The 115,343-nt window shown below is 32.2% G+C and carries 125 protein-coding genes, 1 pseudogene and 2 other annotated features (1 of these 128 running past the window's edge); of the genes and pseudogenes, 9 read left to right on the forward strand and 117 right to left on the reverse strand.

Translation table 11 applies throughout. The features are described from left to right. From ABG79_RS06230 to ABG79_RS12845, 10 genes and pseudogenes are all read right to left on the reverse strand, one after another. Nucleotides 1-170 (reverse strand): annotated as a pseudogene (locus ABG79_RS06230) (IS66 family transposase); the annotation flags it as partial. A 96-nt stretch (nt 171-266) separates the two neighbouring features. Continuing rightward, nucleotides 267-518: an IS66 family insertion sequence element accessory protein TnpB gene (tnpB, locus tag ABG79_RS12820; protein WP_083490359.1), complete on the reverse strand. Its 252-nt coding sequence runs from the start codon at nt 516-518 to the stop codon at nt 267-269. A gap of 121 nt (nt 519-639) precedes the next feature. Then, entirely contained in the window at nt 640-822 is a 183-nt protein-coding gene (gene tnpA / locus ABG79_RS06235) for an IS66 family insertion sequence element accessory protein TnpA (RefSeq protein ID WP_057978260.1), read from the reverse strand. 241 nt (nt 823-1,063) lie between these two features. Further along, on the reverse strand, nt 1,064-1,678 hold the full coding sequence (locus ABG79_RS06240; protein WP_057978263.1) for a hypothetical protein: 615 nt from the start codon (nt 1,676-1,678) through the stop codon (nt 1,064-1,066). A gap of 62 nt (nt 1,679-1,740) precedes the next feature. Beyond that, a complete protein-coding gene (locus tag ABG79_RS06245; RefSeq protein WP_057978265.1) occupies nt 1,741-2,364 on the reverse strand; it encodes a hypothetical protein in 624 nt (207 codons plus the stop codon). Nucleotides 2,365-2,829: 465 nt separating this feature from the next. Beyond that, a complete protein-coding gene (locus ABG79_RS06250) occupies nt 2,830-4,410 on the reverse strand; it encodes a recombinase family protein (protein ID WP_057978267.1) in 1,581 nt (526 codons plus the stop codon). 18 nt (nt 4,411-4,428) lie between these two features. After that, nucleotides 4,429-5,244, reverse strand: coding sequence for a recombinase family protein (locus ABG79_RS06255; RefSeq protein ID WP_057978269.1), 816 nt, complete (start codon nt 5,242-5,244; stop codon nt 4,429-4,431). Nucleotides 5,245-5,911: 667 nt separating this feature from the next. Continuing rightward, nucleotides 5,912-6,286, reverse strand: a complete 375-nt coding sequence (locus tag ABG79_RS06260) for a hypothetical protein (protein WP_057978271.1) — start codon at nt 6,284-6,286, stop codon at nt 5,912-5,914. Nucleotides 6,287-6,306: 20 nt separating this feature from the next. Further along, complete coding sequence (locus ABG79_RS06265; protein WP_057978273.1) at nt 6,307-6,990, reverse strand: RHS repeat-associated core domain-containing protein; 684 nt, start codon at nt 6,988-6,990, stop codon at nt 6,307-6,309. After that, nucleotides 6,959-7,183: a hypothetical protein gene (locus tag ABG79_RS12845; RefSeq protein WP_479722824.1), complete on the reverse strand. Its 225-nt coding sequence runs from the start codon at nt 7,181-7,183 to the stop codon at nt 6,959-6,961. Before ABG79_RS12845 ends, ABG79_RS06265 begins: the two co-directional genes overlap by 32 nt. A gap of 172 nt (nt 7,184-7,355) precedes the next feature. On the opposite strand from ABG79_RS12845, the gene ABG79_RS06270 reads away from it, so the two are divergent. Beyond that, nucleotides 7,356-7,820, forward strand: coding sequence for a pyridoxamine 5'-phosphate oxidase family protein (locus tag ABG79_RS06270; RefSeq protein WP_057978275.1), 465 nt, complete (start codon nt 7,356-7,358; stop codon nt 7,818-7,820). Between the two features lie 111 nt (nt 7,821-7,931). On the opposite strand, the gene dnaJ is transcribed toward ABG79_RS06270, so the two are convergent. The 9 genes from dnaJ to gpr all read right to left on the reverse strand — a co-directional run bounded on the left by dnaJ (nt 7,932) and on the right by gpr (nt 19,237). Further along, complete coding sequence (dnaJ, locus tag ABG79_RS06275) at nt 7,932-9,062, reverse strand: molecular chaperone DnaJ (RefSeq protein ID WP_057978277.1); 1,131 nt, start codon at nt 9,060-9,062, stop codon at nt 7,932-7,934. 54 nt (nt 9,063-9,116) lie between these two features. Then, a complete protein-coding gene (gene dnaK / locus ABG79_RS06280) occupies nt 9,117-10,952 on the reverse strand; it encodes a molecular chaperone DnaK (protein ID WP_057978279.1) in 1,836 nt (611 codons plus the stop codon). A 15-nt stretch (nt 10,953-10,967) separates the two neighbouring features. Next, entirely contained in the window at nt 10,968-11,537 is a 570-nt protein-coding gene (gene grpE, locus ABG79_RS06285; RefSeq protein ID WP_057978280.1) for a nucleotide exchange factor GrpE, read from the reverse strand. 16 nt (nt 11,538-11,553) lie between these two features. After that, nucleotides 11,554-12,579, reverse strand: coding sequence for a heat-inducible transcriptional repressor HrcA (gene hrcA / locus ABG79_RS06290; protein WP_057978283.1), 1,026 nt, complete (start codon nt 12,577-12,579; stop codon nt 11,554-11,556). A gap of 166 nt (nt 12,580-12,745) precedes the next feature. Next, nucleotides 12,746-14,035, reverse strand: coding sequence for an alpha-amylase family glycosyl hydrolase (locus tag ABG79_RS06295; protein WP_057978285.1), 1,290 nt, complete (start codon nt 14,033-14,035; stop codon nt 12,746-12,748). A gap of 14 nt (nt 14,036-14,049) precedes the next feature. Continuing rightward, entirely contained in the window at nt 14,050-15,147 is a 1,098-nt protein-coding gene (gene hemW / locus ABG79_RS06300) for a radical SAM family heme chaperone HemW (RefSeq protein WP_341408575.1), read from the reverse strand. After that, nucleotides 15,147-16,952 (reverse strand): translation elongation factor 4, encoded by a 1,806-nt coding sequence (gene lepA, locus ABG79_RS06305; RefSeq protein ID WP_057978289.1) that lies wholly within the window; start codon nt 16,950-16,952, stop codon nt 15,147-15,149. Before lepA ends, hemW begins: the two co-directional genes overlap by 1 nt. Before the next feature lie 102 nt (nt 16,953-17,054). Continuing rightward, nucleotides 17,055-18,167: a stage II sporulation protein P gene (spoIIP, locus tag ABG79_RS06310; protein WP_057978291.1), complete on the reverse strand. Its 1,113-nt coding sequence runs from the start codon at nt 18,165-18,167 to the stop codon at nt 17,055-17,057. A gap of 92 nt (nt 18,168-18,259) precedes the next feature. Further along, the gene (gpr, locus tag ABG79_RS06315; RefSeq protein WP_057978293.1) at nt 18,260-19,237 is read right to left on the reverse strand and encodes a GPR endopeptidase; all 978 of its coding nucleotides are present in this window, start codon (nt 19,235-19,237) and stop codon (nt 18,260-18,262) included. Between the two features lie 205 nt (nt 19,238-19,442). Between gpr and rpsT the strand changes: the two genes are divergently transcribed. After that, nucleotides 19,443-19,712: a 30S ribosomal protein S20 gene (gene rpsT, locus ABG79_RS06320; RefSeq protein WP_057978296.1), complete on the forward strand. Its 270-nt coding sequence runs from the start codon at nt 19,443-19,445 to the stop codon at nt 19,710-19,712. A 25-nt stretch (nt 19,713-19,737) separates the two neighbouring features. On the opposite strand, the gene holA is transcribed toward rpsT, so the two are convergent. From holA to ABG79_RS06350, 6 genes are all read right to left on the reverse strand, one after another. Further along, on the reverse strand, nt 19,738-20,766 hold the full coding sequence (gene holA / locus ABG79_RS06325) for a DNA polymerase III subunit delta (RefSeq protein WP_057978298.1): 1,029 nt from the start codon (nt 20,764-20,766) through the stop codon (nt 19,738-19,740). Continuing rightward, nucleotides 20,753-22,873 carry a DNA internalization-related competence protein ComEC/Rec2 gene (locus tag ABG79_RS06330; protein WP_057978300.1) on the reverse strand — a complete coding sequence of 707 codons (2,121 nt, stop codon included), beginning with the start codon at nt 22,871-22,873 and terminating at the stop codon, nt 20,753-20,755. The genes holA and ABG79_RS06330 overlap by 14 nt, the downstream gene beginning before the upstream one ends. 11 nt (nt 22,874-22,884) lie before the next feature. Beyond that, complete coding sequence (locus ABG79_RS06335) at nt 22,885-23,181, reverse strand: hypothetical protein (RefSeq protein WP_057978302.1); 297 nt, start codon at nt 23,179-23,181, stop codon at nt 22,885-22,887. A 114-nt stretch (nt 23,182-23,295) separates the two neighbouring features. Then, complete coding sequence (locus ABG79_RS06340) at nt 23,296-23,790, reverse strand: ECF transporter S component (RefSeq protein ID WP_057978303.1); 495 nt, start codon at nt 23,788-23,790, stop codon at nt 23,296-23,298. A gap of 435 nt (nt 23,791-24,225) precedes the next feature. Beyond that, nucleotides 24,226-26,847, reverse strand: coding sequence for a calcium-transporting P-type ATPase, PMR1-type (locus ABG79_RS06345; protein WP_057978305.1), 2,622 nt, complete (start codon nt 26,845-26,847; stop codon nt 24,226-24,228). A 187-nt stretch (nt 26,848-27,034) separates the two neighbouring features. Then, a complete protein-coding gene (locus ABG79_RS06350; protein WP_057978307.1) occupies nt 27,035-27,721 on the reverse strand; it encodes a TVP38/TMEM64 family protein in 687 nt (228 codons plus the stop codon). Nucleotides 27,722-27,862: 141 nt separating this feature from the next. On the opposite strand from ABG79_RS06350, the gene ABG79_RS06355 reads away from it, so the two are divergent. Continuing rightward, nucleotides 27,863-28,024: a zinc-ribbon domain-containing protein gene (locus tag ABG79_RS06355; RefSeq protein ID WP_057978309.1), complete on the forward strand. Its 162-nt coding sequence runs from the start codon at nt 27,863-27,865 to the stop codon at nt 28,022-28,024. A 107-nt stretch (nt 28,025-28,131) separates the two neighbouring features. Continuing rightward, nucleotides 28,132-28,980 (forward strand): DegV family protein, encoded by an 849-nt coding sequence (locus tag ABG79_RS06360; RefSeq protein ID WP_057978311.1) that lies wholly within the window; start codon nt 28,132-28,134, stop codon nt 28,978-28,980. Between the two features lie 41 nt (nt 28,981-29,021). On the opposite strand, the gene ABG79_RS06365 is transcribed toward ABG79_RS06360, so the two are convergent. The 63 genes from ABG79_RS06365 to ABG79_RS06680 form a co-directional block, all read right to left on the reverse strand. Beyond that, on the reverse strand, nt 29,022-30,299 hold the full coding sequence (locus ABG79_RS06365; RefSeq protein ID WP_057978312.1) for an FAD-dependent oxidoreductase: 1,278 nt from the start codon (nt 30,297-30,299) through the stop codon (nt 29,022-29,024). 1 nt (nt 30,300) lies between these two features. After that, complete coding sequence (locus ABG79_RS06370) at nt 30,301-31,290, reverse strand: sulfide/dihydroorotate dehydrogenase-like FAD/NAD-binding protein (RefSeq protein WP_057978314.1); 990 nt, start codon at nt 31,288-31,290, stop codon at nt 30,301-30,303. Nucleotides 31,291-31,368: 78 nt separating this feature from the next. After that, entirely contained in the window at nt 31,369-32,490 is a 1,122-nt protein-coding gene (locus tag ABG79_RS06375) for a D-alanyl-D-alanine carboxypeptidase family protein (RefSeq protein ID WP_057978316.1), read from the reverse strand. Nucleotides 32,491-32,517: 27 nt separating this feature from the next. Continuing rightward, on the reverse strand, nt 32,518-32,946 hold the full coding sequence (ytfJ, locus tag ABG79_RS06380; RefSeq protein WP_057978318.1) for a GerW family sporulation protein: 429 nt from the start codon (nt 32,944-32,946) through the stop codon (nt 32,518-32,520). Beyond that, the gene (locus ABG79_RS06385) at nt 32,930-33,484 is read right to left on the reverse strand and encodes a DUF2953 domain-containing protein (RefSeq protein ID WP_057978319.1); all 555 of its coding nucleotides are present in this window, start codon (nt 33,482-33,484) and stop codon (nt 32,930-32,932) included. The genes ytfJ and ABG79_RS06385 overlap by 17 nt, the downstream gene beginning before the upstream one ends. Nucleotides 33,485-33,530: 46 nt before the next feature. Next, a complete protein-coding gene (scpB, locus tag ABG79_RS06390; protein WP_057978321.1) occupies nt 33,531-34,097 on the reverse strand; it encodes an SMC-Scp complex subunit ScpB in 567 nt (188 codons plus the stop codon). Next, nucleotides 34,098-34,829: a segregation/condensation protein A gene (locus ABG79_RS06395; protein ID WP_057978323.1), complete on the reverse strand. Its 732-nt coding sequence runs from the start codon at nt 34,827-34,829 to the stop codon at nt 34,098-34,100. A 4-nt stretch (nt 34,830-34,833) separates the two neighbouring features. Next, nucleotides 34,834-35,454 (reverse strand): site-2 protease family protein, encoded by a 621-nt coding sequence (locus ABG79_RS06400; protein WP_057978325.1) that lies wholly within the window; start codon nt 35,452-35,454, stop codon nt 34,834-34,836. Continuing rightward, on the reverse strand, nt 35,441-36,568 hold the full coding sequence (locus tag ABG79_RS06405) for a tRNA nucleotidyltransferase/poly(A) polymerase family protein (RefSeq protein ID WP_057978326.1): 1,128 nt from the start codon (nt 36,566-36,568) through the stop codon (nt 35,441-35,443). Before ABG79_RS06405 ends, ABG79_RS06400 begins: the two co-directional genes overlap by 14 nt. A 91-nt stretch (nt 36,569-36,659) precedes the next feature. Beyond that, on the reverse strand, nt 36,660-37,814 hold the full coding sequence (locus ABG79_RS06410; RefSeq protein WP_057978328.1) for a D-alanyl-D-alanine carboxypeptidase family protein: 1,155 nt from the start codon (nt 37,812-37,814) through the stop codon (nt 36,660-36,662). A 123-nt stretch (nt 37,815-37,937) separates the two neighbouring features. Next, nucleotides 37,938-39,263, reverse strand: coding sequence for a pyrimidine-nucleoside phosphorylase (locus ABG79_RS06415; RefSeq protein WP_057978330.1), 1,326 nt, complete (start codon nt 39,261-39,263; stop codon nt 37,938-37,940). A gap of 18 nt (nt 39,264-39,281) precedes the next feature. After that, nucleotides 39,282-40,100 carry a purine-nucleoside phosphorylase gene (locus ABG79_RS06420; RefSeq protein WP_057978332.1) on the reverse strand — a complete coding sequence of 273 codons (819 nt, stop codon included), beginning with the start codon at nt 40,098-40,100 and terminating at the stop codon, nt 39,282-39,284. 12 nt (nt 40,101-40,112) lie between these two features. Further along, entirely contained in the window at nt 40,113-40,931 is an 819-nt protein-coding gene (locus ABG79_RS06425) for a purine-nucleoside phosphorylase (protein WP_057978334.1), read from the reverse strand. Nucleotides 40,932-40,935: 4 nt separating this feature from the next. Then, nucleotides 40,936-42,114, reverse strand: a complete 1,179-nt coding sequence (locus tag ABG79_RS06430; RefSeq protein ID WP_057978336.1) for a phosphopentomutase — start codon at nt 42,112-42,114, stop codon at nt 40,936-40,938. Nucleotides 42,115-42,190: 76 nt separating this feature from the next. Next, entirely contained in the window at nt 42,191-43,066 is an 876-nt protein-coding gene (gene xerD / locus ABG79_RS06435; RefSeq protein WP_057978338.1) for a site-specific tyrosine recombinase XerD, read from the reverse strand. Between the two features lie 276 nt (nt 43,067-43,342). Then, the gene (gene spoIIM / locus ABG79_RS06445) at nt 43,343-43,972 is read right to left on the reverse strand and encodes a stage II sporulation protein M (RefSeq protein ID WP_057978343.1); all 630 of its coding nucleotides are present in this window, start codon (nt 43,970-43,972) and stop codon (nt 43,343-43,345) included. Nucleotides 43,973-44,037: 65 nt separating this feature from the next. Next, nucleotides 44,038-44,568 carry an NUDIX hydrolase gene (locus tag ABG79_RS06450; RefSeq protein WP_057978345.1) on the reverse strand — a complete coding sequence of 177 codons (531 nt, stop codon included), beginning with the start codon at nt 44,566-44,568 and terminating at the stop codon, nt 44,038-44,040. 226 nt (nt 44,569-44,794) lie between these two features. Next, nucleotides 44,795-45,598 (reverse strand): sporulation transcription factor Spo0A, encoded by an 804-nt coding sequence (gene spo0A / locus ABG79_RS06455; RefSeq protein WP_057978346.1) that lies wholly within the window; start codon nt 45,596-45,598, stop codon nt 44,795-44,797. 140 nt (nt 45,599-45,738) lie between these two features. Next, nucleotides 45,739-46,950 (reverse strand): SpoIVB peptidase, encoded by a 1,212-nt coding sequence (gene spoIVB / locus ABG79_RS06460; protein ID WP_423230090.1) that lies wholly within the window; start codon nt 46,948-46,950, stop codon nt 45,739-45,741. Nucleotides 46,951-47,121: 171 nt separating this feature from the next. After that, nucleotides 47,122-48,822 (reverse strand): DNA repair protein RecN, encoded by a 1,701-nt coding sequence (gene recN / locus ABG79_RS06465; protein WP_057978350.1) that lies wholly within the window; start codon nt 48,820-48,822, stop codon nt 47,122-47,124. Between the two features lie 12 nt (nt 48,823-48,834). Further along, a complete protein-coding gene (locus ABG79_RS06470; protein ID WP_057978351.1) occupies nt 48,835-49,287 on the reverse strand; it encodes an arginine repressor in 453 nt (150 codons plus the stop codon). Nucleotides 49,288-49,307: 20 nt separating this feature from the next. Beyond that, nucleotides 49,308-50,165, reverse strand: a complete 858-nt coding sequence (locus ABG79_RS06475; protein ID WP_057978353.1) for an NAD(+)/NADH kinase — start codon at nt 50,163-50,165, stop codon at nt 49,308-49,310. Between the two features lie 14 nt (nt 50,166-50,179). Continuing rightward, the gene (locus ABG79_RS06480) at nt 50,180-50,989 is read right to left on the reverse strand and encodes a TlyA family RNA methyltransferase (RefSeq protein WP_152978221.1); all 810 of its coding nucleotides are present in this window, start codon (nt 50,987-50,989) and stop codon (nt 50,180-50,182) included. Nucleotides 50,990-50,999: 10 nt separating this feature from the next. Next, nucleotides 51,000-52,856, reverse strand: a complete 1,857-nt coding sequence (dxs, locus tag ABG79_RS06485; protein WP_057978356.1) for a 1-deoxy-D-xylulose-5-phosphate synthase — start codon at nt 52,854-52,856, stop codon at nt 51,000-51,002. Nucleotides 52,857-52,861: 5 nt separating this feature from the next. After that, nucleotides 52,862-53,452 carry a hypothetical protein gene (locus ABG79_RS06490; protein ID WP_057978358.1) on the reverse strand — a complete coding sequence of 197 codons (591 nt, stop codon included), beginning with the start codon at nt 53,450-53,452 and terminating at the stop codon, nt 52,862-52,864. A 596-nt stretch (nt 53,453-54,048) separates the two neighbouring features. Next, nucleotides 54,049-54,480, reverse strand: coding sequence for a divergent PAP2 family protein (locus tag ABG79_RS06495; protein WP_057978360.1), 432 nt, complete (start codon nt 54,478-54,480; stop codon nt 54,049-54,051). Between the two features lie 10 nt (nt 54,481-54,490). Next, on the reverse strand, nt 54,491-55,369 hold the full coding sequence (locus ABG79_RS06500) for a polyprenyl synthetase family protein (RefSeq protein ID WP_057978361.1): 879 nt from the start codon (nt 55,367-55,369) through the stop codon (nt 54,491-54,493). A 1-nt stretch (nt 55,370) separates the two neighbouring features. Next, nucleotides 55,371-55,610, reverse strand: a complete 240-nt coding sequence (xseB, locus tag ABG79_RS06505; RefSeq protein ID WP_057978363.1) for an exodeoxyribonuclease VII small subunit — start codon at nt 55,608-55,610, stop codon at nt 55,371-55,373. Then, a complete protein-coding gene (xseA, locus tag ABG79_RS06510) occupies nt 55,595-56,881 on the reverse strand; it encodes an exodeoxyribonuclease VII large subunit (protein WP_057978364.1) in 1,287 nt (428 codons plus the stop codon). The genes xseB and xseA overlap by 16 nt, the downstream gene beginning before the upstream one ends. Further along, a complete protein-coding gene (locus ABG79_RS06515) occupies nt 56,874-57,722 on the reverse strand; it encodes a bifunctional 5,10-methylenetetrahydrofolate dehydrogenase/5,10-methenyltetrahydrofolate cyclohydrolase (RefSeq protein WP_057978367.1) in 849 nt (282 codons plus the stop codon). Before ABG79_RS06515 ends, xseA begins: the two co-directional genes overlap by 8 nt. Before the next feature lie 2 nt (nt 57,723-57,724). Further along, nucleotides 57,725-58,642: a tRNA (adenosine(37)-N6)-threonylcarbamoyltransferase complex transferase subunit TsaD gene (locus ABG79_RS06520; protein ID WP_057978369.1), complete on the reverse strand. Its 918-nt coding sequence runs from the start codon at nt 58,640-58,642 to the stop codon at nt 57,725-57,727. Nucleotides 58,643-58,646: 4 nt separating this feature from the next. Next, entirely contained in the window at nt 58,647-59,051 is a 405-nt protein-coding gene (gene nusB, locus ABG79_RS06525) for a transcription antitermination factor NusB (protein WP_057978371.1), read from the reverse strand. Between the two features lie 18 nt (nt 59,052-59,069). Continuing rightward, entirely contained in the window at nt 59,070-59,309 is a 240-nt protein-coding gene (locus ABG79_RS06530; RefSeq protein WP_341408606.1) for a DUF2273 domain-containing protein, read from the reverse strand. Next, a complete protein-coding gene (gene amaP / locus ABG79_RS06535; protein WP_057978375.1) occupies nt 59,306-59,839 on the reverse strand; it encodes an alkaline shock response membrane anchor protein AmaP in 534 nt (177 codons plus the stop codon). The genes ABG79_RS06530 and amaP overlap by 4 nt, the downstream gene beginning before the upstream one ends. A gap of 61 nt (nt 59,840-59,900) precedes the next feature. Then, on the reverse strand, nt 59,901-60,287 hold the full coding sequence (locus ABG79_RS06540; protein WP_200956801.1) for an Asp23/Gls24 family envelope stress response protein: 387 nt from the start codon (nt 60,285-60,287) through the stop codon (nt 59,901-59,903). A 71-nt stretch (nt 60,288-60,358) separates the two neighbouring features. Next, a complete protein-coding gene (locus tag ABG79_RS06545) occupies nt 60,359-60,844 on the reverse strand; it encodes a SpoIIIAH-like family protein (protein WP_057978377.1) in 486 nt (161 codons plus the stop codon). Between the two features lie 61 nt (nt 60,845-60,905). Then, on the reverse strand, nt 60,906-61,499 hold the full coding sequence (spoIIIAG, locus tag ABG79_RS06550) for a stage III sporulation protein AG (protein WP_057978378.1): 594 nt from the start codon (nt 61,497-61,499) through the stop codon (nt 60,906-60,908). A gap of 9 nt (nt 61,500-61,508) precedes the next feature. Further along, nucleotides 61,509-62,075 (reverse strand): stage III sporulation protein AF, encoded by a 567-nt coding sequence (gene spoIIIAF / locus ABG79_RS06555; RefSeq protein ID WP_057978380.1) that lies wholly within the window; start codon nt 62,073-62,075, stop codon nt 61,509-61,511. 5 nt (nt 62,076-62,080) lie between these two features. After that, nucleotides 62,081-63,220, reverse strand: coding sequence for a stage III sporulation protein AE (gene spoIIIAE / locus ABG79_RS06560; protein ID WP_057978382.1), 1,140 nt, complete (start codon nt 63,218-63,220; stop codon nt 62,081-62,083). 14 nt (nt 63,221-63,234) lie between these two features. Beyond that, entirely contained in the window at nt 63,235-63,621 is a 387-nt protein-coding gene (spoIIIAD, locus tag ABG79_RS06565; protein WP_057978383.1) for a stage III sporulation protein AD, read from the reverse strand. Nucleotides 63,622-63,632: 11 nt separating this feature from the next. Further along, entirely contained in the window at nt 63,633-63,830 is a 198-nt protein-coding gene (gene spoIIIAC, locus ABG79_RS06570; RefSeq protein ID WP_057978385.1) for a stage III sporulation protein AC, read from the reverse strand. Between the two features lie 10 nt (nt 63,831-63,840). Further along, the gene (gene spoIIIAB / locus ABG79_RS06575; RefSeq protein ID WP_057978387.1) at nt 63,841-64,362 is read right to left on the reverse strand and encodes a stage III sporulation protein SpoIIIAB; all 522 of its coding nucleotides are present in this window, start codon (nt 64,360-64,362) and stop codon (nt 63,841-63,843) included. Nucleotides 64,363-64,376: 14 nt separating this feature from the next. Continuing rightward, the gene (gene spoIIIAA / locus ABG79_RS06580) at nt 64,377-65,330 is read right to left on the reverse strand and encodes a stage III sporulation protein AA (RefSeq protein ID WP_152978222.1); all 954 of its coding nucleotides are present in this window, start codon (nt 65,328-65,330) and stop codon (nt 64,377-64,379) included. 85 nt (nt 65,331-65,415) lie between these two features. Further along, complete coding sequence (locus ABG79_RS06585; protein WP_057978388.1) at nt 65,416-65,832, reverse strand: CD1247 N-terminal domain-containing protein; 417 nt, start codon at nt 65,830-65,832, stop codon at nt 65,416-65,418. Nucleotides 65,833-65,893: 61 nt separating this feature from the next. Beyond that, the gene (gene efp / locus ABG79_RS06590; RefSeq protein ID WP_057978390.1) at nt 65,894-66,451 is read right to left on the reverse strand and encodes an elongation factor P; all 558 of its coding nucleotides are present in this window, start codon (nt 66,449-66,451) and stop codon (nt 65,894-65,896) included. Nucleotides 66,452-66,503: 52 nt separating this feature from the next. Further along, nucleotides 66,504-67,577, reverse strand: coding sequence for an aminopeptidase P family protein (locus ABG79_RS06595; protein WP_057978392.1), 1,074 nt, complete (start codon nt 67,575-67,577; stop codon nt 66,504-66,506). Nucleotides 67,578-67,579: 2 nt separating this feature from the next. Then, nucleotides 67,580-68,008 carry a type II 3-dehydroquinate dehydratase gene (aroQ, locus tag ABG79_RS06600; RefSeq protein ID WP_057978394.1) on the reverse strand — a complete coding sequence of 143 codons (429 nt, stop codon included), beginning with the start codon at nt 68,006-68,008 and terminating at the stop codon, nt 67,580-67,582. Between the two features lie 72 nt (nt 68,009-68,080). Beyond that, on the reverse strand, nt 68,081-68,950 hold the full coding sequence (locus ABG79_RS06605) for a TIM barrel protein (RefSeq protein ID WP_057978396.1): 870 nt from the start codon (nt 68,948-68,950) through the stop codon (nt 68,081-68,083). 1 nt (nt 68,951) lies between these two features. After that, complete coding sequence (locus ABG79_RS06610) at nt 68,952-69,446, reverse strand: shikimate kinase (protein ID WP_057978398.1); 495 nt, start codon at nt 69,444-69,446, stop codon at nt 68,952-68,954. 11 nt (nt 69,447-69,457) lie between these two features. Further along, nucleotides 69,458-69,850 carry a hypothetical protein gene (locus tag ABG79_RS06615; RefSeq protein ID WP_057978400.1) on the reverse strand — a complete coding sequence of 131 codons (393 nt, stop codon included), beginning with the start codon at nt 69,848-69,850 and terminating at the stop codon, nt 69,458-69,460. Nucleotides 69,851-69,855: 5 nt separating this feature from the next. Continuing rightward, the gene (locus ABG79_RS06620; RefSeq protein ID WP_057978403.1) at nt 69,856-70,248 is read right to left on the reverse strand and encodes a hypothetical protein; all 393 of its coding nucleotides are present in this window, start codon (nt 70,246-70,248) and stop codon (nt 69,856-69,858) included. 11 nt (nt 70,249-70,259) lie between these two features. After that, nucleotides 70,260-70,673, reverse strand: a complete 414-nt coding sequence (locus tag ABG79_RS06625) for a hypothetical protein (protein ID WP_057978405.1) — start codon at nt 70,671-70,673, stop codon at nt 70,260-70,262. Between the two features lies 1 nt (nt 70,674). Further along, nucleotides 70,675-71,103, reverse strand: a complete 429-nt coding sequence (locus ABG79_RS06630) for a hypothetical protein (RefSeq protein ID WP_057978406.1) — start codon at nt 71,101-71,103, stop codon at nt 70,675-70,677. A gap of 26 nt (nt 71,104-71,129) precedes the next feature. Next, the gene (locus ABG79_RS06635; protein ID WP_341408622.1) at nt 71,130-71,867 is read right to left on the reverse strand and encodes a prepilin peptidase; all 738 of its coding nucleotides are present in this window, start codon (nt 71,865-71,867) and stop codon (nt 71,130-71,132) included. Nucleotides 71,868-71,884: 17 nt separating this feature from the next. Beyond that, on the reverse strand, nt 71,885-72,976 hold the full coding sequence (locus ABG79_RS06640; protein WP_057978410.1) for a type II secretion system F family protein: 1,092 nt from the start codon (nt 72,974-72,976) through the stop codon (nt 71,885-71,887). Between the two features lie 13 nt (nt 72,977-72,989). Further along, the gene (locus tag ABG79_RS06645; protein ID WP_057978412.1) at nt 72,990-74,048 is read right to left on the reverse strand and encodes a type IV pilus twitching motility protein PilT; all 1,059 of its coding nucleotides are present in this window, start codon (nt 74,046-74,048) and stop codon (nt 72,990-72,992) included. A gap of 14 nt (nt 74,049-74,062) precedes the next feature. Next, nucleotides 74,063-75,544, reverse strand: a complete 1,482-nt coding sequence (locus tag ABG79_RS06650) for a GspE/PulE family protein (protein WP_057978414.1) — start codon at nt 75,542-75,544, stop codon at nt 74,063-74,065. A gap of 27 nt (nt 75,545-75,571) precedes the next feature. After that, nucleotides 75,572-76,399 carry a shikimate dehydrogenase gene (aroE, locus tag ABG79_RS06655; RefSeq protein WP_057978416.1) on the reverse strand — a complete coding sequence of 276 codons (828 nt, stop codon included), beginning with the start codon at nt 76,397-76,399 and terminating at the stop codon, nt 75,572-75,574. Then, nucleotides 76,392-76,910, reverse strand: coding sequence for a YqeG family HAD IIIA-type phosphatase (locus ABG79_RS06660; RefSeq protein WP_057978418.1), 519 nt, complete (start codon nt 76,908-76,910; stop codon nt 76,392-76,394). The genes aroE and ABG79_RS06660 overlap by 8 nt, the downstream gene beginning before the upstream one ends. A 116-nt stretch (nt 76,911-77,026) precedes the next feature. After that, nucleotides 77,027-77,713 (reverse strand): RNA polymerase sporulation sigma factor SigK, encoded by a 687-nt coding sequence (sigK, locus tag ABG79_RS06665; RefSeq protein WP_057978420.1) that lies wholly within the window; start codon nt 77,711-77,713, stop codon nt 77,027-77,029. A gap of 199 nt (nt 77,714-77,912) precedes the next feature. After that, nucleotides 77,913-78,536 (reverse strand): uridine kinase, encoded by a 624-nt coding sequence (gene udk, locus ABG79_RS06670; RefSeq protein WP_057978422.1) that lies wholly within the window; start codon nt 78,534-78,536, stop codon nt 77,913-77,915. After that, nucleotides 78,529-79,758 (reverse strand): peptidase U32 family protein, encoded by a 1,230-nt coding sequence (locus ABG79_RS06675; RefSeq protein ID WP_057978424.1) that lies wholly within the window; start codon nt 79,756-79,758, stop codon nt 78,529-78,531. Before ABG79_RS06675 ends, udk begins: the two co-directional genes overlap by 8 nt. After that, a complete protein-coding gene (locus ABG79_RS06680; RefSeq protein ID WP_057978426.1) occupies nt 79,755-80,408 on the reverse strand; it encodes an O-methyltransferase in 654 nt (217 codons plus the stop codon). Before ABG79_RS06680 ends, ABG79_RS06675 begins: the two co-directional genes overlap by 4 nt. Before the next feature lie 192 nt (nt 80,409-80,600). On the opposite strand from ABG79_RS06680, the gene ABG79_RS06685 reads away from it, so the two are divergent. Continuing rightward, nucleotides 80,601-80,939 (forward strand): MmcQ/YjbR family DNA-binding protein, encoded by a 339-nt coding sequence (locus ABG79_RS06685; RefSeq protein WP_083490363.1) that lies wholly within the window; start codon nt 80,601-80,603, stop codon nt 80,937-80,939. 61 nt (nt 80,940-81,000) lie between these two features. Here ABG79_RS06685 and ABG79_RS06690 read toward each other — a convergent pair whose 3' ends face one another. The 21 genes from ABG79_RS06690 to ABG79_RS06785 all read right to left on the reverse strand — a co-directional run bounded on the left by ABG79_RS06690 (nt 81,001) and on the right by ABG79_RS06785 (nt 99,666). Next, nucleotides 81,001-81,480 carry a QueT transporter family protein gene (locus tag ABG79_RS06690; RefSeq protein ID WP_057978428.1) on the reverse strand — a complete coding sequence of 160 codons (480 nt, stop codon included), beginning with the start codon at nt 81,478-81,480 and terminating at the stop codon, nt 81,001-81,003. 12 nt (nt 81,481-81,492) lie between these two features. After that, on the reverse strand, nt 81,493-81,837 hold the full coding sequence (locus ABG79_RS06695; RefSeq protein ID WP_057978430.1) for a YlbF family regulator: 345 nt from the start codon (nt 81,835-81,837) through the stop codon (nt 81,493-81,495). A 19-nt stretch (nt 81,838-81,856) separates the two neighbouring features. Then, nucleotides 81,857-83,539: a ribonuclease J gene (locus tag ABG79_RS06700; protein ID WP_057978432.1), complete on the reverse strand. Its 1,683-nt coding sequence runs from the start codon at nt 83,537-83,539 to the stop codon at nt 81,857-81,859. A gap of 124 nt (nt 83,540-83,663) precedes the next feature. After that, a complete protein-coding gene (locus ABG79_RS06705; protein ID WP_057978522.1) occupies nt 83,664-84,104 on the reverse strand; it encodes a Fur family transcriptional regulator in 441 nt (146 codons plus the stop codon). A gap of 88 nt (nt 84,105-84,192) precedes the next feature. Next, nucleotides 84,193-84,333, reverse strand: coding sequence for a hypothetical protein (locus ABG79_RS12505; RefSeq protein WP_160318226.1), 141 nt, complete (start codon nt 84,331-84,333; stop codon nt 84,193-84,195). Between the two features lie 10 nt (nt 84,334-84,343). Then, a complete protein-coding gene (gene feoB, locus ABG79_RS06710; RefSeq protein WP_057978434.1) occupies nt 84,344-86,185 on the reverse strand; it encodes a ferrous iron transport protein B in 1,842 nt (613 codons plus the stop codon). Between the two features lie 17 nt (nt 86,186-86,202). Continuing rightward, nucleotides 86,203-86,424, reverse strand: a complete 222-nt coding sequence (locus ABG79_RS06715) for a FeoA family protein (RefSeq protein WP_057978437.1) — start codon at nt 86,422-86,424, stop codon at nt 86,203-86,205. Between the two features lie 189 nt (nt 86,425-86,613). Next, nucleotides 86,614-86,934 (reverse strand): DUF1292 domain-containing protein, encoded by a 321-nt coding sequence (locus tag ABG79_RS06720; RefSeq protein WP_057978439.1) that lies wholly within the window; start codon nt 86,932-86,934, stop codon nt 86,614-86,616. A gap of 61 nt (nt 86,935-86,995) precedes the next feature. Beyond that, complete coding sequence (gene ruvX, locus ABG79_RS06725) at nt 86,996-87,412, reverse strand: Holliday junction resolvase RuvX (protein ID WP_057978441.1); 417 nt, start codon at nt 87,410-87,412, stop codon at nt 86,996-86,998. A gap of 12 nt (nt 87,413-87,424) precedes the next feature. Beyond that, entirely contained in the window at nt 87,425-88,378 is a 954-nt protein-coding gene (locus ABG79_RS06730) for an aldo/keto reductase (RefSeq protein ID WP_057978443.1), read from the reverse strand. Between the two features lie 50 nt (nt 88,379-88,428). Then, the gene (locus tag ABG79_RS06735) at nt 88,429-88,683 is read right to left on the reverse strand and encodes an IreB family regulatory phosphoprotein (RefSeq protein ID WP_057978445.1); all 255 of its coding nucleotides are present in this window, start codon (nt 88,681-88,683) and stop codon (nt 88,429-88,431) included. 272 nt (nt 88,684-88,955) lie between these two features. Continuing rightward, complete coding sequence (locus tag ABG79_RS06740; protein ID WP_057978447.1) at nt 88,956-89,543, reverse strand: peptidoglycan recognition protein family protein; 588 nt, start codon at nt 89,541-89,543, stop codon at nt 88,956-88,958. 232 nt (nt 89,544-89,775) lie between these two features. Further along, nucleotides 89,776-92,415, reverse strand: a complete 2,640-nt coding sequence (gene alaS / locus ABG79_RS06745; RefSeq protein WP_057978449.1) for an alanine--tRNA ligase — start codon at nt 92,413-92,415, stop codon at nt 89,776-89,778. Between the two features lie 76 nt (nt 92,416-92,491). Beyond that, nucleotides 92,492-92,731: a binding site (T-box leader), on the reverse strand. Between the two features lie 55 nt (nt 92,732-92,786). Beyond that, on the reverse strand, nt 92,787-93,791 hold the full coding sequence (locus tag ABG79_RS06750) for an AI-2E family transporter (protein ID WP_057978450.1): 1,005 nt from the start codon (nt 93,789-93,791) through the stop codon (nt 92,787-92,789). 9 nt (nt 93,792-93,800) lie between these two features. Further along, a complete protein-coding gene (locus tag ABG79_RS06755; RefSeq protein ID WP_057978452.1) occupies nt 93,801-94,304 on the reverse strand; it encodes a PRC-barrel domain-containing protein in 504 nt (167 codons plus the stop codon). A gap of 113 nt (nt 94,305-94,417) precedes the next feature. Further along, nucleotides 94,418-95,497, reverse strand: a complete 1,080-nt coding sequence (mnmA, locus tag ABG79_RS06760) for a tRNA 2-thiouridine(34) synthase MnmA (RefSeq protein ID WP_057978454.1) — start codon at nt 95,495-95,497, stop codon at nt 94,418-94,420. A 383-nt stretch (nt 95,498-95,880) separates the two neighbouring features. Then, nucleotides 95,881-96,321, reverse strand: coding sequence for a Fe-S cluster assembly scaffold protein NifU (gene nifU / locus ABG79_RS06765; RefSeq protein ID WP_057978455.1), 441 nt, complete (start codon nt 96,319-96,321; stop codon nt 95,881-95,883). Nucleotide 96,322: 1 nt separating this feature from the next. Then, a complete protein-coding gene (gene nifS / locus ABG79_RS06770) occupies nt 96,323-97,510 on the reverse strand; it encodes a cysteine desulfurase NifS (RefSeq protein WP_057978457.1) in 1,188 nt (395 codons plus the stop codon). Between the two features lie 2 nt (nt 97,511-97,512). Further along, nucleotides 97,513-97,950 carry an RrF2 family transcriptional regulator gene (locus ABG79_RS06775; protein ID WP_057978459.1) on the reverse strand — a complete coding sequence of 146 codons (438 nt, stop codon included), beginning with the start codon at nt 97,948-97,950 and terminating at the stop codon, nt 97,513-97,515. 98 nt (nt 97,951-98,048) lie between these two features. Further along, nucleotides 98,049-99,362, reverse strand: coding sequence for a replication-associated recombination protein A (locus tag ABG79_RS06780; protein WP_057978461.1), 1,314 nt, complete (start codon nt 99,360-99,362; stop codon nt 98,049-98,051). A gap of 10 nt (nt 99,363-99,372) precedes the next feature. Beyond that, the gene (locus tag ABG79_RS06785; protein ID WP_160318227.1) at nt 99,373-99,666 is read right to left on the reverse strand and encodes a YciI family protein; all 294 of its coding nucleotides are present in this window, start codon (nt 99,664-99,666) and stop codon (nt 99,373-99,375) included. 156 nt (nt 99,667-99,822) lie between these two features. On the opposite strand from ABG79_RS06785, the gene ABG79_RS06790 reads away from it, so the two are divergent. Both ABG79_RS06790 and ABG79_RS06795 read left to right on the forward strand, forming a co-directional pair. Continuing rightward, nucleotides 99,823-100,689: a GNAT family N-acetyltransferase gene (locus ABG79_RS06790; RefSeq protein WP_057978464.1), complete on the forward strand. Its 867-nt coding sequence runs from the start codon at nt 99,823-99,825 to the stop codon at nt 100,687-100,689. Between the two features lie 37 nt (nt 100,690-100,726). Beyond that, nucleotides 100,727-101,911, forward strand: a complete 1,185-nt coding sequence (locus ABG79_RS06795) for an MFS transporter (protein ID WP_057978466.1) — start codon at nt 100,727-100,729, stop codon at nt 101,909-101,911. 99 nt (nt 101,912-102,010) lie between these two features. Here the strand turns inward: ABG79_RS06795 and ABG79_RS06800 are convergent, their stop codons facing one another. The 5 genes from ABG79_RS06800 to ABG79_RS06820 all read right to left on the reverse strand — a co-directional run bounded on the left by ABG79_RS06800 (nt 102,011) and on the right by ABG79_RS06820 (nt 108,389). Further along, the gene (locus ABG79_RS06800; RefSeq protein ID WP_057978468.1) at nt 102,011-104,320 is read right to left on the reverse strand and encodes an ATP-dependent DNA helicase; all 2,310 of its coding nucleotides are present in this window, start codon (nt 104,318-104,320) and stop codon (nt 102,011-102,013) included. A gap of 13 nt (nt 104,321-104,333) precedes the next feature. Beyond that, nucleotides 104,334-105,614 (reverse strand): hypothetical protein, encoded by a 1,281-nt coding sequence (locus tag ABG79_RS06805; protein ID WP_057978470.1) that lies wholly within the window; start codon nt 105,612-105,614, stop codon nt 104,334-104,336. Between the two features lie 77 nt (nt 105,615-105,691). Continuing rightward, nucleotides 105,692-107,353, reverse strand: coding sequence for a hydroxylamine reductase (gene hcp, locus ABG79_RS06810; RefSeq protein ID WP_057978472.1), 1,662 nt, complete (start codon nt 107,351-107,353; stop codon nt 105,692-105,694). A 167-nt stretch (nt 107,354-107,520) separates the two neighbouring features. Next, nucleotides 107,521-108,105 (reverse strand): rubrerythrin, encoded by a 585-nt coding sequence (gene rbr, locus ABG79_RS06815; protein WP_057978474.1) that lies wholly within the window; start codon nt 108,103-108,105, stop codon nt 107,521-107,523. Between the two features lie 20 nt (nt 108,106-108,125). Then, the gene (locus tag ABG79_RS06820) at nt 108,126-108,389 is read right to left on the reverse strand and encodes an ATP cone domain-containing protein (RefSeq protein WP_057978476.1); all 264 of its coding nucleotides are present in this window, start codon (nt 108,387-108,389) and stop codon (nt 108,126-108,128) included. A gap of 205 nt (nt 108,390-108,594) precedes the next feature. Beyond that, nucleotides 108,595-108,823, forward strand: a binding site (T-box leader). An 89-nt stretch (nt 108,824-108,912) separates the two neighbouring features. Between ABG79_RS06820 and trpS the strand changes: the two genes are divergently transcribed. Both trpS and ABG79_RS06830 read left to right on the forward strand, forming a co-directional pair. Next, complete coding sequence (trpS, locus tag ABG79_RS06825) at nt 108,913-109,908, forward strand: tryptophan--tRNA ligase (protein ID WP_057978478.1); 996 nt, start codon at nt 108,913-108,915, stop codon at nt 109,906-109,908. Nucleotides 109,909-110,022: 114 nt separating this feature from the next. Next, nucleotides 110,023-111,414 carry a leucine-rich repeat domain-containing protein gene (locus ABG79_RS06830; RefSeq protein ID WP_083490364.1) on the forward strand — a complete coding sequence of 464 codons (1,392 nt, stop codon included), beginning with the start codon at nt 110,023-110,025 and terminating at the stop codon, nt 111,412-111,414. Between the two features lie 139 nt (nt 111,415-111,553). On the opposite strand, the gene orr is transcribed toward ABG79_RS06830, so the two are convergent. The 3 genes in view from orr to oraE are tightly spaced (at most 1 nt apart) and all read right to left on the reverse strand, a layout consistent with a single transcriptional unit that may run on beyond the window. After that, nucleotides 111,554-112,612, reverse strand: a complete 1,059-nt coding sequence (gene orr, locus ABG79_RS06835) for an ornithine racemase Orr (protein ID WP_057978481.1) — start codon at nt 112,610-112,612, stop codon at nt 111,554-111,556. 1 nt (nt 112,613) lies between these two features. Beyond that, nucleotides 112,614-113,972, reverse strand: a complete 1,359-nt coding sequence (locus tag ABG79_RS06840) for a GlmL-related ornithine degradation protein (protein WP_057978483.1) — start codon at nt 113,970-113,972, stop codon at nt 112,614-112,616. 1 nt (nt 113,973) lies between these two features. Next, a protein-coding gene (gene oraE, locus ABG79_RS06845; protein ID WP_057978485.1) for a D-ornithine 4,5-aminomutase subunit OraE crosses the window boundary here: on the reverse strand, nt 113,974-115,343 show its 3' portion. Its footprint extends 823 nt past the window's final position; only the last 1,370 of its 2,193 coding nucleotides appear in the window; the start codon falls outside the window, past its right edge; it ends in the stop codon at nt 113,974-113,976.

Genomic DNA, 115,343 nt, shown 5'->3' on the forward strand with positions numbered 1-115,343 from the left:
AAAGAGGCCTTAGCGTTATCTCCTGCCCTTGATGGCTGATACTCATATAGAACGATTGGTTCATGCCCATTGCCTGTTCGATACATCCACATGTAGGATTTTGTGGTTGCTTCTCGCCCTGGCTCATTTATAACTTCAAGCTCTATTTCATCTGCATGCAATACTTTCTTTGATTACTAGCTTAGGTGTAGGAGCTGTAATCATTGGAACAGTGATTCCTTCTCTTTCGCAATTACGACATGAATATATCATTGAATGGTTTTCTTTTACTTTGTCAAAAAGTTTTTGTTTGCTAAGCCTATTTCTAAACGCCTGTAATATAGCCAAAAACCATTACGTTCCCAATAAAGTATTTTAATCTTGTCGCGTTTTGAATTACAAAATACAAATATTGCATCTGAAAATGGGTCCAATTTGAAATTCATTTGAACCATGATGGCAAGTCCATCAATTGATTTGCGCATGTCAGTTTTACCGACAGCTAAATAGACATTCTGAACCTGCTTTAATTTCAGCATAATGAACTTAATGTTTTAGCAACTTCAGAGAAAAGTTCTGCGTTAAATCCTTCTGAAACCACTATTTCTGCATTGCCTATTTTTACAGTTATGGTGTTAGATATACTAACGGGATTTTCTTTCAGTTGGACCCATTGTATTTCTTCATTGTTAAACGTTTTTCTTTTTTCAGTTGCCACCTTAATTGAGAAAGCATTATCCCATTTTCTTTGCACCACTTTGGAGCTGAAAGTCCGCTTGCTTGAAAATTTTGAATCAATTCATCCCAGTTTAGATTATTTTGTCTTTGTCTAATTTCTTGCACTAATAGCACCTCCTGATGCTATTATGTCATAATTAGTTTCGCCTTTTGTAGGTGGGTAGAATTTGACGCTTACAAAGCTACTATCTTACTGTTAATATCAGCACTTAAGCATTACAATTGCTTGTAATGCTCCAAACCTCTTTACCATCAACCTGACTATGGGTTTACTGGACAGGACATTCATTCACTAAACTGCACATCCTTTCTCAGCTATAACGCAAAATTGTTAACAGTTTCTCTATCACAAATTATCACCATCGTAGTTCTTATTTTTTTTCATCATCAGATACGCTGTATATTGATTATAGAACTTTTCTTTAAAACTAATTACTTTTAACATATGTTCTTTAACTGCACTTTCATTTAGATTTGAATTTAATATAGCATCAAAAATGACAAATGTATTATTAATTTTGTAAAATGATGTTTCATAAGAAATTTCTGATTTTGTATAAATATAATTGCCATTTTCCAAAGTATTATCTTCAATAATTGTAGTTTTTACTAAAGTATTTTTATCTATTTGATATATTCCTTCTATACCATATGAGACCGATAAAATTTTATTCCCTGTTTTATCAGCTTCTTCATATTCATCTAAAGTATGTATTGGGTCAGTTACAATTTTTATTAATTTAAACTTTTGAACCAATATAGATGAATCTGGTGAATCATTAAAATAACTCGCTAGTTCGCCTAAGTTTATTTCGAAGTCTTGATTGTTGGTTGCGTTTTTAATTGTTGTTTTATTAAAATTTTTTATTAATTTGTTATATCGTTCATAAAATCCAAAATTAATAAAAATACTGATCACATTAAAAATTGTTAAAATTATTAAAAGATGCTTGCTTTTCATAAAAATCCCCATCCGTTCATATTTTTGATTATATAGTAAAGTCAGTGTATCATTTTTGTTTATTATATTGAAATTTCTGGGCCTATAACAGCTGTTTTTGAATTTAATTTTGGAAACCAACAATCTGCTGCATCAGGTCTTGTTTCATAACCCAAAAATGAGCCATCAGTATCATACATCCTATAAATTTTTGCTCCAGTAACTGCTACTCCTTTATTATATAATGTAATAGTTACTTTTTTTCTTGGCGATACTTTTGTCCCCGTAGAATACGTAAAACCACTATTGATTGTTACTGCTAAAGCCCCTCCCACTGTTGTTGAAGTCCCAACTTCTATCACTTTAATTTTATAATTAGCATCTGCTGATACCTGATAGGTGAATTCAGCTTTTATTTCTTTAAATTCATTTTGCGTATATATAGCATCAGCATACTGAGTATAACTTTGATTTATAACAGTAAATTCACCAATATAAAATTTCGTATCGTTTGTTGCCTTATAAGTTGCATCATAATGATCAAATTCATATCTAACTGTCCACATTGGAGAAACAAAAGATCTTTCTTCTGTTTTATTAGGCACGATTTCTATAGAAATATTTTTATCTTGGGCATAAACCCAATTTGTTGTTAAAAAAGCAGTTAACAAAAAAGTAGATATAATTTTACTTATAATTTTCACCATTTTTATCCACCCTCTTAACTATACTTTTAAATGATACACTGACCTTATATAAGACTTTTTCAAATTATTAATGTTTTTTAAATGTATATATTGTATTTTAGGTAATTAGATTGTAAGAATAATTTCTATATATATAAAAAAACTATATAACATTCTTCGAATCATTTTTAATATTTACTTAGTTATAATTATTGCACATTTGTTGTTGCTCTCAGGAGTAGTGAATAACTTTATTTGTAGATATTTTCAACTAATTTCCAAAGCATGTGCACACATTTCTCAACTATTTCCTACATTTTCTATTTTACCCCCCCCGCTACCAATTCTGTCAATAATAAATTTTCAACTAATTACTACATAATCATACATGTGCTTAACCCAAAAAATCCATTTATAATTTTCAAAAATAATAAATCACCCACAAAGCCACCCAAATCCTTATCTAACCTTGTAGGTGTTATCTTTTTACATCCACCACTCTATTTTCCTACCATCTTTAAACACTAAAGTTATCTTACCATCACCATTTACAACTACCCTATCAACTGTTCCAAACCAAAGCTCCTCATCAAATTCTTTGATTAATTCATCCCTTCCTTCAAGTTCCTTTATGAACTCTAATATTTTCTCCTTCTTAACCTTTTTTTCGAACCTTTTATCATTTGTCCTTTCTATTTCACTTTTAATTCCTTCATACTTATTAACTAACTCATCATACCTTTCAATATACTTTCCTTGGTCTATTTTACTTCGAGCATTTTCTTCAACACATTTTCTTATCATTTCAGATATTACCTCAAGCTCACCCTTAAGTTTTTCTGTTTCTTTATCAAGCTTTGATGTGTCTGTCAATTCCTTTATAACTTCCTCATACCCTTTTAATATTTCTTCCTTATTTTCAATAAATCCATTAAACACTTCAACAAAAGCCTTCTTTATTTTATCTTCATAAATATGTGGTGTTTTGCACCTTTTATCATTTTTAAACTTATTATTGCACTGCCATTTTACCCTTCTATATTTACTCGTAGAGTGCCAAACCTTCCTGCCGTAGAAACTTCCGCAGTTGCCACATATAATCTTCCCTGAAAAAAAGCTCCCTCCTGTCTTATAACCCTTTACTTCTTTTCTTTTTTTAATTTCATCCTGGACCAAATCAAATACTTCAGATGGAATTATTGCCGGATGGCTGTTTTCTACATAATACTGTGGAACTTCTCCTTCATTTTTCTTTACCTTCTTTGTTAGGAAATCTACTGTAAAAGTTTTTTGAAGTATTGCATCGCCTTTGTATTTTTCATTTTGAAGTATACTTAAAACTGTGCTCTGAGGCCACACTTTTCTACCTGCTGGTGTTTTTACTTTATTCTCTGTTAAATACTTTGCTATGCTTAGTGCAGTTTTCCCTTCTAAAAACATTCTATATATTAACCTTACAATCTCAGCTTCTTCCTCTACTATCTTTGGATAGCCATCTTCTCCTTTTGTGTAGCCTAAAAAGTGTTTGTATGGAAGGCTCACCTTCCCATCTGCAAATCTTTTTCTTTGTCCCCAGGTTACGTGTTCACTAATTGACCTTGATTCTTCCTGTGCTAGGGAGCTCATTATTGTAATTAAAAGTTCTCCTTTGCTGTCTAAAGTATATATATTCTCTTTTTCAAAGTATACTTCCACACCTTTTTCTTTAAGTTTTCTGACTGTTGTTAATGTATCTACTGTATTTCTTGCAAATCTGCTTACCGACTTTGTTATTATAAGGTCTATCTTGCCATTTAGTGCATCTTCAATCATTCTATTGAATCCTTCTCTCTTTTTAGTGCTTGTTGCTGATATTCCTTCGTCTGAATACACTCCAACAAATCTCCAAGAAGGGTTTGATTTTATATATCTTGTGTAGTGGTCAACCTGAGCCTCATAACTTGAAAGCTGTTCATCGTTATCTGTCGATACTCTTGCATATGCAGCTACTCTTTTTATAGATGTTTCTATTTGTTCTTTAGAATATCTGTTTATCGTTGCTGGTATTACTGTAACTGCTCTTGCCATAGGCTAACTCCTCCCTTTTTAATAGTCCCATTCCTTTTCTATTTTTTCATCATTATATTTTACAAATAATAGTTGTCTTGGCCCTGAAACATGAATTTCTTTTATATTTTTAGATATAAAATCTTCATCAAATTCCCTTATATTTAATACTTCCAAGGTTAACTTTATTAAAACATCTTCAGGAACCTGCTTTGATTGGCATGTATCCTTACCATATTTCAAATAAGTTGAGCAGTTCCAAGTAATCTTTTTATGGTTTGTTTTGCGTCTATATTTTTTACCGCATATACTGCATATAATTTTTCCTGAAAATATATGACTTGAAGGTTCTTTTAGAGATGAATACCTTAATCTTCTTTCTTCTAATATTTCTTGTGCCTTTTGAAATGTTTCTAAATCGATTATTGCTGGATGTGTTTCCTCTGCATAGTATTTTGGAAGATAACCTGTATTTCTAACTAAAGCCTTTGTTAGATGGTCCTTTACATATTTTTTCTGCAAAAGTGCATTTCCTGTGTATTTTTCATTCTTTAATATTTCTACAACCCTTTCAGAGTTCCATTTGCCTCCCCTTATTTTCTCTATTCCCATTTCTCTTAGCATCTTTGCTATTTTAGTTGCACCCATTCCATTTATATAGTCATGAAAAATCATTCTAACTATTTTTGCCTCATCCTCATTGATTTCTATTTTTCCTTTTTCTATCCTGTATCCATACATAAACCTAAGATTTACAAGTTCTCCTTCTTTAAATCCTTTTCTTATTCTCCATTTAATATTTTCACTAACTGACCTACTTTCTTCTTGAGCAAAAGATGCGAGGATAGTTAGCATAAGCTCTCCATCCCCGCTTAGGCTGTGAATATTCTCTTTTTCAAAATATACATCTACAAAAAATCAAAAAAGCCCTGATTTCTCAAGGCTTTGCATACATTGTATCAAATTAATAGTTCAAATATGTCTTTGGACGATGATTTTGATACAAGATTTAAATTTACTTTAATTATCAAAAACTAAGGCACTAAAACTAAATATTAACTCAAAGTTGTAACAAAAGCGTTCTGTAATATACCATCTCTTTTTTTACTAGAAATTTTTAAAAACTCTTAATCAGTTTTTTGATTATTTCAAAGAAAGAAGGTTAAATTAATTTACACGGAATTTTTTACTGTCTCTTCATTAGACAATTAAGCTTAGTAACGAAATCAAAGACTATATTTCCAGGCGATGAGTCTTTTAGTGTCAAAATATAATTAATAAATTGACCCAAAGATATAGAAATTTGGACATGGTATTAAATCAATAAATGATAATGTATCCAGAAAGAGTGGAGAATATTATAAAATAATACACTCTCCGCAAAAAAATTTTTTAATGTTAAACCTTGGTCGACCTAGATCTCCCATGGTTTTCTTCTAAACCCAAAGTCCAAACTACAAACAAAGAGGACAAAATTTTTATTTTTCATGAAACATTTATACAAAAATTCTCCCATTCTTAATCAATATTTTTCATTATATGTTACCTTTGATGTAATTATTCTAATTTTATCGCCTGAATTCAATATAATTATAAATTCAAAACAGTCATTATCTATACATTCACGACCTTCAAAACGACTTGATATTAGCGAATCATCATTAATCATTATATCACTAATATAAATTCCTTCCCCCCAAGGTTCATACATACTAATATCAAAATAATAAACATTATCTAAAATTAATTCTATAAATTTTTTATCATTGTTTTTCATTATAAATGAAATAGGTATTATTATCATATGTTGATCATAATCACAAATGATTTTTTTTATCTCGCCATCATGCAAATAAAGTTTTCTTAGTCTATCTTTTGTTTTTTTAGTTATTTCCATATTCTCACTCCCTAGAAGATTTATGGTATCCTTTGCCCGGGCTTTATATGTGTATCTCCAGTATCAGGATGGGGCATTCTATTCTTTCCATCTGGCGTATAATGATAATGATCACCATATTTTGCATCTGCATTCCATTCATAAATAGCTTTACCTGTTGTAGGATCATGCCATTTAATTATTTTACCTTTATTATATTCTTTTCTAATTAAACCTTTAGGATTAAATTTGTTTGGATCTTGTGGGAATGTATTCTTAAAATTGACCAATCCATTATTAGCATTATTTTTCATTCCTTGCCATATAAAACCCTTAGTAAATTTAAAAGTCTCATAAATAAATATTACAGTTATTGTAACGTCTACAGCTTCATATATAAATTCATCTAGTCTAAAATTAACACCACTTTGTTTTCTTTTAAAAACATCTGATTTAGGTCTATTTCCATCAATATCAATCAGATTTACTGTGTTATTCAAACAATAAGCAAATAAGTTTGCTGTCAATAATTTACCAATACTAATATTTTTAACATCATCCGCATTAACAAACCTACCCCACTCAGGATTGTAATACCTACTTTGAGGATAATAAAGCTTCGTCTCTTCATCATATCTATATCCTCTATATCTATATGGATTCTTAACCCCTACAGTTGTTGCAAGGCTTCCGTCAATAGAGATAACATTCCCCCCAGCTATCATAGGTATAGGTTACAACTTCATCCCCGTTTGCGTCGATTAAGGCTACAATATCCCCTTGCCCGTTCCTTATATAGTAATATTCTACCCCATTTAAGTTCATTGAAACAAGGTTGTCTTGGCTATCGTAGGAATAATGGATTGTATCGGTGCCGTTTGTTTCAAGAATAACTTTATCGCCTAATAGGTAATATATTGTTGCAGCTACATTTACAGTTTTTTCAGTCCTTTTTTGGTTTTCAAGGGTTCCTGCTGTTTAGGGATACTCTAACAAGCCCCTTATGAAATATATGAATATTTATAAAAATGTTATATAATTATTATAACACATTGTTTTGAGCGATTGATATGATAAGGAGATGATAGTTTTGTTTAAAGAAATCAGAAGAAAAGACAGACAAATTACAAGAGAAGAAGCAGAAAAAATTTTAAAAAATGGAGAATACGGCATTTTTTCAACCTGTGATGGAAAATTTCCCTATGGTGTTCCGGTTAACTATGTTTATTTCAACGACTGTATTTATTTTCACTGTGCAAAAGAAGGACATAAGCTTTCTAATATAGAGTTAAATCCAAACGTTTCATTCTGCGTTGTGGGAAGAACTCAGCTCCTTCCTGATAAATTCAGCACAATTTATGAAAGTGCTATACTTTTTGGAACAGCAATTCTCGTTGAGGGGGATGAAAAAAGAACTGCTCTTTTAGAACTTATTAAAAAATACAGCCCAGATTTTTTAGAGCCAGGCATCGAATACATAAACCGTGCATCTGAAAATACCTATGTTGTTAAAATAGAAATACTCAATTTAACTGGAAAGGCAAGAAAGGCATAAAAAACGCTCCTACTTATGGTTTTAAGTTTATATTAACTCTTTACCATAAGTGGAGCATTTCATATTTATTGGTCTTTACCTTTGAAAGTTTAATCCAATGCTGGACAGCTTTCAAACACCAAAAGCATCCTTAAATTTATCTACGAATGATTTTTTATGCTCTGCAGTTTCTCCGAACTCTTCCGCCAGCTTAACAAGAAGCTCTCTTTGTCTATCATTAAGCTTCTTTGGAATTTCAACCTTTACTTCAAAATACAAATCTCCTCTTATTGTGCTCTTAATTTTAGGAATTCCCTTTCCCTTCAGCCTTATAACAGTTCCAGGCTGAGTCCCTTCTGGAAGAGTATACTTTTCTTCTCCCTCAAGAGTTGGAACCAAAATTTCTCCACCTAATGTAGCCTTTGTGATGCTTACTGGGATAGTGCAGTATATATCACTGCCTTGCCTTTTGAATATCTTATGCGGTCTAACATTAATATGAAGATATAAGTCCCCTGCTGGGCCTCCCTTTGAACCTGGTTCACCTTCTCCTCGTAATGGTATTGTCATTCCACTGTCAACACCAGCTGGAATGTTTACAGAAATAATCTTTTTCTTCCTTACCTTTCCCCTGCCGCCGCATACATTACATGGATGTTCAATAATTTTTCCTTCTCCATGGCACTTGTCGCATGTATTTATGCTGACAAAGCTTCCAAGTGGAGTTCTTCTTTCCACCTTGATTTGACCTGTTCCATGGCATTTATCGCAGGTTTTTGTTGATGTCCCTGGTTTTGCTCCTGTTCCGCTACACACTTCACAGGTTTCATGCCTGAATATTTCTACATCCTTTTTAGCCCCAAAGGCTGCCTCTTCAAAGGATAAATTAAGTGTATACTCTAAATCTGCACCCTTCTGAGGGCCAGTTCTTTGCCTTCTGCCCCCACCAAAGAAATCTCCGAAAATATCACCAAATATATCCCCAAAACCGCCAAAACCTTCAAATCCTCCAAAGCCTCCAAAGCCTTCAAATCCCTGACCATTAAAATCAGCTGTTCCAAACTGGTCATATTGTGCCTTCTTTTGAGGGTCTGAAAGAACCTGATATGCTTCATTTATCTCTTTAAACTTTTCCTCTGCTTCTTTATTCCCTGGGTTTCTATCCGGATGATACTGAAGGGCTAGCTTCCTAAATGCCTTTTTTATATCTTCGTCGGATGCGTTTTTGTCTACTCCAAGTATTTGATAATAATCCTTTGCCATATAGTCACCACCTTCCACATACAGAAAAGAGGGATTTTAATCCCTCTTAAAGCATTACTTGTCGTCCTTTACGTCGTAATCTACATTTATATCTCCATCGTTTTGGTTGTTTGCACCTTGGTTAAATCCTTCAAATCCCTGACCAGCGTTTGGATTGTTTTGTGCGTAAATTCTTGATGAAATTTCATAGAAGGATTGAGTCAATTCATCCGAAGCCTTCTTTATGGCTTCAACATCATTTCCACTCATTGCGTCTCTTACAGCCTTAATCTTCTCTTCTATCTTGCTCTTTTCATCTGCTGTTAATTTATCTCCTAAATCCTTCATTGTCTTTTCTGTTTGATATATTAAATTATCTGCGTTATTTCTTGCTTCTATTTCTTCTTTTCTCTTTCTATCTTCTTCTGCAAATTTTTCAGCTTCCTTTACTGCTCTTTCAACTTCATCATCTGAAAGGTGTGTTGATGCAGTTATTGTAATCTTTGCATCCTTTCCTGTTCCTAAATCCTTTGCTGAAACATTTAAAATACCGTTAGCATCTATATCAAATGTAACTTCTATCTGTGGAATTCCTCTTGGAGCAGGTGGAATTCCTGAAAGAGTAAATCTTCCAAGAGTCTTGTTGTCCCTTGCCATTGGTCTTTCGCCTTGAAGAACGTGTATTTCAACTGATGTCTGGCCATCTGCTGCAGTTGAGAATATCTGACTCTTCTTTGTTGGTATCGTTGTGTTTCTTGGGATAAGAGTTGTAAATACTCCTCCAAGAGTTTCGATACCAAGTGAAAGCGGAGTAACGTCAAGCAGCAATAAATCCTTTACTTCTCCAGTTAGAACACCAGCTTGAATAGCAGCACCTACTGCAACTGCTTCGTCTGGATTTATTCCCTTCGTTGGTTCTTTTCCTGTAAAGTTCTTTACTGCATCCTGAATTGCTGGTATTCTTGTTGAACCACCAACAAGTATAACCTTGTCAATATCGTTCATTGTAAGTCCAGCATCTCTGAGAGCATTTCTCATAGGTTCTATTGTAGCTTCAACAAGGTCGGCAGTTAATTCATTGAACTTTGCTCTTGTTAAAGACATATTAATATGTTTTGGACCTGTTGCATCTGCAGTTATAAATGGAAGGTTTATTTCTGTTTGAGTCATTTGTGAAAGTTCAATTTTAGCCTTTTCAGCAGCTTCCTTTAATCTTTGAAGCGCCATTTTGTCGTTTCTTAAATCAATGCCTGTTTCAGCTTTAAATGTATTTATTATGTGGTCCATAATCCTTTGGTCAAAGTCATCTCCACCAAGGTGAGTATTTCCGTTAGTTGACTTAACTTCAAATACTCCATCGCCAATTTCAAGTATTGAAACGTCGAACGTTCCACCGCCAAGGTCGTATACAAGTATTTTATGATTTTTATCCATCTTGTCAAGGCCGTAAGCAAGTGATGCAGCTGTTGGTTCGTTAATAATTCTTAATACATCAAGTCCTGCAATCTTACCAGCGTTCTTAGTTGCCTGTCTTTGGCTGTCATTAAAGTATGCTGGAACTGTTATAACAGCTTGTGTAACAGGTTCTCCAAGGTAAGCTTCTGCATCAGCCTTAAGCTTCATTAGAATCATAGCTGAAATTTCTTCTGGGCTGTATTCCTTGTCATCGATTTTTACTCTGTAGTTTGTTCCCATATGTCTTTTGATTGATATGATTGTCTTATCTGGGTTTGTTATTGCCTGTCTTTTAGCAACCTGGCCTACTATTCTTTCTCCATTTGGTTTGAAACCTACAACAGATGGAGTAGTTCTTCCACCTTCTGCATTTGGTATAACTACTGGCTCTCCACCTATCATAACAGCAACGCATGAATTGGTAGTTCCTAAGTCAATTCCTATTACCTTTCCCATAACTCATCCTCCTTTTTAATTAGCTACTTTTACCAAGCTATATCTTATAATTTTATCTTTATATTTATAACCTTTTTGGAAAACTTCAACTATTGTGTTTTCCTCAAAGTTTTCATCCTCAATGTGCATTATTGCATTGTGAAAATCAGGATTAAACTTTTCGCCATCAGCCTTTATCTCCTCTACGCCCAACTTTTGAAGCGTATCCTTAAAAATCTTTAGTATCATCTGAACACCTTCTAAAAGAGCATTTTTATCTTCACTATCAGAATATTGAGTTGCCCTTTCAAGATTATCAAGAACTGGCAAAAGCTCCTTTACAGCATCTGCAAATCCATCATCATATATCGTTTCCTTTTCCCTTTGTGTTCTCTTTCTAAAATTATCAAAGTCTGCCATGGTTCTTTTTAATAGGTCTAATGTTTCCTGATACTGTGTTTCCTTCTCCATCAATTTTTTATTTAACTCCTCAATCTCATTATTATTTTCTGAATCTTCTTCTGCAGTTTGCTCTTCAATCTTTTCTTCATTTAATTCAGCATTTTCATTCTGCTCTAATTCGTTTAAATTTTGTTCCTGAGACATTAACTTCACCACCCTGTTAGAAAGTATTTCTTAATATGTCGTTAAGATTGTCAGCAATATATTTTAATATACCTATTACCTTTGAATAATCCATTCTTGTAGGTCCAATAACGCCAATTGTCCCTACTACTTTATTTCCAACCATATAGGATGCTCTTACTATGCTGCAGTCCTTAACTTCAGCATTTTCATTTTCACTACCTATAGAAACCTTTAGATAGTCCGAATCATCAGCTAAAATATCTATTAATGTATCCTTCTTTTCAAGAAGCCCTAAAAAGCTTTTTGCCTTATTTATGTCGTTGTATTCAGGATATCTGAAAATATTTGTCGTGCCTTCCAGGTAAACATCGCAATCTACAGATTTCAATGATTCATACAAGACAGGTATTATGGCATTTAATATTTCATGATAACCCTTAAGCTCCAAAAGTATTTGGCTTATAACAGACAAATCAATTTGCTCTATCGATAGTCCCCTTAATTTATCATTCAACAGATTATTAATTTTTATTAATGTATCGTATTCTATTTTTCTTGGCAGCTTTACAACTACATGTTTAATAACAGCTGTGTCGGTTATTATTATTGCAAGAACGTCGGTTTCATTGATCTGAGCCAATTGTATAGATTTTAGTGAACTTCTTCTAACTGAAGGAGATAATACAGCTGCTGTATAGCTTGTAACTTCAGATAAAAGCTTTGTTGTTCTTTTTATAATGTTGTCAATTTCACATAAAGTTACTAATTGCAGAATCTTTTTAATTTCATTTTCTTCTTCCTTTGTTGGGTTTTTAATGTTTATCAGTTTATCAACATAATATCTATAACCCAAATCCGAAGGAATTCTTCCTGCTGATGTATGAGGCTGTTCCAAAAAACCCAATTCCTCTAAATCAGCCATTTCATTTCTAATGGTGGCGGAGCTAATTCCCATCTCATACTTTTTAGCTATTGTTCTTGAGCCAACTGGTTCTGCTGTCTCAATGTAGTCGTCGATAATTGCCTTTAGTATGTGTTTTTTTCTTTCGCCAATATCCATGCTGCCACCTCCTTTACCCTTGTTAGCACTCTTTAACAGTGAGTGCTAACTCTAAAATAAAAAATATCACTTCTGTTTTAATTTGTCAATATATTCTATAAAAAATATTTTAAAAAAGGCTGCCTCGATGCAGTAGTTCTGTTAAATCGAGGCAGCTTTTATTGTATTATATTTCAATTATAATTGGACTTGATTTGAGTTTTATCTTGCCATTATATACTTCAATATCTTCGTTTGATATTAAGTTAGAATATATTCCATCCTCTAAATCTAATTTAATTTCTCCCTCATGTTTTCCAACATTGAAAATTCCTATAAGTTTGTTATCACCTAATGAATATGTAGCCAAAATAACATCCATATTATCAACAAGGCCTATTCGGTAGTTTCCCTTTGCCATAATTTCTTTCTTCTTAATATTTGAAAGGCGTTTCATATATTCTACAAAATCCTGATTTAGCCCACTCCAATCAACTTTATCGATTTCAAATAAACTTGGTGTATTGGAATCCTGTGCTTCCTGTCCAGCATAAATCAACGTTGCTCCCTTCTGAAAATAAATAAAAGCCGTCCATGTTTTAAGAAGCACTTCATCAGGAATGATTTTTTTTGCCCTCGGCTGGTCATGATTTTCTAAAAATCTAAGTTTAACATAATTTGCAGGGTATATTGCCTCTTGCAGTTGCAATCTTTTAATATATTCTTTTAATCCATTCGTCCCTTTAAAATAACCCATGAACTCATCATGGACATCATAGTCATAGCAAATATCAAAGGCTTGGAAAACTTCGCTATCCGAAAGTGCATTGAATCCATTTTCCCTCATATGAATTATAAAGCCGGGGTGAACGCTTTCAGCAAGAAATATAGCATCCTTGTTTATTTTTAAAACCTCTTCTCTTGCTTTTAACCAAAATTCAATAGGTAGTAATGAAGCAACATCGCATCTGAAGCCATCTACTCCAAGTGAAACCCAGTATTTCAAAGTTTCTATTTGATAATCCCATAATTCAATATTTGAATAATCTAAATCTACAACATCTGTCCATTCTCCAACTCTGTTGCCCATTTTTCCATCAGGCTTTTTATAAAAGTATTCTGGATGATTTACAGCAAGATAAGAATCCGGAGATGTGTGGTTATAAACAACATCAATTATACACTTCATCCCTAAAGTATGTATTTTGCTTAAAAGTCTTTTAAAATCTTCTAAAGTCCCATACTCAGGATTTACATCTCTATAATCTTTTATAGCATAAGGACATCCTAAAGTTCCTTTTTTGTTTACAACCCCTATTGGATGAATAGGCATAAGCCAAATTATATCTGCTCCTAAGTCCTTAATTCTTTCCAAATCGTCTTCAACATCTTTGAAAGTGCCGTTTTTGCCATGATTTCTTACATAAACTGAGTAAATAATTTTATTCCTTAAAGTTACATCTGTTTCCCTTGACATATTAATCCCCCCGATTATATAAACTTTTCGAAAACATAATTTGCAACATCAAGTCCTTTGGTAGTAAGCTTTATATATTTACCATCGTCTATTACCAGTTCCTTTTTTATCAATTCTTCCAATACATTACCATACACATTAATAATATCTTTATTAAATCTCTGTGTAAATACCTTTTTTGAAACTCCTTGTATTTTTCGTAATCCTAAAAACATAAATTCAGACATTTCCTCTTCTGTCGATATAAATGTTTTATCCTCATAAATATTTTTTTCAACATCTTGTATATATCTTTTTATATCAGCAGCATTTGAATATCTATAGTGGTCGATAAACGAATGGGCCGCTGCTCCAACGCCATAGTATTCCTCTTCGTTCCAATAGGTTAAATTGTGGATGCATTCAAAGCCGAGATATGAAAAATTTGATATCTCATAGTGTTCATAACCTTTTTCCTTTAAAAAATCAATTGCAAAGTGATACATACTTCTGTCTATATCCTCATCTGCAATATCAAGTTGGCCCTTTTCAAACAAATCATAAAATTGGGTTCCCTCTTCAATAATCAAACTATAGCAGGAAATGTGTTCTGGTCTTAAATCTGTTATCCTTTTTAATGTTTCCTTCCAATCTTCTAATGTCTGTCCAGGTATGTCAAACATCAAATCAACATTAATGTTGTTAAATCCTATTTTTCTGGCCAATTCAAAATTCTTCAAAAATTCTTCAAACGAATGTATCCTTCCTAACCTTTCAAGGAGTCTATCCTGAACAGTCTGAAGCCCAAAGGATAATCTGTTTACTCCATTGTCCTTTAGAATCAACAGTTTTTCGATATCGACTGTTCCTGGATTTGCCTCTATTGTAAACTCAGCGGCACTAAATTTCGAAAGCCTTTTCAATAGTCTTTCAAGGTTAAAATTAGACAAAACGGTGGGGGTTCCCCCACCGATGAATATCGATTTTAATTTTATTTCTTCTATTCTGTCTATTTCCTTTAAAAGAGCATCAATGTAAATATCCTGTGAAGTAAAATCAGTTATTGAATAAAAGTCACAATACAAACATTTTCTTTTGCAGTATGGGACATGAACATAAAGCACTCTTTCCATCATTCCACCTTCAATACAGCCATAAATGCTTCCTGCGGAACTTCAACAGTTCCTATTTGCTTCATCCTCTTTTTACCTTCCTTTTGCTTTTCAAGAAGCTTTTTCTTTCTCGAAATATCTCCTCCATAGCATTTAGCAAGAACGTCCTTGCGCATAGCTTTTACTGTTTCCCTTGCTATAATCTTTGCTCCTACAGCAGCTTGAATTGGTATTTCAAACAACTGCCTTGGAATTATTTCCTTAAGTTTTTCAGCTATTGCTCTTCCTCTTTGATATGCTCTTTCCTTAGGAACAATTTGGGATAGAGCATCAACTATGTCTCCATTTAACAATATATCAAGCTTAACAAGTTCTGATTCCTTGTATCCAATTAATTCATAATCTAGTGAAGCATACCCCTTTGTTCTTGATTTCAATGCATCAAAGAAATCGTATATTATTTCATTTAACGGCATTTCATAGTGAAGCATAACTCTTGTTGTCTCAATATATTCCATATTCTTGAATTCGCCTCTTTTGTTCTGGCAAAGGTCCATTACAGCTCCGACAAAATCAGAAGGAGTTATAATAGTTGCCTTTACATATGGCTCCTCCATATAGTCTATTTCAGTTGGAGAAGGCATATTTGTTGGATTTGTAAGCTCAATAACTTCACCGTCAGTCTTTGTAATTTTATAAATAACGCTTGGTGCTGTTGTTACAAGGTCTAGGTTGTATTCCCTTTCAAGTCTCTCCTGTATAATTTCCATGTGTAAAAGCCCTAAGAATCCACATCTAAATCCAAATCCCAATGCAACTGATGTTTCAGGCTCAAAGACAAGCGCTGCATCATTAAGCTGCAGTTTTTCAAGTGCTTCCTTTAATTCCTCATATTTTGCACTGTCTGTTGGATAAAAACCTGAGTAAACCATAGGAATTGCTGGTCTGTAGCCCGGCAATGGCTCGCTTGCCTCTCTTCCCGCTTCAGTTATAGTATCCCCTACTCTTGCATCCCTTACATTTTTAATGCTTGCACAAACATATCCAACATCGCCAGCCTTAAGCTCTTCTACTTCCATATATGAAGGTCTGAATATACCTACTTCAGTTACTTCATATTCCTTTTTAGAAGCCATAAGCTTTATCTTCATTCCTTTTTTAATAGTTCCTTCCTTTACCCTTACATAGCTTATAACTCCTTTATATGAGTCGTAATAACTGTCAAATATCAAAGCTCTCAATGGAGCATCTTCATCTTCAGTTGGGCATGGAATCTTTTCAACAATTGCCTTTAAAACATCTTCTATACCTAGTCCAACCTTTGCAGAAATGAGTGGAGCATCTGAACAATCAAGTCCTATTATATCTTCTATTTCCTTTTTAATCTCATCAGGCCTTGCGCTTGGCAAATCAATCTTATTGATTACTGGTATAATCTCTAAATCGTGGTCAAGCGCCAGATAGCAGTTAGCAAGCGTCTGAGCCTGAATGCCCTGTGTAGCATCTACAACCAAAAGAGCCCCTTCGCATGCAGCAAGGCTTCTTGAAACCTCATAGTTAAAATCGACATGTCCTGGAGTGTCGATTAAGTTTAAAATATACTCCTCTCCATCTTCTGCATGATGAACAAGACGAATTGCCTGAGCCTTTATAGTTATACCACGTTCCTTTTCAAGCTCCATAGTGTCAAGAACCTGGTCTTCCATTTCTCTTTTAGTAAGCGTTCCAGTTGTCTCAATCAATCTATCCGCTAATGTAGATTTACCATGGTCAATGTGTGCTATTATACAAAAATTTCTAATCTTCTTTTGTCTATCACTTGGCATAGTTATCCTCCTTGTGGTAGAATACGTTTACTTCATCCTTTGATTCGCTATTAAATTATTATATATTAAATATTAAAATCTGTAAATAAAACAAAAGCAAGATTAATTAATGTTTTGTGCTATTGCCCTTGCAAGTATTTGTGCAGTATTAATTGCTTCCTCAAGGCTATTTTCCGTAGAGCCCACCTCTATTAGTATTATTTTAGATGACAGGTCCTGATTATAGTGCAGCTTTGACTGCTTATACATTATTCCCCTCGAAAACCCTGGATAAAGCAAATTAAGGGTATCATTAATCTTGGAGGTAGTAATATTGTTTTTAGTATGATTTTTGTTTAATGTATCAACCACAAACATAACTCTTGCATAGGATTTATCCTTTATAATCGCAGTAGTTTTACTTCTTGAAACACTTGCATCCCTATGCAAATCAATTATAATCTGAAACGTATTGTATTTTTTTAGATACTTTTGAACTGTAGGTCTTGATTTAGAATAAGCCCCTTCTCTCTTTGGCACATCATGATATGTTGTATCATGTATTGTTGCAATTCCGTATTTTTCTTCAAGTTCTTTCTTCAATTCATCCCCAACTCTAATCAAATTATACTTTGAATCGGTTGTAAAATTCTTAACATTGCCATCCTTGTTATATGTTTCAGTTGTATGCGTATGATAGATTAAAACGAGTGGTTTTCGAGGGTCCAATTTTTTCTTTTTAGGAGAGCTCAAATTTTTTTCATCTATCACCTTAATGTCTTCATTTTGATTTGTATTTTCCGTTTGCTGCTGTTTATCCTGCTCCTCTTCATTTTGTTCTATTTTTTCTTCATCGTCTAAATCCTCTTCAACTCTTGGGACAACGATTACAGGTCCTTCCTCTTTTGCAAGAAGTATCTGCTTATCTATTTGATTTATCAGTGGAATTTCAAGTGCAATTACACTCTTTAAATCATAAATATCGATTCCAGTTAGGTATTTTATTATTATGCTTGATGTATTTATTTTTTCACTATCTTCCTCAACATCATAATATGTAAAAATATTTGTTGAATTATTGATTAAAAAAGTATAAAGGTTCTTTTTATATTGCTCGCCTAAGCTTAATAGTATTACTGGAAACATTAACGACAGCATCGTCTTAAAAGCCCAAAGTGCAATAATAAATTTAATTATATTTTCTAAAATTAAATTCCAATCTAACCTCTTATGCATACCCATCTTCCCCTTTGCAATTCACTCGTAATATTTATATGATTTAAATTTTAAAGTTAATACAAAAAACCCATCCTATATACGGATGGGCTTTAATGTATATATTTATTTATATCCTTAAGTTCAACACCTGGATGCACCGCAATGTTTATTGCGTTTGCTATAACTTTTGAGATATCTTCAATTAAACTATCTATTTCCTTTGGAGTTACCATTAAATCGCCTATATATGGATTTAAAATCTGACGAATCATAGTATATTTTTCATTCTTATCTACGTTTTTTAACATGTTATAAAAATCCTTGTTGTTCTTGCTCTGTTTTATTAGATTATCAATCATTAAATCTATTGTATCATTTGCAAGAGTTGCAGCATCTACAACAGTTGGAACCCCAATTGCGATAACTGGAACTCCTAAAGTGCTTTGAGACAGTTCCATTCTCCTATTGCCAACACCTGAACCTGGATTTATTCCCGTATCCCCTATTTGAATTGTTGTCACTACTCTTTCCATTTTTCTTGATGAAAGCGCATCTATGGCGATTATTACATCGGGTTTAACCTTTTCAACTACTCCTTGGATTATTTCCGCAGTTTCAATTCCTGTTATACCAAGAACTCCAGGTGATATTGCACAAAGTGGATTGATGCCTTCTTCTAAGTATTGCGGCATATACTGTTTTAAGTGTCTTGTTACAAATAGTTTTGATATAACCTTTGGTCCAAGCGAATCTGGAGTCACATTCCAATTTCCAAGACCTACAACAAGTGCAGTTCCGTCTTTCTTAAGCTTGATTAAATCCACAAGCTGCTTAGCAAGAGATTTGCCTAATCTATCGTGAAATTCAGCATCATAATGTCTAATTCCTGGAACCTCCATTGTAATATAGCTTCCAATTGGTTTTCCTATTATTTTTGCGCCCTTTTCGTCTAAAACCTTAACCACAGTAATTCTAATATCCTCATCATCCTCATTAACATCAACTGATACCCCAGGGACTTCCCTATTGCTTCCCTCTTTGTATATTTCTCGTGCTTCAATTGCAAGGTCAGTCCTGACATTAAACATATTACCACCTCTTTAATTTTTTCTATTTATATATTTTCCATTCTAAAAATTACTATACCTTCATAAAATATTTAATTTTTAAGGTATAATTTACTTGAAATGCTTACCCATTAATGTTATAATATCATTTGTTGTAATACTTAAGACTCCTTCGCAGATTCCCCATCTGCTAAAAATAAAAATACGAAATCGAGGAGGGTAGGCAATGGCAAACATAAAATCAGCCTTAAAGAGAATACAAGTTACAGAAAGAAGAACACTTAGAAACAGAATGATTAAATCATCAATGAGAACTGCAATTAAGAAGTTCGAATTAGCTTTAAACGGCGGAAATATTGATGAGGCTAAGGCTTTACTTGTTGAAGCAGTAAGAAAGATTGACCAGGCAGCTGCTAAGGGAGTTATACACGAAAACGCTGCTGCAAGACATAAGTCAAGACTTACTCTTAAGTTAAACAAAGTAGCTAATCAATAATTAAAACACCCTTAAAGGGTGTTTTTTATTTGCAAATGTTTAAAATTAAAAGTTCCATAGCAAGATTTCCGTCGCTATTCTTACCTGATTTTATATTAAAATCCGTTTCGAGGCATAAATTAAGACATTTAACAAGCTCATTCTTTGAAAACTTTTGATTTTGAGTTCTTAAATTCCTTAGAATAAATCGCCTCTTTAAATCAAGCCCTAATTTTTTCAACGCCTCTTCCTCTGAGATATTTCTGTTTCTTTCCTCTATACTCTTCAATAAATATAGGAGCCTAAATTGCCGTGTGATCATAGTAAGTATTTTTAGAATAGGTTCATTTTGGTTGATTAAGTTGGTTAATATAGAAATAGCCGATTGAGCGTCCTTTCTGCCAATGCTGTCTACCATCTTAAATACATTGCTTTCAACAGTCCTTGTTACAATGCTATCTATCATTTCATTTGTTATTTTTTCTTCGTTAATCGAAACATCTATTAGTTTATCCACTTCGCTCTTTACGTAATCTTGTGAATAATTAATTGCATCTAAAAAATAATTAATCTCTGCTTTCCCTATTTTTTTCCCGTTTTTATTTAACATTTTGTCAACATAGTTTGGTAAATCCTGCTTAGACCATGTGTAGTCTGCAACCACACCTATCTCCTGAACAACCTTGCATAGCTGATTATTCAAATCCAGTGGCAATTCAACTGTAATTAATAAAACTGTATCATCAGGCAATGATTTAACTATTTCTATAATGTTTTTAACTAAATTTTTATCAACTGCATTCTTTTCATTATCACTTATTCCAATAACGTTAAGTTTTTTTATATGAACTATCTTTCTACTCTGAAAAAAAGTTGTTGTAAAACATGCATTTTTAATCTCTTCAAAATCTGCAGTTTCAGCATCTAAAATTCTTATATCGGTTTCTTTAGAATCAACAAGAGTATAAATTTTTCTTATGCTGTTTTTTATAAAATCCTTTTCTATCCCCCCTATAATAAATACATTATGATTTTGAAACTCTCTTTCAAACTCCTTTAAATCATTGGTTAGCATCATAATCACCTTTTACTATATATTTTTTCCCATCAGTTGAAATTAAAATATTACCATTCAAGTCAGTTCTATAATATTTTATTTTCTTTTTATTAAGATAATCTAACAATTTATCCGAAGGATGTCCAAAATTATTTTTTCCAACGGAAATAACTGCTGTATCGAATTTATATTTCAAAGCAGTTTCAATTCCCATGGATGCTATCGAACCATGGTGTGGAAGCTGTATTATGTCGTAATTTGTATAATCATTTTTTATCTCATCAAGGTCGGCATCTGAAGGCAAAAGCATTGAAAAATCCTTATATACAAGTCTAAATATTAATGCATTCTCATTTTTCTCATCGGTTTCAATATATCCTTTAGGATAAAGTATATTAAGCTCTACACCGTCGACAATAATTTTATCTCCTTTAATAATATTAACATACTCTATGTTATTTTTTAATACTGCAGCTGTCAATATTTTATCCACATTTATATGGCCATTAATATATTCAAAGCCTCCAAAGTGGTCGTTATGTGTGTGAGTAATAATTAATAAATTGATTTTGTTATATCCTCTTTTTCTAATGTATGGGAGTATTCTATCCCGTGCAGCTGTATAATCTGATATTTTAGGTCCTGTATCAATTAAAATAGAGTGTCTGTTTGGAGTTTCAATAAAAATACTATCTCCCTGCCCAACATTTAAAATGGTTATACTTAGTTTATTATTCGGAGCAAAAATCGAAATAAACAATATAATTGTTAATATTAAATTAGCATATTTTATTTTTTTTAGTTTAATGATATCTAAATTTAATGCAATTAAGATATATAATACAATTAAAACTGCAAAACTGCCTTTTAAGTAGATATTTGCGTTAAATTTAGCTAATCCATCGATTAGTAAAACAAAAAATCTGCTTAGCATTAGCGGGGGATATAATAAAAATTGAAGTGAAGTTAAAATGTAAAAAAAAGTCATGGCAAAAGCTAGTATTGTTATAATAAAAATAATAGGGCTTATTAAAATATTTAAAGGAATAGTTATTATAGAAAAATATCCTTTTAAATATATAATTATAGGCAAAGTTGATAAAAATGCTGCAACGCTTATGGAAACTTCATCTTTTAATATTTTTAATCCCTTTAATTTATTTTCAACCTGCTTACTTAAAACCAGAATTCCAGCAGTTGCAGAAAATGATAAAATGAAACCAGTGTTGTATATTAAATAAGGATTGATAAGAGTCATTATTATTGCAGCGGCAGATAAATTGTTAATGCTTACAGATTGTCTTTTTATAATTCTTGCTACATTTAGCAGCAGTAGCATAATAAAAGCTCTGACAATCGATGGTTCAAAGGATGATAGAATCACCCACGCCAAACAAAAAAGTATAGATATTGATTTTCTAAGATAAAATGGCATCTTTTTTAAAACTGCATTAATAAACAAATAAATAATTCCGAGATTAAACCCTGATACAGCAAGTATATGGGAAATACCTAGCTGAGTAAATTTTTCTTTTGTTTCTAAATCAAATTCATTTGTATATCCAAACAAAAGTGCTGCAACAAATGCTCCGCCTTTTTTATCTATCTCAATTAATTTGTTAATGGTGTCGTATTTAATTTTTATCAACTTAGATATTAAATAATTTCCCCCTTTTATTTTTTCAATTTTATCTACTTTTACCCTACCAAATATATTTTTTGAAAAATAATAATTATTTTTATAGATTTGATTATCTTCAAATTTGCCACTTATAGTCACATAATCCCCAGGATTTATATCAGCTTTTTCTTTTATCAATACTATTATTTTGTAATCTGATTTTGTATTGTTTAATAGAAAATAATCATCGTATTTTTCATTAATAAACCCTTCATAATAATAAAATTTTTCAAGTGAATGGATTTTGTTTTCTACAATCTTTTCTTTTGAATAGGCCGTAATTATTCCTAGTAATACAAATAATACAGCAAAAATAAAAAGCTCCTTTTTATAATAGATTACTAAAAAAAGTGCAGTAATCGCTGCACTTAACAGAAAGATACTCCATTCAAAAAATAAAGCAATCCCAAATAGATAAAAAATAAGCAGGTATGTTAGATACATATAAACCTCCACTAAGGTCTTGTTTTATTGAGCATATCAGGAACAGGACTAGCATCAGTATGGTCGTTGTCAACATATCGTAGTTCTGCTTTAATATCAACGACATGACCGTTTTTGTTATGCTTTATTCTGACATTATCAAATCTTGCGTCATCCTGATACTTAGCAAGATAATTCCCTACTATCTCCGTAGCGCTGTATTCTGTAACGCTATCATATACGCTAAAATACTCATCTTCTGGTATTTGCAAAGTCAATTCATATATTCCATTCCTTTCAATTCTTCTATCCCTAATTCTGTTAAGCAAAATATCACCTCCACTAATATTTTTGCCAAAACTTAGTTATAATAATCATCACATTAAATAAAATAATCCCCATGAAATATTCATAGGGATTTAAAGTCCAATATTATTAAATTATCATCTTTTATACACAGCTTTAATCATACTAATTAATGGGATTGCCACAATTGCGCTTATTATACCTTGAAACAAATTACCTGGAACTGATGCAACAGCAGTTGCAAATCCGTAAAGGAAAGTTTCATAAATCAAATATCCAAATGCCATCCAAATTCCTGCTATGAAATATGAAACATACATCATAAGCTTGTTGTTTTGTGCTTCAAATTTTTGAAACAATTTTGCAGCTACAAATCCTTCGATGCCCTTTATAACCAAAGTTGCTGGTGCATAGATTGTGTAAGTCAGATAAACATCCGCAAGTGCCGAACCTAAACCACCGGCAATCATGCCTACGCTGCTTCCAAAAACAGAACCTATTACAAAAATGAAAATATCACCAAAGTTGATATAGCCTTTTACATAAGGTATCTTGATAAAAATAGTAGCGATAAATACAATCGCAATTCCTAATGCCGAATAGATTATTTTTCTTAATTTGTTGTTTTGCATAATACCCCTCCTGTTGTATCGATACAATTTCAAAATTATTATTTCATAATTATATTATTCGTTTTTTTGAAATTGTCAATAATTTTTTGAAAACAAAATTTCAGAAATAATTGTTGCCGCTAAAACAGAGATAAATTGTGTAAGTCATATTATTAAGCCTCATGAATGATTTCCTGGGCTTCGCTCATTTCGCCAAGTAACTCTAAACTTTTCTTTGTTTTCAAATGTCTTACCCTCGCGAGACGACATCCATGTCGTCCGCTCGGCTTTGAACGTCCTGTTCAAAATTACAGACATTTGAAAAGTCGAAAAGTAAGAGTTACTAAGGCTCATGAGAGGCGCCTTTAGAAATCATTTCATGAGGCTCTTTAAATTAACCTATAAATCAATTTACAACGTTTTAACGGCAACGCATTTAATATTTTTTAAAATGCTTTATTTTTGTTTTCTTATAAATTTTGCAATTTCAACAGCAAATAGTGGTGCTATGGAGCAAGCTGCAACAACCATTATTTGTTCTCCATTTAATAATGTCACCTTAAATATATTTCTAAGGAATGGTGATGCTAAAACTATTAATTGAATTATAAATGATGCTGTAGCTGCAAGGTTTAAATACTTGTTCTTAAAAATTCCATTAACTAATACTGATTTTGTCTCATACCTGTTGTTAAACGCATGAACAAGCTGTGATAAACTTAGTGTAAAGAAAGCCATAGTTCTTCCTAAAATTTCATATTCGTCAAATGACATTCCTCTTGCCTTTCCATAATTTACTCCGTATACATAAGCGATTAATGTAACAACACCTATAAATATACCTTGTAGCAATATTCTAAATCCGGCTCCCTTTGAGAATATACCTTCATCTGGGTCCCTTGGTGGCTGTTTCATTACACCTGGTTCTGCCGCTTCCATTCCGAGTGCTAGGGCTGGTAAACTATCAGTAACAAGATTAACCCATAGAATGTGGATTGGAAGCAGTGGTTCTGCCCAACCGAGCAGCGTCGCTACAAATAAAGTCACTATTTCACCGATGTTGCAGGATAATAGATAACTTATGGATTTTTTAATATTTGAATAAATTGTTCTTCCTTCTTCAACCGCAGAAACAATCGTTGCAAAATTGTCATCTGTTAAAACCATATCAGCAGCTTCCTTAGCAACGTCTGTTCCGGTAATCCCCATTGCAGCACCTATATTCGCAGTTTTTAAAGCTGGTGCATCGTTTACTCCGTCACCTGTCATAGCAACAATCTGACCATTTTTCTTCCATGCTTCAACAATTCTAACCTTATGTTCTGGAGATACTCTTGCATAAACGCTATATTTCTTAACATTGTTGAACAACTCATCGTCTGACATTTTTTCAAGTTCAGCACCAGTTATAGCTTCACTTTCATCATTTAATATCCCTAATTCCTTTGCGATAGCAATGGCTGTAGATTTATGGTCACCTGTAATCATAACAGGCTTTATTCCTGCAGTTTTACATACATGCACTGCGTCTTTTGCCTCTTCTCTTGGTGGGTCTATCATTCCAATAAGTCCTGCAAAAATCAAATCATTTTCTGCACTTTCAATTTCAACTTTATCCACTACTTTATATCCAGCAGCTAAAACTCTAAGTGCATTTTTTGCCATTTCCTCATTTGCGTTTTTAATATTTTCCAAATCCTCATTAGTTATTTCTCTAATTTTATCTCCATCCAACACATATTTACACCTTGAAAGAAGTATGTCCGGTGCACCTTTTGTATTTACTTCTATTTTGTCTCCATTTTTATTGAAGGTAGTCATGAGCTTTCTATCAGAGTCAAATGGTATTTCCTCGATTCTTACATATTCCTCATCAAGTTTTCTCTTGTCAATGCCTACTGAAAAAGCCATATCTATCAATGCCGTTTCAGTTGGGTCTCCTATTGTTTTATACTTACCATCTTCATCGACAATTTTTGTATCGTTGCATAAATTTGAAATGTATATTACTTTTTTTGCATCAGTAATATCATCAGCAAAACCGTTTATTGTATAAATTCTTTTTACTGTCATTTTATTTTGTGTTAACGTTCCTGTTTTATCTGAGCAAATAACAGTTGCACATCCTAAAGTCTCAACTGCAGGAAGTTTTCTTATAATAGCGTTACGTTTTATCATCTTTTGAACACCAACAGCTAAAACTATTGTTACTACAGCAGGCAATCCTTCTGGTATAGCAGCAACAGCAAGCGAAATAGAAGTCATAAACATTTCAAGCAATTCTTTCCCCTTTAATATACCTACGATAAACATGATTCCGCATATTACAAGCGCAGCTATACCCATCCACTTTCCGGCTTCTTCTAATTTAATTTGTAGTGGTGTCTGCTCTTCCTCTACATTAGCAAGCATATCTGCTATTTTACCTATCTCGGTTTTCATTCCTGTAGCAACAACAATACCTTTTCCTCTTCCATATGTAACCATAGAAGACATAAAGGCCATATTCTTTCTGTCACCTATGCCTATGTTTTCACTATCCAAAGCTCTGTCATTTTTTTCTACAGGAACAGATTCACCTGTCAATGATGATTCTTCAATTTTAAGATTAGATGTTTCAATCAATCTTAAATCAGCTGGAACGTATCTACCAGCTTCAAGAACCACTAAATCTCCGGGAACAATTTCTCTTACAGGTATTTCCAAGGAAATACCATTTCTTATTACATGCGCGAGTGGAGCGGCCATCTTTTTAAGTGCCTTGAGCGATTCTTCTGCTTTATTTTCCTGAATTACACCTAAAGTTGCATTAATAATTACAACTAACAATATTATAATCGAATCAGCAACTTCTCCTACAAATCCTGAAATTATAGCGGCTCCAATAAGTATCAATACTAAAAAGTCCTTGAATTGGTCCATAAACTTTTGAAATGTCGTTCTAGTTTTCTTTTCCTTAAACTCGTTAAATCCATATTCTTCTATTCTTTTTTTAACTTCATCGTTTGTTAAGCCCCTATCGCTCGTGTTTAATTCGTTAAATACTTCTTCCTTTGTTTTTGCATAAAATGCCTTCATTCCAAAACCTCCCGTAATTATTTTGTCAATTAAAAAAGACCTTTATCCATGAAAAACATAGATAAAGGTCTTACTCACAAGTAAATCTTGCTAGCCGACCGGGCATTTGCCGTATTGACGACCGACTAAGGCAATTTGCCGAGTTACTCCCCTTCATATGTTAATTATAAAGATTTAATAAAATTTGTCAACTGATTTCACTGTTATCTTCATTTTCAAAATCTATATCATCTAAATTGTTTTTTGAAATTTTTTTGTATAATAAAGGTATTAGTGCTAAACAAACAAGAAGCAAAATTGCTATAAAAAACTCCTTAGACATAACATTTTTTAAAGAACTGCCAAAATAACTATAAATAAAAGTTCCGGGAATTATCCCAAGTATTGTTCCTAACAAATAATCCTTCATACTAATATCAGATAAACCGCAAATATAGCTTACTGCATCAAACGGAAGTATTGGAACTACTCTAAGCATAAAGGTGACATAAAAACCGTGCTCTCTTGACTTTTTCCCAAGTCTTTTGTATTTACCATTTAATAATTTTTCAACTAAATCCTTTCCAAAAAATCTTGCTAAATAATAGGCTATAACTGAGCCTATTATGCTTCCTATTAATGTATACAAAGTTCCAACAAAAGCCCCAAATAACAACCCACCCAAAGCTGAAAATATACCTACGGGGAGCAAAATTAAAGGTCTAACAGTGCATAAGACCAAGAAAATAACAGGTGCAGTATTTCCAAATGATAAAACATAAGACTTAAGATTAGCCATATTATATATTTTATAATGAATTATAAAGCTTACCATAGCAATAAAAAACAATAACAAAACTGCTAGCTTTTTGAAAGATACGCTTCTTTCTATCATTTTATTTCTCCTTACAAAATAATCAAAATCATTTTAACATTAATTCCCTAATATTTCAATATTTTATATAATTAGTTGTATATTTTCATAAGTTTTGGAAATATTACTAATGTAACTAATTTAATCTTAGGAGGTTTACTTATGTCAGACAAAAATCTTTTATGTAAAGAATGTGGAAAGGAATTTGTTTTTACGGAAGGAGAGCAGGCATTTTACAAAGAAAAAGGATTTGAAAATGAACCTGTTAGATGTCCAAAATGCAGAAAAGCAAGAAAACAAGAAAGAAGGGGTATGGGAAGATAAATGGGGATTTAATCCCCATTTTTTAATATTTCTAAACATTTATAATTTTATATAGCATGAATACCTAAAAAATGATATAATAACCTCAAAATAATAGGAGGTTGTTTATGGAAAAAATTGCTCTTCTTACAGATAGTTCATGTGATATTCCAAAAGATTTGCTTAATAAATTCGGAATAAACGTTGTTTCTTTAAGAATAATCTATAATGATAAAGAATACAGAGACGGAGTTGACATTACACCTCAAGAGATATATTCAAATCTAGATAGTGAAATACCAAAAACATCAATGCCTTCTCCATCAGATGTGTTGAATAAATTTAATGAGTTAAAAGAAAAAGGATTTACCCACTGCATTGCTATAACTATCTCTTCTGGATTAAGTGGGACATACGATATGTTTAAACTAATTGAAAAAGAAATAGAAGATTTAAAAATTTCAGTAATTGATTCTAAAATATTATCCACAGGATTAGGGCACTTAGTATTAGAAGCAGCAAAACTTGTGAGCCAAAACGTTAATTTTGAAAAGATAGTCGAAATATTAGAAAACCTTAGGCATAAAACAAAAGGATTCTTTATTGTAGACACTCTTGAATATTTGAAAAAGGGTGGAAGAATAAGTAGTTTTTCAGCAAAAATTGGTTCACTCTTAAATATTAAACCTGTTATATCAATCGATGAACTAGGAAAATATTTTATGTTTGCAAAGGTTAGAGGTAAAAATCAAGCAATACAAAAAATGCTAGATGAATTGAAATCTGCCTGCGAAAATACTCTTGTAAACGTTGGAATACCGCATGCAAATGCTGAATTGGAAGCTATCGAACTTGCAAAAAAAATTAAGGAAATAAAAAATGTTAAAGAAATACTAATAAATGAAGTTAGTCCAGCCTTAAGTGTTCATTCTGGTCCAGGGCTTCTTGGTCTAACTTTTATGCCAGTTGAAAACTAATTTTAACCCCATGTATTGATTTCTACATGGGGTTTTATTTTTCAAATTATTCTAGTTTCAAAAAATTTTTCAAGCATTAATGACCTTACACGATTCCTAATTTCTTCAACATTTGTTGTATAAAGCCCTAATTTTTTCATTCTTTCAAAATAGTTAGCTCCAGCAAATGTATACCTTAATTTTAAGCCTTCTATTGATTTTTTCATCTCATTTTCATGGTTTATTATGTCGCCAACAGCAAGTGTAATTGGCAATTCAACAAGATTTAGCCCCAATCCTGCCCTTACAGCATTATAGCCTGCTAGTGTTCCTGTTACAATTGCCTCTGTATGGCCAACAAATAGACCGCTTTTTTCTCCTCCAACGAATAAATTATCTAACCCGCATACCTTCATTGTATTTTCCCTTGGTGCCATGGACAAATATCTAATTGAATTAGCCTTACCACCAGAATATGGATCAACAAATTTTGCCTTTTCAAGCCCAGGAATCTTTCTCAGCTTTTCTAAGGGATAATAGCTCGTCATAAGTTTTGCATGCCCGGTATCTAATAAAACAATGTTCTCAGCAAACTCTTTCAATGCATACTGCTGACATACCTTCATGTTTAATTTTTCAACGTTTATATCTTCTTTTGGAACTGGTAAAACAACAACTCCATCCTTGTTTAGTTTTTCTTGAATATCTTCAGATAATGTTTCCTTTACAAGTTTGCACGACCCGCTCATTGCGCCAAAACTTTCATCTCCTCTTAGTCCTTGTATGTCTTCTACTCCTGCTCTCATCGAAATACTTATCCTAGGACCATAAGACGGACAACGCAATATGCACATTGAGCATCCTTGACCATACCTTAAGCAGTTACCAATAGGTCCTGTAGAACCAGTAGTTTCTACAAACACATCACCTTCTATTTCTGTTCCATCAAACAAATATATAGATTTTATTCTATTGCCTTCAGTTCCAACATCAACAACTCTTGTTTCAAATATTACGTTTACCCCCTTTGAATATAGATAATTTCTTACTTCAGGCTCTATCCTATTAACATCATATAAAGTTGCATGTTTATGGCCTGGGAAATCAACATTTTTATGCCTTGCACAATTGTCTGCAATTTTAAATAAATCTCCACCACCTAGTGCTATCATCTCCTCAGCTGCAGTAAATCTCCCATTGTTCCTTATAATTCCACCAACATTACCAAGCCCTAATAGTAAGTCTGTTTTTTCAATTAATAAAACTTCTGCGCCACATTTCTTTGCCTGAAGTGCTGCAGCACATCCTGCCCATCCACCGCCAATAACTATTATTCTCATATTAAACCTCTCCTTTAGGCTTAATAAATAATTCTGCTGGATTGTATTGCTGTTTGCATGTTTTAATTAAATGATTATGAAGTTTAGCCTCACAGCTTCCACAAACGCCTTCACCGCATGTAATTATTCCATTATTCACTGTTGCAAATTTTAAACTATTGTCAAATTGATATAAATGATTTAATAATAATTCATGAAATTCATCACTGCCTGCTGAAAGGATAACTTTAAATTCGTATTTTTTCTTTAACTCTGCAATAATTTTTATAAACTCCTCTTTTAAGCTATATTTGCTATAATCTACCATGCTAACATCTATTATTTTGCAACCCAAGTCAGTAAAATCTTTTTTTGCAAAATTCTCTGAATGTCTTCCTACATCTAACGCAACTATTATTTCATTTCCTTTAAGTTTTAGTTTTTTTGCAACCATTAGTGCCGGTGCAGCTGCAACTCCCCTTGCTGCTATAAATAACGTTGAGTTTTTTAAACCTTTTAGAAACACTTGTCCTTGAATGCCATTCCAGTATGGACCCTTTAATAATATTTTGTCACCTGCTAGTCCCAAGTTCTTAGTCTTTACACCAATAATTTTTACAACCACAGTTATTTGGTTGTTCTTTAAATTGCTCTTCATTATTGAAATAGGAGTTGAAAAAAATTCAGGGGACTTTGGGTTTTTTAAAAAAACATAAGAACCAATTGAATTCAATTGCCTTGCCAGATGTGCATTAACTTGAATATCAAATTTTATCAAATCGTCCCTTATATATTTCTTATCCACTACTACATATTCAGCAAATTCTCTAACTTTTTTACTTTTATTATGGTTCCAATAATACTCCTGAAAAATGCAACTCCCTTTCCAGTTTAAGCAATCACAAAATGTTTTACCTCTTAGTTGTGAACAGATTATGCATTCTCCTGTGTCTGCAAGATTGCAGGGACAAAACTCTGTTCCAGCATCGATGCAATCAATATATCTAAACAACTTAACTCCCCCCTTTCCATATAATTAAAATATTCACTTAATAATAAAATGGTTACAAAAAAAACACCCAAATGGGTGTTAATAATAATTAAATATATCTTTAATTATGTCAAAGAAATTTTTTCTTTTAACTTCTCTATCGCTATATAAAGGATACTTTGCTATAATATCCTTATCTAATCTTACGACTAAATTTCCAACTATTTCATTTTTTGCAATAGGTGCAAACATAACAGATGGCACATACAGTTCAACATTTATCTTATCCTTTTCTTCTTTCTTAATAGGTAAAAACAACTCATCCTTTGCCTGTATTAATATATTTCTGCTATTTCCTCCGTAAACAAATAAACTTTTAATTATCTCTTCCTTTTCAGCAATTTTAATAAATTTATAATTTTCTGTAGCATATTTTACAAGTTTCTCGGCATCCTTCCATCTATCTCCACTATTTAATACTACACATATATATCTGCCAAATTTGTGTCTTACAGAAGCAACTAAACATTTTCCTGCATTTCCTGTAAATCCGGTCTTAATTCCATCTGAATTATCCACCCTAAATAAGAATTTATTTATATTGGTATAATTTCTTTTGAACTGTCCTGATACTCCATAGGATATATCCTTTGTAGCTACAATTTTTGAAAATACTTCGTTTCGCATTGCATATGCAGATATTTTTGCAAGGTCATTTGCAGTTGTAAAATGATCTTCTGCATCAAGTCCATGGGGGGTTACAAAGCTTGTATTTAAGGCCCCTAATTCAATTGCTTTGTTATTCATCATTCGAATAAAATTAGTTACATTGCCACCAATATGTTCTGCTATTGCTACTGCAGCATCATTGCCAGACTCAAGCATTAGACCATACAATAGTTCCTCCAACGTAACCTTTTCACCTGCCTTTAATCCTGCGGAGGAGCCAGAAACCGAGGCAGCTTTTGTTGAAACTGTTACAACATCGTTTAATTTCCCCTTTTCTATTGCAATTATTGCTGTCATAATTTTTGTCGTGCTAGCCATTGGCAAAATTTTATTTCCGTTTTTGCTATATAAAATTCTTCCTGATTCTTGATCAATGACAGTTGCTGAAACGCAATTTAAATTCAATGCAGGAACAGGAACTTTCGAAAAACAAACCTTGCTTGTTGAAGTAAATATCATTATAAATAAAATGATTGTATAAACTTTTTTCAAAGCAATCCAACCTCCAAAAGCTAATCATTAAGTAGCATTAAATCCTTCATCTTCAACATTAACATATTTATCTCCCTTTTTTTTATCTTTTCTAAAATAATTTATAATTTCTTCAATTAAATCTGGAACGCCATCTATAATCCTTTCTATAGAATTAGCTTGATTTACCGGCAATAATTTAACACTATCCTTTGAAACTACTAGAAATGCTACAGGATGTAAAGTCATACCTGCACCACTTCCACCACCAAATGGAAATTTTGCTTTATCATCCATCTTGCGTTCATTAGTAAATTCTGTTCCCCCTGATGCAAATCCTATACATACCTTTGATATGGGAATGATAACAGTACCATCATGCGTTTCCACAGGTTCACCTACAATGGTGTTAACGTCTATCATTTCCCTCAAATTATCCATAGTTGTTCTCATAAGAGCTTCAATTGGATGTTCCATATGCTAATTCACCCTTTCTTTTCAATTTATATATGTAAATTAGTTTAAACAAAATTAGAATAAGTAAGTAATTTTTCAACTTCACTACTAATTTCAATTCTAGATTAAATTTCTGTTCATTGAATTTTGGAACAAAGTTATATTCTGATATAAATTCTTTAAAATAATTTTTAAAATAAACATCAAAGGAATAGGCCAATGAATTTAGCAATCCATAAAATATACCAGTTATATCTGGTTCTGAAAATCCAAATATAAATTTAAGATTTAATAGTATGCTTATTTTAAATCTTATATCCTTTAATATTTCTTGAATTATTCTAACTAAATTTACATATTTGTTAAAATCAGCCTTAATGCCACTCTTTTTATCATTTTGAGACTTCTCTTTTATATTCTTTTCAAATACTTTTATTTTTATAACAGTAAAAAACACAAAATTCAAAATTAATTTGTCCAATTTTATTATTATTTCAATCCAACCCTGTGAAAAAAGTAAAAATAAAAAAACTAAAATAAAAGCTAGTAATATTTTCATAAATTCACCTCAATTAAAAAAGGAAGAATAAATATACTTCATATATTTATTCTTCCTTTTTTTCCAAATTAAATTCAATTAATTTAGGTAATTCTTTCAAATTATTAAAACCAAAATATTTCAAAAATTCTTCGGTAGTTTCATAAATTATAGGTCGCCCTATAGTTTCAAGCCTTCCAGCTTCTGCTATAAGCCCATAATCCATTAATGTAGATAAGGCTTTATCACTTCTAACTCCTCTTATTTCATCTATTTCAGATTTTGTTATTGGTTGTTTATATGCTATAATTGCCAATGTTTCCAAAGCAGCTTGTGAAAGGTTATGTCTAGAATCTGATTTTACCATTCTTTTAATATAGTGGCTATATTCAGGCTTTGTTGAAAGCTGAACTTTATCATTAAATTCAAGTAAAATTATGCCTCTTGATTCGTCTTCATATTCTTGCTTTAATTCCTTTAAAATGCTCTCCATCATATTTTTGTCAATCTGTAGTATTTCCTTTATCTCCTTCTTTAAGACTGCATCACCAGATACAAACAATATACTTTCTATAACTCCCTTAATTCTTTTTCTATCTTTATCATGATTTAAATCTAAATAAATTTCCGACATTTACTCCATCCCCTCAATGATTATATCTCCAAAATTTGAGTCTTGATAGGCTATAATGTTTCTTAATTTAATTAATTCCAACATAGCAAGAAAAATAACTATAATTTCAAGATTTGATTTTATTGAAACAAAAAAATCGTTAAACTTCATCTTCTTTTTTAATTTTACAACCTTTAATATCTCATCCATTTTGTCTTCTATTTTATACTCATCGTGGTCAATATTTTCAGGTATAAGAAATTTTTGATTAAATCTTTTCTCATAATTGTTCAACACTTTGTTAAATGCCTTCATTATATTTTCAAGTGTTATATTCTTTAATAATACATCTTTGTTGTCATCAATGTCGTCAATTATTTCAGGTTGTTTAAAATAAATATGATAACTTTCTGACTTCTCTCTTAGCTTATTTGCAAATTCTTTATACTTTTTATATTCAACCAATTTTTCTACAAGTTCTTTTCTTGGGTCTAAATCAGCAGCTTCTTCATTTTCAGGTTTAATCTTAGGAAGCAGCATTTTTGATTTAATCTCAAGAAGAGTTGCTGCCATTACGATAAACTCGCTTGCTATTTCAAGGTCTAACTCTTCCATAGCTTTTAGGTAATTAATATACTGCTCTGTTATTTCAAATATTGGAATATTATATATATCAACTTTAGATTTTTTTATCAAGTGTAGTAATAGGTCTAGAGGTCCTTCGAAAGCTTCAATCTTTATAGTTATAGACATATAATCACCTGCTAACTAATTGTATTGCCAATGCTATTATTCCGCCAATTGTTAAATTGATAATTGTAGATATAAACCTTTGAAATGGAGAAAACATAAGAAGTAAAAATAAAATAAAAGTCCCCTTTCCTTCCATTGAATAAATAAATTCTGCTGCTTTACCTCTAAAAACTTCTGCAAATATTTTCGAGCCATCTAGTGGTGGAAGTGGTAATATATTAAAAACAGCTAAACCAGAATTGATTACAATCAAATCCCTTAAAAAATATACAATGGATTCAGATGTAGGCTCAAAAGCAAAATATACGGCTGCCGAAAAAAAAGCTAAAACTAAATTTGAGAGAGGACCTGCAGCTGAAGTTAAAATAATACCTATTCTCCTATTTTTATAATTGTTTGGATTAATAGGAACTGGTTTAGCCCATCCAAATTTAAAAATAAACAATGAAATCATTCCCATTAAATCAATATGTGCAAAAGGATTTATTGTTAGTCTTCCATAAAAAGATGGTGTTTCGTCTCCATGAGCAGTAGATACAAGGGCATGTGAAAATTCATGAACCGACAAGGAAATTATTATTGCTATGGCAGTCAAAATAAAAGTTGCAACGTTATAGCTGAACATCAGTCCTACCTCCAAACTCCAATAACTTATTTAATTTGTATTCTAAAATAAAATCCCTTCTTTTGCTTTCTTCTATATTTTTAATCAGGTTTTCATCGATTTTTATAGAACTTTTCGCAGCGATGTATTTGCTAATAACTTCGCTTTCAAATATTGACATTAATAAATTATCGTTTAGTCTCTTCTCGTTTTTCAAAATGAAGCTGTATATTTCTTGTAGTTTATTTAATCTTACAATATCGCAAAGAGTTTTAATGACTTTAGTTAGTTCTAAAAAATCTCTGCTCAAGCAGAATTCTTTTACAATTTCTTCTAAATCAAAATGTTTATTATTGAAGAAAACACATGCTAATTTTTCTTCGTCATTAAGTTTTAAGAAATATTGCTGTCTTAAACTACAGTTTAACATTATATGCTTATTAAATATAGTCCCTAAAATATTAAGCCTTAGTAATTCATTCAAAGCATGATTAAAATTTTTTTCCTTTAATATAGCACTAATTTCATTACTTATTCTTTGCTTAGGAATTAAATTTACAAATCCATCCATTAAGGCATTAACCATTAACGATTCAGTCATTTCATCATAATTAAAATTTAATCTTGATGCATACTTTATTGCTCTAAAAATCCTAATAGGATCATCTATAAAGCTTTTTTTGTGTAAAATTTTTATAATTCCTTTTTTTAAGTCGTTAATTCCGTTTAAAATATCAATATATCTATAGTTTTTGAAATCAAAAGCGATAGAGTTAATTGTAAAATCCCTTCTTTTCAAATCATCTTCGATAATGGATGATTTAATTATTGGTTTACAGGCTGGCACGGGATAATATTCCTTTCTTGCCATTACAAGGTCTATATCAATTCCACCTATCTCAAATTTAGAAGTATTATAATAGTCATTATATCTATATTCAACATTAAATAAGTTTGATATATATTCAGTCAACCTATAATGTTTTTCTGGCGTAGCGATTACAGCAAAATCGTAATCATAAGATTTCACTCCCAACAGATAATCTCTCACTGAACCACCAACTAAATATATATTGAAATTTTGACTTAAAATGGCCTCAACAAAATCTTTTAAAATCTCATTATCAAATTTCATCCAATCACCCATTATTAATATTCCCTATAAGTATATAATTTTTAGAATAAACTATCAAGAAAAAAATCATGTCGGAAACCCGACATGATTTTTACTTAATATTTAGATACATTTTAATCATCTTTGCAAGAACATCAATATAATTTACTTTATTAATATCTTCATCAACTACTACAGGCGCCTGACCGTATACAATCTCACCATCCACTGCTTTTAGTATTCCAACTACATCTCCCTTTTTAATCGGCAGTTTCAAATCCCTAAACAGTTCTACTTTATTTTGATATTTAAGTTTAGTTCCTTTTTCAACAATAATCTTTAAATCTTCATTAGCAATCAGGTTAACCTTCTCAGGTTTTGACATTGGTAATTTAATTTCCCCTACTACATCGCCCTTCTTAACAGCAGTAATTGTTTCATATTTTGCAAAACCTATATCTAGCAATCTACCTGCCATTTCGTTTCTTTCATTAGCCGAAGGTGCTCCCATTATGACTGATATGAATCTTATTCCGTTTCTTTGGGCTGTTGCAGATATGCAATACATGGATTCTTTAACATATCCAGTCTTTATTCCATCGCATCCAAGGTATCTTCTAATCATTTTATTTCTGTTAACTAATGTGAAGGGCTCTTTTCTCCCTTCGCTTATTGTTTCCATCCAAATTTTAGTATAATCCAGTATTTTAGAATGTTTTAATAGTTCCCTTGACATTATAGCAACATCGTAAGCAGAAGTATAATGATTTGTGTCATAGAAACCCGTGCAATTAACAAAATGAGTATTCTTCATTCCAAGTTCTTTAGCTCTATTATTCATTTTTTCGACAAATGATTCTTCAGTTCCAGCCAAGTATTCAGCTAATGCCACAGATGCATCATTCGCAGATTCTATCGAGACGCCTTTTAAAAGTTCCTCCACAGTTCTAATTTCGCCCTGTTCAAGAAACATAGTGCTACCACCCATGGATTTTGCTCGTGGACTAACTACAACCTTATCTGTAAGTTTAATCTCTCCCCTATCTATAGCTTCCATAGTAAGTAGCATAACCATTATCTTTGTAACACTCGCGGGATATACTTTTTCATGAGAATTTAGTTCGTAAAGCACCTTGCCAGTGCTATTTTCAATAAGTATTGCAGATTTACAATCCAATTTCAAATCAGGTTCCTTTGCCGCATAAACATTGTCTGAAAAAACTATGAGCATTATTATGGTAAGAAGTATTGCTGCAAACCTTTTCATATGTAAACCTCCTCGTTTTTGATTTATCTTTATTTTTCCCATTCCAAAAATTTTTATGTTTATGCAGCAAATATAGATTAAATTAAAAAGAGCCCTAATTTTAAGGGCTCAAAACAGATTCAATTAAAATCTTTGTATTCCATCCTTTGTAACAACACCGAAGATTAGTGGTCGTTGCTCAACTTTTTCTTCAACTATTTCAAACGCGTTTTCCAATCTTCTTTCACAATCTGCCAATTTGCTCATATCATTGACATGAATATAGCATAGAGTTTCTCCCTCATTTACGTAATCTCCGACTTTTTTATTAAGAACAATACCAACAGCTAAATCAACTTCGCTTTCCTTTGTCTCTCTTCCTGCACCTAAAACAAGTGCAGCAATACCTACATCAATTGCAACTATTTTATTTATATAACCGCTTTTCTTAGCTTTATATTCAATTACATTTTTTGCAGTTGGAAGCAACTCTGGGTTGTCAATAACGTCTGGATTTCCACCCTGTGCAACTACAAATTCTTTAAATTTATTTAAAGCAGAACCGCTTGTTATTGTTTCTTCTAATATTTTTCTTGCTTTCTCAACTGTATCGGCCTTATTTGCAAGTATAAGCATATACGAACCTAGTGTCATGCACAATTCATATAAATCCTTTGGACCATGCCCTTTAAGCGTGTCTATAGCTTCCTTTACTTCCAATGCGTTTCCAACAGCAAGTCCCAGCGGCTCATCCATATCTGAAACAATTGCAACTGTGTTTCTGCCTACATTTGTTCCTATATCAACCATTTCCTTTGCAAGCGCAAATGAATCATCCAATGTCTTCATAAAGGCTCCAGCACCTGTTTTTACATCTAATACTATTGCATCAGCCCCTGCAGCAATTTTCTTGCTCATAATACTTGAAGCAATCAAAGATATATTGTCAACCGTTGCAGTAACATCTCTTAATGCATATAATTTTTTATCAGCAGGCGCAAGGTTTGCAGTTTGACCTGCAACTGCAAGCTTTACCTTATTTACATTTTCAATAAATTTTTCCTTTGGCATTTCAATTGACAGACCGCTTATAGATTCAAGTTTATCAAGCGTTCCGCCGGTATGGCCTAGTCCTCTTCCAGACATTTTTGCAACCGGAGCTCCAGCTGCAGCTACCATCGGTCCTAGAACAAGAGTTGTAGTATCTCCTACACCGCCGGTTGAATGCTTATCTACCTTAATTCCTTCAATTGCTGACAAATCCACAACTTCACCAGAGTTTACCATTGCCATTGTAAGGTCAGCAGTTTCTCTTTTATTCATCTTTTGAAAATAAATTGCCATCAAAAGAGCCGACATTTGATAGTCTGGAATTTCTCCTTTTGTATATCCGTTAACTACAAAATCTATTTCCTCTTTAGTCAGTTCCCCGCCGTTTCTTTTTTTGAGTATAATATCATACATTCTCATAGTGTTTTCCCCCTGTAATTAAATGTTTACAATAATCTCTTTAACTAGCTTTACAAATTTTTCAGTTGCCCTTGCAGCAGTTGCAACAACTCTTTCATGGTCGAGTGGCTCAAGGTTATCTGGTATTGCCATATCAGTTATGCAGGAAATACCTAAAACCTTCATACCACCATGATTTGCAACAATGACCTCTGGAACGGTTGACATACCTACAGCATCTGCACCCATAATTCTTAACATTCTAAGCTCCGCTGGTGTTTCGTAGTTTGGTCCAGACACTGCTACATAAACACCCTTTTGAACCTTAATATCCAGTTTGTTTGCGCAATTTTCCGCTATAGCTATCAGTTCCCTGTTATAAGCCTGTGACATATCAGGAAATCTTGGTCCAAGTTCTTCAAAATTTCTTCCTATCAATGGGTTAGTTCCAATAAAGTTAATATGGTCGGTAATTAACATTAAGTCCCCTGCTTCAAATTCCGGATTCATTCCACCTGCAGCATTTGTAACTATAATCTTTTCAATTCCAAGAGCTCTCATAACTCTAATTGGTAGTGTTACATCCTTCATGTCATGTCCTTCATAATAATGAAATCTACCATTCATAGCCATTACAAATTTATCCCCAATATTGCCAAATATAAATTCACCGGCATGACCAACAACTGTAGATTCAGGGAAGTGTGGAACTTCACTGTATTTTATAACCATTTTGTTTTCAATCTCTCCAGCAAGTTTACCAAGACCTGAGCCTAAAATTACTGCAACATCTGGAGTTTTTTTAATTTTACTTTTAATATATTCTTTTGCTTCATTTATTCGATTTAAGTAATTCATATGTCCGCCTCCTTACATTTCTATTATTATTTTTTTTACAAGAGTAACAAACTTCTCTCTAACCATCATTGATGTTTCAATGACTTCTTCATGGTTCAGAGGTTGGTCCAAAATGCCCGCTGCCATATTTGTAATACATGATATTCCAAGAACATCAATACCGCTGTGGTTTGCAACTATAACTTCAGGAACTGTTGACATTCCAACAGCATCAGCACCTAGTTTTCTTATTGCTCTTATTTCTGCTGGTGTTTCATAATTTGGTCCGGTCATCATAAAATAAACGCCTTCAACTACTTCTATATTGTTTTCTTTGGCAACTTTTTTAGCAATTTCAATTAATTCCTTGTTGTATGGGTTTGACATATCAGGGAATCTTGGTCCAAATTCCTCCATATTCTTTCCTATCAAAGGATTTGCCATAGAGAAATTAACATGATCCTTTATTAGCATTAAATCGCCTGGTCTAAATCCAGTATTAACACCACCAGCTGCATTCGTAACAATTAGTTTTTTTATTCCAAGAAGTGCAAAAACTCTAATCGGCATTGTAACAATCTTCATGTCATAGCCTTCATAGAAATGGAATCTGCCATTCATCAACAATACTTTTCTTCCTTGCAGACTTCCATAAACAAATTTTCCTGCATGTCCTGCAACTGTTGAAACTGGGAAATTAGGTATTTCATTGTATGGTATTTCGATTTTGTCTTCAACTTCGTCGGCAAGAATTCCTAGGCCTGAGCCTAGGATTATTGCAACCTCTGGTATTTCAGGTAGTCTGTCCTTAATATATTTTACTGCTTCATTTATCTTTTCTATTCCAATCATTTTATCACCTCTGAGCAAGTATTTCATTTGCAAAACTTTCGCCAGCTATATCTGCATCTATGTTTAACATATCCGCTATAGTTTTTCCAATATCTGCAAATGTTTTTCTTACGCCTATGTTAACTCCGCTTTTTACTTTTTTTCCATATATTATTATTGGAATATATTCCCTTGAATGATCGGTGCTTTCGGTTGTTGGGTCGCATCCATGGTCAGCAGTTATTATTAAAACGTCATCATCCTTCATTGCATTTATTATTTCAGGTATTCTCGCGTCAAATTCCCTAAGTGCGTTTGCATATCCATTAGCGTCATTTCTATGACCAAATACCATATCGAAATCTACAAGGTTAGTGAATATTAACCCCCTTATATCCTCCTTGATATATTCTAATGTCTTGTCTACTCCATCCATGTTATTTTTAGTGTGAACAGCCTTTGTTATACCATATTCAGCATAGATATCTTCTATTTTGCCTACTGCACAGACATCCATTCCTTTTTCTTGAATATAGTTTAACACTGTTTTTTTATGTGGAATCAATGCAAAATCTCTTCTGTTTGAAGTTCTCTTATAGTTTCCAGATGTTCCTACAAAAGGTCTAGCTATAACTCTTCCAACATTGTGTTCCCCAACAAGCATTTCGCGAGCTATTCTACACATTTCATACAGCCTATCAAGAGGTATAACCTCTTCATGTGCAGCTATCTGGAACACGCTATCTGCAGAAGTATAGACAATAGGATATCCTGTCTTAACATGTTCATCGCCAAGTTCTTCGATTATTGCTGTTCCAGAAGCCGGTTTGTTGCCTAATGTCCTTGTTCCAATTCTTTTTTCAAATTCTTGTATTATTTCTGCTGGGAAACCATTTGGATATGTAGGAAAAGGTTTGTCAAGTATTAATCCTGCGATTTCCCAGTGTCCTGTAGTTGTGTCTTTACCCTTTGACATTTCAAGGGCTTTACCATAACTTCCATTAGGACTTTCAACAGGTGGTATACCTTTAATTCCATCTATATTGCCTAGCCCTAATAATTGCAAATTAGGTAAATTAAGCCCTCCAATTGCCTTTGATATATTTCCAATTGTGTCACTACCCTGGTCATTGTATAAATGAGCATCAGGTAATTCGCCAATGCCTACGCTGTCCATTACCATTAGAATCACTCTATTAATCATAATTTTTCCCCCTTTAGAATGTGTTCTAATTTTGAGAATATTATTATACAATATTTTTTTAGAAAAAAAAAGGGCATCATGCCCTTGGATGTGATTTTTTATATACTTCGCTAATTTTCGTCTTGCTTATCTCCGCATAAATTTGTGTTGTCGATATATCTGAATGTCCTAATAGTTCCTGTAAAGATTTCAAATCGGCCCCGTTTTCCATCAAATGTGCTGCAAAAGAATGTCTAATGATATTAGGTGTAATTTCTTGCTGTATACCAGCCTTTTTGGCATAATACTTTAATATCTTCCAAAAACCCTGGCGAGTCATACCTTCTCCATGATGATTTAAAAAAAGGTATTCATTACTACTATTAGAAACGAATTTTTTTCTAAAATTATTAATATAGTTTTCTAATACCTTGATAGCTATTTTACCAAGAGGAATTATTCTTTCTTTATTTCCATTACATCTTAAGTATCCTAAATTTAAATTTATATCATCCAATTTTAAACTAACAAGTTCTGAAACTCTTATACCTGTTGCATATAAAACTTCAAGCATCGCCTTATCTCTTGCACCCTTAGGTTCATTTGTATTTGGCATAGACAACAATCCTTCTACTTGTTCAACTGATAAAATGGTAGGTAATTTTTTTTCAATCTTCGGAGATTCTAACTCAATTGTAGGATCATAGGAAATTAAATCCATTTTCAATAACATTCGATAAAAAGCTCTAATTGAAGCTAAATTTCTCGATATGGAAGATGTAGCTCTACCGTCTTTTTGCAAATTCAAAAAATATGCAATTATGTTAGACTTCTTAACTTCTAAGAAATTTATATTATTCCTATTTAGATATTGTAAAAAGTTTTTAATGTCCCTTGCATAAGATTCTAAAGTATTTTGACTTAATCTTTGCTTTTTTAAATAATCAATAAAATTTCCAACTACATTTTCCATTTTCAGTTCCCCTTTTGTATAAATGAGTATAATATTTAATTCAACAAAAAATTCGAATTTCCTTCAAAAAATTTTACTTTATTAAATTTTTTATTTTATAGTAAATAGAATTATTATCCATACCATAGTTTACAACGAAAATAGCATTATTTCTTTCAATTTTTTTATTAAATCTATAAAATAAATTGCCAAAAATTATCGGAAGCAAAAACCCTAATAAGAAAAAAATAAGTAAACTTATTAAAATAAACTTTATTTTACTTCTCATATAATCACCTATTGAATTGTTAGATATGCAGATAATCCTTTAACAATAGCAGGGGATATAAATGATTCTACAAAACTACCTACTAATATTAATAATAAAAATATTACAAGACTTATTGAATAAGTTGCAAAATCTCCTGAGTTTGAAATATATCGACTTTTTTTATAGCTTTTTATTGAATAGGTAATACTATTTGCACAAATCATTAGAAATCCAGGTATTAAAAATATGTTTTGTGGCAAAATTCCTGTCAAAAAGAATATGAATCCCCTCCAGCCAAAACCAATTAGAAGAAAGCTTATTGTAAATCCAAGCGTTATACCCTTTATTATAGTTGCAATTGATGCTATTATTGAACCAAATATTGTAAAACTAATAATCCAAACCAATAATATTATAATTAGATTAGATTTAAGTGAATTAAAAAAAAGAACAAATAAATTTACATTTTCTTTATTAATGATTTGAAAAAAATTGTTAAGATAAACTACCAAATCTTGTTTATCTGAATAATTCATTCCTTTTGAAATCAAAGCTCCAATAACTATTCCAATTGTGAATAAAAAAGTCACTAGTAAAAATATAACAGTATTATTTTTAAAAAGATATGGCAAATCAATTTTTCCTCTTCTTCGCAAACCTTTTTCCCCCTTTGTTCATTAAAATTTACTATAATTATATGAACAAAGAAGACTATTAATGATTAGATTAATTCTTTTACCATTAGTATGCCAATTATGGTCTTTGCATCTTTTATCTGACCACTATTTATCAGATTTATTGCTTCATCAATACTGATTTCAAATGCTTCCAAATGTTCTCCTTCGTCTAAATTTACCTTTCCTTCTTCATATTCATCGCAAAAATAAATGTATAAAATTTCTGAAGAATAGCCCGGTGATGGGTAAAACCTTGTTAATAATCTCAAACTCTTGGGTATTTTGCCAGTTTCCTCTTCTAGTTCTCTAATAGCACAATCCAAAGGCTTTTCTCCCTTTTCAAGCTTACCTGCCGGTATCTCAATCAAAACTTCTTCAGTTGGTTTTCTGAACTGTCTAATTAATATAACTTTTTTATCCTTAGTTATAGCTACAATTCCTACACCACCGTTGTGTTCAATAATCTCTCTATTCCCAATTTTATCATCTGGAAGCAATACTTTATCCCTTCTTAAATTAAGTATTCTTCCATTATATATGTATTCTTTTTCTATTGTCTTTTCAAAAAACTGCATAAAAACACCCCGCATCAAACTGTTATCAATTACATAGAATATAATACCACAAAATGAAAGGAGAAATGTATATGAGTAAGAAATATTTTATTTTTATTGGAAAATTCAGCGACTTAATTAACCTTCTAAATGAAAATAAACATAAATATAGGTATTTAAAAGAATTTTTAGATCAAAAGTAAACAATAAGACACCTAAAGATATTCACCCTTAGGTGTCTTTATTATTAACCTAGTTTTTGCTTTAATCTTAGCTTGTCTGCAATCATTGCGATAAACTCACTGTTAGTTGGTTTACCTTTATCATTATGAATTGTATATCCAAATATTCTATTTATTGTTTCAACCTGACCTCTTGACCATGCAACTTCTATAGCATGCCTTATTGCTCTCTCTACGCGACTTGCAGTTGTATTATACTTTTGAGCAATTGTAGGGTATAATTCCTTTGTAACTGCACTTAATAATTCTATATCATCAACCACCATATGAATAGCTTCTCTTAAGTATAAATAACCCTTAATATGTGCAGGAACACCAATTTCATGAATAATGTTAGTAATTTCTGATTCAAGATTATTTGAACTTTTTAAAGTTATTGTTTCTGGGATAGTTATTGTCGGCCTTCTAATCTCAGATGTCCCAAGTGAATTTGCAAATAACTGTCTTATTCTTTTACTAAAAATATCCATATCGAATGGTTTCACAACATAATATTCTGCTCCTAAATTAATTGCTCTTTGTGTTATTTTGTCCTGTCCAACTGCAGAAAGAATTATAACCTTTGGCATAGGAACTTCTACCATTGAATTTAACTTTTCCAAAACTCCAAGTCCATCAAGGTGAGGCATTATAATATCTAATACAAGCACATCAGGATGATTTGCACTTACAAGTTTAATTGCTTCAAGTCCATCCTTTGCTACCCCTACTACATCAAAATCAGTTTGAGTTCTTAGATACTCGCTAAGAATTGTTGTAAACTCTTTGTTATCATCGGCTACAACGATTTTAATTTTTCTTTCCTCCATCAGATTACCCCCTAACGTTTCCATTATCTAACAATTATAATTATTCGACAAAGCATTTTAAATTCCTGCTAAATAAAATAAAATATTTTTTAAAATTCAAAAAATATGATAAAATAAATAAAAAAATTTGTGGAAAACATTTAAATGTCATATCCTTGTTCCTTCAGCATCCATTCAATATAAATCCCATAGCCCATATCAGGTCTGTTAATAAATACATGTGTTATTGCACCTATTAGTTTTCCATTTTGCAATATTGGGCTGCCACTCATCCCTTGAACAATTCCTCCAGTTTTGGCAAGTAATTCTTCATCAGTTATCCTTATAATCATACTTTTAGAACTCGGTTTTGTTTGTTGCGTTACCTTATCAATATATACCTCATATTCTTTTACAGAATTTCCGTCAATAGAAACCAATATTGTAGCAGGCCCTTCTTTTACTTCATATTGATGGGCAATGGGTATGGCTTTATTGTATACATTATTATTATAAGCTTTTAACAATCTTCCGTAAATACCACAAATCGTATTTTTCTCTATTTCTCCTATTTTTTCGTTTTCCACAAATATTCCTTTCAATTCACCTGGTTTTCCTCTTTGTCCTCGTTCTACTGAGATTATATTTGCGTTAAATATAGTTCCTTTACTTATTGGAAAAAGCATACCTGTATCAACATCATTGATTGGATGTCCCAATGCTCCGAATTTATTGGAAGTAGGATCGTAATAGGTTAGTGTTCCAATCCCAGAAGTTGAATCTCTAATCCATAGTCCAATCTTGTATTCATTTTTTTTAGATTTTACCGGGGTTACTAATATTTGTTTTGTTTCATTCCTTCTGCTTATCTTTAAGATTATATTTTCTCCATTGCTATCTTTTACAACAGATGCTAAATCATATACACTTTTCAGTTTTTTATTTTGTGCTTCTATTATCAAATCGCCAATTTCTATTCCAGAAATTGCAGAGGGGCTTTGCTTATAACCAGTTTCAGTTTCAATATCGGAAAATCCAACAACTAATATCCCTTTACTGTTTAGCTTTACACCTATAGGTAAACCACCAGGTATTAATTTTACTTCAGGTGTGATGCTAACTGTCATAGTTTTAAAAGGTATTAACCCTAATATTTTTACATTTAAATTAAACTTATTTTCAGTCTTATCCCTTTTTTCAACTCTAAAAAGATAATTGTTCTTTAAATAATTACTTACTATTTTATTTTGAACAATATCTTCTTCGCTTGCGCTTATTTTTGTTGGTATTGCTAAATATTGATTTATTATAAAAATAAAAATTAAAATAAATATATAAAAAAAGCTCCATGTCTTTTTATATAAACTTTTCAAAAAAATCACTCCCTGCCCTAAATTTTTCTTGTCACCTTCCTTTCTCTATAAATAAGTTAACCTTTTTATTGTCCATCTATACTAGAACATAGTTGTGAATAATGAATAATACTCTTTTACTGGACAAACTTTCAAATAATTAATCATAAGTGGTAAAAAAAGCAGCGAATTTTAATTCGCTGCTTTAATCCTATTTTTTAGCTCAAATGCTATGGTTAACATTTCCTTAGCATGCTCTTTAGTTAATTCTGTAACAAGAGCACCTCCAACCATTCTTGCGATTTCTTCAACTTGCTCATCGATATTTAACTTAGTAACTTTTGTTATAGTATTTTCATTATATACCATTTTATGTATTTTAAAATGTCTATCAGACATAGATGCTATTTGAGGCAAGTGTGTAACGCACAAAACCTGATGGCCCTTTGAAATAACAGACATCTTTTCAGCAACCGATTGAGCTGTTCTACCGCTTATACCAGTATCTATTTCATCAAAAATCAATGTTGGTATTTTGTCTATTTCAGCTATTACTGTTTTTATTGCTAACATAATTCTAGACATTTCACCACCAGAAGCAACCTTATTTAGTTTTCTTAGCTGTTCTCCTGGATTGGCGCTAAACAAAAATACTACTTTATCCATCCCACTTGATTGAATTTTTTCTAATTGGGATACTTCAACATTAAACTTTGCCTTCTCCATACCTAAATATCTGAGCTCATTTTCAATAGATGCTGATAACTTAGCTGCAGTTTCTTTTCGTTTTAAACTCATTTTATCTGCAAGAATTGTAATTTCACTTAGCAATTTATCATATTTTTTATTTAATTCGTCTAATATTTCTTCGGACTTTTCAATTGTGCTGTATTCTTCAACTATTTTATCGTAATAATTAATAATTTCTTCAATAGTATTACCATATTTTCTTTTTAATTTATTGATTAAATCGAGTCTTTCCTCTATAACATTCAGTTCTTCTTGGTTAAATTCTACTTTATCTCTATAATTTCTTAATTTTGATATTATATCTTCAAGTTTGTAATAAATTTCCTCTAATTCATTTTTAATATTTAATATGTTTTCATCATATTTTGTTATGTTCTCAAGCTGTGATATGCTCATGGCTATTTCATCGTAAGCAGAACTGCCTTCCTCTCTTTGATAAAGCTGTGCATATGAACTTGCAATAGTATTATATATCTTCTCAGAGTTTATAAGAATATTTCTTCTTTTAGAAAGCTCTTCGTCTTCGCCTAATTTTAATTGAGCTGAGGCTATTTCATTAATCTGAAAACTTAAAATGTCCATTTTTTGTAATTTCAGTTGTTCTTCTTTTTTTAACTCATTTATTTTTTCATCAATGTATACTAATTCATCATATGTTTTTTTATATTCCATTTTAATTTTATGAAATTCCTCTCCACAAAAGGCATCTAGAATATCCAAATGAGTATTTTCATCAAGCAGAGACTGGTGCTCGTGTTGTCCGTGGATGTCTATTAGAAACTTACTTATTTTCCTTAGCATATTTACTGTAACAGTTTTTCCATTGATTCTTGCTACGTTTTTACCATTTTTTGTCATTTCTCTTGATATAACAACATATTCGTCATCATCAATCCCTAAATCCTGCATTATTGACTTTAATTGTTCTGATTTTATTTCAAACACACCTTCTACAAAAGTAAAGTCACAGCTTTTTCTAATTACATCCTTTCCTATTTTTTCACCAAGTAAAAAATTAATGCTATCAATCAAAATAGATTTTCCAGCACCCGTTTCTCCTGTCAATATATTCAATCCTTCTGAAAAATCCAAATCTACAGCATCTATCAACGCAAAATTCTTGATATGAAGTTCAAGGAGCATTTAACTACCTCCCTATTCGTTTAAAAGCTTTTTCATTTTTAAAACTGTTTCATGTGCCTTTTCAGGATTACGAGCAAGTGCAAAAATAGTGTTATCACCTGCAACAGTTCCAACAATTCCATCCAACCTTAATGAATCCATTGCCTCTGCTGCTGCAGAAGCTGAGCCTGAAAGCGTCTTTATTACTATCATATTTCCAACATATTCTATGTCAATTACAGTTTGAGTAAAAATGTTAACAAGCTTTTCGTATAATACGTTATCTGCATGTGATAATGGAGCATATTTATATTTTCCTGAACTTGACATAACTTTAATAAGTTTCAATTCCTTTATGTCCCTTGATACAGTAGCCTGTGTAACATCGAATCCTTGATTCCTTAATTCCTCAACAAGTTCCTCCTGAGTTTCAACATCTTTGTGATTAATTATTTCTAATATTTTGGAGTGCCTTGTGATTTTCATAATATAACCCCTTTCTTCCCTCATATGGTTAGTTCTTTAATTTTTCTTCTTAGTACTTCAAAAAAATTTCTGTTTGAAAGTTTAATAAATTTGGCTCTGTATTTTGGTTGCTTTATAATTATTTTATCATATTTTTGTAGCCTAAATCCATCCTGTCCATCAGCTGTTAAAAATACTTCTTCATTTGTATCTTGTATTTGAACTATGAGTTCCCTATTGCTTCCAATAATAATAGACCGTGCATTTAAACTATGAGGGCATACAGGTGTTGCAATAATGACTTCAAGTTCAGGACATACGATTGGCCCACCTGCAGATAACGAATAAGCTGTTGAACCTGTGGGAGTTGAAAATATGACCCCATCGCCTCTATACGTTTCCATAAGTTCATCATCTATAAAAACCTTTACTGCTATGATTCTTGCAAGAGTCCCTTTTGTTATACAGATATCATTCAAACAAACGAATTCCTTTATTGCCTTGTTGTCCCTAACTACCTTAGCCTCAAGCATTATTCTACTTTCTATACTAAAAGTATTATTTATTAATTTTTCAAATGCATTATACATATTATCTTTTTCTGCTTCAGTAATAAATCCAAGGTGCCCAAAGTTTATTCCCAAAATTGGCTTTTGATTTGGCAATTGCCTTCTCGCAACTGATAAAATAGTCCCATCTCCTCCGAGGACAATCAAATAATCAGCTATGCTAAAAAGTTCATTATCTTCTAGTCCAATAGATTCAAATCCAATAGAATTAGCAACATCCTTTTCAAGATAAATGTTACACCTTTTTTTTGTAAACCAATCAACAATTTGTTTTGTTACAACTAAACCTTTATCTTTTGATTTGTTAACAATCAAACCATATTTGTTCATAACATCACTTGCCCTTAATTATTTAATTTAAGATGTGCATTATTTACTATTTCATCGACCTTTATGCTGTTTAAAATTGATTTTTGACCTTTGCTTAAGTAAAGCAAATATTCTATATTGCCCTCTGGGCCCTTTATTGGCGAAAAATCGAGGCTTAAGACATTTAAACCATTTTCAATGGCAGCATTAACTACCTCATTAATAACTTCAATATGAACCTCCTTGTCTCTTACTACTCCTTTTTTGCCAACCTTTTCTCTTCCAGCTTCAAACTGAGGTTTAACTAAAGCTACTATCTCGCCGTCATCATTTAAAAGTTTAATAACTGATGGTAATACTAATTTAAGCGATATAAATGAAACATCTATTGAAGCAAAATCCGCTAAGTCATTCAAATCTTCAGGATTTACATATCTTATATTTGTTCTTTCCATAACAACAACTCTTGAATCGTTTCTTAACTCCCAAGCAAGCTGTCCATAACCTACATCTATTGAATACACCTTTCTTGCACCGTTTTTAAGCATGCAATCAGTAAAGCCTCCAGTCGATGCGCCAACATCAATGCAAATCTTATCTTTAAGATTAATTCCAAATTGCAATAATGCCTTTTCTAACTTTAATCCCCCTCTACTTACATAGGGAAAAGCATTGCCTTTTATTTCAATGTTAGCATCAACGCATATTTTTTCACCTGATTTATCAACTCTATGTCCATCAACAAATACAAGTCCTGCCATAATATTTTTTTTTGCCTTTTCCCTTGTTTCAAAATAACCTTTTTGAACTAAAAGTATATCAAGTCTTTCCTTTTCCATAAGCACTCTACCTTTACTAAATTTGTTTCATTATAGTATTGTAAATTCCCTCTGAATCGAGATTATATTTTTTATATAGTTGATTAATATTTGCATGAGCTATAAATTCATCTGGATACCCCAGTTGGACAATCTTACCCTTGTATTCTTTCTTTGCCGCGTATTCCAATATTGAACTTCCCATACCACCAGCAATGTAGTTATCCTCGATTGTGAAAATATGCTTATAATCCTTAAAAATATTATCAAGCATCGTATAATCCAATGGCTTTATAAATCTTGCATTTATATGAGCTACATTTATATCCTTTATTTTTAGTTTGTCTATAGCAATCTTTGCAGTTTGATTAGGTCGACCTGTTGCTATTATGCATATATCTTTTCCTTCTTTTAATATTTCCCATTTAGAATACTGAATATCATCGTATTTTATAAATCCTTCTAAATAGTCCCCACCTCTTGGATATCTGATTGCAACAGGTTTATTAAATTTGAAAATCCATTTAAGCATCATCCTAAATTCCTCAATATCCTTTGGAGATAATATCGTTAAATTAGGCACAACTCTCAAAAATGATATATCAATAATACCTTGGTGAGTTTCTCCATCTTCACCTACAACACCAGCTCTATCTATAGCAAATACTACAGGTAAATTTTGTAAACATACGTCATGAATTACTTGATCATACGCCCTCTGTAAAAACGTCGAATATACCGCAAAAACAGGTTTTAGCCCTCCTGCTGCCAATCCTGCAGCAAAAGTTGTTGCATGTTGTTCTGCTATTCCTACATCAAAAAATCTATGAGGAAATTCTTCTGAAAACTTCTTCAAACCTGTGCCGTCAGGCATCGCAGCAGTTATAGCAACTATTTTTTCGTTTGTTTTGGCTTCTTTTATAATTTCTTCACCAAATACATCCGAATATGTCATTTTTGAGTTTGAAAAATTATTGCCAGTTGAAACTTCAAATGGTCCAACGCCATGAAAAACATCCGGTTGTTCTTCGGCAAAATGATACCCTTTTCCTTTTTTTGTTATTGCGTGAATAACTATTGGTCCTTTTAATTTTTTTGCTCTATTCAAAACATCTATCATTGCATATATATTATGCCCATCAATAGGCCCCAAATAAGTAAAACCAAGATCCTCAAATAACATTCCCGGTATAACAAGTTGCTTTACGCTTTCTTTTATTTTCTCCATTGACTTATATATATTATTACCAACAGCAGGTATTTTTTTCAGAATTGTTTCAATGTCATCCCTTAAAGTTATATATTTTGGATTAGTTCTAATTTTGCTTAAATATGTAGCTAAACTCCCAACATTTTGAGCTATTGACATCTCATTATCATTTAAAATAACAATTAAATCTGTATTTGATGCTCCAGCATCATTTAATGCTTCAAGTGCCATTCCGCCAGTTAATGCCCCATCACCTATAACAGCTATTACATTAAATTTTTCTTTGCTTAAATCCCTTGCTTTCGCTAAACCCAAAGCAGCAGATATAGATGTGCTGCTATGACCTGCACCAAAAACATCATACTGACTTTCCTTTCTTGTTGTAAAACCACTTAAGCCACCATACATTCTAAGCGTATCAAATCTATTTTTTCTACCTGACAATATTTTATGCACATAGCATTGATGTCCAACATCCCATATAAGCTTGTCTTTAGGAAGGTCAAATACCTTATTGATAGCAATAGTAAGTTCAACGACGCCTAAATTTGAAGCAAGATGTCCTCCAGTTTTTGATACATTTTCAATGAGGAAGTTTCTAATTTCCTCAGCTAATATATTTAATTGTTCAGTTTTCAAATTTTTAATATCATCAGGATAATTTACTTTTTCCAAAACAGCCATTACCATTACCTCTTTTGAATAATATTTTTTATATTGGATAATGTTTCAATCAGGTAAGCTATTCTAAAAACTATGTTATTTGCTTGAGAAATAGCAAAATTCTTGCCTAATGCCTTACCTCCGATTGTTATTGCAGCTATAATAGAACTGAATGAAATTGCAATTATTGTTTTATTTAACATAAATCCATTAATAATTAATTTTGCGATAATTACAGCTCCTGTGCCTCCGCTTATTATTCCTGCTATGTCTCCAATTACGTCATTACAAAAATTAGAAACCCTATCTGCACTCCTAATAAGTGCTACAGCGGTTTTAGCACCTTTAACCTTTCTTGAAGCAAGAGAATGAAACGGTGTTTCATCTGCAGCCGTAACTGCTACACCTAAAATATCAAAAAAAACACCCGTCGCTATAATTAAAACAAGAATTAAAATAGCAGTATATATGTTAACATTTGGTATTATCGTTTCAGTAATTAAATTTATACTAAAAGATATTATCAACGTCCAGAATATAATTATAAGTAACCATTTATAATTATTTATACTACTTGACTTTTTAACATAAAGCTTAATTTTTTTATTTTTTCCCATATAATCACCTGTATTAAATTTAAGGTGGCGGCAGGATAAGTTAAGTTTGCGGCTTAGGTCTAGCAGGCTTTCCCATTTTCAGGCCAGGGCGTCGCCGCCCAGGTGGTTTCCCTTTAACTGAAAATTCATACTGTCGCCAAGTATGAGGCTAGATTACCACTTAGTCCACACTGCAATCCCTATCCTGCCTCCTTTGGAACAGTCTAGGAGATTTCCTCAACAGCATCGTCTATCCTTAGCCTCTTTTGCAAAAATGGTTTCCTATAGCGATAATCCATACACATGGGCCCAATGAATATGAATCTGATCTATCCTCCACCATTCTTGCTCAAGGCAGGCTACGCTGCACGTAGCATTAAATATACCACTTTGCAGGTTTAATCCCTTGCCGTAGTTGTCCACGAACAAGGGTCTCCGCGGGGGTAGGGTCGATTGCGCATGCCATTGCGGTCGCCCCATCCCCCTTACTCCCAGCACCAACCCACCACTGGGCGTAGCGAGCCAGCACAAGGAACTTCATCGATGTGCCCTTTAGCGGATTTTTAGCCCCGCCTTCAGAATAGACTAGCTGACTAGAATACTGCGCCACCTGTTATTTATAGCACCGTCCCGACAAATAACCCTAAAATAGCTCCAGCAAAAACTTCAACTGGAGTATGACCTATTAACTCTTTAAGCTTTTCGTGTTTAAAATTTTTATGCATCAAATCTTCAATCATTAAATTCAAAATTCTCGCCTGTTTACCTGCGGCGCGTCTTACGCCTGCTGCATCATACATTACAACCATAGCAAAACAAAAAGAAATTGCAAAATTTATGCTATCAAATCCACTTAGTTTACCCACCTTAGTTGCAAGAGCAACCACAAAGGCTGAATGTGAGCTAGGCATACCTCCAGAGCCCACAAGCCTTGTAAAATCAATTTTACCTTTTTTTAGTGAAACAATCAATACTTTCAAAAGCTGAGCAATTAGCCATCCTAAAAATGCTGTAATTAAAACACTATTTTTAAAAATATCTAAATACATAAAATTTCACCTAACTTTCACGCGTCAAGAGATAATTCGTAAGTTCATATAGAAATTTTGATTCATCTATCTTCAATGCAATATCTGCTGCATCTTTGCTAAATTTATTGGCCAACATTTTTGCTTTCTCAAGTCCAAATATAGTGACGAATGTAGGTTTGTTATCCTTTAAATCCTTTCCAATGCTCTTGCCTAACTTTTCTTTATCACCTGTAACATCTAGAATATCATCTACTATCTGAAATGCAATTCCAAGATTATAGCTATAGTTTTTAACATTATCGAGCATTTCATATCTATCTGCAATTATTGCTCCAATTGCACATGATGCTTCGATTAATTTGCCTGTTTTTTTATAATGCATCCCAAATAAGAGGTTTTCATCAATTTCGTTTCCAACGCTTGTTATATCTATTACTTGTCCGCCAATCATTCCAGTTATCCCGCTTGATTTTGAAATTTCAATCAGTGCATCAGTATATTTTTTATGATAGTTGTTCTTTTTTATAGCATTCAAAGCTATTTCAAATGCATAGTTCAAAAGAGCATCACCAGCTAATATTGCAATTGCTTCACCATACACTTTATGATTAGTAGGTTTACCTCTTCTAAAATCATCATTATCCATTGCTGGCAAATCATCATGTATCAATGAATAAGTGTGAATCATTTCTATACAACAAGCTAAATCTAAAAGCTCCATAGCATTTCCGCCCAATGCTTCACAAACAGCAATGCTCAATACAGGTCTTATTCTTTTTCCACCTGCAAATAAGCTATATTTCATCGCCTCAACAATTTTTTTAGGTGCGTCACTTATTTGCATTAGTTTTTCTAAATTATTATTTACCAAATCCTGCTTCAACTTAAGTGATTCAACAAAATTCATCCTAATCCTCCTCAGGAGTAAAATCCTTTTCCATTAACTCGCCATCATTTCCCTTAATTATTATGTTTATTTGTCTTTCTGCTTCATCTAATTTTTTATTGCAGTAATCCGATAGCTGAACTCCTTCCTGAAATAATTTTAAAGATTCATCAAGCGAAAGGTTGTCGCTTTCAAGTTTTTTAACGATTTCCTCCAACCTCTTTATAGCTTCCTCAAAATTCAAGTTTAATTCATTTCCCATAAATTTACCTCCAGTTTTTCTTCAACGCGGCATTTTACACTACCATCGCTAACCTGTAGCATTAAAATATCATCTATCTCAATATCATTAATGCTTTTAATTATCTCTTTCTCCTTTTCGACAAATGCATAACCTCTTGAAAGAATTTTTAAAGGGCTTAAAGCATCAATCTTACCAACTAGATATAAAAATTTATTTCTTCTAATAGATAATATATTCGTTCCCAAAATGTCTAGCTTTGAACACAACATTTGGCTTTTATTTTTCTCATACGTAATCCTTTTATTTATTATATTGATTATTTTGCTGTGTAGGTTATCTATATACTGGATGTTTTGAATTATTATGTTATTTGGTGAATAATTCATAATTCTTTGCTGCAAAGATTCAATAATAAGCACTCTATGCCTAATATTATTGATTAAGGATTTATATAGAGCTTCATGACAATTTGTTATTTTAAATTTCAATTCCTCAAATTTTGGAACTGCAATCTCAGCAGCATGGGATGGTGTTGAAGCTCTAACGTCAGCAACAAAATCTGATATAGTTATGTCAGTTTCATGCCCAACTGCAGAAATGATAGGTACTTTGCTTTCAAAAATTGCCCTTACAACTATTTCTTCATTAAATGCCCAAAGTTCTTCTATTGAACCGCCACCACGGCCTATTATTATAACATCTATATCGTCCCTAGTATTAAAATACCTAATACCTTCTACAATGCTCTCTGCAGCTCCTTCTCCCTGAACTTTTGCAGGATAAAGCAATATTTTTATGCCTGAAAATCTTCTTGTTGAAACATTAATAATATCCCTTATTACTGCACCTGTGCTTGAAGTTACAACTCCAATTTTTCTAGGAAACATTGGTAGCGGCTTTTTGTATTCGTCACTAAAAAGTCCTTCCTTAGCGAGCTTTTCTTTTAGCTGCTCATAGGCTAAATATAAACTTCCAAAGCCATCAGGCTCTAATTTTGTGCAATATAATTGATACTGACCATCTCTTTCATAAATGCTGATCGAGCCATAAGCAAAAACACTCATCCCATCCTCTGGGATAAATTTTAATCTAGAACTATAACTTTTAAATAAAATGCATTTTATTTTTGATTCATCATCCTTTAGTGTAAAATAAACATGACCTGAAGAATGAACTTTGTAATTTGAAATTTCGCCTTTTATATACACATTGCTTAAAACTTCATCTTCATCGATTAAATCTTTTATATATCTAGTTATCTGCGAAACAGTATAAGCTGTTTTATTCATAAATATATGCAGCCTCCAAAACATTTTCAATTAACATAGTTGTTGTCATCGAACCAACTCCTCCAGGAACGGGAGTTATCATAGAAGCTAACTCAATTGCCGCTTCGAAGTCAACATCCCCAACCAACCTTCCATCCACCATAGTTGTTCCTGCATCTATTATTATTGCACCTTCTTTAATCATATCCTTTGTAACTAATTTAGGCCTTCCTACTGCACTTACGATTATATCAGAACTTAAAAGTATTGCCTTTAAATTTTTTGTTTTTGAATGGCATATAGTAACTGTAGCATTTTCATTTAATAATAATGCAGCTGCTGGTTTACCAACAATATTGCTTCTTCCTATTACTGCAACATTTTTGCCAGTTAACTCAGCGTTAACTTCCTTTAAAATTCTTACTATCCCCTTTGGTGTGCATGGAATCAGACATTTTTCTCCACGATAAAGCTTACCTGCGTTAATAGGGTTAAAGCAATCCACATCTTTATGAACAGCAATCATATTTGCAATATGGTCTTCATCTATATGTTTAGGAAGAGGAACTTGAACAAGTATTCCATGAACTTCTGGATTTACGTTTAACGATTTTATCAGCTCAATCAGCTCTTCTTCCTTGGTCTCCTCTGGCAGTTCGTATGTTAAAGATTTTAACCCAGCTTCAATGCATACTTTTTCCTTGTTTCTTACATATGAAACTGAAGCAGGATCACCACCGACAATAATTGTTGCAAGGCATAATTTCATTCCCCTCCTGTGTTCAAATTCCCTAATCTTCATTTTTAAACTTTCTCTAATTTCTTTTGCTATTGCTTTACAATCGATAACCTTTGCTGGCATTTTTATTCCTCCTTTATTTTTCTTAATCCTATGTAAGCTACTCCGACCGCATTGTCTGTTGCGTAATTTGATTCTGAAAAAAATAGCCTTCCCTCAAACTTTCCCTTAAAATATTTCTTTAAAAAATTGCTTGAAGAAACTCCTCCAATTAAAATTATAGGTAAATTAAAGTCATTAATCAAATTATTTATTAATTTTTCTAATGTCTTTGCTACACACATCATAGCCGCAAAGGATATTTCCTCTTGATTATAACCATTCTTTATCATGTTTAATCCATTTGTTTCCTGACCTGATAAATTAAAATAGTAACCATCTACTCGTGACGGTATTCTCAAATCCTTTTTAGGAGCAGACAAAGCCAAATCGTCCATAGTCCTGCCACATGGAAAATTAATACCAAGTTCAACACCTAATCTATCTATAAATTGTCCAAAACTTATATCCCTTGTTCCGCCAATTAATTCTATCTTATAGTCTAAATATTTTTTTACCATTAATACTTCAGAAGTTCCACCAGAAAGATGAAGAGCAATAAAGTCATTGTAGTTAAAACTAATTGATTGAAGTGCCGATTCAATATGCCCTTCTTGATGTGTTGTTAAAAAAAGTGGAATAGATTTTGAAATTGAAATTACCTTTGCAAATCTTTCGCCTGCAATAAAAACTGGCATATACGAATTATCCTGAGGTCTTGGTTTTACGCTTACGCAAACAGCTGCTATATCATTAATATTTATTTCGTCCAAAATATCTGGCAAATTATTAACATGCTGAAAAAGGGCTTCAGATTGCCTCAAGCCCTTTTCACCTCTTTTAACATCTAATATTTTTCTTTTATCATAGATTATGCCATTTTCATCAACAACAGCAATGGATGTTGTATAATTGCTTGTATCAATACCCAACACCTTTTGCATAGTATTATAACTCCTCTATAACTTTACCTAATATGCCGTTTATAAAAGCTGCAGAATTATCTGTTCCATATTTTTTGGCAAGCTCTATAGCTTCGTTAACAGCTACAGGATTTGGAACATCTTCTCTTTTTAGCATTTCGAATATTGCTAATCTCATTATTGAGATATCAACCTTTGCAATTCTATTGAGTTTCCAGCCCTGAGCATATTTTTCTATGTAACCATCTATAATATTAAGATTCTTTTCAATTCCACTTATGCAATCTTTAATATAATCAATATCATCATTGCTAAACTTAATTTCATTGTTTTCATAAAAATCATTAATAACTTCTTCAGCTGAAGATTGACTTATTTCCATCTGGTAGAGCAATGTCATTGCCTTTTCTCTTGCATTTTTTCTACTCATGATCATTCCTCCAATGTATTATTTCCACTTACTAAATAGCAGATTCCCAAAAAATTCGGATAAATCCTCATTATTGTCAATTTTTCTACCAATATAATACCCAATATAAGAACAAATTAATATAAATATTGTCTTAAAAAATCCTATTAATAAAACAAATAGTGCAAATAATAAACCTATTGCGCAGCCTAACGATTTGCCTCTATTTTGATTAACAAAGTTAATTAAGTATTCCTTCCACATCATAGCACCCCTCATTCCATTTTAAGCATAGTTCCGGATGCAATGTCATCAACCAATACCTTTACCTCTCCAACAGGAATTTCTGCAATCATTTCAATATATGATTTTACATTCTGTTGAATCTCCTTTACCAAATTAGGTATATTTATATCTGGAAACACCAACATTTTAATCATTATATTTATATTTTGTTTACCTGGTCTTACAAATACCTTAATATCCTTTATTCCCTTTATGTTGGAAGTTGCCTTTAAAACAAGTGCTTTTACTGCTTCATTTGTAATAACTATCTCTCCATCAGATGTATATTTAACAATTCCAGCTTTATTAGAAGTGTCTGTTTTTAGCAATCTAATTACAAAATAAATATTAATAGCAATTAATGCAAATGCAATTATATCAAAAATATATGAACCAGTCAAAGAATAATAATAATTGATTTGTTCTTGGGGTATAATCCCTTTAATTGCCAATAATGCCACAGTAGTAGCAAAAGCCAAAAAAACAAAATAGAGTGTAAATAAAAACTTCTCAAATTTATTCATTTGTAACACCCCTTGTTAAAATTTAAATTAACCCTCTGATTACAGAGGGTTAATTTAATGATTATTTCTTTACCTTTTCTTCGTCCTTAACTTCTTTTTGGAAGTTTACTCCTTGAACGTGAACATTTACTTGGGTAACAGTAATCCCAGTCATAGTTTCAACTGAAAGCTTTACCTTCTTTTGAACTTCTTTTGCAACTTCAGGAATAGAAACGCCATAATCAACAACAATATTTGCATCTATCAAAACTTCATTTTCTCCTAATTGAACCTTTATACCCTTAGCAGGAGATTTTACACCTACTTTTTCCAGCATATCGCCTGTAAATCCACCAGTTAAATCAGCAACTCCTGAAACTTCATTAACTGCCATAGATGCAATAAGCGAAATTACTTCAGGTGCTATCTTTATCTGCCCAAATTCATTTAAGTTCATTTCTCCTTCCACAGTTTACACCTCCTGTCTCGTCTTTTCTTATCATTAGTTTATTACTAAAATTTGAAAAAATCAAGCATATTTTATTTTTGCCTTACTGTAATTCTTGAAGGAGAAATTCCCGTCGTTTTTACAACAATATCCTTAATTTGGTTAGCATCTTCGCTTGTCAATGAATTGTCTGTTTTGACTACAACCTCAACTCCATTATCGTCTATAAAACATAGACTATCTTCAAATCCCTTTTCCTTGACAAGAGTTTCAATCTTATTTTCTTTCAAAGCTCTATCGTTTAATTGCATTAATTTAGTTGTGGCTGCATTCTTGGCAGTTTTAGTAGCATCTTGGCTTGAAATTATCTTTTCTAATTCTTGTTTTACTACATCCCTTTCCTGTTGTCTCTCAATTCTACTTTCAGCAAAATAGTTAGTAACTTCCTTTGTTTCCACATTCTTCCCAATAGTAGTTAAATTTCCTGAGTCATTAAACTTTTTTGCAAACCAACCAGAAAATGCAATTAATACGATAAGAACTGCGATTATTGCAGTTTGTCTTTTTACATCAGACATAGTCCCCCTCCTTTAAATTTAAATCTAATAAATTTATATGTTATAAACTTAATTATTATAATTAATTTTTCATAGGTAGTGCCGAAACTTTGTATGATGGAACATTCAGCAGTGTTTTAACAGCAGTAATAATCTGCTCTTTAACCATGGGATTTTTAGCTCCTTCAGCAACAACAATTACACCACCAATATTAGGATTAATCTGTTTTATTATTAAAGGTTTATTTGAATTTCCTTCGTTAAGCAATACAACGTTTATGTTTTTGTTATTTTCTGTAGTTATCCTGTTCCCACCTTGATTGTCCTTTTCTTCAATCTTTCTTGTGCTGTAGTTTTCGTTATATGCTGGAACTGTAGCACTGCCTCCCTCAAAATAAATCATAACACTAACTTTCCCCACGCCTTCAATTTGTGAAAGTATTTCAGTAAGTTCTCTTTTAATCTTTTCTTCATAGGAAAAAGTTGGGTTTAATGCTTCGCTGCTTACCTCTATAACAGACTTTTCTTCCTTCTTCTTTTTATCTGAAATCTTTATTTGATTATATGTATCAGCAATAATCATAAGCAAAATACCAACCAAAATTACTATCAATACATTAAGAACTATCTTTTTTGTATCCTTAGGTAGCTTATCCATAAATTTTTTAAAATCCATATTCACCCCTCACCTTTCAAACTCAATCGTATTTTCCCCAATACCGTAATTCTCCTTCAAAAACTTTATCACGTCCATATTTCTAATCTCAAATGAAGCTTCATTTTTATTGCTTCCAATTACAACCTTTTCAATTGACTTGATATTGTTTTTCGAGTTTAAGCTTAATACTATTCGTTCAATCTTGCCAAACCCAACGCTTTTCATATTTTCATTTACTTGAATTAATAATACATCATATTTGTTATTAAAATTCTGATCTATCTCATTTTCAAGATTGTTCTTCAAATTCATCTTAAATTGATTTATTATTTCTTTATTATAATTATCTTCTATTTTAATAGATTCCGTAGAACCCTCATAATAGCTTATATATTTATTAATAGAATTGCTGATATCAATTTCCTTACCAAACATATTAAAAACAGGTATCAAAATAGTTATTAATACAATTAAACCTAAAACAAATTTTGCATATCTCTTCAAGCTATTTGACGGCAATATAATTTCTACAAGAGTTATAAAAATATAAACGCTTACAATAAGTTTTACCCAGGAACTTATAAAATTAATCATATAAATCACCCTACATTCACAATAACCTTACCAGCTGATGCCAGAATTGTTATCATAATAAAGAACATTACAGCCACGGAAAGAACTGATGCAAATATTATTAACATTGTTTTTCCTGAAACGCTTAATGGTTTAACTATTTTATCATCGACTATTGGTTCTAATATAACGCATGCGAATCTATATATTAAGCTTAATACTATTATTTTAATTAAAGGAAATATACAAATGCCTATTATTATAAACAGTCCAAATATGCTTACTGCATCCTTAAGTATAAGAGAATAGCTTGCGACAGTAGTTACTGCATCCGATAGTGCTCCTCCAACAATTGGAATAAATTTGTCAACAGCAAATTTAGTGCTCTTTATAGCTACTTCATCGAATGTATTTGCTGTAATACCTCTTACAGTAATAATTCCAATAAATATTGTCATAATAAAGCCTAATAGCCATTGATTAATTGTATTTATAAATTCTCCAAGTTTAGAAATCTTTATATCATCGCTTAAATTATCAATCAGAAATACGACTACAGCTATTATAGTTATTGGAAGTATTATATTTTTAATAACATCACTTGAAAATTTAATAAAAAACATCAATATTGGGTCTAAAGTTGTGGCAGTTGCAATGCTTCCAGTCCCAATCAGCATTGTTATTAATGCTGGAATTAAGGCGTTCATAAAATTGACCATGTCATCGATTGCCCTATTGGCTACTGCTATTGCATATGTAAAAGTTCTTATAATTATAATTGTAACTATCAAAAATATTGCATAGCTGCTAAGTTTTGCAATGTTGTTGTCTTCAAAAGCGTTTTGCAATGTATGTATAATTGCCGAAATTATTCCAATTGCAAGTATTTCTAACAGCAGTTTATAATTTAAAATTATTTCTTTAATAGAGAATTTAGCTATATTGATTATCATTTCTTTGAATGTTATTTTTAACGACCCATTACTCTTATAATTTTCAATTAAAGATTTAAGGCTTATATCTGGAAAATATTCATAATTTTGCTTTAAGTTTTCAGAAATTCTTTCAATTGAGCTAAAATCAAATGTTGGGTCTTTATTCATCGAATAAACAACAGTATTTATGCTTATTAGAATCAATAATATAAAACTTACCTTGTATTTCATTTTACTCACTCACCCTATGGTAAAATTTTTATAATTAAATCCATAACAGCCATTAGAATTGGAATAGAGAGTATTATAATTAATATCTTGCCTGCAAATTCAATCTTGTTGGCAAGGGAACCTTGTCCTGAATCCTTACATATTTCAACTCCAAATGAAGCTAAATATGCTATCCCGATAATTTTAAATATTATATTCAAATACGTGTAATCGATATTAGCTTTTATTGCTATTTGCTGCAATGCTTGGATAACAAGAGTTAATCTTGAAATCATAAAAAAGAATATAACAAGACCAGTAACCATGCTTATCTGTATTGCAAGTTCGGGCTTTTCTTCCTTAATAACCAGTATTATTATGGTTGCAATAAAAGCTATAATAATTACTTTAGTAATATCCATTTAATCACCCTCTAATATTGAAACATCGACTTAACTGTGTCAAACAATTTGGCTAACATGTTTAAAGTTAAGAACAAAACAATAACTATACCAGCTAAGGTTGTTAGTGTAGCCATATCACTTTTGCCCTGACTATCAAAAATTTTATCAAGTATTATTATTAAAATGCCAATTAAACCAATTTTAAAAATAATATCAACATCAACCATAGTGCACCTCCTAAAATAACATTACAACTATTACAACGCCAAAGGAAAAACCAAGATACTTTATGAGTTTGTCGTTTGACTTTCTTTTTGCATCAACTTTCTTTTCTATATCCTCAAGCTTTTTTATTGCAATATTAAAATTTTTCTTTTGACCTTCAAAATCACTTGAACCTATTCCTTGAATAAAATTTTTAATGACTTCAATTTCCTCTTCATCGAAATAAAATTTATCTTTTGTCTTATCATAGCAATCGATAAAGGTATCATAAATTGTATCCATCCTATGTTCTCTTAATTCTTCAGAGATATCCATAAAAAGGTTCCTTAATGGACCGTTAAATTTATTTCCTACTTTATTGAAAGCAATATATAAGGGTTCCGAAGAATAAATTATTTCGCTTTCAAGCTGATTTAAAGCAAATTGTATATCTCTAATCTGTTTAACTTTTTCAGAAAAAATCCATGATATGTAAAATCCCATAAATGTTGTTGCAACAATAATTAAGAAACTTCCTATAAGCTTTAAAAACATTCCTCCACCTCCCGTCAAATATCAATAATTTCTTCTATTGTTCCCGGTCCCTTGTTTCTATTCAAAACTATTGCCTTTCTAAATGTATTGTTCAACATATCCCTAAACCCGTTCCTATTCATTACTTCATCCAGATTCCTTCCATGTGCAGTTGCTATTATTTTAACGCCGACATTCAGAGCATCTTCTATAGCTTTTGCATCCTCAGGTCCTCCAATTTCATCAACTGCAATTATCTCAGGATTCATCGAGCGAATAAGCATATAAATTCCTGCTACTTTGGGACAACTATCAAGAACGTCAGTTCTAATTCCTACATCCAATTGAGGAACTCCATGAAAACAAGCAGCAATTTCCCCCCTTTCATCTATTAATCCAATCCTATAACCTTTAATATTTAAAGAATTATCCCCACTGCTAAGCACCCTTATGATATCTCTTAACAGCGTAGTTTTACCGCAACCTGGAGGAGAAATTATCAAGGTATGATTTACTCCTTCACTATATAATCTGCTTACTAAATTATTTGCACAACCTTTTATCTCCTTTGCAATTCTTATGTTCATTCCTGATATATACTTTAAAGTTTTTACTTTGTTTCCATCTAAAACAACTTTTCCTACCAGTCCTACTCTATGTCCTCCTCTTAGGGTTATAAAACCTTGTTTAACTTCTTCCTCAACAGCATATAATGAATAGTCGCTCATCCTTTGAAGTGTTCTTTCAATATCCTGCCTATCCACAACAAATAAATCTTTATATTTAGAATCTATACAACCGCTATTGTTGACAAAAAAATCACCATGCTTATTTTGAATCATTAAAGGTCTATTAGCTCTCAATCTTATTTCTTCAATATTATTAAAATCCTCTCTGTTTAACTTTTTTATTAAACTATAAATTCTTTCAGATAATACTTCGGAAAGTATTATTTCAATAGTGTTCTTATTTACTTCTGTATATTCCATTACTTGTCCCCCTTTCTTAATATAAAGTTTATTAGCATTTTATTTATTTTATGAATAAAAAAAATCCCTGGAAAAATTCCAGGGATTAGCAATTACAATCCTCATCATCACAATTGCATTCACATTCTTCTCTAATATATATCGGTTCATTACAATTTGGACAAATAATTTCGTCCTCGTCCTCATCATCAAACATATCTCTGTCTAGAAAAACTTTTTCATTGCAATGCGGGCATTCAACTTCAATGAAGTTTTCTTCTTCGTCTTCAAAATTCTCATCTTCATATAGTTCATCTTCTATTCTTGTAAGGTCTTCGTCAATTGCGTCAACATAGTCCTCAAGGTCATTTGTTTCCTCATGTATTGCATCAATTTCTTCTGCAATTTCATCCAAAACATCGATAATTGCAATTAATAGCTTACCTTCCTTTGTGTCTTCGTTGATTCCTAGTCCATCTGAAAGCCCCTTTAGATAAGCAACTCTCTCTTTAACATTGTTCATTATATCACCTCTTCAATAATATTAAACAGTGGCCTTTGCCACTGTTTAATATTATTATGTATTAAACTCTTGACATATATTCGCCTGTTCTTGTATCGATTCTAATTACATCTCCTTGATTTACGAAGAGTGGCACCATGAATGTAGCACCAGTTTCAACTGTCGCTGGTTTCATCGCGTTAGTTGCTGTGTCCCCTCTAACACCTGGTTCAGTTTCAACTACTTCGAGTTCCACAAATGTTGGAGGTTCAACTGAGAAAGCCTCTCCTTTGTAAAATTTAATTATAGCATTCATATTCTCCTTAAGGTATTTAATAGCGTCTTCTACCTTATCGTAGTTTAATGGAACTTGTTCATAGGATTGTGTATCCATGAAATAATATAAGTTACCATCATTGTAAAGATATTGCATTTCTTTTCTCTCGATTATTGCTTCTGGAAACTTTTCTGTTGGGTTAAATGATTTTTCAATAACTGCACCAGTTACAACGTTCTTAAGTTTTGTTCTTACGAATGCAGCTCCTTTTCCTGGCTTAACATGCATAAAGTCAACTACTGTAAAAACTTGTCCATCTAGTTCAAAAGTAGCCCCTTTTCTAAAATCTCCTGCTGTAATCATGAACAATATCCCTCCATAAAATGTTTTTATCTAAATAAAGAATGAACAAAAATTATAGTTCCATCAAATGTTTTGGTGATTTTGATAATACTCTGTAACCATCTTCAGTTACAACAACAAGTTCTTCTATTCTTACCCCTCCAAAATTAGGAACATATATGCCTGGTTCATCTGTAACAACCATACCTGCCTGTAGTATTTCATTGCTTCTAAAGTTAAGTCTTGGCATTTCATGAACTTCCATACCAACACCATGACCTAATCCATGACCAAATTTATCACCATAGCCTCTTTCCTTTATTATATCTCTTGCAATTCTGTCTGCATCGAAACATGATAAACCTGCCTTTATCGCCTTTAAGGCAGCTTCATTTGCATCTAAAACAGCATTATATATTTCCTTATGTTTGTCACTCGCTTTTCCTACTACAACTGTTCTTGTCATATCAGAACAGTATCCTTTATATATGCATCCAAAATCAAGTGTTACAAAATCGCCATATTCAATTTTTTTATCAGATGGAGTTCCATGTGGAAGTGAAGACCTTGCTCCTGAAACAACAATTGAATTGAAGGATAACCCTTCAGCTCCATGTTTTTTCATAAAATATTCTAATTCAAGCGCAATATCTTTTTCTACTGCTCCTACTTTTAAGAATTTAATAATATGTTCAAAAGCCATATCAGCAATTGATGCAGCCTTTGCTATTAATTCTATCTCTTCTTCCTCTTTAATCATTCTTAATTTTTCAATTGTCTGACTTAATTTTACTATTTGGATATCTTCTAAAAGCTCCTTATAAGTGAAATAATCAGAATATGTCATTCTGTCTTCTTCGATTCCAAGAACCTTTACATTGTTTTCAAGAAGCAATTCCTTTATAGCATTGTGTATAGGTGGTTTGTATTCAATTACTTCATATCCTACAACTTCAGCATTAGCTTGTTCGATGTATCTTCCATCTGTAAGGAAATATGCCTTATCTTTTAATATAACAGAAAAACTTTCATGACCAGTAAACCCACTTAAATAATTTCTGTTATAATCGCCATAAACTAATGCAGCATCAATTCCTAATTCATCAAATCTTGCTCTAAAATTTTCAAGTCTTTTTAATATGTTCATTTTTATTCCCCCTTTGTAAAATAAGCAATGGCTAAAATATATGAATATTTTCCTAAACCTGTTATCTGGCCTACGCATGAAGGTGCAATCACTGATTTTCTTCTATACTCTTCTCTACTATATATATTGCTCAAATGGACTTCTATAGTAGGAATATTTACTGACTTAATAGCATCATGTATAGCATAACTATAATGGGTGTAGGCTCCAGGATTGATAATAATACCATCAAACTTTCCAAATGAATTATGTATTTCGTTTATAATTTCACCTTCAATGTTGCTATGAAATATTTTAACTTCAACACCATTTAAATTTGCAAATTCATATATAAATTTGCTAAGCTCTTCATAGGAAATATTACCGTAAACTTCAGCTTCTCTTATGCCAAGCATATTCAAGTTTGGACCATTGATTATTAATAGTCTCAATTTACCACACCCTATAACTTTCTATGCAACACTTGTATTTTATCAAATTTATACTAACATTGCAATTGATATTTAGATTTTTAATGAATTGAGTTCCATCTGGAATATTCTTTTAAGTTCTAGTGCATCTTCAGCCATATTTTCACGCGATTCACAAATAATCCTCGCATAAACATCTTTTTTAATAAGAACTTTTGCGAGAAGTGAAAATTCAGGGCCATAATCAGTATCTGATAAGGACCAGTGTTTCTTTTCTCCTGCATCAGTGTATTCAATCCTACTAAAATGACAATGTAATTTTTTTAAACATTTTTCTCCTAAACCGCTAAATAATTTATCGAATATATATTCAAAGTCAGAAATTGAATTTAATGCTCCTCTTCCTAGCGCATGAATATGGCCAAAATCTATGGTAGGAATTAAATTATAGTCTATGTTGCACAATTCGATTATTTCATCTAATGTTCCTAATTGATTTTGTTTCCCCATCGTTTCAGGGCATATAATAACGTAAGGAAATAAATCTTCTTTATACAATGTTTCAATTGCCTTTGATACACCATATTTGCATCTTTCAAATGCAGTTTTTCTATCAATTTTAGCACAAGAACCCGGATGGAATACTACTCTATCTGCGCCCATTATTTTAGCAAGTTTTGAGCTTTTTCTTAAATAATCTATAGATTTATTTATAGTATCATCATCCAAACTCCCAAAATTGATATAATAGGGTGCGTGTATTGAAAGTTTTATATTAAACCTTTTTGCATTTTCTCCAATTTTAAATGCAGTTTCCTCTTTTAAATTAATACCTCTCCCAAATGAATATTCATATGCATCCAATCCAACTCTTTTCAACCACATAGGATAATCGATAGATGATTTATATCCTTCATCATAAAAACTTTGTGAATTTCCTGAAGGCCCAAATTCTACTGTCATTTTAATCCTCCTGTAATATTTTAATTATTTTATCTACAGCATCGTAAATAGATGCATCGTTAACAATAGCATAATCGCAATATTTTTCATATAGCATAGATCTTTTTTCAAAAAGTTTATATAAATTATTTTTATCCTTTAACAATGGTCTATTATCAAACCTAACATTATTTATTATTATATCCAAATCTCTTTTAATATAAAAAATAATTGTTTTTTTCTTTAAAAAAATCATATTTTCTTCCCTCGTAACAATTCCACCGCCAGTTGAAATTACTGTGTTTTCAGTATCAAGGACATCTAGTAGGGAATGACTTTCTATATTCCTAAAATAATCTTCTCCATACATTTCAAATATTCTGGTTATCTTCATTTGTGCCTTTTCTTCTATATATCTATCTAAATCAATAAATTTCATGCCTAACTTTTTAGATAAAACTCTTCCAATAGTAGTTTTACCACTCCCAGGCATACCGATTAATGAAATATTTTTCAAAGCAATCCCCCTTACTTTAAAATTACTAGTTCCTTTGTTGTATAACTGTAATAATCCCTAAATCTTGCATTGGAACTTATATTATATTTTATATAATTAGACCCGATTATACTATTAATATTCAATTGTATATATTTGTCATTAACGGGTTGAAAACTAAGTCTTAGCATGTCATTTTCAATAATAAGATAATATTTGATGTTTTTTGCTGGAAAATTTTCTGCTTCTAGCAATTTTATTGCATGGTTAATTCCACTCTCTGAATAATATTGAACCTGTAATCTATTTTCTAAATTATTTCTGACTATAATGTTATTTAAAGATATATCCAGAGATGATGTAACTAAAATAAATATTACAAAAAATATCAAAAGAATATAAATTTCAACAAACCCCTTTTTCATTTTATTCACCTGTTTTTAACTATCACTGAATTTGAAGAATATAGAGACTCGACCTTGACTTCGTATAACCCTTTTCCTAAATATATAACACTAAATTTTTTTATTCCATCAGCTATTTGAACTGAGCCATAATCATATATTAAAACATCATTTTTTAGGTATATTTTTTTATTGTCAATATAAACAACGTCACCATTTAATACAATGCTACTAGCATTTTTTATTTTTTCTGCCAAGAATTCAATTGCAATTCTTTTGTTTATGTTTGAATCTAGTTTCTTGTTGTTTAAATTTAAAATATTTATCTGATTTAAATAAAAATTCAATGTAAAATACAATAAAAAAGCAAATAAAATTAGTGCGCTTAATGTTTCAATTAATATATAGCCCTTTTTCAAAATAACCACCATCATTTATAATAAATAATACTTGTTTTAATATTGAAAACTGTATTTGAACAGACTACTTTAATCGAATTTAATCCTTCAATTTTGCTAAATTCTATATTTAGTTTATATTGTCCCTTTGTATTTTTATTATCATTTGCACATATCACAAAATTTGATAAGCCATTTGAAATTATGCCCTTCTTTATATTTTCAAAATCATCAAAATATATTTCAATATTTGAATACACTTTGCCTTCATCTGCCTTATAGAACTCAACAATACTTCTACAAATATCCAGTTCATAATCTTTTAGTTTCATCCTTTGGTTACTTGTTGCATTTGAAAAATTAACGGTTAAAATTGATAAAGCTAAAATACTAAAAAGAATAATAAAAATTACTGTTTGAATTAGGATAAATCCTTTTGTTTTCATCTTAAAACCCCGCAATTCTGCTGAATCCAATCGTTAATGTAATTTTTTCTGTTTTATTTGAATATATATCTTTTAACACAACAGAGCATGCATAAGGTGACACACTCCCGTTTGCATTAAATACTAGTTTATTGTCTGATGAAAAAGTGCTAAGGCTTCTTGAAATTTTTACGTTATTAGGCAACACAACTCTTTTTATTGCCCTAGAGCTTTGGACAATTAGATACCCATTGAAATCGTTTGAATTTTTATCTTTAATGAAATAAAAATTAACATCCGTTCCCTTGCTGTAAGCTGCAAGTTTTGCTAACTTTAAATCACTAATAAGTTTAATGCCTGAATTTTGCAATTGAATATAATTTAAAATATTTAATGGATTTAGCATAGCAAAAGTTGCTATAACAAATAGTAATAGTAATGAAATAATCATTTCAATTGTAGAAAAACCTTTATTTTTTAAAATATATAAAAACTTAATAATGTATCACCCCATAAAATTGAAATTAACGTAGCTAATGATATGAAAGGACCAAATGGAATATAATCCTTTCTTGATTTAATTTTCAGCAAAATTAATAGTGAACCTATAAAACCACCTAATATAAACGACAGAAAAACTGTAACTATAGTAAGCTTTACCCCTAAGAATAATCCTATAACAAATAATAGTTCTGCATCTCCCCATCCCATTCCATGAGTAGTCAATATTATAATTGAGATAACACCTGCTCCTATCAATGCTCCTATTATAAAAGTTATTATATTTTGCTTCATTAACAGAAAAATAAAAATAAAAATTATCCCAACTGCTGTTCCAAAATAGATTGTATTTGTATATATATCAGTTGTAAATAAATCGATTACTGATATCACGATTATTAATGATGACAGTATTGAATATTTTATAAAGATTAGTGTTAAACCAAATTTTATAAACAACAATATATAAATTAATCCATTTAATAATTCGATTATTGGGTATCTAATTGATATTTTTGAATTACAATATCTGCATCTGCCTTTTAGAAACAAATAACTAAACAGTGGAAACAAATCATGCCACGCTAATTTATGGTAGCAGTTAGCACAATGCGATGCTGGAAAGACAACCGATTCATCTCTAGGAATCCTATAAATACAGACATTTAAAAAACTTCCTACAATTAGTCCTAATAAAAAAATAATAAAAATCAATATTTTCCCCCCTTACTCTAAAATAAATTGTTATATATCTTAAACATCGGAAGCAAAAATGCCAGAACCATAACTCCTATGATAATAGATATGAAAATAATTAAAATTGGCTCCATCAATTTAACAATCCCAATTAATCTTTTTTCTACATCATTTTCAAAATATATAGAAAGTTTGTTGAGAGTATCTTCTAAATTTCCTGTTTCTTCTCCAACAGAGATAAGTTCAGTAAAAATTTTAGGAAACAAATTATATTTTTTAAATGTTGACCCAAGAGAATTGCCATGTTTTATTTCTTCGATTATTTTAATATATTTTAATCTGATATTATAGTTTTTTATTAATTGTTCTGAAAGAATTAAGCTATCTAAAATACTAATACCGCTTGAAATCTGTATATACAAACTTTTTGCAATTCTAGATGTTAGTAATTTAATCTCTACTGTTTTGTATATTGGAATCTTAAGTAAAAATGAATCTAAATATTTTTTAATGGATGGATTTTTACTTTTTAAAAGAATAACTATTGTAAATAAAAAGTTAGCTAAAACTATCAATAATATATCAATATTACTACTCATACTTATTATTATCTTTGTAATATATGGCAGTTCTTTAATGTTTAACTGATGCAAAATTGAAATAAGATTAGGTATTACCTTTAGAGCTAGCATCATTGCTACTAGGACTGAAGTAATAAACAATATCAATGGGTAGGTCAAAGCCTGTTGTATGTTTTTGACAATTCTTGCCTCGTTCTCATAATAATCTGCAAGTTCCAACAGTATCTTGTCAAGTTTTCCAGACCTTTCTCCTACCCTCATCATATATATTGCAAAGCTCGGAATTAAATTGTATTTCTCAAAAATATCACTTAAATTTTCACCTTGTATTATTTGCTTGCTTAGCAAATCCAATGTTTTAAAAACTTTGTCATCTTCTGACATCGATTTAATAATTTCGATTCCTTTTATAATATTAACTCCTGAACTCGATATCAAATGTATCTGTTTAAATAAAACAGATGTTTCTTCATTTGTAAATTTTCTTATTCCTTTAACTCCCCCTGCATCCCCTTTTATCTTAATCATTGCTAAAGGGGTATGCATTAATAACACCTCTTTATAGTCTCATTAATCTTTCCATTATGTCCTTATCAACTGAGTAAGTCAGTGCATCCTCTTCGGTAATTAATCCTTTTTTAAATAGTTCCACTAGAGAGGAATCCATCGTCTTCATTCCATATCTACCACCTGTTTGAACTATAGAATCTATTTGATGGGTTTTACCTTCTCTTATTAAGTTTCTAACAGCAGGTGTAGCAACCATTATTTCCATAGCACAAACTCTGCCTTTTCCATCAGCCCTCGTAATAAGCTGTTGAGAAATAACTCCTTCTAAAACAGCCGCGAGTTGAACCTTTATCTGCTGTTGCTGGTGAGGAGGGAAAACGTCAACTATTCTATCAATTGTTTTAGATGCACCAATAGTATGTAGTGTTGAAAAAACAAGGTGTCCTGTTTCAGCAGCTGTTATAGCTATTGATATAGTTTCTAAATCTCTCATCTCACCTACAAGTATTACATCAGGGTCTTCTCTTAAAGCAGCCCTAAGAGCATTTGCATAGGACTTGCTATCATAGCCTATTTCTCTTTGATTTACTATGCTGCTCTTGTGCTTATGTAAATATTCAACAGGGTCTTCAAGAGTTATTATATGGCAATTTCTTGAACTGTTTATCTCATTTATCATTGCTGCTAGGGTTGTAGATTTACCGCTTCCAGTTGGTCCTGTAACTAACACTAAGCCTCTATTTTTAGTGCATAATTCCTTTAAAACAGGAGGCATGTTTAATTTCTCAAGCGTTGGTATTTGAGGTGCAACAGTTCTTATTGCTAAAGCATCACTTCCTCGTTGTTTAAATATATTGACCCTAAATCTCCCAATACCCTGAATTGAATATGATAAATCAATTTCTCCATATTGCAAATAACGTTCATATTGTTCTTCAGTCAAAATAGACTTAGCGCAATATTCAGTGTCCTTAGGAGTTACCTTTTCTTCTCCTATATGCTTCAATATACCGTTTATTCTAAAGGTTGGTGGTATGCCAACAGTAATATGTATATCTGAAGCCTCCATTTCAACAGCTCTTATTAATATAGTATCGATATTTAACATTTGAAATCCCCCTCTCAAAAGTAATTTATTTTTAGAAATTCTTCTGTGGTTGTTATGCCACTTAAAACTAGTTCTTTACAAACATCAACAATCGATGAAGCGCTATAATCTTTAATTTTCATCTTTAAATTTAATTCACAATAATCTTTAGAAATTAGACTTCTTATTTCATCCGTAACTTCAAGTATTTCAAATACTCCTACTCTCCCTTTATAGCCAGTATAATTACAATATGAACAACCCTTACCTTTATATAGTTTTGCCTTTTTACCCCAGAATTTGTTTTCAATATCATTTTTATTTACTATATATCTGCAGTAAGGGCATATCTTCTTTACAAGCCTTTGTGATATTATGCCATTTAATGCTGACGCTAATAAATATGGCTCTATTCCCATATCTAACAGTCTTGTTATTGTAGAAACCGCATCATTTGTATGAAATGTGCTAATTACTTGATGGCCTGTTATTGCTGCCTTTAACGCAATATCGGCAGTCTCAAAATCTCTTATTTCTCCTACCACAATTACATCAGGGTCCTGTCTTAACATCGACCTAAGTCCAACTGAAAAAGTTAATCCTGATTTTGGGTTAACATTTATTTGATTTATGCCTTCAATTGTATATTCGATGGGATCCTCAATAGTTATTATGTTATTTTTTTGATTGTTAAGTTCATTAATAATTGCATATAATGTCGTTGACTTTCCGCTTCCAGTTGGACCTGTAACTAATATAATTCCTTTATGTTTATAAATAATTTTATTAAACAATTTCTGTTGTTCCAAATTCATCCCTAAACAATTTTTATTTATAAAAATTTCGTTTTTGTTCAATATTCTTATGACTGTTTTTTCTCCAAAAACAGTTGGAATTGTTGATATTCTTAAATCATATCTTTCACTTTCATTTTCCCATTTAAGCTTTCCATCAAGCGGCAGTCTTTTCTCAGAAATATCAAGACCTGAGAGTATTTTTATTCTGTTTAAAAGCATATTATAAGCCTCGTGAGTAATTCTTATTATTTCTGTTAAATCACCATCAACCCTGCTCCTAACTTTAACATATTTTTCAAAAGGCTCAAAATGTATGTCGCTTGCCTTTTTATCTATGCTATATTTTAAAATCCAATCTAATAGCATCGCAATTGGCGAAATTTGAATTTCAGTTTCAATCTTTTTATTGTTAGTCTGTTCTATAACACTATTAATACAGCTTAAACTTACATCCAATATAACTATTTCTTTTTTTGTTTTGCTTATTATCTCGTTAAGCTTATTTTTGTCTGTATCCTCATTAACACCGAATATTATTCTTTCTGGGCTATCAAACAACGTCATGATTCCATAATTTTTAATCAAGAACTGATTAAAATCATCGTTTAAACATTCATTAAAATAAAAGTAGTTCAAATCATGTTTTGCTTTATGTTTTTCTTCAAGGCCTTTATATTTATTGAGTTTCTTGTAGGTTCCAATATTTATCTGTAAATCCATAATACCACCCGCAACGTTTTATCTTGATTATTCCTTTTTTTTGCGGGAAATAAACATATTTTCAACTAATTCCTGATAAATTTTTTCTATATTATCATCACTTAATTTTGTGTTATTCCAAATTTCCTGGGATTTAACGGCCTGAGCTACAAGCATGTAAAATCCATTAAAAGCTCTAATATTTAAATCATCGGCATATTTTATAAGCTTGGTTTTAAATGGATTGTAAATCAAATCAATAATTGTTTCGAAATTTTTTACACATTCTTTTTCAACTGGTGATGAGTCAAAGTTTGGACTCATTCCAACAGGTGTGCAATTTATAAGTAAATCTCCTTTAATTTTGGCAAGTTCTTGATAATCTATAACCCTCGATCCGTTTATTTCATTTAAATTTCTATTTCTCGAGGCAAATATTATTTCTTTTGTCCCTAAATCTACTAAAGATTTCATTACTGCTCTTGAAGAACCGCCTGTTCCAAGTATAACCGCTATTTTACCATGCACATCAATATCAAACCTTCTTAATAAAGATATAAAGCCGAAATAATCTGTATTATATCCGAATGCATTTTTATTAGTAAATTTTATAGTATTTACTGAACCTATTGATTTTACTTCATCTGAACATCCATCCAGAAAATCAATTATCTTAATTTTATATGGTATAGTTACATTAATTCCTTTAAAATTCAATACTTGTAATCCTTCTATTGCCATCTTCAAATCGGCTTCATTAACCTCAAACAAATGGTAATTTCCTATTATGCTTAATTTTTTCATAATTAAATCATGTATCTCGGGAGATTTACTGTGAGATAACTTTTCACCAATTAGTCCGTATAAGTTATTCATCTTTAATTATCTCCTTTGAATAATTTAATTGTTTTCTAATTTTTATTTCTATTTTTCTTACAAGCCTCGTAGTAATAAATTCAGTTTTATCAATAGGGTCAACAAGTATTGATTTTATACCGCATCTTTTAGCTCCTAGTATATCAGAATAAATCTGGTCACCTATTACACAAGTATTTTCCCTATTCGCATTTAAAGCCTTTAATGCACCAATGAACATTTTTTTCATAGGTTTTATTCCAATTGACGAATAGGTGTAAATTTTTAAATCACCTTTAAACATCCTTACTCTTTCTGCAGAACTATTAGATAAAAGGCAAATATTGAACCCTTTTTCAATCAAACGATTTAATAGAGTTTTTGCTTTAATATCTGGTTCTTTACTTCCCCATGGCATTATTGTATTATCTATGTCGATAATAAGATTTGAAATTCCTAATTCACTTAGTTTATCATAATCAATCGCATAAATGCTTGGCACATAATAATCCGGCAAAAAAATGTCTTCCATAATACACCTCTAAAAACATACTCAAATAATATTATATTACAAATTTTGCATAAATAAAGATAATTATTCTAAAAAAATCGATAAAGGTATTCCAGAATTTCTCTGAAATACCTTTATTATAGTTTCATAGCCTTAGATAATTTTTTAAGCGCTTTCTTTTCTATCCTTGATACATACGACCTTGATATACCAAGCATTTTCGCTATTTCTCTCTGTGTTAGCGGTTCACCTGTGATTCCATATCTTAATTCAATTATCAATTTTTCTTTTTCATCTAATACTTTTCCTAATAAATTTTTCAACTTTTTTGTTGATATCTTATTATCAACTTCATCAACTATTCTATCGCTATCGGTTCCGAGAATATCAATCAAACAAATCTCGTTTCCTTCCCTATCCATTCCAATAGGGTCCTGAAGATAAACTTCAGATTTTGATTTTTTGGTGCTTCTAACAAACATCAATATTTCATTTTCAATGCACCTTGCTGCATACGTTGCAAATCTGCTACCTTTATCCTTATTAAATGTTTCAATTGCTTTTATAAGACCTACTGTTCCAATTGATATCAAGTCGTCAGCATCCTTAGGTTGAGGATTAAATTTTTTTATAACATGAGCTACCAATCTTAAATTTCTAATTATCAACTCATTTTTTGCCTTATCATCTCCATTTTTATAAGCGATAAACAAGGCAGATTCTTCTTCTTCTGTAAGAGGTTGAGGAAACGATTTTCCATTAGTTAGATATCCAATAAAATTTGATGTGTAAAGTAATGCTGATATTATAATATCAATAAACAATGTGCCACTCCTACAGATAGATATGTAATATTATATGCACATTACCCCAATTATGGTTACAATAAATTATACATATTTAAAATTCATAAGCCCCATGATTGATTTTAACATCAATTCATGGGGCTCATTTAATAGATTATTTCTATGATTAAAAAATAACTTAAAGTAATATTAATCAAATATCTTTAATAAAAAACATTTACTTTATTGATAAAATGTGTTTGACCTTAGCTATGAGTATGTCGATTGCTACCTTGTTGTAACCGCCTTCAGGAATTATTATATCTGCGTATCTTTTTGTTGGTTCGACAAATTGAAGGTGCATCGGTCTTACAACCCCCATATATTGTTCAATTACCGAATCTATTGTTCTTCCTCTTTCTTTAATATCTCTTCTTATCCTTCTTATTATTCTTACATCGGCGTCGGTGTCAACGAATATTTTAATGTCTAACAAATTTCTAATTTCTGGTTCAGCTAAGATTAATATTCCTTCGAGTATTATAATATCTTTAGGCTCAACCTTGACTGTTTCCTTTTTTCTATTATGAACTTCAAAGTCGTAAATAGGCTTGTCTATAGGGTTACCATTAAGGAGCGTTTTTAAATGCTCAATCAACAATTCGGTATCAAATGCATCTGGATGGTCGTAGTTGGTTTTAACTCTATCCTCTAAAGATAAATGGCTCTGGTCCTTATAATATGAATCCTGTTCAATTACAACAATATTTTCACCAGGAAGGCTTTGGAATATTTCCTTTGCTACTGTGCTTTTTCCTGAGCCTGTTCCTCCTGCAATTCCAATTAACAGCGGTTTACTCATCACTATCCCCTTTCTCCTTAACAAGCATATCGTAAGGCTTTAGTTTAGCATCTGTTTTTAATTTATAAATCATCTGTGGATGAGGTGTCGATTCAATAGCATCTCCATCTAAATTCCACATTTCATCTAAAACTATATTATAATTATCGTCCTTAGGAGTTAAAACCTCTACGGTATCACCCTTGAATACTTTATTTCTTTGCTCAATAGTTGCTATTTTATTTTCTTCATCGTAGTCCAAAACAAGTCCTACTATATCATGTGTTCTTATATAAGATGAACTTTCGTATACCTGTTTTTTAGGCTTTCCAAAATAAAATCCAGTTGAAAATTCTCTATGGCTGGCTTTTGAAAGCTCCTCAAGCCATTTGGGATTGAATTTATAATCTTCCTTATCCTTTAAATAGCTATCTATTGCCTGTCTATAAGCTTTAACGACTGTTGCAACATAATATGAACTCTTCATTCTTCCTTCAATTTTAAAACTTGTAATTCCACTTTCAACAAGTTCAGGAATATATTCAATCATACATAAATCATTTGAGTTCATTATATAGGTGCCTCTTTCGTCCTCGAAAACCTGGTAATATTCTCCTGGCCTTTTTTCTTCAACAAGATAATATTTATATCTGCAAGGATGTGCGCATGCACCTCTGTTGGCGTCCCTATGGGTCATATAGTTTGACAATAGACACCTTCCAGAATATGCCATGCACATAGCACCATGAACAAATGCCTCAATTTCCAAATCCTTTGGAGCTTTTTCTCTTATCTCCTTTATCTCTTTAAGCGATAACTCCCTTGCCAGGACAACTCTTTTTGCTCCAAGATTATGCCAAAATTCACAGGTCTTATAATTTGTATTATTCGCCTGAGTGCTTATATGAACTTCCAAGTTTGGAGCGACATCCTTTACTATTGAAAAAACGCCAAGGTCAGAGACAATAATGGCATCCACTCCAATTTCATCAAGTGTTTTAATATATTCAGGCAATCCTTTTAAATCATCGTTGTGCGGGAATATATTTACAGTAACATATACCTTTACTCCTCTGTCATGAGCAAATTTTAGAGCTTCTTTCATCGTTTCTGTATCAAAATTATCTGCCATAGCTCTTAAGCTATATGCTTCTCCTCCTATATAAACTGCATCGGCACCGTAAATTATTGCGGTTTTTAATTTCTCAAGATTGCCGGCAGGAGCCAATAATTCTATCTTCATTTTTTCACCTCCGCTACTTTAAGGCTAATTGCAAGCCCATCGCCAATCGGTAGAACAACAGTTTCAAGTTCCGGCATGTTTGAAATGGTTGTAAGATATTTTCTCAGCCTCTTCACAATAGTTATTTTTCTTCTTTTTACTAAATCGTTAGTTGCTATCATCCCTCTAAAAAGAACATTGTCTGAAATTAAAAGGCCTCCCTGCTTTAACAGCCTTAAGCATTCAGGAAGAAAATGTATATAATGCCCTTTAGCTGCATCCAAAAAAATCATGTCATATTTCCCTTCAAGTTTTTTTAACTCTTCAAGTGCATCTCCCTTAATTACGTTAATTTTATCAGTTAGATTAGCATTCCTTATATTTTCAATAGCCTTGTTATACATTTCATCATCTCTTTCGATAGTTATAATTCTGCTTGCACCAGCATTAGCCATCACTATTGAGGAATATCCTATGGCAGCTCCAACCTCAAGTATATTATTTATGTCGTGTGATTTAATTAATATACTCATAAGCTTTACAACTTCCTTATGAACAATTGGAACATCATTTGCAGCAGCATATTCTTCCAACTCTTTTATTAATCCAGTATTCCCAGGTATTAGCTCTCTTATATATTCTTCTATATAATCATGAACTATATTGCTCATATTAACCTCCAAATAAAAAAGGTTCATATTTATTTTAACACAAAACTCCAATAAATATTTTGTTGAAATTTGTTGATTTCACTCTTTGCTATTATATCACTTTGTATATTTTAACTCAAGAAAATGAATATAAAAAAGATGATATTTTATAAATAGATAAAAAATGTTAGAATTATTATTGAGGTGAAATAAATGAAAATGCAGAACTTTTTAGACTATTGTCTTTCAAAACCTTTTTCAAAGTTGGATTATCCTTTTGGACCAGATATTGCGGTAATAAAAGTTGGTTCAAGGATGTTTGCGATTATTCAAGTAAGGGAAAACAATTTAAATATATCGTTGAAATGTGAGCCAATACTGGCAGAATTTTTAAGATATCAATATAAATCAGTAATTCCAGGTTATCATTTAAACAAAAAGCATTGGAACACAGTTATCATTGATGGGAGCGTCCCAATAGAAGAAATTAATAAATTAATTGACCATTCTTACGAGTTAGTATTCTCTAAACTTACAAAAGAGAGCCTCTAATATAGGCTCTCTTTTATTTCAGTTGCCATAATATCATCTCCTGATGGCAAATTAGTTTTAATTATTTCTTTATTCTTTCAAAAGCTGCTAATACAATTAAGCCTAAAATTCCTGCAGTTACAAATTCTCCAAAGCCTATAGTTCCTACTGTAATCCAGTATGGACTTAAACCCTTTATTTTGACTTCTTCACCTATAAATTGCTGAACCCATATAGCTACAATAAATGCATTAAGAAATATTGGTGGTAAAACTGCAAGATATTTATTTGGCATCTTGCTTGTAAGGTATGCTGCTGCAAGTGTTGTCAAGCTGCCAAATACAATATCTACCCAGCCAAGACCTCCGAAATAGTTAGCGAATATGCAACCTATAAAAAGTCCTGGAACAGCAGCTGGCTCAATAAATGGTAATACCGTCAATGCTTCTGAAATTCTAAATTGAACTGGTCCGTAAGATATCGGCATTAAAAATATAGTAAGAACTGCATAAATTGCTGCTATAAGACCTGCCTTTGCAATATATTGAGTTTTTCTTTCCATAAACCCACCATCCTAGATACCTGGATTAATGTCTATTCCGATTGTATCGGTAATAATTTTAAACATATCCTGCCACAGAGTTAAAAATCTCATCTCAGCTTCCAAAAATTCATGAATTTCAGGGTTTAAACTAATTACGTTTGAAATGTTGCTGTATGCCTCCATTTGTTCCTTCGATGGTTCCTTCCCCTGAAGCTGCAACGAATAAATTTCAAACTGCATCTTTCTCAAATCTTCAACCATTTTTTTATGTGTTGAATTTGAGTTTAGTTTATCGAGTGCTCTTTTATAGTTCATAACCTCAGGAGTATTCTTTAATTCCCTTGCAAATTCATGAACTTTGTCATAAATATACATAGAAACACCCCCATATAAATTATATTTCCATAATAATTGGCAGAATCATAGGCTTTCTCTTAGTTTTTTCATACAGAAAATCTCTTAGAATATCTTTAATAGTTGATTTGAGTGCAGACCATTCGGTAATTTGGTTGCTAAGCATCTGGTCAATTGATTTTTTAACGAGCTGCTTTGCCTGCTCTATTAAATCTTCTGATTCTCTGACATAAACAAATCCTCTTGATATAATATCAGGTCCCGCAATCACCTTTCCGCTTGAACGGTCAATGGTTACTACAACAGTTAAAATGCCATCCTGAGATAAATGCTTTCTATCCCTCAATACAATGCTTCCAACGTCTCCTACTCCAAGTCCATCAACAAGGACCTGACCTGCAGGGACATATCCATTTAGCTTTGCTCCATCCCTTGTAATTTCAAGAGTCTGACCTATATCAGCTATAAATATATTTGACATATCCATTCCAAGCTTATTTGCTAAAAATGAATGCTGCTTTAAGTGCCTATATTCACCGTGAACAGGCATAAAATATTTTGGTTTAGTCAATGTATGAATAAGCTTCAACTCCTCCTGACAGGCATGTCCGGACACATGCACATCTGCGAGAGATTGATAATATACGTTAGCACCCTTTTTGAAAAGTTGATTTATAACCCTTGAAATAAGCTTTTCGTTTCCAGGGATCGGTGTTGCAGAAATTATTACCAAATCTCCTTCTTTAATTTCAACTTTTTTGTGCTCAGAAGTCGACATCCTCGCTAGGGCAGACATAGGCTCTCCCTGGCTACCAGTTGTTATTATAACGATTTGTTTGTCATTGTATTTGTTTATATCGTCTATACTTATCATCAATCCTTCAGGAACATCAAGATAACCTAGGGCGTATGCAACCTCAACTATATTTTCAACACTACGTCCTGAAACAGCAACTTTTCTGTTAAACTTATAGGCAGAATTTATAATCTGCTGCAATCTGTGAACATTTGAAGCAAATGTAGCAACTATTATTCTTCCGCTTGCTTCAGAAAAAATATTGTCAAAAGTCTCTCCAACAATCCTTTCCGACATAGTATAACCTTGTCTTTCTACATTTGTGCTGTCTGCAAGCAATAACAGAACTCCTTGGCGTCCAAGCTCTGCAAGCCTTGCAAGGTCCATCTGCGCACCATCTATTGGAGTATAATCGATTTTAAAATCCCCTGTGTGAACGATTGTTCCAAGTCCAGTATGTATAGCAAGAGAGCAGGAATCAGCAATGCTATGGCAGTTTCTTATAAATTCTACTTTAATATGATCTAATTTTATAACCTCACCTGCATTAACAACCCTTAAATCCGTAGTTGTCAATAATCCGTGATCCTTTAATCTTGTTTCCACAATTCCGAGCGTTAGTCTTGTTCCATAAACAGGAACATTTAATTGTTTAAGAACATATGGAAGTGCTCCAATATGATCTTCATGTCCATGGGTTAAAAATATACCTTTTACCTTATCTTTATTTTTTATGAGGTATGTAACATCTGGAATAACTATATCAATGCCAAACATTTCCTCCTCAGGGAACATAAGTCCGCAATCTATTACAATGATTTCGTTTTTATATTCAATCATTGTCATGTTCTTTCCAATTTCATTTACACCACCCAATGGAACAATTCTTATTTTATCCTTCTTAGTCAAAAAAATTCCCTCCTTCATTTTAAGCTACGTTCAATCCTTATTATGTATTTTACCACAAAATTCATGAATATATAATTTTTAGCCCAAATTTTATTAAAAAATAAAGCATGTAGAATTGCAATTGCAATTCACATGCAAAATTTTACTTACATTTCTTGCATATTCCGTAGAACTTTACGTCGTGATTTGTAATTTTAAAGTTATATAAACCTGTTATTTTTTCCTCAAGGGAATCCAAAAGGTCATCTTCTACTTCCTGAATATCACCACATTTTACGCAAATAAGATGATGGTGCTGATGGTCTTCAGTGCTATGAACAAGTTCATATCTGCTTACTCCGTCATCAAAGTTCATTTTATATAATATGCCCATCTTTTCAAGCAATTGAACTGTTCTATATACCGTTGCAAGACCAATTTCAGGGCATTCCATCTTTACAAGGTCGTAAATTTCCTCTGGCGATAGGTGTCTGCCTTCGCTGTCAATTATAGCGTTTAAAATGGCTCTTCTTTGTGGAGTTAGCTTATATCCTCTCTCCTTCAAATCTTGTTTTAATTTTTCTGTCTCCTCTTTTGACATCATCACAGAATCCACACCTCAATTAATTTAAATTCATTAGTTAAATTTTACATATAATATTTATCATTGTCAAGTGGCTTTCAATTGAAAATCACTTTTCATTGCTCTTTAACTTAGAACATTTGAGACAATTTCCACTGCAATTAAAACAAGATAAGATAGTTGTTTTACATCTTGGGCAAACAGTTGTATCCTTTGCCAAGTATCCACATGTAGGACATTTTATTTCCATAATATCACCTTCATATCAAAATAAAAGCTAATATTCCGCCTACTAAAAACGCTGCAATAAAGCTTCCAAGCCAAATTGTCAATGCTTCTTTTTTACTTCTTTCTTTAAACATCACAATTATTGATGCAATGCAAGGAACGAAGAGGGTTATAGTAACAAGCGAAACCACAGTTTGTTCGGGAGTTAGAGTAAGATCAGTTAAACCTGCAGCTCCAAAGTCTCTTCTTATTATTCCCATAATAAATGCATTTGCTGCTTCCTTTGGTAATTTTAAAAAGTTTACTGTAAATGGAGCAAAGAAGTTTTGTATCACAACAAGAAGATTAGTTTCGCTTAAGAATGTTATAATAACGGCGCCTAAAGCAAATAATGGTGTTGCTTCCTTTAAAAACATCCATGTTTTTGTCCATGTCTTTTTTACGACATTTGATATCCTAGGCATTCTTATTGGAGGCAAATCTATAAATAAATGAGAAGATTCACCAGGAAGCACTTTATTTAATATAGTTCCTGTCAGTGCAAAAACAAAGAAAATAGTCACTAAATATATGAGTAGATACTTTGCGCCAAGTGGAGCAATCATACCAGCTATCACACCCAATTGTGCAGAACATGGAATGGTTAATCCCAAAAGTGCCGTTGCAATAATCTTTTCGCGTCTTGTTCCAAGAAGTCTTGTTGTTATTGTTGCCATGGTTATGCATCCAAATCCAAGTATTATAGGTATTATAGCTCTTCCGTTTAATCCAAAGAAGGATAGAACCTTGTCTGATAATGACGCTATTCTTGGTAGATATCCTGAGTCCTCCAAAAGTGACATAAAGAAATAAAACCCTATAACAAGCGGCATTAAAAGTCCTAAAACATAGGTCGGAGTTAATGTTAAAATTCCAAATTCACCTGCAAAAGCTCTGTATAATACAGTATTATCTCCAAATAGATTAGCAAAAATTCCTTTAACAAAAGGTTCATAATATCCCTGCATAATCGTTTCTTCTGTTATACCTACTATTGTCCCCGCTACAAAAACGCCTATAACCTTAAACATAATATATAATACAACAGCAAGAATTGGAATCCCCGTTATTGGATTTAACATATAGTATCCCAATTTTTGTCTGATAGAATTCTTCTCATTATCATTAATTATAACTTTAGATATAATTTCATCAACAGCTTGTCTTCTTAATCTGTATATTTCTTCTCGTAAATTCATTCTACTAAATCCATATGCGTTTAAGAATTCATCATCATCTTCAAGGATCAACAAAGCTTCGCTTTGGTGTTCTACTTTTTCCACTATGTCCTTGAGATACTTCATAATATGCGGGTTTGCATTCCCAACTCGTGCATTATATAGATTTTTCTTTACCTCATCAATTCCTTTGCCTTTTATAGCTATTGTTGGTATTACAGGAACGCCAAGCAAATTGCTTAATTTTTCAACATCTATTTTGATTCCGTTTCTCTCAACATCATCCATCATATTAAGAGCTACAATAACGGGCTTGCCCATATCTATAAGTTGCAATGTTAAGAACAAATCTCTTTCAAGGTGCAAAGCATCAACTATATTAAGTATTATATCGCCATAAATTATAACATCCTTTGCTACCTTCTCTTCATCATTAAAGGATGAAACTCCATATACGCCTGGAGTATCCATTACAACATCATCGCCAAATTTACCATGCGAAACATCCACAGTAGTTCCTGGGAAGTTTGAAACATCCACATATACGCCTGTTAGTGCATTAAAAAACACAGACTTCCCTACGTTTGGATTGCCTGCTAAAACAATTTTTTTAGCTCCCTTTGGAATATCAATTTTTAACCCTTCACAGCAGTTCATAAGCACCCTCCACTAAATTAATTTATAACGTCAACTTTAATTTTCTTTGCCAGTTCTCTTCCTATTGCAATTTCCTGTAATCTGTTTCCTAGAATTATTGGTCCAAAAGGTATTTTTGCAGAACAACTTACCTTTGCCCCTTCGTATAGCCCAAGCCTGATTGCCTGAACCCTTATATTATCATCAAGTATGTTTTTAATGACTATCCTTTGGCCAATTTTTGCCTTATCAAGAGTCATAAGGCTCACCTCCAATATATGTAAATTAAAATGAATTTTATTCTCAATATTATTATATTATGAATGAGAATGATTGTCAATATTATCACGAAAAATCATCTACATTTTCTTAATAATTTTATTTAAAACTTCATCTTAAGAGCCTGACACCTAAAAAAATCGCCAACACTAAGTGTTGGCGATTTTTTTTTAAAATTCGTCTTCCTCATCGTCTTCGAATTCTTCGAAGTCTTCTTCTTCAAGCCACTCTTCGTAAGCTCTTGCAACCTTGTCGAATTCTTCATCGTCTTCAATTGCAGCAAGAGAACCTTCACCGTTTTCATCCTCGTCGTATCTTAAAACTACAGCCTCATCATCATCAGTATCGAGTGGATACAATACATAATAAAGCTTATCTTCAACTTCAAGTGATGTGATTATCTCGAATTCAGTTTCAACTCCGTTTTCATCAGTTAAAACTACAACATTTTCATGTTCATGGTCATGGTCATGATGATGGTCATGTGCCATAATTAACACCTCATTTCTAATAATATAATGTAATTGTAAATTTAAAAGAAATTTTTGTCAACTAAATTTTTCTATTCCTGTCAAGATAGCTTTGGAGTATGAAAGTTGCAGCAACAGAGTCAATGACTCCCTTTCTTTTTTTTCTAGACATATCAGCATCAATAAGTATTCTCTCAGCTTGCATAGTCGTTAATCTTTCATCCTCAAAAACTATTTCCTTATCAGTTTTTTCCTTTAGCTTTTCACAAAACCTCATAACCTTCTCACTTGCAGGTCCTAAACTGCCATTCATATTCTTTGGAAGGCCAACTACTATCTTTTCAATATTATGTTCATTTATTATTTTTATTATTTCCATTAAGTCGCTTTTAATACCCCTTCTCTCTAATGTTTTTAAGCTTTGTGCAGTCCAGCCTAAAGGGTCGCTTAATGCAATTCCTATCCTTTTTTCTCCAATATCTAATCCAAGTATTCTCACAAAATTGCCTCCTTAAATTATTTTCAAACAAAAATTTTTACAATATGCAGAACAATAACCGCATAAAAGACATTTTTCACGTTTTACCTTAACAATATCATCTTCAATGAATAATGCATCATTTGGGCAGTTGTTGACACAGTCTCCGCATCCTTCACACCATTCTTCAACGTGAAGTTTTCTCCTCTTATTTTTTAACCTATTAATTATTTCTTCATCAATTTTTTTACCCTCAAATCTTGAAATATTAGCATGAACCTCTTCAACTGATTGCATTCCCACTGCAATAGAATGAAGGTAAGGATAATTCAAAACAAACTCAAATGCTTCATCCACATTTTTAATCAGATTTCCTCCGCCTAATGGTTTCATTGCTAAAATGCCTTTTCCAGATTTAAAAGCTAGCTCTATTGCATTTTTCATATCTTCAATATTTCCATCGATTATTCCAAGCCCCCTCTTATTAAAAATAGGATGAATAACATCAACCTCTCCCATTTGGGATATTGCCTCAACTACTTCAACTGCATGAGTTGATACTCCAACTGCCTTTATAAGACCTGCTTTTTTTGCATCTACAAGACACCTTAATGCCTCTTGATGTCCCTTTAGAGTTAATCTACTTTCCTGCTCATGCATCATAAATATGCCAATTGAATCAACATTAAGTTCTCTTAAAGCTTCTTTTATGCTTTCCTTCATGCCATCGTAAGTCCAATCGTAGGATTTGCTTGAAATAATTATATTGTTCCTACCTTCATATAACTCAAGTGCCCTTTTAATATAGGGGTATGTCTTATATAGCTTTGCAGTGTCTATAATGTTGACCCCGTTATTAAAAGCTTCTAAAATAACATTTGCCCCTTCCTCCAAAGGCAGGTTAGACTGTAATGGACCAATAGTCAAACTTCCAAAGCAAAGCTTTGAAACTAATAGATTAGAATCTCCTAATCTTATATATTCCAAAACAATTCCTCCTCGAACAAAAATTTAGCATGCAAGGTAACTTGCATGCATTATTTTTCAAGATATGATCTTAATAGCTCCTCCAAAAGCTCATCTCTTTCTATTTTTCTTATGATTGCTCTTGCATTTTTATGACTTGTTATATAAGTTGGATCTCCAGACAAAATATACCCTACGAGCTGATTTATTGGGTTATATCCCTTTTCCTTTAATGCTGCATAAACTTCCTTTAAAATTTCCTGAACCTTTGTATTATTATCAACGCTAAATTTAAACTGCATTGTTCCCTCTTTATTTTCTTGCATTTTTCTCACACCCTTCTTAAGTGCTATATAAAGATATTTTCCAATTCTTATAATTATTATACCAAATAAAATTAATAAATCAATCTAATTAGAAAATTGCTTAATAGGTAAAGGGTCTGTCGCAAAATTAGTTTAGTCTATTAATAAGATTTATACATGAGCCTCAAGAAAGATTTCCGAGGCTTATGAGAGGCACTTTTTTAAATCTTTCTATTAGGCTCTTTAAATGTAGAATCTTAAATTGAAGATTAGTTTTTTATACGACTACCTCTTTACAATTTTTTTAATTCCTCTAAAACCAAAGGAATAAATTTTCTATTTGCTGCCTCTACAGTATTACCTCCAAAAAAGTTTGTTCCAGGGCAGGATTTTGTAGAACCTGTTCCATTTGTTCTTTTCCCTGTGTTCAAGTCATACCAATGATGATATACAATTGTATTGATACTCGGTATCAATTTAAATTTCTTACATAGAACGGCATTTACAAAAACAATAGTCTTCTTTTGCTCTTCGCTCATCTTATCTCCGCCCACATCAAAGTTCCCAACGCTTTCAATGCAGATTCCAGTGCTGTTTGCCCCCTTTATACATGCTGGTGCTTCTTCTAATGGCCTACAAATAGCAATCAACCCATCAGGGAAAATAGTAATATTTTGGCCTATTTCTTCAAATCCTCTCTCAAGATGACTTCTTTCCATTCCCTCAAGTAATACAAAGTGGTTGTTCTTAAAGTGTTTATAGTTTGGTATATAGGTATGGTGGTTCTGAATCAAAGTAATTTTTCTATTAATTTTTAAATTGTTGATAAAATTTTTAAACTCTTCCCTTGTCATTAAAATAAACTTGCCCTTACGTTGCATAACCTCATCCCCTTTAATGTTTCTATATAATATATACTATGCAACTTAAATTTTTTGGGGACGAGTTACTATTTTATAATTGCAAAGTATTTAATTATAAATTAAATGCTAAAACTATATCTTTTGTTTATTTATGCATATTTTGTCTATTAAATAAACGAAATCTAAGGCACCTTATATAAGATGCCTTAGATTTTAGTTAATCAATCTTTCTTTTGATAAAACATAATTATTACTGTTTAACCATACCCTCAACCAAACTATATACTGCTTCAAGTGCAGCGTTAACCTTTGATTTATCCTTACCACCAGCTTGTGCCATGTCTGGTCTTCCACCGCCGCCGCCACCTGCTATTTTTGCGACTTCTCTGATAATATTGCCTGCATGAACTCCATTTGATACAGCCTTTTTTGTTGCCATTGCAACGAAGTTCACCTTATCATCCTTAACCCCTGCAAGAACAACAACACAATTTTCAATCTTTTCCTTTAGTTTATCTCCAAGTTCCCTTAGGGCATCTACATCTAGGTCTAACGAAGCAGTAATAACCTTAACTCCTTTTACATCCTTTGCTTCATTCAAAAGGTTTCCAGCAGCATCCTTTGCCATCTTGGATTTCAATGTTTCTATTTCTCTTTCCTTTTCCTTAAGTTCATTTACTAATGCTTCAGTTCTTCTTGGAATATCCTTTATGTTGCTCTTTAAAGTTACTGCAACATCCTTTATTAGGTTTTCAAGAGATTCAATATATTTCAGTGCTCCCTTACCTGTTACAGCTTCAATTCTTCTTATTCCTGCTGCAACACCGCCTTCTGAAACAATCTTAAATAATCCAATAGTTGCAGTATTCAAAACATGGGTACCTCCACAAAGCTCCATGCTGTATTCTCCAGCCTTAACAACCCTTACAATATCTGCATATTTTTCATCGAATAGAGCCGTTGCTCCCATTCTTCTTGCTTCATCTATGCTTGTTTCAATAGTTTCAACATCAAGTGATTCCATAATTTTATCGTTAACTATGTTTTCTATTCTTCTCAAGTCTTCAGCTGAAAGCGCCTCAAAATGAGTGAAGTCAAACCTTAATCTGTCTGGTGAAACTAAAGAACCAGCCTGCTGAACATGTGCTCCTACTACATCTTTAAGCGCCTTATGAAGGAGATGTGTTGCAGTATGGTTTCTTGCTATATCCATTCTTCTTGCTTTATCTACAATGCTTGTAGCTTCGGCACCCTTATAGGCTTTACCATCTACAATTTTACCTATATGTATAACCTTGTTATTTGCAGTTTTCTTAGTATCTTCGACTTCTATTCTGAAGCCGTCGCCTTCAATAATTCCCTTATCTCCAACCTGTCCTCCCATCTCAGCATAGAAGGAAGTCCTATCAAGTATTACTGTGACTTCTTCTCCTTTATTTGCCTCTTCAACTATTTGACCGTCCTTTACGATAACAAGTATATTCCCTCTTGAAATTGTGTTATTATAGCCTTCAAAAACTGTATTTACATCCGCTGAAAGTGTCATAAACACATCGACATCAGTTCCCATAAAGTTAGTTTCTTCCCTTGCAGCTCTTGCTCTCTCCTTTTGAGCCTCCATTTCCCTGTTAAATCCCTCAAGGTCAATTGCCATATTAGACTCTTCTAATATCTCAAGAGTTAATTCTATAGGGAATCCATAAGTGTCATACAATTTAAATGCCTTTTCACCATCGAGTATATTCTTATCATTCTTCTTTAAATCATTTACATATTCTTGTAGTATGTTCATTCCTTGGTCGATTGTCTCATCAAACCTTTCCTCTTCTACCTTGAGTACCTTCTTTATATATTCCCTCTTTTCTCCAAGTTCAGGATAAGCATCCTTTGAATTTTCAATTACTACATCACAAAGTTCCCATAGAAATGCTCCCTTAACTCCTAACAACTTTCCATGTCTTGCTGCTCTTCTTAAAAGTCTTCTTAAAACATAACCTCTTCCTTCATTTGATGGCAACACACCATCGCTAACCATAAACACTACACTTCTTATATGGTCTGTAATAACCCTTATTGAAACATCCTTCTTATCATCAGTTCCATAATTATATTTTGCAAAACTGCAAACCTTGTTCTTTATGTTTTTCATTGTATCTATCTCAAAAATGCTGTCTACTTCCTGCATTATAGTTGCAATTCTTTCAAGCCCCATTCCTGTGTCTATGTTTGGATTTGCAAGTCTATGATATACTCCCTCTTCATCCTTATCAAACTGAGTAAAAACAAGATTCCAAAACTCAACAAATCTGTCGCAGTCGCATCCAACACCGCATGTTGGCTTTCCACATCCCTTGTCTTCACCCCTGTCAAAGTAAATCTCTGAACAAGGGCCGCATGGACCAACACCTATTTCCCAGAAGTTATCTTCCTTGCCCATTCTCACAATTCTTTCAGCTGGAATTCCAACCTTCTTATTCCATATTTCAAATGCTTCATCATCGTCCAGATATATTGTAATCCATAATCTGTCCTTTGGTAGTTTTAATACTTCAGTAACAAATTCCCATGACCAAGGAATAACTTCTTCTTTAAAATAGTCACCAAAGGAGAAGTTCCCAAGCATTTCAAAGAAGGTAGCATGTCTTGCTGTTTTACCTACCCTTTCAATATCTCCAGTTCTTATACACTTTTGACAAGTTGTAACCCTTTTTCTTGGTGGAACTTCTTGTCCTGTAAAATATGGCTTTAATGGAGCCATTCCGGCATTGATAAGCAGCAAGCTCCTATCATTCTTTGGAACAAGTGAAAAGCTTGGAAGTCTTAAATGGTCTTTGCTCTCAAAAAATGATAAATATTTTTCTCTTAATTCATTAACTCCCATGTAGTTCATAACCGCACCTCCTGAAAATATTATTAATTAAAACAAGTTTTTCTGTCCAGTCTAAAAAATTAAAGCCCTTCATCCCCAAAGGGACGAAAGGCCAACTTCCGCGTTACCACCCTAATAGATTATGTTAAACATAATCCACCTCATTAAAATAACGGAATTACCGTCACTGCCTAATTAAGTTAACAATTTGTAGGTTAACTTATTTTTCAGCAGGAGGCTTAGAGACTGCTTCTATACTTCTCTGTAAAGGCTTTCACCAACCGCCTTCTCTCTGTAATCAGAAGAAATATATACTCCTTCTCATCTTCGCCTTTAGAATATTAATGCTAATTTTCATTATATAAAATATTATAAAAAAATCAAGTATTACTTTAATAAAGATTATTAATGAGATAATTGTAGGTTACTTTTAATATAGCAAAAACAGGAACAGATAAAATAAGCCCCCACGAGCCAAAGAATTTACCTCCTATCAAAAGTGCAATTAAAACAATAACTGGGTGCAATCCTAATTTGTTTTCCAATATCTTTGGAGCAATAACCCCGCTTTCAATTTCCTGTATAACAAAAAAAGCGACCGATATGTATAGAGCCTTGGTTGTCGATTCGGTTAAAGCAGATAGTAGTGCTGGAATAAACCCCAGCAATGGCCCAAAATATGGGATAATATTAGTTATTCCATTTAAAAATGCAATGATAAAAGCATATTTTATTTTAAAAATAATGAGAATGCCTAAAGTTGATAAAGTTATAATAATAGATAAAATCAGCTGCCCTTTAAAGAATGCACCTAATATCTTATCGTAGTCTCTGAACATTTCTAAAGCCTTATCCCGCAATTTAAAAGGAATTATTGCCCTGAGTGTTTTCGTAAAATATTCAGAATCAGATAGAAAATAATACATAAATATAGGAATTAATATGTAGGTAGGTATATTAGACAGTAAATTAAATATATCATCAAATGTTTTTTTAATATTTCTTGAAATAATCTCCTCCAATTTTACTGTAGTAACGTTTACTATATTTTTGATGTATGGGGGTAGTTGTTCATCATTCAGGAATATTAAAATCTTTTCTAATTCGTGCGTTATTTCATTCAGATTGTTCATCAAATCAGCCGCTTCTTTTATAATCATTGGAATCACATATATTAGAGTTAATGCGATTAACATAATAAAAATAGCAACAGTAGATATAGAGGCAATCTTTTGACTTAATCCTTTTCTTTTTAGATATTTTACTATTGGATATAACATATATGATAGAAATGCTGCAATTATTACTGGCTTAAGGTATTTAATGAACACATACATTAATATTAATAAAACCAAAATATATACGATATTAACAATTGGTTTAAGCGCTATCTTCATATTTATCCCTCAAAACGACCACAAAGAAATTTGATTAATCATCTCGATATTGCTTCCTTCAACGAAGGCTCTTCCATTCTTTAATAAATCTTCCTTTTTCAAGAAAACCAGTTTTCTTCCCGTAATTAAATCATCATAAAAACCCATCGAAACTATAAACGCTATTATATCACCGCTATTCTTTTCTAACACGATGTCTACAATACTTCCAATTTCTCGTTTGTCTTTGTCATATACACTCTTACCAAATAAATTTGTTATAAAAAATACTTCAGCCTTTTTTATAGAATTCATATTAACTCTGTATGGCTCATTTTTTAGATAAACCATATCATTAATAATCTCTAAATTATTAATTTTAGAAAGAAATACAATTCCCTTTTCATCAAGCGGCTTTATAATGAGTGATGTTATACGTTTTGTTCTATAATCCACTATTGCATTTTCAACGTTTCCAATTTCATTTTTTTCATAGTAAACCTTCCTACCCTTTATCTCGAGTATTTTTAACATACACTCACCTCTGCCAATATATTATATTTTATTATTTGCAAATTAAAATTAATAATTCACGCAAAAATAAAAAGCTATAGGGTTTAGTAAATAATCAACCCTATAGCTTTGCATCATATTATATCCTTAATTATTCCTCCACCTACTACAATATCACCGTCATAGAATACTACCGACTGACCCTTAGTAATTGCTCTTTGGGGTTCATCAAACTTCACGATAACGCCATTTTTATATGGTGAAATTACTGCTGGTGCCTCCTTAGCTGAATATCTAATCTTTGCAGTAACCCTTATTTCCTTTTCTAATTTGTCAAAAGGAATAAAATTCAAATCCTCTGCATATAGCCTATCCCTGAATACTTCCTTTTCATCACCAATTACTACTAAATTTTTCTCAGGAATTATATCTACAACAAACATCGGCTTTCCAAAGGCTATACCAAGTCCTTTTCTCTGCCCTATAGTGTAATGTATTATTCCCTTATGCTCCCCCAATATATTTCCATTGACATCAACAAAATATCCTGGCTTTACTTTATCCGGAACCCTATTTTTGATAAAATTAGCATAATCATTATCAGGAACAAAACATATCTCTTCACTATCTGGTTTATTGAAAACCACAAGCCCAATTTCCTCAGCGATTTTTCTTACCTTATCCTTAGTTAATCCACCTAGAGGCATAAGAGTATGTGCAAGCTGATATTGTGTAAGCCCATATAGTGCATATGTCTGGTCTTTTCTAACGTCCGAAGACCTGATTAATAGATATCTTCCTCTTTCTTCATCATATTTTACTGATGCATAATGGCCAGTTGCAACATATTTTGCCCCTAACCCCTCTGCCTTTCTTAAGAATTCATCAAACTTTATAAACTTATTACATGCTATACAAGGATTTGGTGTATGCCCAGCAATATATTCATCAATAAAATTATGAATTACCTTTTTCTCGAAAACATCTCTAAAATTCATTACATAGTAATATATGCCTAATCTATCTGCAACCTCACGCGCATCGTTAACTGCCGAAATTGAACAGCATCCACCTATTTTTTCTTCATAAAAAACATCCTTTGGGACTAATGTCATAGTAATTCCTATAACATTATACCCTTGCTCCTTTAAAAGATATGCTGCCACAGAGCTATCAACTCCACCACTCATTCCTACAACTACTGTTTCCTTCATTCCTACCACCTCTTTAGTGACATTCACTTGATTTCTTGAGTTCTTGAATTGTTTGTCAATTTGGCCAAACTATAAATTCAATAATATGTATGTTTAATCTATTCCCACTCGTAGTTAATTATTATTTCTCTTTCAGCCAGTTATTTTATTACCTACCATCCTTCTAAACGCTTATAGACTAATAAAAACCCTGAAATCTTATTTTTACTCAATTTCATTAATTTTAGTTAGCTCTTCTATCATATTCATATTATATCAAGCTTTTAGAATTTTTCAAAACCGTCTCTCCATGAAGAACCCCATGGATGATTTTGAAACAGCATCAAAATCATTCATGGGGCACAAATTGCAGATTTTATGAAGTATGCTGTAATATACAGATATCACTCAATTTCATGTTCATGGTGATGGTGGTCGTGTCCACCTTGAGAAAATTTATCCTCCCATGGTTCCAATCCCTTTTTAACTCTGTAGTCATTTATTGCCTTGTGGATTGCTTCTTCGGCAAGAACTGAACAGTGCATTTTTACTGCTGGAAGTCCATCTAACGCTTCAGCAACAGCCTTATTAGTTAAATGCCATGCCTCTTCAACAGTTTTTCCCTTTATAAGTTCTGTAGCCATGCTGCTTGATGCAATTGCAGCACCGCAACCAAATGTTTTGAACTTTACATCTGTTATTACATCGTTATCTATTTTAAGATAAATTTTCATTATATCGCCACATTGTGGGTTTCCAACTTCACCAATTCCATCTGCATTAGGTATTTCTCCTACGTTTCTTGGATTTAAAAAATGCTGTTGAACTTTTTCGCTGTATTCCATATTACTTTTCCCCCTTCAAAAAATCTTCGTATAGTGGTGACATATCTCTAAGCCTTTGAACTATATTTGGTAACACTGATAAAACATAATCCACATCTTCTTCGGTGTTTTTATCTCCTAAGGACAATCTCAATGACCCATGAGCAATTTCATGTGGAAGTCCAATCGCCAATAACACGTGGGACGGGTCGAGAGAACCTGATGAACATGCGCTTCCTGTTGATGCCGCTATTCCAAACTGGTCTAAAAGTAAAAGCAGCGATTCGCCTTCTATAAATCTAAAGCTAACATTTATGTTACCTGGAAGTCTATGAACAGGATGACCATTTAATTTAGTGTGAGGAATCTTATCCATAATACCGTTTAATAATCTGTCTCTTAAAGTTATCAATTTAGCATTATGCCCCTCTATATCTTGTGTTGCAAGCTCAATAGCCTTTCCAAGTCCAACTATTCCAGGCAGATTTTCGGTTCCAGCTCTTCTTCTTCTTTCCTGCCCTCCGCCGTGTATCAGGTTATCTATCTTTACTCCCTTTCTAATGTATAATGCTCCTACACCCTTTGGTCCGTAGAATTTATGAGCAGCTAAAGATAGTAAGTCTATGTTCATTTCCTTCACATCTATTTTAATATGCCCAACCGCCTGAACTGCATCAGTGTGGAATAATACTCCTCTTTCTCTTGCAATCTTTCCTATTTCAGCTATTGGCTGAATAGTTCCTATTTCGTTATTAGCAAACATGATTGAAATCAATATCGTTTTATCAGTTATTGCATTCTTTAACTGTTCTAAATCAACAACTCCATTTTCATCCACATCTAAATAAGTTACTTCAAATCCTCTTTTTTCAAGGTATTCGCATGTATGTAAAACTGCGTGATGTTCTATCTTTGTAGTAATAATATGATTGCCTTTTTCTCTATTTGCAAGGGCAACTCCTTTAATAGCCCAGTTATCTGCCTCTGAACCTCCACCTGTAAAGAATATTTCATCGGTATTTGCGTTCAAAGCCTTTGCAACTTTATCCCTTGCATCTTCAATTGCCCTTTTAGACTTCCTTGCAAACGTATAAATCGATGAAGGATTACCAAAATTTTCAGTGAAATAAGGAAGCATTGCCTCTAAAACTTCTGGCTTTACGTAAGTAGTAGCGGCATGGTCCATATAAACTAATCTTTTCTCTTCCATATCTATTCTCCCTTCACCCGGAAATTTTGCAGAGTATTATAATCATTAACAACATCCTGCAATGTTGTTGAATTAAGCACTTCGTTAATGCTGTTGTTTATTTTTAGCCACAAAAGTCTTGTAGCGCAGTAATCTATTCTTGAACAATTCATTTCTTCGGTTATGCACTCAGAAAGCTCTATCGGTCCTTCCAAAACATTAAATATTTCCTTTATCGTTATATCCTTAGGCTCTCTAGAAAGGACATACCCTCCCTGAGCTCCTCTAATACTTTTAACAAGTCCTGCCTTTCTTAGGCTTGAAAAAAGCTGCTCAAGATAATATTCTGATATATTCTGTCTTTCAGATATTTCCTTTATTGATACCGGAGCTCCTCCGTAGGATTTTGCAAGTTCAAACATTGCCTTGACCCCATACCTTCCCCTGGTGGAAAGTTTCATCCTATCACCTCTAATTCAGACTAAAAAACTAAGAATTTCAATTTTAGATTAGCATATCAGAGTAATATTGTCAACTTTATCGTTAAAAAAATTTCAAATTAACCTTTCCAAAGCCTTTTTAATCTCTCGCTTATTTTAACTTCATAACCATTATTTGTCGGATTGTAATATTTTCTTCCTCTTATTTTTTCCGGTAAATATTCCTGATATACAAAATTATTTTCAAAGTTATGAGGATATTTATACCCTAATCCTCTTTGTAATTTCCTTGCACCACTATAATGGGTATCTCTAAGGTAGCCCGGCACCTCTATATTGGGGTTTTTTCTTACATCTTCTATAGCATCATCTATAGCAAAATAACTTGCATTGCTTTTAGGCGCACATGCTACATATATAGCAGCCTGTGACAATATAATCCTGGCTTCTGGAAGTCCAATAAATTCTACTGCCTTTGCAGCACTTACAGCAACATTTAACGCCATAGGATCTGCATTTCCTACATCTTCACTTGCACAAATAACTATCCTCCTTGCAATGAACATAGGATCTTCCCCGCTTTCTATCATCCTTGCAAGATAATAAACTGCAGCATCTGGATCTGAGCCGCGCATGCTCTTAATAAATGCTGAAATAACGTCATAATGATTATCTCCGTTCTTATCGTAATTTATTGGTGGCTTTTGCATACATTCTGATGCATCCTCGAGCGTTATTACTATCTTTTCGCCAACCTTGCTTGAGGTCATGACAGCCATTTCAAGTGCATTTAACGCTCTTCTTACATCCCCTCCGCTGTTGTTTGCAAAAAACCACAGGACATCATCAGTTACTTCGATTGTATAATTTTTATATCCCTTTTCGCTATTAAGAGCCTTTTTTAAAACCTTATAAACATCAACAGGTTCAATTTGCTTTAGTTCAAATATCAAAGATCTTGATAGCAGTGCTTTATTAACTTCAAAATAAGGGTTTTCAGTTGTGGCACCTATTAAAACTACAATTCCCTTTTCAACAAAAGGAAGAAGGGCATCCTGTTGAAGTTTATTAAACCTATGTATCTCGTCTATGAATAATATTGTTTTTTTGTTATACATTTTTTGATTTTTATCAGCCGTTTCAATAGCTGCTTTTATTTCTGACAGGTTTGAAGTTACTGCATTTATCTGCATGAATTCTGATTTTGTTGTATTTGCAATTATCTTTGCAAGGGTAGTTTTGCCCGTTCCAGGAGGACCGTAAAGTATTACAGAAGTCAAATTATCAGTAATTATCGCCCTATAAAGCATTTTACCCTTTCTAACTAAATGTTCCTGTCCTACAAATTCATCCAATGTTTCAGGCCTCATCCTCTCAGCAAGAGGTTCTAATTTTTCCTTATTCTGCTTATTCATATAATCAAACAAATCCATTTTTATCACCTTAAATTAAATTTCCTATTGAAATTTTGAAATCATGTAACTCTGCTTCAAACACGCCCCTTTTTACTGCAGGGTCATTTTCCATGAATAATTTTGCTTCCTCAAAATTATTGCTTTTAAATATTACAATGCCAAAAGCTGCATCAAGACATGGTCCAGCAAGCAACACTATTCCATTTTCATGAGCCTTCTTTAAATATTCAAAATGTTCTCCTACTATTTTTTCCTCTTCTTCAGTAATCGTCTCCATAAAGTTTTCTTTGTAAGGAACTATTTTATAAATATAAGTTTCCATCATTCTCTCTCCTTATATACATTCTTTCAAAATAATATATTCTATTTATTTTTTAAATGTCCTCCTCTAAATTATACATTTTATCCATTTCATTTATCAATAATTAGTAATATAATAATCTAATAAGTTGATTATCATTAAAATGGGGAGGGTATTATGATTACATATAAAAAAATTTCACATGACGATTATGATAATTTATTGGATATTTCCAAGGATATATGGGGCGGAACTGATTATTTGCCGCATATTTTTCATCAGTGGGTTGATGATAAAGGTTTCTTTTTGGGAGCATACAATGAATATGATAAATTGGTTGGGTGTGCAAAATTATCCTACCTTTTAGATGGGACAGGCTGGCTTGAGGGTTTAAGAGTTCATAAGGACTACAGAAACCTAGGTATAGGCAAAGAATTGGCTAGTAAAATTTTAGGTATTGCTAAAGAAAAATTAAAAGATAGCGAAATAAATAAAATTGCATTTGCAACTCATTTAACAAACGTTGAGAGTATAAACATAAATACTAAACTTGGCTTTAAAAAAGAATGGGAAAGTATTATAATAACCAAAGATGAACATTATATTCCTAAATTTAAAATAGAAGATTTTAGAATAGAATACTTTAATTTAACTTATGAAGATTATTTAAAGCTTGATTATTGTAAAAAACTTAATGGCCTAGTTCCATTATCATTTAAATTTGAAAAAGTCACACCAGAGCTGATTGAAAAAATGAATAAATCAAATCAATTTATCTCTATTAACGGTTACAAAGGTATGTTCTCAATCAAAGGAGATATTAGTTTTGAACCCTTTGAAACAAAAGTTGAAGCAATCGATGCATTTTATGAATACTTCAGCGTACTTGCAAAGGAGAATAATCTTCCTCAGCCTATGACTTCTATATGTAAAGAAGATCTCTCTTTAAAGGAAGTCTTAATAAACAATGGATTTAATACTTGGTGTGATTGGCAGCCTGATTATTTTTACTTTGTCTTAAGTGACATTCATCCCATTAATTGAGTTATTTGGTTGATTTACACTTTTTAAGGAGGTCAAAATGAAAATAGATAGAAATTTTAAACTTAATATTACATTTTATTTAATATACGAACTGTTCTTAGGAGTTTTTGTTGGAGCATACATGTTTTTACTAGGCCCTTATATTTTAAGCCTTGGTTATAAGGAAAATCTTGTTGGAACAGTTTCTTTAATTCAAACATTAAGTTTTGCTGGATTTGCTTATATTGCTGGAATTTTTAGCAGTAAGTTTACAGATAAAGCGCTTTTTGCTTTTGTTTCTATTTCAAGCTCCTTAAGCGGAATAATGTTTATTTTTTCGAAAAACATCATTCTAGTTATCGCCGGAGTTTTGTTATATTCGCTTGCTATATCAACAATTGTTGTTATAAAAACTCCATTTTTAATAAGAACCACAAAAGGATTTAACACAGTAAAGGTTATCGGGATGGTATTAACTTATTGCGTAACTACTAATTTGATAGGAAATTTTTTATCAGGCAAAATATTGAGTTTGTTCGGCTATAACTTTTCATGGATTTTTTTTAGTTTATTTGCAATTTTTAGCATTATCCCAGCTTTTCTTATTAAAACAGAAAAGGCAATTACTCAAAAAGAAAAAACAAACAATAAACTCCAATTCGACAAGAGGATGCTGTTCCTTGTATCATATACATCATTAGGAGCGTTTGGTTATGGTCTAATTGGTCCATATTATACAACTTATTTGATAAACAAACTGAATTTAGACACGTTCTCAGCATCCTTTATAAACAATTTTAGTATAATCGGGATGATAGCTGCCATGCTTCTTTCTCCATATGCAGCAAAAAAATTCGGAAAAACTAAAACACTATGGGACGCCAAAGTTTATGTATTTCCGGTTTTATTGCTCCTTGTTTTTATCAAGAATAACATTTTGTTTTTTTCTACCGCTTTAGGTCTGCTTTATTTTTTGAGGTCATTTTTCTTAAATATTCCAATACCTGTTGAGAGCGATTTGATATTAAAGTCTGTTCCTGAAAACTATCAGGACAAGTTTAACAGTATAATTGTATTTGCCAATAACTTCACAGTTTCAATATCTTCTTTTGTTGCTGGCTTTATAATATCAGACTTTAATTTTGGATATGAGATTACATTTACTTTAAGCGCTATAATATTCATAATCCAAGGATATATGTTCTTAAAATTCAGCGCAGCAAACTTAAAAAACAAAGCGTGATTGTTTCTTGAAGTAGTTATTAAATAAATTTGTTAAAAAAGCTCCGCAATTTTTTGCAGGAGCTTTTTACATCTAACTATATAAAATTATTAATTTACATCAATTATTCCAAAAATTTTCTGTTAATCCTTCAATCTCCTCATCCTTACTTATATATTTAACAGGCTTCCACAATTCAGGAATCAAATCCCTATAAGGTTTTTTATCAAATCTGTCGTCAATCAACAAAACAACTCCTCTATCCTTTTCGGTCCTAATCAGCCTTCCAACAGCCTGCATCACCCTGTTGAATCCAGGGTATACATATGCATATTCAAATCCTCTTCCAAAAGCATTATCAAAATGCTCCTTTATAACATCCCTTTCATATGATATCTGTGGAAGTCCAACTCCAACTATACAAACTCCAATCAATTTGTCCCCATCAAGGTCAATACCTTCACCAAATATGCCACCCATCACTGCAAATGCAATAAGACGTTTCCCTTTATTTTCACTAAATCTTTTTAGAAATAATTCCTTTGCTTCCTCAGTCATATCGCTATTCTGAACATAAACATCTGTATCCTCCATCTTAAACCTATTCAAAACCTCTCTCATGTATTTATATGAAGGAAAGAAGATTAAATAATTTCCTTTTTTAATTGAAAAAGATTTAATTGCATTAGAAATTCTATCATAAGTATTTTCCCTGTCTGAGTAGCGCGTTGATATAGACCTGTCCAATATAACAAGCATATTATTCTTTGAAAAGGGAGATTTTAATTTTATCTTATTTACCTTTTCTTTATATAACAAGTTTATATAATAATCCAGTGGACTTAAGGTTGCTGAAAACAGAATGGCTGAATTTGCTTTGTTTAGGATGGAACTTGTAATTTTAAAGGGATTAAGACAAAAGAGCTTTACTTTGAGATCTTCACTGCTCAAATAAATAAAAGTTCTGTAGTTTTCATCAAACAATTGGCTTATTTTAATAAAATTAATTATCTCAAAATATAAGTTGATAAGTTCATCGTCATTTATTTTGTGTTCAACAATGGTTTCTTCAATAATATTTTGGCATTCATACAATGAGTCCACTAAATCTTCTGGAATAATGCTCCAAACTTCAAATGCCTTGTTTAGTCTTTTCTTAATTTCGATAAATTTCCTGTTTACTTTTTCCAGCGCTTTTTTAAGCTTGTTATAATCCTTATATTTCTTTTTAAAATTCATAAAGCTTCTTTTATTTAAAGCTGCAGAATACATTTCCCTGCCTCTGTCGACAAGATTATGAGCCTCATCAATTAAGTAAATAAAATCGTTCTTATCTGCCTCAAAAAAACGCTTTAGACTGGCTGATAAATCAAAAGCGTAATTGTAGTCGCATATAACGATATCGCAAAACAAAGAAATATCAAGCGAAAGTTCAAACGGGCACACCTTATGTTTTTCAGCATAATATGCAATCTTCTGCCTATCTATAATTTTCTCCTTCAGAGCCTCAAATATAGCTTGATTAACTCTGTCGAAATGCCCCTTTGCATAAACGCACTCTTCAGGACTACACTTTCCCTTTAAAAAACATATTTTCTCCTTAGCAGTAATGGTGACGCATTTTACCACCAAACCATCATTAACCATCATATTCACTGTTTCTTCAGCTACTGTTCTTGTTATTGTCTTTGCAGTAAGATAAAAAATTTTGCTCCCTAAACCTTCTCTAAGTGCCTTAATAGCAGGAAAAAGCGTCCCTATTGTCTTTCCTGTCCCGGTTGGTGCTTCTGCGAACAATATTTTTTTATCCCTGATTGTTTTATACACCGCAACAGATAATTTTCTTTGTCCTTCCCTGAACTCTTTAAATGGAAATTGAAGTTTTTTAATAGAGTCATCCCTCGACTTATTATGTTCGCAAACCAATTTTACCCAAATTTTGTATTTTTCTAAGATTGCAATAAAAAAACTTTCCAGTTCGGCTAAAGTGTAGTAATGTTCAAAAATTTTTAATTCAAGAGTATCAACATTGCAATATGTTAATCTTACATTGATGCCATCCAAATTTTTTTCCTTTGCATACAAATACGCATAGCACCTTGCCTGAGCAAGGTGCAAAAAATTTTCCTCTAATCTATCCAAATCCTTATTTGTAGTTTTTATTTCATCAACTGTGATTATTTCACCATCTATTATACCGTCGATTCTTCCAGTAATTTCAATTGAGTATTCATCATCCTCATATAAATAGGTTATATTTACTTCAGCGGAATAGTTCTCCTTAAATTTTTTTTGAATCATTTTATGAATTTTCGTCCCCTCAATTGCTCTTTCTATTCCGCCTAGTCCAAACTGACCAGATTCAATACTTCCGCTTTTTAATATAAATTCTACTAGCTCTCTAACTGAAATTTTGTCTTTGAATTTCATACTTACCTCACAATCAATCCTTTTTGAATAAATGTATTACATTTCCTTCCTTGTGAAATTTCTTTTTGGGCTTTTCTTCATTCTTTTCCTCTTTTTTATATTCTTCCTCCAGCGATTTTAATAAATCTTCCAAATCATTAATCTTGATATTCTTCCAAAAATCAAAGAATTCCGGATTTTCAGTAATCTGTTTTCTCATTGATATTATCTCTTGCACATCTACTTTCTTGTCAAATACATCCTGATACTTAACGCGTCTTGGACTTCTTAATATAGTATCACCTAATCGCGATAAGTCATAAATCAACATACTTGTAAAAATAATCTCTTCAACAGGTTCATTTTCTTCTTCGGCCTGTATAACCATATCAAACAATTCATTGAATTTCAATCCATCCAGATAGCAGGGCTGAATAATGGGTATATAATAGCTGAATGGAATTATGAACTCTTTAATTAAAATGGACTCAGCCATAATAAATTCATTTAAATAGCTAAAATTCAATCCTTCAAAGTCATTCATCAAAAATTTTTCAATTTGTTTTTTCTTTAAGCCCAAAGCTTTTAATAGTGACTTTGCCACTTCTTCAAAAATCATTTTATTTTTTAGTAAATTCTTTACGTAATCTGCATTTATCACATCTGAATTAATAACTCGTTTCAAGTGATATTCTGTGTTGGCAATAATATAGTCAATCAATATTTTATAATATTGAGTTTCACTCCATCTATCTATTTCTTTATCTACAGCAACCAACCTTCTCGAATTTTTTTCTTCAACTATTTGTATTGCACCCACCATTAATGCAAACTGCAAAAGATATAAATAATAATTTTCTTCTTTTATAGAAACTTCGTTTTTATAAACATCAAATATTTTGTCCAAAGGAACATTTTTCATTTCTAGAGGGTTCTCTTTTATTATCTCCTGAAGTTTTCTTACATCATCTAAAACACTGCAACGCAATATATGATCGATTCTAAAACTAACCCTAAAATCTCTTATCTCATTTTCAATAAATATAGGCGTTATATTTGGCAAAACAACAGATTCTCCACCATATCTTTCATACACAATTCTGTTTATTATGTTTGCCGGGGAAAAATATGTATTATCTATCAATGAAGAAAAATACCATTTCATAAAAATCCACTGTGAATTTCTAATTATAGCTTTTTTCTTTTTTGTCTGATTCTTCTTTAACTTTTTATATGCTTCTCTAAATTCTTCTTTATAAATGTCGAGTAACAATTTTATGTCTTCATTTTTCTCTACGAATTCATCAATAAACATTTAATCATCTCTCTTTCCTAAAAGATAAGTATATTATATACCAAAATATACAAAATAAAAAGGAGAGGCAAGCTCTCCTAAACTAAAATTTCTCCTAAATCATGTTCGGCATTTGATATTGGCATAATGTTGAAATTATCTATTAATACCTGCAAAACATTAGGGGTAATAAATGCAGGTAATGTTGGCCCCAATCTTATATTTTTAATTCCAAGATGAAGTAGTGTCAATAAGATAGCAACTGCTTTTTGTTCATACCATGAAAGGACAAGATGCAAAGGTAAATCATTAACTCCACACTTAAATGCATCTGCAAGCGCAAGTGCTATCCTTATAGCTGAATATGAATCATTGCACTGACCTACATCTAATAACCTTGGTATTCCTTCAATATCCCCTAAGTCAAGTCTGTTTATTCTATATTTTCCACAGGCAAGTGTCAAAATTATAGTATCCTCTGGAGCCCTCTGAGCCATCTCAGTGTAATAATTTCTTCCTGGCTTTGCTCCATCGCATCCTCCAATAAGCATAAATCTCTTTATCTTGCCCTGTTTAATTAAATCTATTACCTTATCAGCAACACCTATCACTGCGTCGTGTCCAAATCCTACTAAAATTTTCTTTTCGATATTGTCTTCTTTATATCCTCCAAGCTCTAAAGCCTTGTTTATAACTGGAGTGAAATCCTTTTTACCATTAACAGCATCTATATGTTGAATGCCAGAGAAACCAACCATGCTTGTCGTAAATAATCTATCTTTGTAGCTGTCCTTAGGAGGCATCAAACAGTTAGTTGTAAACAATATTGCGCCTGGCAGATTGTCAAATTCAACCTGCTGATTTTGCCATGCTGTTCCAAAATTCCCTGCTAAATGCGGGTATTTCTTGAGCCCTGGATAAGCATGTGCAGGTAACATTTCACCATGGGTATATATATTAATACCTTTACCTTCGGTCTGCTTTAATAATTCTTCCAAATCATGCAAATCATGGCCTGAAACAACTATAAATGGCCCCTTCTTAACTCCCAGTTCAACTTCAGTCGGTTCAGGTATTCCATAATGTTCCTTATGCCCTTCATTTAGTATTTCCATACATCTGTAATTAACTTTACCACATTCAAGCGCCAATCCAACCAAGTCGTTTACAGAAAGAGCATTATTCAATGTTGCTGCAAGCCCCTTATGGAAAAATGCGTATACTTCTTCATCCGATTTTCCTAAAACCTGAGCGTGATGAGCATATGCACCCATTCCCTTTAATCCGTAAATTATTATTTCTCTTAATGACCTAATATCCATGTCAAGTTTTTCATCTGCCATTATACCCTTTCCCTTTGATTGTTCTAAAAGTTCTTCTACTCCACCACTGGGTCTATAAAGAGCGGCTTCAGGTTCCTGTTTATCCCATTTGCCATGCTTTCTTTCATATTCAGTTTTAACCTTATTCTTTAATTCTTCCTTATACTTATCAGCTTGATATATCATGTCAACAAATCTCTGGTTGTCAAAATTAACGTTAGTTAATGTAGAAAACATAGCATATGCTATAAAGTGGTCAATATTATTGTCTACAACCCCAATACTTCTTCCAATGTTCCCATAAAATGCTATGACCTTTAAAATATAAATTAGGAGATCCTGCAGGTTAGCCGTATCAGGCTGTTTACCGCATACCCCAATCTTAACACATCCCTTTGCACCCGCCGTCTGCTCACATTGGTAGCAAAACATTTCCATAACCTTTCCTCTCTTATTGTTTTTTAAATTTATTATTAACAATATGCAAATAATAAATTTAAAATTATATATTATCATAAAATAACGTAAGCCCTATGAAGATTTAACGACTTTATTCGCAAAAGAATAAACGTAATCTCATAGGGCCTAAAAATTATAGTCTAGAATTAATATGCTTCTACAAAAACCTCAAAATATCCCTGTGGATGCTGACATGCTGGGCATGTTGCTGGGGCTTCTTCACCTTCATGAACATATCCACAATTATTGCACTTCCACAATGTTTTTGTTTCCTTTTTGAACACCTTTTCATTTACTATATTATCGTATAACTTTCTATATCTTGCTTCATGTCTTTTTTCAACTTCTGCAATTTTCCTAAAAGCAAATGCTATCCTTGGAAAACCTTCTTCCTCCGCAACCTTTGCAAATTCAGGATAAAGGTCTTCCCATTCTTCATGTTCGCCATTTGCAGCATAATTTAAATTATCTAAAGTTGTTGAAAGTCCAACAGGGTAATCTGCAGTTATGTTAACTGTTTCTCCCTTTAATTCTTCATTTAAAAACTTAAAGAAAACTTTAGCATGTTCCTTTTCATTTTCTGCTGTTTCCATGAATATGTTAGCTATTTGAACATAACCTTCCTTCTTTGCAACGCTGGAGTAATATGTATACCTCATTCTAGCTTGAGATTCTCCAGCAAATGCCTTCATTAAATTTTCAGCTGTCCTTGTTCCTTTTAGTCCTGGCATTTAAACCCCCTCCTTAAAATTTATAATTTAAATTCTTGATAAGCTTTAGCAACATCCTTGAAACCAAACTCAATTAGTTTTTCAACCACAACGTCTTTAATAAAATCAGAATCAAGGACTTCAATTTTTTCGTCGATCAATCTTTTTTCTACTTCTTGGACGACATTTTCTACATCGGATAAATTCATAGGTTCCTTTACATCATCCGAGGCGTTTTCAACTGTCGTAATTAGCTTATCCATATCGAAATCTTCAATACGGCCATCCTTCTTTCTAACCTTCATTATACCACCCCTTAAAGCTATTATTCGAAGAAATCATTATTTATTACAGCAGCATTTTCTGTTAATATTAGATATTATTTGCTAAATTAAGTATAATTATATCAAACAATGATAACATTATCAATAATATGTTGTAATTTTCTGAAAATTTTATAAATACATCCTTGAATTCTTGACAAACTAATATTAATATAATATATTAAACTTAAATCCAATGAAGGGAAGCAAGTAGATTAAGTCACTGACTTCAAGAGAGCTGCAGATGGTGGAATTGCAGCAGTTACACTTAATTCGAATGGGTCCCAAAGGAGCTAGGTGAACTTTAGTAGCTAAAGCCGTGAGCCTTACGTTATAAAGGCAGGATATAATAGTATCCGTTGAGGGAAAACATTAGTTTTCTGAATTAGGTGGCACCGCGCGCTCGCGCCCTATACATTTGTATAGGGCGCTTTTTATTGGTGACATTCACTTGATTTCTTGAGTTCTTGAATTGTTTGTCAATTTATCAGAAAGGGGAATATATATGGAAGAAAAAAAAGTCATTTTTAGCGGAATCAAACCATCTGGCGACTTAACTCTCGGAAATTACTTGGGTGCGATAAAAAACTGGGTAAAACTCCAAGATAATTATGATTCATATTTTTGTGTTGTCGACCTTCATGCGATAACAGTAAAGCAGGAGCCTGCCCTTTTAAGAAAAAGAACTATAGAAATACTTGCACTTTATATTGCATCAGGAATTGATCCTGAAAAGAATACACTCTTTATACAATCCCATGTTCCTGCACACAGCGAAGCCGCTTGGCTTTTAAACTGCTATACTTATATGGGCGAGCTGGGGAGAATGACTCAGTTTAAGGACAAATCGCAAAAACTTGGTGAAAGCATAAGTGCTGGGCTGTTCAATTATCCTGTTTTAATGGCTGCAGATATACTTTTATACAACACTGACTTAGTCCCAGTTGGAAAGGACCAAAAACAGCACCTTGAACTTGCAAGGGATATTGCAGAGAGATTTAACAACCTATATAGCCCAACATTTAAGGTTCCAGAAGCATATATCCCTGAAAGAGCTGCCAAAATAATGGACTTACAGGATCCAACAAGGAAGATGTCAAAATCAGAAGATAATCCAAACGGTTATATTCTATTAATGGACACTCCTGAAGTTATAAAGAAGAAAATTTCAAGGGCTGTTACGGATACAGTTGGAGTGGTAAGATATTCTGAGGAACAGCCGGGAATAATGAATCTTATCAATATTATGTCGGCTATAACAGGCCTCACTCCGGAAGAAATTGAAAGAAAGTATACAGGATGTGGATATGCTCAATTTAAATCAGATGTAGCAGATGCGATTGTTAATGAACTTTCTCCAATTCAGGGAAAGGTTAAAAAGCTGATAAACGACAAAACGTATCTTGAAGACGTATATAAAAAGGGTGCAGAAAAAGCAAATTATGTAGCTAATAAGATGCTAAGAAAAATTCAGAAAAAAATTGGATTCATTCCTAGATAGAGGCATAATTGCCTCTTTTTTGTTGGTATATATTAACATTGTTTTAAGAAGCAGTTTTTGGTATGATGATTATAATAAGTTTATTAATTTTTTGTAAAGGGGTTGAAATCAACTATGAAAAGGTTCGTTCCACGACTTCTCAGCACGTTACTACTAACCATCATCACAATTTCATTATTTCAATGTGTTTCTTTGGCTAAGACTACATACGTTAAGTTCAAAGATAAAAACCTTGAGGTTCTTGTAAGAAAAGAAATTAAAAAATCAAAGGGCTATATAACAAATGTGGACATGCTAAGATTAACTAAAATTCAAGCCGCAAGAACTACTACAATTACATCGCTTTCTGGACTAGAATATGCTAAAAACATAAAATTAATAACCATTCCTAAAAATACAATTTATGATTTAACTCCACTTAAGTATTTAACTAAGCTTGAAAAAATAGAAATATATTCAAGTGGAAAAATAAGAGATATCCGCCCATTGGCAAACCTAAAAAATTTAAAATATTTAGATTTAAGCGGTAATATGATTACAGATATTACTCCATTAAGATATATGACTAAACTTACTGTTCTTGATATTTCATATAACAAAATTAGCAACATTAATATTATTAGATACCTTCCAAACATAACTGAATTGTATATTGAGAACAATTTTGTATCAGATTTAACTCCACTAGTTTATCTGAAGAGACTAAAAATTTTTTATGCGGATGACAATAATATAACTAAAATGCCTACTTTGCCTTCTACTTTAGAGGAGCTTTCTCTAAATGGTTATACTAGACTTGACGTTGCAAAACTTAATAACCTTGTTAATCTTAAATATTTATATCTAGATGAAACAAATCTTTCTTCGCTTAATTTTATTAGTAATAAACCAAAGTTAATTGAACTATATGTAAATAACAATAATATATCAGACATTAACCCTCTATTTCTTTACCTAACAAACAGGCCTAACAAAGAAGATAATTTTTATGTTGAAATTAAAAATAATAAGCTAAATTTATATGAAGATAACAACCTTTTATGGACACAGCTAACTGATATATTAAAGACTAATCCAAATGCAGAAGTAAAATATTACGATGACATTGAAATCACAAGTTTAGCTACTGAATTGGCGATAACAATTAACCCTGTATTTTCTCAAACTAGCATAATCAATTGGAGCTTTGACGAAAATGGCAACTTAATTAATAACGGAACAAACTACAACGAAAACCTAAATCAGTTAGCAACTGAAAAAGACGTTACTTTTTTTGTGTTTGATAAAAACTTTAATTTAATATATAAATCAAATCCAGATTTCAATTTTACAATTTCCGATGGAATGCAATATTTCTTTGAAACATTGCATGAATATGGTATTCCGATATTCTGGTTAGGCCATAATAAGATTAATTCTGTAGAATATATCAACGAATATATACCACTATATGATTCAAACCAACAATTTATTGGTTACTTCGTAATATTAAAGGCTACAAATTAAAACAAGAGGCTGTCGCAACAGAATAACTATGATACATTTAATTTTTTGAGCGAAGCCCGAGAAATCATTCATGTGGCTCAATATTTAAAAGCGTATAATATATTGCACAATTTTTTTGCGACAGCCTCTTAAACTTCAATCAAACGAATATTTTCTTAACATATTCAGAAGTCATTGCCCTTAGAAGTGCTCCATATTCCATGTAAAACTCAACAACATCTCCTACTTTATACTCTTTTTCACAATTAGTTAAATCGAGTATAGTATGGTCACTGCTTGCACCTACAATGGAAATATTTTTATCAACAGGAATCAATCCATTCGGGTCAATATCCTGCCTTCCCATAGCAAGTATAGCCCTTTTCATAATTCCCTTATCTTCAAAATATGGTTTTTGTCCAAAAGCATCCATACCTATGTTTCCAATAGGAACAGAAGGCTTTTCCTTTAGCTCAATTATTTCGGCCTTTAAAACAAATATATCCTTATGGAGTCCTTCAACCATATTTCCATAGGCTGTTTCTCTTCCTAAAACAAGAGCCTCTCCGAATCTTAAATTGTTTATCCCCTTTGGAAGTCTACCTTCAAGAAGCAGATATAAACTGCTGGAATTTCCCCCTGAAATAATCTCTAAATCCAGACTATATCTTTCCTTCATCTTCAGCGCTATTTCAACTAGCTGCCCTAAATTGTTTTCATCAGGAATTACACCGCCATAGCAGGTTAAGTTGACTCCAAATCCTACAATCTTAATCCCCTGAATTTTTATAGCTTCACTGACAAAATGGTCTACATCAGAAGGCCAGATACCTTCCCTTAAATCCCCTAAATCGACCATAAGAATTACTTTATGAGTTTTGCCTTTTTTTAAAGCTGCCTGTCCTAATAGTTTTATAGTTTCCAACTCAGAGTTTTGGCTGTAATCTGCGTATTCAACAACTTCATCTGCTTGGCTCTGCATTGGAATCCTTAGAAGAACCTTTTTAACTTTTATATCTTTTATTTTTTTTAAATTTTCTATTCTAGAATCTGCTATATACTCTGCTCCTCCCTCAACTTGAACCTTTACAAGCTCAGGAATTGCACAGTATACCTTTGATACCGCCATAATTTTAATTCCGGATTTTTGGGACAAATCAGCTAAAAACTTTGTATTATCCCTTAGTTTGTTTAAATCAATCTCAACTCTTGGATACATATTAAGCACCTTCCAAGCCCAAACTTTGTTTTAATAAGTTTAACGCCGCTTCCCTGTGTTTTTTAGATAAAACCCCAAGTGAAGCCATAATATAATGATTATCTATAAGAACCTTAACGCCCTTTTTAGGATAAAGAAACATATCACCGGTATTATCATAGGGTATGCTGGATAAAATTTCAACCCGTTTAGGCAGCCTTGTCAAGGCTCCACCAGTCCCTATAATATACTTTACATTTGTTAAGTCCTTTCCCTCTGCTATCGTCTTTTTGCCTGATGGGCCAAATAGGTGTCTTAATCCTCCTGCATGCCTTCTTACTGCAGTTAAGACAGCCTCCTTAGTCAGCCTTTCAACAAATTCCTTTTCTCTATCAGTTACAGGAATAGGCTTTCTATTTTCTATAAGTTCTTCCGCATCAGGGAATTCCTTTTTTAGCTCATCAAGTCCAATCCTTTCAACTATATGAGGAAGATTAACGTAAACCCCTAAATCTCCCTCAACAGTTCTTTTAGCAACAGGTTCTGGACTTACCATAATCCTTTGTATCTCATCGCTGCCTTCTGTTACCGAATGAACGTCGGTGGTTGCTCCCCCTACATCTAAAACCATCAAATCCCCTAAATCTTCCTTAAGAAGAATCGCGCTTTCCATAACAGCTCCTGGCGTTGGAATAATTGTTTCATTTACCATGTTCCTGACTTTAGTCATGCCAGGTGCTTTAGTAATATGCTCTTCAAATACCTTCTGTATAACCCTTCTTGTGGGTTCTACATTTAACATATCTATTCTTGGATATACATTTTCAACAATATAAAGAGGCTGTCCTGCTTCTTCAAAAATAAGTTTTACCTCTTCGTGGTTTTCGATATTCCCTGCGTAAATCACAGGAACATTAAGCTTCAAATTTGCAATCAATTCTGCATTGTAAAGGGCTGTCTCCCTTTCACCGTAATCGACCCCTCCAGCAACAAGGATGATGTTTGGTCTTATCTCCTTTATCTTTTGAAGGTCAGTTCTTCTTAACTTTCCTGCAGTCACCATTTTAATAATAGCACCGGCCCCAAGGGCGGCTTCCTTTGCCGCCCTTACAGTCATATCATAAACAAGGCCGTGCACTGTCATCCTAAGGCCTCCCGCAGCACTTGAGGTTGCAAAAAACTCATCGTATTCTATAAAGTCAACTCCCAAATTTTTTGCAAGCGAATCAAGGGCCATGTTAAGCCCAATAGTAACATCTCCCTCAAGAACCGTAGTTGGTCCCTGACCTTGACCTAAAAATCTTACTTCATCCTTTATATTGAAGGCGTTTAAAACGGTTGTTGTGCTGCCTATTTCGGCAATCAAACAATCGATTTTCATATCATTCCTTCTCCAATTCCCATCTTCTCTTTACAAGGAATGTTGCAACATGGTGTCCCTTAGTTCCTCTTCCAAATCCTGCATCCATTCCTGCTTCCCTTGCAATTTCATCAGTTATTTGAGTTCCACCTGAGCAAAGTATAATTCTGTCTCTTATACCCTTTTCAATGCAGAGCTCATGTAACTTTTTCATATTCTTAATATGAATATCGTTATGCGTTATTATTGTGCTTGCTAAAATTGCATCTGCGTTCAATTCTATTGCTGCGTCAACTAATTTTTCAACCGGAACAGATGTTCCAAGGTAGTGGCATTCAATACCATACTTTTCAATTCCACCGTGTTTAATGTCAATTACTTCTCTTAATCCAACTGAGTGTTCATCTTCACCTACAGTTGCTGCAACAACCTTCATTCCCTTTCTTTCGATATCCTTTCTTATTATATCGTCATCAAGAACCTCAGGTTTCTTTGGAATTACAAGCTTAGTTGTATCCACTGTAAATGGAACTCTTCCTTTTATTTCAACAACTGTTCCTTCTGATGGATGTGCTGATTGCTTATGAATAACAACAACGTCTTCAAGTCCCATCTTCTTACCTATTTCCAATGCAGCAGCTTCAGCTACGCTTTCATCAACAGGAAGGAATATAGTTGTTGCAACAATTCCATCGCCGGCCCATTCAACTTCAGGCTTAATTTCGTTAGTCTTTCTATATTTTTCCGTTTCAGCAAGTCTGTTTAGAACATTATCTTCTTCGTCGAGCTCGTCGATGAAAACAATTTTTTCTGGTTTATGGAATGTGCAGCCATCTATAAGGTCACATGGCTTTTCAATTCCCTCTGGCAAGTTGTTATATCCAAAGTGTTCGCAAACTGGAGCCATGTAATCCTTATCTCTTTCAAATACTGTTCCAACGCCAATTCCACCGTCTATTTGTCTTGCAATGCCGTCTCCATTTCTTTCTGGATACATACCAGAATCAACAAAGAAGCCCATCTCAACAGCCTTGAAGTATCCTCCAACCTCAAGTATTTCTTCCATGAACAGAACCGCTCTTTCCTTTAATTCTCTAACCTTTTCAGGCAAGTATCCATCCTTTTTAAGTTCAACTAATTCTAATAGTCCATCCATTCCAACAAGAGCCTGCTTTGCTGTGTTTATAGCTTGAATATTATAGTAATGCCATGGAACGTTTCTTCCTTCGTCTGGAGTTATTGTTGATTGAATGTCTGCTCTTGTCAATCTTGAAATCAATAGATTTAAAACATGAGTTACAGTTGCTTCTCTTGTATCGCTTTCCATATACTTTGTATTCATTTGAGCTCTCATCTTATAGTCCTTGAATAATTGTCTAAGAGCTACTGCAT

Origin of the sequence: Caloramator mitchellensis (assembly GCF_001440545.1) — a bacterium.
GTDB lineage: Bacteria > Bacillota > Clostridia > Clostridiales > Caloramatoraceae > Caloramator > Caloramator mitchellensis.

Excerpts from the sequence above, each read along its gene's own strand:
- tnpB (WP_083490359.1), bottom strand. The coding sequence starts at position 518 with ATGCTGAAATTAAAGCAGGTTCAGAATGTCTATTTAGCTGTCGGTAAA.
- ABG79_RS06240 (WP_057978263.1), bottom strand. The coding sequence starts at position 1,678 with ATGAAAAGCAAGCATCTTTTAATAATTTTAACAATTTTTAATGTGATC.
- ABG79_RS06245 (WP_057978265.1), bottom strand. The coding sequence starts at position 2,364 with ATGGTGAAAATTATAAGTAAAATTATATCTACTTTTTTGTTAACTGCT.
- ABG79_RS06250 (WP_057978267.1), bottom strand. The coding sequence starts at position 4,410 with ATGGCAAGAGCAGTTACAGTAATACCAGCAACGATAAACAGATATTCT.
- ABG79_RS06255 (WP_057978269.1), bottom strand. The coding sequence starts at position 5,244 with ATGCTAACTATCCTCGCATCTTTTGCTCAAGAAGAAAGTAGGTCAGTT.
- ABG79_RS06260 (WP_057978271.1), bottom strand. The coding sequence starts at position 6,286 with ATGGAAATAACTAAAAAAACAAAAGATAGACTAAGAAAACTTTATTTG.
- ABG79_RS06265 (WP_057978273.1), bottom strand. The coding sequence starts at position 6,990 with ATGATAGCTGGGGGGAATGTTATCTCTATTGACGGAAGCCTTGCAACA.
- dnaJ (WP_057978277.1), bottom strand. The coding sequence starts at position 9,062 with ATGGCAAAGGATTATTATCAAATACTTGGAGTAGACAAAAACGCATCC.
- dnaK (WP_057978279.1), bottom strand. The coding sequence starts at position 10,952 with ATGGGAAAGGTAATAGGAATTGACTTAGGAACTACCAATTCATGCGTT.
- grpE (WP_057978280.1), bottom strand. The coding sequence starts at position 11,537 with ATGTCTCAGGAACAAAATTTAAACGAATTAGAGCAGAATGAAAATGCT.
- hrcA (WP_057978283.1), bottom strand. The coding sequence starts at position 12,579 with ATGGATATTGGCGAAAGAAAAAAACACATACTAAAGGCAATTATCGAC.
- ABG79_RS06295 (WP_057978285.1), bottom strand. The coding sequence starts at position 14,035 with ATGTCAAGGGAAACAGATGTAACTTTAAGGAATAAAATTATTTACTCA.
- hemW (WP_341408575.1), bottom strand. The coding sequence starts at position 15,147 with ATGGAAAGAGTGCTTTATGTTCATGTCCCATACTGCAAAAGAAAATGT.
- lepA (WP_057978289.1), bottom strand. The coding sequence starts at position 16,952 with ATGCCAAGTGATAGACAAAAGAAGATTAGAAATTTTTGTATAATAGCA.
- spoIIP (WP_057978291.1), bottom strand. The coding sequence starts at position 18,167 with ATGCATAAGAGGTTAGATTGGAATTTAATTTTAGAAAATATAATTAAA.
- gpr (WP_057978293.1), bottom strand. The coding sequence starts at position 19,237 with ATGTTTAATGTCAGGACTGACCTTGCAATTGAAGCACGAGAAATATAC.
- rpsT (WP_057978296.1), top strand. The coding sequence starts at position 19,443 with ATGGCAAACATAAAATCAGCCTTAAAGAGAATACAAGTTACAGAAAGA.
- holA (WP_057978298.1), bottom strand. The coding sequence starts at position 20,766 with ATGCTAACCAATGATTTAAAGGAGTTTGAAAGAGAGTTTCAAAATCAT.
- ABG79_RS06330 (WP_057978300.1), bottom strand. The coding sequence starts at position 22,873 with ATGTATCTAACATACCTGCTTATTTTTTATCTATTTGGGATTGCTTTA.
- ABG79_RS06340 (WP_057978303.1), bottom strand. The coding sequence starts at position 23,790 with ATGCAAAACAACAAATTAAGAAAAATAATCTATTCGGCATTAGGAATT.
- ABG79_RS06345 (WP_057978305.1), bottom strand. The coding sequence starts at position 26,847 with ATGAAGGCATTTTATGCAAAAACAAAGGAAGAAGTATTTAACGAATTA.
- ABG79_RS06350 (WP_057978307.1), bottom strand. The coding sequence starts at position 27,721 with ATGATAGAAAGAAGCGTATCTTTCAAAAAGCTAGCAGTTTTGTTATTG.
- ABG79_RS06355 (WP_057978309.1), top strand. The coding sequence starts at position 27,863 with ATGTCAGACAAAAATCTTTTATGTAAAGAATGTGGAAAGGAATTTGTT.
- ABG79_RS06360 (WP_057978311.1), top strand. The coding sequence starts at position 28,132 with ATGGAAAAAATTGCTCTTCTTACAGATAGTTCATGTGATATTCCAAAA.
- ABG79_RS06365 (WP_057978312.1), bottom strand. The coding sequence starts at position 30,299 with ATGAGAATAATAGTTATTGGCGGTGGATGGGCAGGATGTGCTGCAGCA.
- ytfJ (WP_057978318.1), bottom strand. The coding sequence starts at position 32,946 with ATGGAACATCCAATTGAAGCTCTTATGAGAACAACTATGGATAATTTG.
- ABG79_RS06385 (WP_057978319.1), bottom strand. The coding sequence starts at position 33,484 with ATGAAAATATTACTAGCTTTTATTTTAGTTTTTTTATTTTTACTTTTT.
- scpB (WP_057978321.1), bottom strand. The coding sequence starts at position 34,097 with ATGTCGGAAATTTATTTAGATTTAAATCATGATAAAGATAGAAAAAGA.
- ABG79_RS06395 (WP_057978323.1), bottom strand. The coding sequence starts at position 34,829 with ATGTCTATAACTATAAAGATTGAAGCTTTCGAAGGACCTCTAGACCTA.
- ABG79_RS06400 (WP_057978325.1), bottom strand. The coding sequence starts at position 35,454 with ATGTTCAGCTATAACGTTGCAACTTTTATTTTGACTGCCATAGCAATA.
- ABG79_RS06405 (WP_057978326.1), bottom strand. The coding sequence starts at position 36,568 with ATGAAATTTGATAATGAGATTTTAAAAGATTTTGTTGAGGCCATTTTA.
- ABG79_RS06410 (WP_057978328.1), bottom strand. The coding sequence starts at position 37,814 with ATGAAAAGGTTTGCAGCAATACTTCTTACCATAATAATGCTCATAGTT.
- ABG79_RS06415 (WP_057978330.1), bottom strand. The coding sequence starts at position 39,263 with ATGAGAATGTATGATATTATACTCAAAAAAAGAAACGGCGGGGAACTG.
- ABG79_RS06420 (WP_057978332.1), bottom strand. The coding sequence starts at position 40,100 with ATGAATTACTTAAATCGAATAAATGAAGCAAAAGAATATATTAAAAGT.
- ABG79_RS06425 (WP_057978334.1), bottom strand. The coding sequence starts at position 40,931 with ATGATTGGAATAGAAAAGATAAATGAAGCAGTAAAATATATTAAGGAC.
- ABG79_RS06430 (WP_057978336.1), bottom strand. The coding sequence starts at position 42,114 with ATGATTAATAGAGTGATTCTAATGGTAATGGACAGCGTAGGCATTGGC.
- xerD (WP_057978338.1), bottom strand. The coding sequence starts at position 43,066 with ATGGAAAATGTAGTTGGAAATTTTATTGATTATTTAAAAAAGCAAAGA.
- ABG79_RS06450 (WP_057978345.1), bottom strand. The coding sequence starts at position 44,568 with ATGCAGTTTTTTGAAAAGACAATAGAAAAAGAATACATATATAATGGA.
- spo0A (WP_057978346.1), bottom strand. The coding sequence starts at position 45,598 with ATGGAGGAAAGAAAAATTAAAATCGTTGTAGCCGATGATAACAAAGAG.
- recN (WP_057978350.1), bottom strand. The coding sequence starts at position 48,822 with ATGCTCCTTGAACTTCATATCAAGAATTTTGCGTTGATAGATGCTGTA.
- ABG79_RS06470 (WP_057978351.1), bottom strand. The coding sequence starts at position 49,287 with ATGAAAATCACAAGGCACTCCAAAATATTAGAAATAATTAATCACAAA.
- ABG79_RS06475 (WP_057978353.1), bottom strand. The coding sequence starts at position 50,165 with ATGAACAAATATGGTTTGATTGTTAACAAATCAAAAGATAAAGGTTTA.
- dxs (WP_057978356.1), bottom strand. The coding sequence starts at position 52,856 with ATGGCTGTTTTGGAAAAAGTAAATTATCCTGATGATATTAAAAATTTG.
- ABG79_RS06490 (WP_057978358.1), bottom strand. The coding sequence starts at position 53,452 with ATGGGAAAAAATAAAAAAATTAAGCTTTATGTTAAAAAGTCAAGTAGT.
- ABG79_RS06495 (WP_057978360.1), bottom strand. The coding sequence starts at position 54,480 with ATGTATTTAGATATTTTTAAAAATAGTGTTTTAATTACAGCATTTTTA.
- ABG79_RS06500 (WP_057978361.1), bottom strand. The coding sequence starts at position 55,369 with ATGAATTTTGTTGAATCACTTAAGTTGAAGCAGGATTTGGTAAATAAT.
- xseB (WP_057978363.1), bottom strand. The coding sequence starts at position 55,610 with ATGGGAAATGAATTAAACTTGAATTTTGAGGAAGCTATAAAGAGGTTG.
- xseA (WP_057978364.1), bottom strand. The coding sequence starts at position 56,881 with ATGAATAAAACAGCTTATACTGTTTCGCAGATAACTAGATATATAAAA.
- ABG79_RS06515 (WP_057978367.1), bottom strand. The coding sequence starts at position 57,722 with ATGCCAGCAAAGGTTATCGATTGTAAAGCAATAGCAAAAGAAATTAGA.
- ABG79_RS06520 (WP_057978369.1), bottom strand. The coding sequence starts at position 58,642 with ATGCAAAAGGTGTTGGGTATTGATACAAGCAATTATACAACATCCATT.
- nusB (WP_057978371.1), bottom strand. The coding sequence starts at position 59,051 with ATGAGTAGAAAAAATGCAAGAGAAAAGGCAATGACATTGCTCTACCAG.
- ABG79_RS06530 (WP_341408606.1), bottom strand. The coding sequence starts at position 59,309 with ATGAGGGGTGCTATGATGTGGAAGGAATACTTAATTAACTTTGTTAAT.
- amaP (WP_057978375.1), bottom strand. The coding sequence starts at position 59,839 with ATGAATAAATTTGAGAAGTTTTTATTTACACTCTATTTTGTTTTTTTG.
- ABG79_RS06545 (WP_057978377.1), bottom strand. The coding sequence starts at position 60,844 with ATGTCTGATGTAAAAAGACAAACTGCAATAATCGCAGTTCTTATCGTA.
- spoIIIAG (WP_057978378.1), bottom strand. The coding sequence starts at position 61,499 with ATGGATTTTAAAAAATTTATGGATAAGCTACCTAAGGATACAAAAAAG.
- spoIIIAF (WP_057978380.1), bottom strand. The coding sequence starts at position 62,075 with ATGATTAATTTTATAAGTTCCTGGGTAAAACTTATTGTAAGCGTTTAT.
- spoIIIAE (WP_057978382.1), bottom strand. The coding sequence starts at position 63,220 with ATGAAATACAAGGTAAGTTTTATATTATTGATTCTAATAAGCATAAAT.
- spoIIIAD (WP_057978383.1), bottom strand. The coding sequence starts at position 63,621 with ATGGATATTACTAAAGTAATTATTATAGCTTTTATTGCAACCATAATA.
- spoIIIAC (WP_057978385.1), bottom strand. The coding sequence starts at position 63,830 with ATGGTTGATGTTGATATTATTTTTAAAATTGGTTTAATTGGCATTTTA.
- spoIIIAB (WP_057978387.1), bottom strand. The coding sequence starts at position 64,362 with ATGTTTTTAAAGCTTATAGGAAGTTTCTTAATTATTGTTGCAACAACA.
- spoIIIAA (WP_152978222.1), bottom strand. The coding sequence starts at position 65,330 with ATGGAATATACAGAAGTAAATAAGAACACTATTGAAATAATACTTTCC.
- ABG79_RS06585 (WP_057978388.1), bottom strand. The coding sequence starts at position 65,832 with ATGAACAATGTTAAAGAGAGAGTTGCTTATCTAAAGGGGCTTTCAGAT.
- efp (WP_057978390.1), bottom strand. The coding sequence starts at position 66,451 with ATGATTACAGCAGGAGATTTTAGAAAAGGGGCTACTTTTGAACTAGAT.
- ABG79_RS06595 (WP_057978392.1), bottom strand. The coding sequence starts at position 67,577 with ATGAACATATTAAAAAGACTTGAAAATTTTAGAGCAAGATTTGATGAA.
- ABG79_RS06605 (WP_057978396.1), bottom strand. The coding sequence starts at position 68,950 with ATGACAGTAGAATTTGGGCCTTCAGGAAATTCACAAAGTTTTTATGAT.
- ABG79_RS06615 (WP_057978400.1), bottom strand. The coding sequence starts at position 69,850 with ATGAAAAAGGGGTTTGTTGAAATTTATATTCTTTTGATATTTTTTGTA.
- ABG79_RS06625 (WP_057978405.1), bottom strand. The coding sequence starts at position 70,673 with ATGAAAACAAAAGGATTTATCCTAATTCAAACAGTAATTTTTATTATT.
- ABG79_RS06630 (WP_057978406.1), bottom strand. The coding sequence starts at position 71,103 with ATGATTATTTCATTACTATTACTATTTGTTATAGCAACTTTTGCTATG.
- ABG79_RS06640 (WP_057978410.1), bottom strand. The coding sequence starts at position 72,976 with ATGCATACCCCTTTAGCAATGATTAAGATAAAAGGGGATGCAGGGGGA.
- ABG79_RS06645 (WP_057978412.1), bottom strand. The coding sequence starts at position 74,048 with ATGTTAAATATCGATACTATATTAATAAGAGCTGTTGAAATGGAGGCT.
- ABG79_RS06650 (WP_057978414.1), bottom strand. The coding sequence starts at position 75,544 with ATGGATTTACAGATAAATATTGGAACCTACAAGAAACTCAATAAATAT.
- aroE (WP_057978416.1), bottom strand. The coding sequence starts at position 76,399 with ATGAATAACTTATACGGACTAATTGGTGAAAAGTTATCTCACAGTAAA.
- ABG79_RS06660 (WP_057978418.1), bottom strand. The coding sequence starts at position 76,910 with ATGGAAGACATTTTTTTGCCGGATTATTATGTGCCAAGCATTTATGCG.
- udk (WP_057978422.1), bottom strand. The coding sequence starts at position 78,536 with ATGAGTAAACCGCTGTTAATTGGAATTGCAGGAGGAACAGGCTCAGGA.
- ABG79_RS06675 (WP_057978424.1), bottom strand. The coding sequence starts at position 79,758 with ATGAAGATAGAATTATTGGCTCCTGCCGGCAATCTTGAGAAATTAAAA.
- ABG79_RS06680 (WP_057978426.1), bottom strand. The coding sequence starts at position 80,408 with ATGAGCAATATAGTTCATGATTATATAGAAGAATATATAAGAGAGCTA.
- ABG79_RS06685 (WP_083490363.1), top strand. The coding sequence starts at position 80,601 with ATGAAAATGCAGAACTTTTTAGACTATTGTCTTTCAAAACCTTTTTCA.
- ABG79_RS06690 (WP_057978428.1), bottom strand. The coding sequence starts at position 81,480 with ATGGAAAGAAAAACTCAATATATTGCAAAGGCAGGTCTTATAGCAGCA.
- ABG79_RS06695 (WP_057978430.1), bottom strand. The coding sequence starts at position 81,837 with ATGTATATTTATGACAAAGTTCATGAATTTGCAAGGGAATTAAAGAAT.
- ABG79_RS06700 (WP_057978432.1), bottom strand. The coding sequence starts at position 83,539 with ATGAAGGAGGGAATTTTTTTGACTAAGAAGGATAAAATAAGAATTGTT.
- ABG79_RS06705 (WP_057978522.1), bottom strand. The coding sequence starts at position 84,104 with ATGATGTCAAAAGAGGAGACAGAAAAATTAAAACAAGATTTGAAGGAG.
- ABG79_RS12505 (WP_160318226.1), bottom strand. The coding sequence starts at position 84,333 with ATGGAAATAAAATGTCCTACATGTGGATACTTGGCAAAGGATACAACT.
- feoB (WP_057978434.1), bottom strand. The coding sequence starts at position 86,185 with ATGAACTGCTGTGAAGGGTTAAAAATTGATATTCCAAAGGGAGCTAAA.
- ABG79_RS06715 (WP_057978437.1), bottom strand. The coding sequence starts at position 86,424 with ATGACTCTTGATAAGGCAAAAATTGGCCAAAGGATAGTCATTAAAAAC.
- ABG79_RS06720 (WP_057978439.1), bottom strand. The coding sequence starts at position 86,934 with ATGGCACATGACCATCATCATGACCATGACCATGAACATGAAAATGTT.
- ABG79_RS06735 (WP_057978445.1), bottom strand. The coding sequence starts at position 88,683 with ATGCAAGAAAATAAAGAGGGAACAATGCAGTTTAAATTTAGCGTTGAT.
- ABG79_RS06740 (WP_057978447.1), bottom strand. The coding sequence starts at position 89,543 with ATGCAACGTAAGGGCAAGTTTATTTTAATGACAAGGGAAGAGTTTAAA.
- alaS (WP_057978449.1), bottom strand. The coding sequence starts at position 92,415 with ATGAACTACATGGGAGTTAATGAATTAAGAGAAAAATATTTATCATTT.
- ABG79_RS06750 (WP_057978450.1), bottom strand. The coding sequence starts at position 93,791 with ATGAAGATAGCGCTTAAACCAATTGTTAATATCGTATATATTTTGGTT.
- ABG79_RS06755 (WP_057978452.1), bottom strand. The coding sequence starts at position 94,304 with ATGTTAAAAATACTCGAGATAAAGGGTAGGAAGGTTTACTATGAAAAA.
- mnmA (WP_057978454.1), bottom strand. The coding sequence starts at position 95,497 with ATGAAGGAAACAGTAGTTGTAGGAATGAGTGGTGGAGTTGATAGCTCT.
- nifU (WP_057978455.1), bottom strand. The coding sequence starts at position 96,321 with ATGGAATACAGCGAAAAAGTTCAACAGCATTTTTTAAATCCAAGAAAC.
- nifS (WP_057978457.1), bottom strand. The coding sequence starts at position 97,510 with ATGGAAGAGAAAAGATTAGTTTATATGGACCATGCCGCTACTACTTAC.
- ABG79_RS06775 (WP_057978459.1), bottom strand. The coding sequence starts at position 97,950 with ATGAAACTTTCCACCAGGGGAAGGTATGGGGTCAAGGCAATGTTTGAA.
- ABG79_RS06780 (WP_057978461.1), bottom strand. The coding sequence starts at position 99,362 with ATGGATTTGTTTGATTATATGAATAAGCAGAATAAGGAAAAATTAGAA.
- ABG79_RS06785 (WP_160318227.1), bottom strand. The coding sequence starts at position 99,666 with ATGGAAACTTATATTTATAAAATAGTTCCTTACAAAGAAAACTTTATG.
- ABG79_RS06790 (WP_057978464.1), top strand. The coding sequence starts at position 99,823 with ATGATTACATATAAAAAAATTTCACATGACGATTATGATAATTTATTG.
- ABG79_RS06795 (WP_057978466.1), top strand. The coding sequence starts at position 100,727 with ATGAAAATAGATAGAAATTTTAAACTTAATATTACATTTTATTTAATA.
- ABG79_RS06800 (WP_057978468.1), bottom strand. The coding sequence starts at position 104,320 with ATGAAATTCAAAGACAAAATTTCAGTTAGAGAGCTAGTAGAATTTATA.
- ABG79_RS06805 (WP_057978470.1), bottom strand. The coding sequence starts at position 105,614 with ATGTTTATTGATGAATTCGTAGAGAAAAATGAAGACATAAAATTGTTA.
- hcp (WP_057978472.1), bottom strand. The coding sequence starts at position 107,353 with ATGGAAATGTTTTGCTACCAATGTGAGCAGACGGCGGGTGCAAAGGGA.
- rbr (WP_057978474.1), bottom strand. The coding sequence starts at position 108,105 with ATGCCAGGACTAAAAGGAACAAGGACAGCTGAAAATTTAATGAAGGCA.
- ABG79_RS06820 (WP_057978476.1), bottom strand. The coding sequence starts at position 108,389 with ATGAAGGTTAGAAAGAAGGATGGCCGTATTGAAGATTTCGATATGGAT.
- trpS (WP_057978478.1), top strand. The coding sequence starts at position 108,913 with ATGGAAGAAAAAAAAGTCATTTTTAGCGGAATCAAACCATCTGGCGAC.
- ABG79_RS06830 (WP_083490364.1), top strand. The coding sequence starts at position 110,023 with ATGAAAAGGTTCGTTCCACGACTTCTCAGCACGTTACTACTAACCATC.
- orr (WP_057978481.1), bottom strand. The coding sequence starts at position 112,612 with ATGTATCCAAGAGTTGAGATTGATTTAAACAAACTAAGGGATAATACA.
- ABG79_RS06840 (WP_057978483.1), bottom strand. The coding sequence starts at position 113,972 with ATGAAAATCGATTGTTTGATTGCCGAAATAGGCAGCACAACAACCGTT.